113 protein-coding genes and 1 pseudogene (1 of these 114 only partly in view) are annotated in these 112,997 nt (G+C 60.7%); 64 read left to right on the forward strand and 50 right to left on the reverse strand.

Translation table 11 applies throughout. From position 1 onward, the window contains the following. The 12 genes from C934_RS0100285 to C934_RS0100340 all read left to right on the forward strand — a co-directional run. Positions 1–109: the end of a nucleoside hydrolase gene (locus C934_RS0100285; RefSeq protein WP_018854718.1), read on the forward strand. 842 nt of this gene lie to the left of the window's left edge; the window shows 109 of its 951 coding nt (coding positions 843–951); its start codon lies beyond the left edge, outside the window; it ends in the stop codon at positions 107–109. 149 nt (positions 110–258) lie between these two features. Further along, the gene (gene cobA, locus C934_RS0100290) at positions 259–1,101 is read left to right on the forward strand and encodes a uroporphyrinogen-III C-methyltransferase (RefSeq protein ID WP_025660704.1); all 843 of its coding nucleotides are present in this window, start codon (positions 259–261) and stop codon (positions 1,099–1,101) included. Beyond that, positions 1,098–2,405: a cobyrinate a,c-diamide synthase gene (locus C934_RS0100295; RefSeq protein WP_018854720.1), complete on the forward strand. Its 1,308-nt coding sequence runs from the start codon at positions 1,098–1,100 to the stop codon at positions 2,403–2,405. Before cobA ends, C934_RS0100295 begins: the two co-directional genes overlap by 4 nt. Continuing rightward, on the forward strand, positions 2,402–3,403 hold the full coding sequence (gene cobD / locus C934_RS0100300) for a threonine-phosphate decarboxylase CobD (protein WP_018854721.1): 1,002 nt from the start codon (positions 2,402–2,404) through the stop codon (positions 3,401–3,403). Before C934_RS0100295 ends, cobD begins: the two co-directional genes overlap by 4 nt. Beyond that, complete coding sequence (gene cbiB, locus C934_RS0100305) at positions 3,400–4,380, forward strand: adenosylcobinamide-phosphate synthase CbiB (RefSeq protein WP_018854722.1); 981 nt, start codon at positions 3,400–3,402, stop codon at positions 4,378–4,380. The genes cobD and cbiB overlap by 4 nt, the downstream gene beginning before the upstream one ends. A gap of 171 nt (positions 4,381–4,551) precedes the next feature. After that, complete coding sequence (locus tag C934_RS0100310) at positions 4,552–4,830, forward strand: acyl carrier protein (protein ID WP_007533215.1); 279 nt, start codon at positions 4,552–4,554, stop codon at positions 4,828–4,830. 113 nt (positions 4,831–4,943) lie between these two features. Next, on the forward strand, positions 4,944–5,426 hold the full coding sequence (locus C934_RS0100315) for a 3-hydroxyacyl-ACP dehydratase FabZ family protein (protein ID WP_018854723.1): 483 nt from the start codon (positions 4,944–4,946) through the stop codon (positions 5,424–5,426). Further along, the gene (locus tag C934_RS0100320; protein ID WP_018854724.1) at positions 5,423–6,619 is read left to right on the forward strand and encodes a beta-ketoacyl-ACP synthase; all 1,197 of its coding nucleotides are present in this window, start codon (positions 5,423–5,425) and stop codon (positions 6,617–6,619) included. Before C934_RS0100315 ends, C934_RS0100320 begins: the two co-directional genes overlap by 4 nt. Before the next feature lie 11 nt (positions 6,620–6,630). Then, positions 6,631–7,917, forward strand: a complete 1,287-nt coding sequence (locus tag C934_RS0100325) for a beta-ketoacyl-ACP synthase (RefSeq protein WP_018854725.1) — start codon at positions 6,631–6,633, stop codon at positions 7,915–7,917. 54 nt (positions 7,918–7,971) lie between these two features. Continuing rightward, complete coding sequence (locus C934_RS0100330) at positions 7,972–9,000, forward strand: zinc-binding dehydrogenase (RefSeq protein WP_018854726.1); 1,029 nt, start codon at positions 7,972–7,974, stop codon at positions 8,998–9,000. Between the two features lie 4 nt (positions 9,001–9,004). Continuing rightward, positions 9,005–9,940, forward strand: a complete 936-nt coding sequence (locus C934_RS0100335; protein WP_018854727.1) for a lipid A biosynthesis lauroyl acyltransferase — start codon at positions 9,005–9,007, stop codon at positions 9,938–9,940. Between the two features lie 183 nt (positions 9,941–10,123). Continuing rightward, entirely contained in the window at positions 10,124–10,843 is a 720-nt protein-coding gene (locus C934_RS0100340) for a PAS domain-containing protein (protein ID WP_037088996.1), read from the forward strand. Here C934_RS0100340 and C934_RS0100345 read toward each other — a convergent pair whose 3' ends face one another. The 3 genes from C934_RS0100345 to C934_RS0100355 form a co-directional block, all read right to left on the reverse strand. After that, entirely contained in the window at positions 10,844–11,197 is a 354-nt protein-coding gene (locus tag C934_RS0100345) for a VOC family protein (protein ID WP_018854729.1), read from the reverse strand. It abuts the gene before it with no gap. Between the two features lie 9 nt (positions 11,198–11,206). After that, entirely contained in the window at positions 11,207–11,605 is a 399-nt protein-coding gene (locus tag C934_RS0100350; RefSeq protein WP_018854730.1) for a polyketide cyclase, read from the reverse strand. A gap of 69 nt (positions 11,606–11,674) precedes the next feature. Then, entirely contained in the window at positions 11,675–12,460 is a 786-nt protein-coding gene (locus C934_RS0100355; protein ID WP_018854731.1) for a helix-turn-helix domain-containing protein, read from the reverse strand. A gap of 126 nt (positions 12,461–12,586) precedes the next feature. Between C934_RS0100355 and gndA the strand changes: the two genes are divergently transcribed. Continuing rightward, on the forward strand, positions 12,587–14,038 hold the full coding sequence (gene gndA, locus C934_RS0100360) for an NADP-dependent phosphogluconate dehydrogenase (RefSeq protein ID WP_192240567.1): 1,452 nt from the start codon (positions 12,587–12,589) through the stop codon (positions 14,036–14,038). A gap of 80 nt (positions 14,039–14,118) precedes the next feature. On the opposite strand, the gene C934_RS0100365 is transcribed toward gndA, so the two are convergent. Next, positions 14,119–15,162, reverse strand: a complete 1,044-nt coding sequence (locus C934_RS0100365; protein ID WP_018854733.1) for a LacI family transcriptional regulator — start codon at positions 15,160–15,162, stop codon at positions 14,119–14,121. 454 nt (positions 15,163–15,616) lie between these two features. Here C934_RS0100365 and C934_RS0100370 point away from each other — a divergent pair, with 454 nt between their 5' ends. The 10 genes from C934_RS0100370 (at position 15,617) to C934_RS0100415 (ending at position 27,787) form a co-directional block, all read left to right on the forward strand. Further along, the gene (locus C934_RS0100370) at positions 15,617–16,852 is read left to right on the forward strand and encodes an ABC transporter substrate-binding protein (protein WP_018854734.1); all 1,236 of its coding nucleotides are present in this window, start codon (positions 15,617–15,619) and stop codon (positions 16,850–16,852) included. Positions 16,853–17,065: 213 nt separating this feature from the next. After that, positions 17,066–17,968 (forward strand): carbohydrate ABC transporter permease, encoded by a 903-nt coding sequence (locus C934_RS0100375; RefSeq protein ID WP_018854735.1) that lies wholly within the window; start codon positions 17,066–17,068, stop codon positions 17,966–17,968. Further along, positions 17,961–18,881, forward strand: coding sequence for a carbohydrate ABC transporter permease (locus C934_RS0100380; RefSeq protein ID WP_018854736.1), 921 nt, complete (start codon positions 17,961–17,963; stop codon positions 18,879–18,881). Before C934_RS0100375 ends, C934_RS0100380 begins: the two co-directional genes overlap by 8 nt. 3 nt (positions 18,882–18,884) lie before the next feature. Further along, complete coding sequence (locus tag C934_RS0100385; RefSeq protein WP_018854737.1) at positions 18,885–19,970, forward strand: ABC transporter ATP-binding protein; 1,086 nt, start codon at positions 18,885–18,887, stop codon at positions 19,968–19,970. Positions 19,971–20,091: 121 nt separating this feature from the next. Then, positions 20,092–22,557 carry a beta-mannosidase gene (locus C934_RS0100390; protein ID WP_018854738.1) on the forward strand — a complete coding sequence of 822 codons (2,466 nt, stop codon included), beginning with the start codon at positions 20,092–20,094 and terminating at the stop codon, positions 22,555–22,557. Positions 22,558–22,599: 42 nt separating this feature from the next. Continuing rightward, a complete protein-coding gene (locus C934_RS0100395; RefSeq protein WP_026371458.1) occupies positions 22,600–23,361 on the forward strand; it encodes a sugar phosphate isomerase/epimerase family protein in 762 nt (253 codons plus the stop codon). An 8-nt stretch (positions 23,362–23,369) separates the two neighbouring features. Continuing rightward, positions 23,370–24,503: a Gfo/Idh/MocA family protein gene (locus tag C934_RS0100400; RefSeq protein WP_018854740.1), complete on the forward strand. Its 1,134-nt coding sequence runs from the start codon at positions 23,370–23,372 to the stop codon at positions 24,501–24,503. A 67-nt stretch (positions 24,504–24,570) separates the two neighbouring features. Continuing rightward, positions 24,571–25,602 carry an L-glyceraldehyde 3-phosphate reductase gene (gene mgrA, locus C934_RS0100405; protein ID WP_018854741.1) on the forward strand — a complete coding sequence of 344 codons (1,032 nt, stop codon included), beginning with the start codon at positions 24,571–24,573 and terminating at the stop codon, positions 25,600–25,602. A gap of 95 nt (positions 25,603–25,697) precedes the next feature. Continuing rightward, positions 25,698–27,311 carry a glycoside hydrolase family 43 protein gene (locus tag C934_RS0100410; protein WP_018854742.1) on the forward strand — a complete coding sequence of 538 codons (1,614 nt, stop codon included), beginning with the start codon at positions 25,698–25,700 and terminating at the stop codon, positions 27,309–27,311. A gap of 164 nt (positions 27,312–27,475) precedes the next feature. Continuing rightward, on the forward strand, positions 27,476–27,787 hold the full coding sequence (locus C934_RS0100415; RefSeq protein WP_018854743.1) for an RcnB family protein: 312 nt from the start codon (positions 27,476–27,478) through the stop codon (positions 27,785–27,787). 141 nt (positions 27,788–27,928) lie between these two features. Here C934_RS0100415 and C934_RS0100420 read toward each other — a convergent pair whose 3' ends face one another. Further along, entirely contained in the window at positions 27,929–28,915 is a 987-nt protein-coding gene (locus C934_RS0100420) for a zinc ABC transporter substrate-binding protein (RefSeq protein WP_018854744.1), read from the reverse strand. A gap of 101 nt (positions 28,916–29,016) precedes the next feature. Between C934_RS0100420 and C934_RS0100425 the strand changes: the two genes are divergently transcribed. The 5 genes from C934_RS0100425 (at position 29,017) to C934_RS0100450 (ending at position 31,850) form a co-directional block, all read left to right on the forward strand. Next, entirely contained in the window at positions 29,017–29,937 is a 921-nt protein-coding gene (locus tag C934_RS0100425; protein WP_018854745.1) for an ATP-binding cassette domain-containing protein, read from the forward strand. After that, positions 29,930–30,745, forward strand: coding sequence for a zinc ABC transporter permease subunit ZnuB (znuB, locus tag C934_RS0100430; RefSeq protein ID WP_018854746.1), 816 nt, complete (start codon positions 29,930–29,932; stop codon positions 30,743–30,745). Before C934_RS0100425 ends, znuB begins: the two co-directional genes overlap by 8 nt. Next, on the forward strand, positions 30,742–31,140 hold the full coding sequence (locus C934_RS0100435; protein WP_016554263.1) for a Fur family transcriptional regulator: 399 nt from the start codon (positions 30,742–30,744) through the stop codon (positions 31,138–31,140). The genes znuB and C934_RS0100435 overlap by 4 nt, the downstream gene beginning before the upstream one ends. Positions 31,141–31,401: 261 nt before the next feature. Further along, positions 31,402–31,599, forward strand: a complete 198-nt coding sequence (locus C934_RS0100445) for a hypothetical protein (RefSeq protein ID WP_018854748.1) — start codon at positions 31,402–31,404, stop codon at positions 31,597–31,599. Between the two features lie 47 nt (positions 31,600–31,646). Next, positions 31,647–31,850 carry a hypothetical protein gene (locus C934_RS0100450; protein WP_018854749.1) on the forward strand — a complete coding sequence of 68 codons (204 nt, stop codon included), beginning with the start codon at positions 31,647–31,649 and terminating at the stop codon, positions 31,848–31,850. 152 nt (positions 31,851–32,002) lie between these two features. Here the strand turns inward: C934_RS0100450 and C934_RS0100460 are convergent, their stop codons facing one another. Next, positions 32,003–32,530: a gamma carbonic anhydrase family protein gene (locus C934_RS0100460; protein ID WP_018854751.1), complete on the reverse strand. Its 528-nt coding sequence runs from the start codon at positions 32,528–32,530 to the stop codon at positions 32,003–32,005. A gap of 11 nt (positions 32,531–32,541) precedes the next feature. Next, complete coding sequence (locus C934_RS0100465) at positions 32,542–33,237, reverse strand: fumarylacetoacetate hydrolase family protein (RefSeq protein WP_018854752.1); 696 nt, start codon at positions 33,235–33,237, stop codon at positions 32,542–32,544. Positions 33,238–33,430: 193 nt separating this feature from the next. On the opposite strand from C934_RS0100465, the gene dusA reads away from it, so the two are divergent. Beyond that, positions 33,431–34,429 (forward strand): tRNA dihydrouridine(20/20a) synthase DusA, encoded by a 999-nt coding sequence (gene dusA / locus C934_RS0100470; RefSeq protein WP_026371459.1) that lies wholly within the window; start codon positions 33,431–33,433, stop codon positions 34,427–34,429. Positions 34,430–34,509: 80 nt separating this feature from the next. Here the strand turns inward: dusA and C934_RS0100475 are convergent, their stop codons facing one another. The 7 genes from C934_RS0100475 to C934_RS31500 all read right to left on the reverse strand — a co-directional run bounded on the left by C934_RS0100475 (position 34,510) and on the right by C934_RS31500 (position 42,590). Further along, entirely contained in the window at positions 34,510–34,722 is a 213-nt protein-coding gene (locus tag C934_RS0100475) for a cold-shock protein (RefSeq protein WP_007533154.1), read from the reverse strand. A 432-nt stretch (positions 34,723–35,154) separates the two neighbouring features. Beyond that, positions 35,155–35,358, reverse strand: coding sequence for a hypothetical protein (locus C934_RS0100480; protein WP_018116365.1), 204 nt, complete (start codon positions 35,356–35,358; stop codon positions 35,155–35,157). A gap of 145 nt (positions 35,359–35,503) precedes the next feature. Then, complete coding sequence (locus C934_RS0100485; RefSeq protein ID WP_026371460.1) at positions 35,504–35,974, reverse strand: hypothetical protein; 471 nt, start codon at positions 35,972–35,974, stop codon at positions 35,504–35,506. A 1,348-nt stretch (positions 35,975–37,322) separates the two neighbouring features. Next, complete coding sequence (locus C934_RS0100490) at positions 37,323–37,613, reverse strand: GIY-YIG nuclease family protein (protein WP_018854755.1); 291 nt, start codon at positions 37,611–37,613, stop codon at positions 37,323–37,325. 221 nt (positions 37,614–37,834) lie between these two features. Continuing rightward, on the reverse strand, positions 37,835–40,747 hold the full coding sequence (gene uvrB / locus C934_RS0100495) for an excinuclease ABC subunit UvrB (protein ID WP_018854756.1): 2,913 nt from the start codon (positions 40,745–40,747) through the stop codon (positions 37,835–37,837). 158 nt (positions 40,748–40,905) lie between these two features. Further along, on the reverse strand, positions 40,906–41,289 hold the full coding sequence (locus tag C934_RS0100500) for a VOC family protein (protein ID WP_018854757.1): 384 nt from the start codon (positions 41,287–41,289) through the stop codon (positions 40,906–40,908). A gap of 278 nt (positions 41,290–41,567) precedes the next feature. Then, the gene (locus tag C934_RS31500) at positions 41,568–42,590 is read right to left on the reverse strand and encodes a Dyp-type peroxidase (protein ID WP_018854758.1); all 1,023 of its coding nucleotides are present in this window, start codon (positions 42,588–42,590) and stop codon (positions 41,568–41,570) included. Positions 42,591–43,582: 992 nt separating this feature from the next. Between C934_RS31500 and C934_RS0100510 the strand changes: the two genes are divergently transcribed. From C934_RS0100510 to gltS, 3 genes are all read left to right on the forward strand, one after another. Next, entirely contained in the window at positions 43,583–44,020 is a 438-nt protein-coding gene (locus tag C934_RS0100510; RefSeq protein ID WP_018854759.1) for a VOC family protein, read from the forward strand. Positions 44,021–44,198: 178 nt separating this feature from the next. After that, the gene (locus C934_RS0100520; RefSeq protein ID WP_018854760.1) at positions 44,199–44,858 is read left to right on the forward strand and encodes a dihydrofolate reductase family protein; all 660 of its coding nucleotides are present in this window, start codon (positions 44,199–44,201) and stop codon (positions 44,856–44,858) included. Between the two features lie 276 nt (positions 44,859–45,134). Further along, on the forward strand, positions 45,135–46,340 hold the full coding sequence (gene gltS, locus C934_RS0100525) for a sodium/glutamate symporter (RefSeq protein WP_018854761.1): 1,206 nt from the start codon (positions 45,135–45,137) through the stop codon (positions 46,338–46,340). A 62-nt stretch (positions 46,341–46,402) separates the two neighbouring features. On the opposite strand, the gene C934_RS33185 is transcribed toward gltS, so the two are convergent. Further along, on the reverse strand, positions 46,403–47,455 hold the full coding sequence (locus C934_RS33185; protein ID WP_018854762.1) for a TIGR02594 family protein: 1,053 nt from the start codon (positions 47,453–47,455) through the stop codon (positions 46,403–46,405). Between the two features lie 479 nt (positions 47,456–47,934). On the opposite strand from C934_RS33185, the gene C934_RS0100540 reads away from it, so the two are divergent. Then, on the forward strand, positions 47,935–48,288 hold the full coding sequence (locus C934_RS0100540; protein WP_018116323.1) for a DMT family protein: 354 nt from the start codon (positions 47,935–47,937) through the stop codon (positions 48,286–48,288). 33 nt (positions 48,289–48,321) lie between these two features. Here C934_RS0100540 and C934_RS0100545 read toward each other — a convergent pair whose 3' ends face one another. The 4 genes from C934_RS0100545 to C934_RS0100560 form a co-directional block, all read right to left on the reverse strand. Further along, entirely contained in the window at positions 48,322–48,645 is a 324-nt protein-coding gene (locus C934_RS0100545; protein ID WP_169680301.1) for an ArsR/SmtB family transcription factor, read from the reverse strand. A 1-nt stretch (position 48,646) separates the two neighbouring features. Next, positions 48,647–49,093: an SRPBCC family protein gene (locus C934_RS0100550; protein WP_018116196.1), complete on the reverse strand. Its 447-nt coding sequence runs from the start codon at positions 49,091–49,093 to the stop codon at positions 48,647–48,649. Positions 49,094–49,161: 68 nt separating this feature from the next. Continuing rightward, positions 49,162–49,752, reverse strand: a complete 591-nt coding sequence (locus C934_RS0100555) for a hypothetical protein (RefSeq protein WP_018854765.1) — start codon at positions 49,750–49,752, stop codon at positions 49,162–49,164. Between the two features lie 2 nt (positions 49,753–49,754). After that, on the reverse strand, positions 49,755–50,138 hold the full coding sequence (locus C934_RS0100560) for an acyl-CoA thioesterase (RefSeq protein WP_018854766.1): 384 nt from the start codon (positions 50,136–50,138) through the stop codon (positions 49,755–49,757). A 320-nt stretch (positions 50,139–50,458) separates the two neighbouring features. On the opposite strand from C934_RS0100560, the gene C934_RS0100565 reads away from it, so the two are divergent. The 7 genes and pseudogenes from C934_RS0100565 to C934_RS0100595 all read left to right on the forward strand — a co-directional run bounded on the left by C934_RS0100565 (position 50,459) and on the right by C934_RS0100595 (position 58,353). Beyond that, positions 50,459–52,279, forward strand: coding sequence for a methyl-accepting chemotaxis protein (locus C934_RS0100565; protein WP_018854767.1), 1,821 nt, complete (start codon positions 50,459–50,461; stop codon positions 52,277–52,279). Between the two features lie 137 nt (positions 52,280–52,416). After that, a pseudogene (locus tag C934_RS35455) lies at positions 52,417–53,243 on the forward strand (hypothetical protein). Positions 53,244–53,330: 87 nt separating this feature from the next. Further along, the gene (locus C934_RS0100575) at positions 53,331–54,353 is read left to right on the forward strand and encodes a linear amide C-N hydrolase (protein ID WP_051085555.1); all 1,023 of its coding nucleotides are present in this window, start codon (positions 53,331–53,333) and stop codon (positions 54,351–54,353) included. Between the two features lie 55 nt (positions 54,354–54,408). Next, the gene (locus C934_RS0100580; protein WP_018854769.1) at positions 54,409–56,070 is read left to right on the forward strand and encodes an alpha/beta hydrolase; all 1,662 of its coding nucleotides are present in this window, start codon (positions 54,409–54,411) and stop codon (positions 56,068–56,070) included. 127 nt (positions 56,071–56,197) lie between these two features. After that, positions 56,198–56,356, forward strand: a complete 159-nt coding sequence (locus C934_RS35010; RefSeq protein ID WP_167354909.1) for a hypothetical protein — start codon at positions 56,198–56,200, stop codon at positions 56,354–56,356. A 258-nt stretch (positions 56,357–56,614) separates the two neighbouring features. Beyond that, positions 56,615–56,830 (forward strand): hypothetical protein, encoded by a 216-nt coding sequence (locus C934_RS0100590; protein ID WP_018854771.1) that lies wholly within the window; start codon positions 56,615–56,617, stop codon positions 56,828–56,830. Positions 56,831–56,943: 113 nt separating this feature from the next. Then, positions 56,944–58,353: a pyridoxal phosphate-dependent decarboxylase family protein gene (locus C934_RS0100595; RefSeq protein ID WP_018854772.1), complete on the forward strand. Its 1,410-nt coding sequence runs from the start codon at positions 56,944–56,946 to the stop codon at positions 58,351–58,353. Positions 58,354–58,434: 81 nt separating this feature from the next. Here C934_RS0100595 and C934_RS0100600 read toward each other — a convergent pair whose 3' ends face one another. After that, on the reverse strand, positions 58,435–58,854 hold the full coding sequence (locus C934_RS0100600; RefSeq protein ID WP_018854773.1) for a DoxX family protein: 420 nt from the start codon (positions 58,852–58,854) through the stop codon (positions 58,435–58,437). Between the two features lie 117 nt (positions 58,855–58,971). Further along, positions 58,972–60,018, reverse strand: coding sequence for a diguanylate cyclase domain-containing protein (locus C934_RS0100605; protein ID WP_018854774.1), 1,047 nt, complete (start codon positions 60,016–60,018; stop codon positions 58,972–58,974). A 286-nt stretch (positions 60,019–60,304) separates the two neighbouring features. Here C934_RS0100605 and C934_RS0100610 point away from each other — a divergent pair, with 286 nt between their 5' ends. The 3 genes from C934_RS0100610 (at position 60,305) to C934_RS0100625 (ending at position 63,702) form a co-directional block, all read left to right on the forward strand. Further along, entirely contained in the window at positions 60,305–61,621 is a 1,317-nt protein-coding gene (locus tag C934_RS0100610; RefSeq protein WP_018854775.1) for an extensin-like domain-containing protein, read from the forward strand. A 396-nt stretch (positions 61,622–62,017) separates the two neighbouring features. After that, a complete protein-coding gene (locus tag C934_RS0100620) occupies positions 62,018–62,944 on the forward strand; it encodes an ABC transporter ATP-binding protein (RefSeq protein WP_026371462.1) in 927 nt (308 codons plus the stop codon). Continuing rightward, positions 62,941–63,702 carry an ABC transporter permease gene (locus tag C934_RS0100625; RefSeq protein ID WP_018854778.1) on the forward strand — a complete coding sequence of 254 codons (762 nt, stop codon included), beginning with the start codon at positions 62,941–62,943 and terminating at the stop codon, positions 63,700–63,702. The genes C934_RS0100620 and C934_RS0100625 overlap by 4 nt, the downstream gene beginning before the upstream one ends. Before the next feature lie 10 nt (positions 63,703–63,712). On the opposite strand, the gene C934_RS0100630 is transcribed toward C934_RS0100625, so the two are convergent. From C934_RS0100630 to C934_RS0100640, 3 genes are read right to left on the reverse strand one after another with little or no spacing between them, the layout of a single operon-like run. Beyond that, complete coding sequence (locus C934_RS0100630; protein ID WP_018854779.1) at positions 63,713–64,414, reverse strand: TIGR02281 family clan AA aspartic protease; 702 nt, start codon at positions 64,412–64,414, stop codon at positions 63,713–63,715. Beyond that, on the reverse strand, positions 64,411–64,626 hold the full coding sequence (locus tag C934_RS0100635) for a DUF1289 domain-containing protein (protein ID WP_026371463.1): 216 nt from the start codon (positions 64,624–64,626) through the stop codon (positions 64,411–64,413). Before C934_RS0100635 ends, C934_RS0100630 begins: the two co-directional genes overlap by 4 nt. 18 nt (positions 64,627–64,644) lie before the next feature. Beyond that, on the reverse strand, positions 64,645–65,427 hold the full coding sequence (locus tag C934_RS0100640; protein WP_018854781.1) for an adenosylcobinamide-GDP ribazoletransferase: 783 nt from the start codon (positions 65,425–65,427) through the stop codon (positions 64,645–64,647). A 138-nt stretch (positions 65,428–65,565) separates the two neighbouring features. Here C934_RS0100640 and cobT point away from each other — a divergent pair, with 138 nt between their 5' ends. Beyond that, complete coding sequence (gene cobT, locus C934_RS0100645; protein ID WP_018854782.1) at positions 65,566–66,582, forward strand: nicotinate-nucleotide--dimethylbenzimidazole phosphoribosyltransferase; 1,017 nt, start codon at positions 65,566–65,568, stop codon at positions 66,580–66,582. Positions 66,583–66,699: 117 nt separating this feature from the next. Further along, entirely contained in the window at positions 66,700–67,080 is a 381-nt protein-coding gene (locus C934_RS0100650; RefSeq protein WP_018854783.1) for a diacylglycerol kinase, read from the forward strand. 24 nt (positions 67,081–67,104) lie between these two features. Here the strand turns inward: C934_RS0100650 and C934_RS0100655 are convergent, their stop codons facing one another. Continuing rightward, on the reverse strand, positions 67,105–68,640 hold the full coding sequence (locus C934_RS0100655; RefSeq protein ID WP_018854784.1) for a sensor histidine kinase: 1,536 nt from the start codon (positions 68,638–68,640) through the stop codon (positions 67,105–67,107). A 106-nt stretch (positions 68,641–68,746) separates the two neighbouring features. On the opposite strand from C934_RS0100655, the gene C934_RS0100660 reads away from it, so the two are divergent. The 3 genes from C934_RS0100660 to C934_RS0100670 all read left to right on the forward strand — a co-directional run bounded on the left by C934_RS0100660 (position 68,747) and on the right by C934_RS0100670 (position 70,484). Continuing rightward, positions 68,747–69,283, forward strand: coding sequence for a thermonuclease family protein (locus tag C934_RS0100660; protein WP_026371465.1), 537 nt, complete (start codon positions 68,747–68,749; stop codon positions 69,281–69,283). Further along, entirely contained in the window at positions 69,277–69,927 is a 651-nt protein-coding gene (locus tag C934_RS0100665; RefSeq protein ID WP_018854786.1) for a uracil-DNA glycosylase family protein, read from the forward strand. The genes C934_RS0100660 and C934_RS0100665 overlap by 7 nt, the downstream gene beginning before the upstream one ends. Before the next feature lie 68 nt (positions 69,928–69,995). Continuing rightward, the gene (locus C934_RS0100670; protein WP_007533095.1) at positions 69,996–70,484 is read left to right on the forward strand and encodes an Lrp/AsnC family transcriptional regulator; all 489 of its coding nucleotides are present in this window, start codon (positions 69,996–69,998) and stop codon (positions 70,482–70,484) included. Between the two features lie 20 nt (positions 70,485–70,504). Here the strand turns inward: C934_RS0100670 and C934_RS0100675 are convergent, their stop codons facing one another. Together C934_RS0100675 and C934_RS0100680 are read right to left on the reverse strand one after the other, a co-directional pair. Next, positions 70,505–71,500 (reverse strand): ABC transporter permease, encoded by a 996-nt coding sequence (locus C934_RS0100675; protein ID WP_018854787.1) that lies wholly within the window; start codon positions 71,498–71,500, stop codon positions 70,505–70,507. A 36-nt stretch (positions 71,501–71,536) separates the two neighbouring features. Further along, positions 71,537–72,280 (reverse strand): ATP-binding cassette domain-containing protein, encoded by a 744-nt coding sequence (locus C934_RS0100680; protein ID WP_026371466.1) that lies wholly within the window; start codon positions 72,278–72,280, stop codon positions 71,537–71,539. Positions 72,281–72,493: 213 nt separating this feature from the next. Between C934_RS0100680 and C934_RS0100685 the strand changes: the two genes are divergently transcribed. Then, positions 72,494–73,474 carry an NAD-dependent epimerase/dehydratase family protein gene (locus C934_RS0100685; protein WP_018854789.1) on the forward strand — a complete coding sequence of 327 codons (981 nt, stop codon included), beginning with the start codon at positions 72,494–72,496 and terminating at the stop codon, positions 73,472–73,474. A 48-nt stretch (positions 73,475–73,522) separates the two neighbouring features. After that, positions 73,523–74,512, forward strand: coding sequence for a sugar-binding protein (locus C934_RS0100690; protein WP_018854790.1), 990 nt, complete (start codon positions 73,523–73,525; stop codon positions 74,510–74,512). Between the two features lie 56 nt (positions 74,513–74,568). Here C934_RS0100690 and C934_RS0100695 read toward each other — a convergent pair whose 3' ends face one another. Further along, on the reverse strand, positions 74,569–75,270 hold the full coding sequence (locus C934_RS0100695; protein WP_018854791.1) for a DNA alkylation repair protein: 702 nt from the start codon (positions 75,268–75,270) through the stop codon (positions 74,569–74,571). Beyond that, positions 75,267–76,184 carry an NAD(P)-dependent oxidoreductase gene (locus C934_RS0100700; protein WP_272481241.1) on the reverse strand — a complete coding sequence of 306 codons (918 nt, stop codon included), beginning with the start codon at positions 76,182–76,184 and terminating at the stop codon, positions 75,267–75,269. Before C934_RS0100700 ends, C934_RS0100695 begins: the two co-directional genes overlap by 4 nt. Before the next feature lie 317 nt (positions 76,185–76,501). Between C934_RS0100700 and ssuD the strand changes: the two genes are divergently transcribed. Beyond that, positions 76,502–77,677 carry an FMNH2-dependent alkanesulfonate monooxygenase gene (ssuD, locus tag C934_RS0100705; protein ID WP_018854793.1) on the forward strand — a complete coding sequence of 392 codons (1,176 nt, stop codon included), beginning with the start codon at positions 76,502–76,504 and terminating at the stop codon, positions 77,675–77,677. Between the two features lie 370 nt (positions 77,678–78,047). Here ssuD and C934_RS0100710 read toward each other — a convergent pair whose 3' ends face one another. The 4 genes from C934_RS0100710 to C934_RS0100725 form a co-directional block, all read right to left on the reverse strand. Further along, entirely contained in the window at positions 78,048–78,524 is a 477-nt protein-coding gene (locus C934_RS0100710) for an SRPBCC family protein (protein ID WP_026371467.1), read from the reverse strand. An 8-nt stretch (positions 78,525–78,532) separates the two neighbouring features. Beyond that, a complete protein-coding gene (locus C934_RS0100715; RefSeq protein WP_018854795.1) occupies positions 78,533–78,865 on the reverse strand; it encodes an ArsR/SmtB family transcription factor in 333 nt (110 codons plus the stop codon). After that, a complete protein-coding gene (locus C934_RS0100720) occupies positions 78,862–79,545 on the reverse strand; it encodes a glutathione S-transferase family protein (RefSeq protein WP_018854796.1) in 684 nt (227 codons plus the stop codon). The genes C934_RS0100715 and C934_RS0100720 overlap by 4 nt, the downstream gene beginning before the upstream one ends. Positions 79,546–79,643: 98 nt before the next feature. Beyond that, positions 79,644–80,459, reverse strand: a complete 816-nt coding sequence (locus C934_RS0100725) for a class I SAM-dependent DNA methyltransferase (protein ID WP_018854797.1) — start codon at positions 80,457–80,459, stop codon at positions 79,644–79,646. A gap of 124 nt (positions 80,460–80,583) precedes the next feature. On the opposite strand from C934_RS0100725, the gene C934_RS0100730 reads away from it, so the two are divergent. Continuing rightward, the gene (locus C934_RS0100730) at positions 80,584–81,306 is read left to right on the forward strand and encodes a DUF2270 domain-containing protein (protein WP_018854798.1); all 723 of its coding nucleotides are present in this window, start codon (positions 80,584–80,586) and stop codon (positions 81,304–81,306) included. A gap of 18 nt (positions 81,307–81,324) precedes the next feature. On the opposite strand, the gene C934_RS0100735 is transcribed toward C934_RS0100730, so the two are convergent. From C934_RS0100735 to C934_RS0100750, 4 genes are all read right to left on the reverse strand, one after another. Continuing rightward, positions 81,325–81,591 (reverse strand): usg protein, encoded by a 267-nt coding sequence (locus C934_RS0100735; RefSeq protein WP_018854799.1) that lies wholly within the window; start codon positions 81,589–81,591, stop codon positions 81,325–81,327. A 159-nt stretch (positions 81,592–81,750) separates the two neighbouring features. Next, entirely contained in the window at positions 81,751–82,581 is an 831-nt protein-coding gene (locus C934_RS0100740) for an ABC transporter permease (RefSeq protein WP_018854800.1), read from the reverse strand. Continuing rightward, positions 82,578–83,381, reverse strand: coding sequence for an ABC transporter permease (locus C934_RS0100745; protein ID WP_018854801.1), 804 nt, complete (start codon positions 83,379–83,381; stop codon positions 82,578–82,580). Before C934_RS0100745 ends, C934_RS0100740 begins: the two co-directional genes overlap by 4 nt. A 113-nt stretch (positions 83,382–83,494) precedes the next feature. Then, on the reverse strand, positions 83,495–84,271 hold the full coding sequence (locus tag C934_RS0100750) for an ABC transporter substrate-binding protein (RefSeq protein WP_018854802.1): 777 nt from the start codon (positions 84,269–84,271) through the stop codon (positions 83,495–83,497). Positions 84,272–84,595: 324 nt separating this feature from the next. Between C934_RS0100750 and C934_RS0100755 the strand changes: the two genes are divergently transcribed. Next, positions 84,596–86,845 (forward strand): OmpA family protein, encoded by a 2,250-nt coding sequence (locus C934_RS0100755; RefSeq protein ID WP_018854803.1) that lies wholly within the window; start codon positions 84,596–84,598, stop codon positions 86,843–86,845. A 97-nt stretch (positions 86,846–86,942) separates the two neighbouring features. Here C934_RS0100755 and mobB read toward each other — a convergent pair whose 3' ends face one another. From mobB to C934_RS0100770, 3 genes are read right to left on the reverse strand one after another with little or no spacing between them, the layout of a single operon-like run. Then, positions 86,943–87,458 carry a molybdopterin-guanine dinucleotide biosynthesis protein B gene (gene mobB / locus C934_RS0100760; RefSeq protein ID WP_018854804.1) on the reverse strand — a complete coding sequence of 172 codons (516 nt, stop codon included), beginning with the start codon at positions 87,456–87,458 and terminating at the stop codon, positions 86,943–86,945. Further along, positions 87,458–88,090: a molybdenum cofactor guanylyltransferase MobA gene (mobA, locus tag C934_RS0100765; RefSeq protein ID WP_018854805.1), complete on the reverse strand. Its 633-nt coding sequence runs from the start codon at positions 88,088–88,090 to the stop codon at positions 87,458–87,460. Before mobA ends, mobB begins: the two co-directional genes overlap by 1 nt. A gap of 7 nt (positions 88,091–88,097) precedes the next feature. Next, a complete protein-coding gene (locus C934_RS0100770; protein ID WP_018854806.1) occupies positions 88,098–89,006 on the reverse strand; it encodes a DMT family transporter in 909 nt (302 codons plus the stop codon). A gap of 194 nt (positions 89,007–89,200) precedes the next feature. Here C934_RS0100770 and C934_RS0100775 point away from each other — a divergent pair, with 194 nt between their 5' ends. Further along, positions 89,201–89,971, forward strand: a complete 771-nt coding sequence (locus C934_RS0100775) for an SDR family oxidoreductase (protein WP_018854807.1) — start codon at positions 89,201–89,203, stop codon at positions 89,969–89,971. 21 nt (positions 89,972–89,992) lie between these two features. On the opposite strand, the gene moaA is transcribed toward C934_RS0100775, so the two are convergent. Beyond that, positions 89,993–91,039 carry a GTP 3',8-cyclase MoaA gene (gene moaA, locus C934_RS0100780; RefSeq protein WP_018854808.1) on the reverse strand — a complete coding sequence of 349 codons (1,047 nt, stop codon included), beginning with the start codon at positions 91,037–91,039 and terminating at the stop codon, positions 89,993–89,995. A gap of 134 nt (positions 91,040–91,173) precedes the next feature. Between moaA and C934_RS0100785 the strand changes: the two genes are divergently transcribed. Both C934_RS0100785 and C934_RS0100790 read left to right on the forward strand, forming a co-directional pair. Next, positions 91,174–91,548, forward strand: a complete 375-nt coding sequence (locus C934_RS0100785; RefSeq protein ID WP_018854809.1) for a gamma-butyrobetaine hydroxylase-like domain-containing protein — start codon at positions 91,174–91,176, stop codon at positions 91,546–91,548. A 27-nt stretch (positions 91,549–91,575) separates the two neighbouring features. After that, positions 91,576–92,763, forward strand: a complete 1,188-nt coding sequence (locus C934_RS0100790; protein ID WP_018854810.1) for a low temperature requirement protein A — start codon at positions 91,576–91,578, stop codon at positions 92,761–92,763. Positions 92,764–92,765: 2 nt separating this feature from the next. On the opposite strand, the gene C934_RS0100795 is transcribed toward C934_RS0100790, so the two are convergent. Next, the gene (locus C934_RS0100795) at positions 92,766–93,233 is read right to left on the reverse strand and encodes a MarR family winged helix-turn-helix transcriptional regulator (protein ID WP_018854811.1); all 468 of its coding nucleotides are present in this window, start codon (positions 93,231–93,233) and stop codon (positions 92,766–92,768) included. A 45-nt stretch (positions 93,234–93,278) separates the two neighbouring features. Between C934_RS0100795 and C934_RS0100800 the strand changes: the two genes are divergently transcribed. Both C934_RS0100800 and C934_RS0100805 read left to right on the forward strand, forming a co-directional pair. Continuing rightward, positions 93,279–94,232, forward strand: coding sequence for an alpha/beta hydrolase (locus tag C934_RS0100800; RefSeq protein ID WP_018854812.1), 954 nt, complete (start codon positions 93,279–93,281; stop codon positions 94,230–94,232). A gap of 51 nt (positions 94,233–94,283) precedes the next feature. Next, entirely contained in the window at positions 94,284–94,895 is a 612-nt protein-coding gene (locus tag C934_RS0100805; protein WP_018854813.1) for a pyridoxamine 5'-phosphate oxidase family protein, read from the forward strand. Positions 94,896–95,028: 133 nt separating this feature from the next. On the opposite strand, the gene C934_RS0100810 is transcribed toward C934_RS0100805, so the two are convergent. After that, complete coding sequence (locus C934_RS0100810; RefSeq protein ID WP_018854814.1) at positions 95,029–96,099, reverse strand: GGDEF domain-containing protein; 1,071 nt, start codon at positions 96,097–96,099, stop codon at positions 95,029–95,031. Positions 96,100–96,195: 96 nt separating this feature from the next. Between C934_RS0100810 and C934_RS35465 the strand changes: the two genes are divergently transcribed. After that, entirely contained in the window at positions 96,196–96,666 is a 471-nt protein-coding gene (locus C934_RS35465) for a hypothetical protein (protein ID WP_245267896.1), read from the forward strand. A gap of 6 nt (positions 96,667–96,672) precedes the next feature. Here the strand turns inward: C934_RS35465 and C934_RS0100820 are convergent, their stop codons facing one another. Then, positions 96,673–98,280, reverse strand: coding sequence for a fumarate hydratase (locus C934_RS0100820; protein ID WP_018854816.1), 1,608 nt, complete (start codon positions 98,278–98,280; stop codon positions 96,673–96,675). Positions 98,281–98,439: 159 nt separating this feature from the next. Continuing rightward, complete coding sequence (gene fumC, locus C934_RS0100825) at positions 98,440–99,831, reverse strand: class II fumarate hydratase (protein WP_018854817.1); 1,392 nt, start codon at positions 99,829–99,831, stop codon at positions 98,440–98,442. Between the two features lie 399 nt (positions 99,832–100,230). Between fumC and C934_RS0100830 the strand changes: the two genes are divergently transcribed. Then, positions 100,231–102,105 carry a L,D-transpeptidase family protein gene (locus tag C934_RS0100830; protein WP_018854818.1) on the forward strand — a complete coding sequence of 625 codons (1,875 nt, stop codon included), beginning with the start codon at positions 100,231–100,233 and terminating at the stop codon, positions 102,103–102,105. A gap of 178 nt (positions 102,106–102,283) precedes the next feature. Here C934_RS0100830 and C934_RS31520 read toward each other — a convergent pair whose 3' ends face one another. Both C934_RS31520 and C934_RS0100840 read right to left on the reverse strand, forming a co-directional pair. Further along, positions 102,284–103,447 (reverse strand): ABC transporter substrate-binding protein, encoded by a 1,164-nt coding sequence (locus C934_RS31520; RefSeq protein WP_018854819.1) that lies wholly within the window; start codon positions 103,445–103,447, stop codon positions 102,284–102,286. Positions 103,448–103,762: 315 nt separating this feature from the next. Beyond that, positions 103,763–104,470 (reverse strand): HAD family hydrolase, encoded by a 708-nt coding sequence (locus C934_RS0100840; RefSeq protein ID WP_018854820.1) that lies wholly within the window; start codon positions 104,468–104,470, stop codon positions 103,763–103,765. 191 nt (positions 104,471–104,661) lie between these two features. Here C934_RS0100840 and rpiA point away from each other — a divergent pair, with 191 nt between their 5' ends. From rpiA to C934_RS0100860, 4 genes are all read left to right on the forward strand, one after another. Continuing rightward, positions 104,662–105,360: a ribose-5-phosphate isomerase RpiA gene (gene rpiA, locus C934_RS0100845; RefSeq protein ID WP_018854821.1), complete on the forward strand. Its 699-nt coding sequence runs from the start codon at positions 104,662–104,664 to the stop codon at positions 105,358–105,360. Positions 105,361–105,377: 17 nt separating this feature from the next. Continuing rightward, on the forward strand, positions 105,378–105,968 hold the full coding sequence (locus C934_RS0100850; RefSeq protein ID WP_018854822.1) for a DUF2059 domain-containing protein: 591 nt from the start codon (positions 105,378–105,380) through the stop codon (positions 105,966–105,968). Positions 105,969–106,078: 110 nt separating this feature from the next. After that, positions 106,079–107,464, forward strand: coding sequence for a glutathione-disulfide reductase (gor, locus tag C934_RS0100855; RefSeq protein WP_018854823.1), 1,386 nt, complete (start codon positions 106,079–106,081; stop codon positions 107,462–107,464). A gap of 320 nt (positions 107,465–107,784) precedes the next feature. Continuing rightward, positions 107,785–109,158: a class II 3-deoxy-7-phosphoheptulonate synthase gene (locus C934_RS0100860; RefSeq protein WP_018854824.1), complete on the forward strand. Its 1,374-nt coding sequence runs from the start codon at positions 107,785–107,787 to the stop codon at positions 109,156–109,158. Positions 109,159–109,282: 124 nt separating this feature from the next. On the opposite strand, the gene C934_RS0100865 is transcribed toward C934_RS0100860, so the two are convergent. The 3 genes from C934_RS0100865 to C934_RS0100875 form a co-directional block, all read right to left on the reverse strand. Further along, the gene (locus tag C934_RS0100865; protein WP_018854825.1) at positions 109,283–110,158 is read right to left on the reverse strand and encodes a hypothetical protein; all 876 of its coding nucleotides are present in this window, start codon (positions 110,156–110,158) and stop codon (positions 109,283–109,285) included. A gap of 133 nt (positions 110,159–110,291) precedes the next feature. Further along, positions 110,292–110,816 (reverse strand): DUF1003 domain-containing protein, encoded by a 525-nt coding sequence (locus C934_RS0100870; protein ID WP_018854826.1) that lies wholly within the window; start codon positions 110,814–110,816, stop codon positions 110,292–110,294. 81 nt (positions 110,817–110,897) lie between these two features. After that, positions 110,898–112,826, reverse strand: coding sequence for an LTA synthase family protein (locus C934_RS0100875; RefSeq protein WP_026371468.1), 1,929 nt, complete (start codon positions 112,824–112,826; stop codon positions 110,898–110,900). Positions 112,827–112,997 lie beyond the last annotated feature (171 nt).

The raw sequence follows: 112,997 nt of genomic DNA on the forward strand, positions 1-112,997 counted from the left end.
CCGCTTCCCGCCGGGCGATTGGGACGGCCTGCCGAGCCAGGTCGTCTGCACCGGCATCGAGTCCGAAAAGGTGATCAGTCTCATACGCGACACGCTTCTGCGTGGGTGAGAACTTCGCCCGGTCGCGCGTCGGCTGGGCGTGAAACCTTGCTTGCCGCAAGAGGAGACGGAATGGTTGGAGGACGTGTGCCTTTCACATCTGTCTCGAGCGCGATCAGCGGCGTTGACCTTGCCTGCGACGGGGCATAGATCATGCCAATGATCGAAGCTGCGTTTTCACATCTGCCGGCTCTTGAGCCGGGCAGCGTTTGGCTTGTTGGTGCGGGCCCAGGCGAGCCCGGATTGCTGACGCTTCTTGCCGTCAAGGGATTGGCGGAGGCGGATGTCGTGGTTCACGATGCGCTCGTGAACGTCGATTGCCTGAAGCTTGCACGACCCGACGCCTTGTTGGAATATGCTGGAAAGCGTGGCGGCAAGCCGTCCGCCAAGCAGCGCGACATTTCGCTGCGGCTGGTCGAACTCGCCCACGCAGGCAAGCGCGTCCTGCGCCTCAAGGGCGGCGATCCCTTCGTCTTCGGGCGCGGTGGCGAGGAGGCGTTGACGCTAGTCGAGCACAATGTCCCGTTCCGTATCGTACCGGGCATTACCGCGGGTATCGGCGGGCTGGCCTATGCTGGCATTCCCGTCACGCACAGGGATGTCAACCATGCGGTGACGTTCCTGACGGGACACGATTCCTCGGGCATCGTGCCGGATGCGATCAATTGGGAAGCCATCGGCAAGGGCTCGCCTGTTATCGTCATGTATATGGCGATGAAGCATATCGATCAGATCAGCAAGAAGCTCGTCGCCGCTGGGCGATCGCCATCGGAACCGGTTGCCTTCGTCTGCAACGCATCGACCGGCCTCCAACAGGTGCTAGAAACCACGCTCGATGAGGCGCCGGCCGCTGTTGCAGCCTCCGGCCTCGAACCGCCGGCGATCGTGGTGGTCGGGGAGGTTGTCCGGCTGAGGCCGTCGCTCGATTGGCTGGGGGCGCTTGCAGGACGCAGGCTGCGCCCCGATCCATTCCAGGACTCGAACAGCAGGGAGACGGCATGAGCGGTTTGTTGATTGCGGCCCCGTCCTCCGGATCGGGGAAGACTACGGTGACTCTGGGCCTGCTGCGTGCGCTTCGTAAGCGCGGCATTGCGGTAGCGCCCGGCAAGGCGGGGCCCGACTATATCGATCCGGCCTTTCATGCGGCGGCCAGCGGCGTTGCCTGCCTCAACTTCGATCCATGGGCGATGCGCGCGGAATTGATCGCCGCCAATGCGACCTTGCATCGCTCTGGCGACCGCGTCCTCGTTATCGAAGCGATGATGGGGCTTTTCGACGGCGCGACCGACGGGAAGGGCACTGCGGCCGACCTTGCTGCCATGCTTGGTCTTTCCGTCGTGCTTGTCGTCGATGCGTCGCACATGTCGCAGTCGGTGGCTGCACTGGTAACGGGATTTGCGGGCTTTCGCGCGGATGTTCGCATCGCCGGCGTCATTCTCAATAAGGTTGGCGGCGAACGCCACGAGATGATGCTGCGCAAGGCGCTCGATGAGATCCGCATGCCGATTGTTGCCGTCGTCCGCCGTGACAATGACATCGCTCTTCCCGAGAGGCATCTCGGCCTCGTCCAGGCGGGAGAGCATGATATGCTTGAAAGCTTCATCGAGCATGCTGCCGATGCGGTGTCCGACGAATGCAATTTCGAGTTCCTGCTGCGCATTGCGCGCCAGGGGCTCAATCGCCCGTCCACTGCCAACATTGCTCGGTTGCCGCCGCTCGGCAGCAGGATAGCAGTGGCGCGCGACATCGCCTTTGCCTTCTCCTACGAGCACATGCTGCTTGGTTGGCGTCGGCGCGGTGCAGAAATCTCGTTCTTCTCGCCGCTTGCGGACGAGGCGCCGGATCCGGCGGCAGATGCGATCTATCTTCCGGGCGGCTATCCGGAGCTCCACCCCGGACGTATTGCGGCGGCCGCCAATTTCCGGGCCAAAGTGCTCGACGCCGCCAACAGGGGCGTGCGCATCTACGGGGAGTGCGGCGGATACATGGTTCTCGGCGAAGGGCTGGTCGACGGGGCCAGCGTCCGTCATGAGATGCTCGGCCTCTTGCCTGTGGTGACCAGCTACGAGGAGCGCAAACGCCACCTGGGTTATCGCCGCGTGAAGCCATTGAACGGCGCCTATTTTGAGCTGCCTATGACCGCGCATGAGTTTCATTATTCGGCCGTGGTTTCCGAGGGTGAAGCCGATCGTCTCTTCCAGGTGACGGACGCGTTGGGCAATGACCTTGGACAAGCCGGGCTCCAGCGCGGGCAGATCGCAGGGTCCTACATGCATCTGATCGACCTTGCCGAGGGGGCAAGATGAACGCCCCGATTGTTCATGGAGGTGGCATCACGGCTGCCGCCGCAATGTACGGCGGCGAGGTAGAGCAGTGGCTTGACCTTTCGACGGGTATCAACCCGTGCCCGGTATCACTGCCGGCTATCCCAATGCGCGCCTGGCATCGCCTGCCCGACAAGCATCTCATCGATCGCGCGCGTGCGGCGGCGCGAGACTATTATCGCAGCTGCGACATCCTCCCGCTGCCTGTTCCCGGTACGCAATCGGTTATCCAGCTATTGCCGCGGCTCTTTGATGTTGCCGGACGGGTTGCCATTCTGGCTCCGACCTACGGCGAATATGAGCGCGCCTTCCGGATAGCAGGCCATTCCGTGGATCTGGTCTCCGGTCTGGATGACGTCAAAGCCGGTCACGCAATTGTCGTCATCGTCAATCCGAACAACCCCGATGGTCGCGTCTACGCTCCGGAGAAGGTCGTAGTATTCAGTGAAGAGATGAGGACCAGAGGAGGTTTCGTCGTTGTGGATGAAGCCTTCGGCGATACATGCCCCGAGATGAGCCTGGCGCCGTTTGCCTCGCGGCTGCCGAATGTTCTCGTCTCTCGTTCCTTTGGCAAGTTCTTCGGGCTGGCAGGGTTGCGCCTGGGATTTGCCGTCGCCGCTCCGCAAATCCTGGCGCAACTCGAAGACCTGCTTGGGCCGTGGTCGGTGTCCGGTCCCGCGCTTTCGATCGCAACCGATCTCCTTGCATCGGATCTGGCCCCGATACAGCTGCGGATCTCCGAGAGGGCCGATGCGCTACGCACGATTCTCGAGCAAGGCAGTCTAAGCATTGTCGGAGGAACGCACCTCTTTGCACTCGTCGATCACGAGCAAGCCGCCGAGCTGCACCGGCATCTATGCCAGCATCGCATTCTGGTTCGCAAATTCGATTATCAGCCGCGTTGGCTGCGTTTCGGTCTCGCCGCCGATGCGGCCGGCGACCAACGGCTATCTGATGCATTGCAGAGTTATAGATCATGACATTTGACCATAATCTTCTCGTGCTGGTTCTCGCGCTTCTGCTCGACAGGATTGTCGGGGACCCAGATGCGCTGTGGATGCGCATGCCGCACCCCGTTGCGCTCTTCGGAAACGCGATCTCTCGAGTCGACCGGATGTTCAATCGCACGGAACTTCACAAGCGCGTGCGGCGCCGCAACGGCGTCTGGTCGATCGCCGGTCTTTTAATCCTCAGTGCCGCTGCGGGTTTCGTCTTGCATCGTTTCTTCTCGTTGTTCGGCCTGATCGGGATCCTCCTTGAAGTTGTTTGCGTTGCCGTCTTCATGGCGCAGAAGAGCCTTGCCGATCATGTGGAGGCCGTTGCCGCCGGATTGAAAACCGAAGGCATCAGTGGCGGCCGGCTGGCTGTTTCGCGGATTGTCGGGCGTGATCCGGAAACACTGGACGAGCCCGCCGTCTGCCGTGCGGCAATCGAGAGCCTGGCCGAGAATTTCTCGGATGGCGTGGTTGCTCCAGCGCTGTGGTACGCCGTTTTTGGCTTGCCCGGCCTATTCGCCTACAAGATGCTGAACACGGCGGACTCGATGATCGGACACAAGTCCGACAGGTATGCCGATTTCGGCTGGGCGGCTGCTCGGTTGGACGACTTTGCCAACTGGCCGGCTGCGCGCCTTTCGATTTTCCTGATTGCGGCCGGGGCCTGGCTGCGGCGAGGGAGCGCCGCCTGCCGGGAAGCGCTGCGTATTGCCGCCCGCGACGGCGGCCTGCATCGCTCTCCCAATTCCGGCCGGCCGGAGGCGGCGATGGCGGGGGCGCTGAATGTGCAACTTGCTGGCCCACGCGTTTATTCCGGGGTTGTCGTCATGGAGCCGATGATCAACGGCAGCGGACGTGAAACGGCAACGGTCGCCGACATCGAGGATGGCGTCTCGGTCTTTTATGCCAGCTGTTCGATCCTTGCGGGGACCGCCCTGGTTCTTTTCCTGGTACTGCTCTGATCGCGAAGGGGTGAGTTCACCCAGCACGCTGTGCGGCAAGCCGCCCGTGTGCTTTGCTGTTTAAGCAACACTGGTCGTGCAAATTGCGTGCCGGGAGGGAGGAAAGCATTGGCTTTTTGAAATGGATTTGCCTATGAGGAGGGTTAACTCGTCATTTCAAGAGGTAAGTGCGTGACCGCCACATTCGATAAAGTTGCCGACATCATTGCAGAAACCAGCGAGATCGATCGCGATACGATCAAGCCGGAAAGCCATACGATCGACGACCTCGGTATCGACAGCCTCGACTTCCTCGATATCGTCTTCGCGATCGACAAGGAATTCGGCATCAAGATCCCGCTCGAGAAGTGGACGCAGGAAGTCAACGAGGGCAAGGTTTCCACGGAAGAATATTTCGTGCTGAAGAACCTCTGTGCCAAGATCGACGAGCTGCGCGCCGCCAAGGCCTGATTGGCGCCGTCATCTTTTTCTCCGCCCTGCCGCTGTTAACCATGGCGGCCGGGCGGTTTCGTTCCTAAGTAGGCCTAGCCGCAGGGCAGGTATCCTTGTGGCCGGAGGATTCGATGCTACTGGAGTACTTCCAGATGATTGACCGCATCGAGGCGGTCAACCTTCAGAAAGGGACGCTCAAGGCGCGCTCTGTCGTGCCTGCGAAAAGCCCGGTCTTTGAAGGTCATTTTCCCGGTATGCCCCTGGTTCCCGGTGTGCTGCTGATCGAAACGATGGCGCAGGCATCCGGCATGCTCGTGCTGGCGGCCACCGATTTTGCCGCAATGCCGTTCCTGATGTCCGTCGACGGGGCCAAGATGCGTACCTTCGTGGAACCCGAGGCGGTGTTGGACATCGAGGCGTTTCTGGAACACGACGGCTCCGGATTTGCGGTAACCAAGGCAAAGATCACGAGCGGCGGTAAGAAGGTCTGCGACGCGCAGCTCAAGCTGCGGACCATGCCTTTCAGCGAGGTTCCGCTTGGAGATATCGTCAAGAAGCGTGCCGCTGAAGTTGGCCTCATGGATGCGATTGCTTCGCAGGGAGTAAATGAATGAGCAAGGCTCAGAATGATGTCGTGATCACGGGCGTCGGCATTGTAACGTGCCAGGGCGTCGGCAAGGAGCCGCATATCGCGCTGCTCACTGCTGAAGGCGCGCCGCAGACAATCGTCGAGCTTGAGAAATTCAAGCCCTATCCGGTCCACCCGCTTCCGGAGATCGACTGGTCGCAGCAGATCGCCAAGCGCGGCGACCAGCGGCAGATGGAAAACTGGCAGCGTATCGGTGTTTTCGCCGCCGGTCTCGCTCTCGATGACGCCGGCTTCAAGGAAGACGCGGAAGCCTGCGGCACCATGGACATGATCGTCGCTGCTGGCGGCGGCGAGCGCGACATCAATGTCGATACGCTGATCGTCGACGAAGGCCTGAAGCGCAACGACCGTGAGGTTCTCCTGAACGAAAAGCTGACGACGGAACTGCGCCCGACGCTATTCCTGGCGCAGCTGTCCAACCTGCTCGCCGGCAACATTTCCATCGTCCACAAGGTTACCGGTTCTTCGCGGACCTTCATGGGCGAGGAGTCCGCTGGCATCTCCGCTGTCGAGACGGCCTTCCATCGCATCAAGTCGGGCGAATCGACGCACGCACTGGTCGGCGGGGCTTATTCGGCGGAACGTCTGGACATGGTCCTCCTGTTCGAGGCGATCAATGTCTACTGCCGCAACGAATGGCAGCCGCTTTGGTCCCGAGATCACGGCGGCGTCATTTCCGGATCGCTCGGCGCGTTCCTCGTCCTCGAGTCGCGCGCGCATGCGGACGCACGTGGCGCGCACATCTATGCGTCGATCTCGTCCATTGAAGGCGATCGCGGCAATCGCAACTCGGGCAACCTCGAGAAGCGCCTTGAGCGATTGCTGGAAACCGCGTCCGACCTTCCGCCGGAGAGCACCGCAATCTTCTCCGGCTCTACGGGCATTCCTGACCTCGCCGGCCGTGAGAAGGCCGTGCTCGAGCGTCATCTGCCTGGCGCCGCTGTTCGCGGCTTCGGCGGTGTCACCGGCCATGGACTTGAGGCGCATTTTACGCTCGGCCTGGCGCTGGGGGCGTTGGCCGTCGACAGTAAGGCGAAGATTCCGGTCTTCGATCAGGCCCATGAAAAGCCGATGGCGGCCGCGACCAAGGCGGCCGTCGTTACTACAGTCGGTCATCAGCGCGGCGAAGGCGTCGCGGTTCTTTCCGCGGAAGCGTGAGGAGTGTGCAAATGAAAGATTCGGCTTACAAGGATCACCTCGGCCGCCCGATCGTCGCAGTGACGGGTGTCGGTATCATCACCTCGCTGGGGCAGGGCCTGAATGATAACTGGTCAGCACTGACCGCCGGTAACTCTGGCATTCATGCGATCAATCGTTTTCCGACCGAGGGACTTTCGACCCGCATCGCCGGAACCGTCGATTTCATCGACATTCCGGTCGCGAACGCAGTCGAACGCTCTTACGCGTTTGCCCGTGAAACCACGATCGAAGCGCTCGCCGATGCTGGTATCAGCGGCGATTTTGATGGTCCGTTGTTCCTTGCTGCGCCGCCGATCGAGCCGGAGTGGAGCGCGCGTTTCGATCTCGCCGACCGTTCGCCGCCGGCCGATCATGCCGGGGATGCCTATGACCGGTTCCTGGCTGCTATGCGCCAGCGCCCGGACGGCGCTTTCCATGAGGCGTCGCTGTTCGGCGCAATTTCCGAGCGCCTTGCCGATCGTTTCGGCACACGCGGTCTGCCGGTGACATTGTCGACCGCCTGTGCATCAGGCGCGACTGCAATCCAGCTCGGCATCGAGGCGATCCGCCAGGGTCGTAGCTCGCGAGCGCTTGCGGTAGCGACCGACGGCTCTGTCAGCGCGGAGGCACTCATCCGCTTCTCGCTGCTTTCGGCTCTCTCGACGCAAAACGATCCGCCGACCAAGGCCTCCAAGCCGTTCAGCAAGGATCGCGACGGTTTCGTCATTGCCGAAGGTGCCGCCACACTGGTGTTGGAGTCGCTCGAGGCAGCTGTCGCGCGCGGCGCGAAGATCCTCGGCATCATGAAGGGCGCTGGCGAAAAGGCCGACTCCTTCCATCGTACCCGTTCGTCTCCCGACGGCGGCCCGGCGATTGCGACGATCCGCGCAGCGCTGGCGGATGCTGGCATGGGCGAGGGCGATATCGGCTACATCAATGCCCACGGCACCTCGACGCCAGAGAACGACAAGATGGAATATGCTTCCATGCTGGCCGTATTCGGCGAGCGGATGGCGTCCATCCCGTTGTCGTCGAATAAGTCGATGATCGGTCACACGCTGACGGCTGCGGGCGCGGTGGAGGCGGTGTTCTCGCTGCAGACGATGTTGACGGGCACGCTGCCGCCGACGATCAACTACACCAACCCCGATCCATCGATCGTTATCGACGTGGTGCCAAACAAGAAGCGGGAAAGCCAGGTCAACGCCGTGCTTTCCAACTCCTTCGGCTTCGGCGGGCAGAATGCCAGCCTTGTCATGGCGCTCGAACCGGCTTAATCGGTTCCCGACAAAACATCGAGATAGAACGCCCTCGCGGCGAAGGACTTTGCCATGCGCGCCTTGCAACTGATTGACGATCGCAAGCTTGAGATCACCGACCTTCCAGAACCGGCCGCTCCCGGCCCGGGTGAGGTTACGCTGCGCGTCAAGGCAGTGGCTCTCAATCACATCGACGTCTGGGGCTGGCGCGGCATGGCGTTTGCGAAGCGCAAGATGCCGCTGGTGATCGGCGCGGAAGCTGCGGGCGTTGTCGAAGCGATCGGGCCGGGCGTTGCCAATGTCCTGCCGGGCCAACTGGTGTCGATCTATGGTGCACGTACCTGCGGCCTCTGCCGTCCGTGCAGTGAGGGCCGCGACAATCTCTGTGAGCATGTTTCCGGCGTTCATGGTTTCCATCTGGACGGTTTTGCGCAGGAAAAGGTGAACCTGCCTACGCGCCTCCTCGTTCCGGCCCCTCCCGGGGTTGATGCCATCGGCGCGGCGCTTGCTCCAGTGACCTTTGGAACGGTCGAGCACATGCTGTTCGACAACGCCAAGCTGGAACCGGGCGAAACCATCCTCGTGCACGCCGGCGGCTCCGGCATCGGCACGGCGGCGATCCAGCTGGCGAAAAAGATCGGCTGCACCGTCATCACGACTGTGGGCTCCGACGACAAGATCGAGAAGGCCAAGGCACTCGGCGCTGATCATGTCATCAACTACCGCACCGACCGCTTTGAAGGCGTCGTGCGCAAGCTCACCAAGAAGAAGGGCGTCGACGTCGTCTTCGAGCACGTCGGCAAGGATACGTGGGCGGGCTCCATGCTCTCGATGAAGCGCGGCGGGCGTCTTGTCACCTGCGGTTCTACCTCGGGTGTCTCCACCGACATGAACCTTATGATGCTCTTCCAGCAACAGCTGAAGCTGCTCGGCTCGTTCGGCTGCCGGATGGAGAACATGGCGAATGCCATGCAGAAGATGGGGCGCGGACTGGTCCATCCTGTCATCGACACCGAAGTCGGCTTCGACGACATCGACCGCGCACTGGAGCGCATGGAGTCGCGCCAGATCTTCGGCAAGATCATCCTCAAGATGGATTGAGCCCTTGAAGCTCTTCATCACTAAGGTCGTGCTGGCCCTCATCCACTTTCGCCAGTGGTTGATCGCCCAGGCGATGTTCGGTTTTCTGAACTTCCTGAAGCTGTTTCCGGCTGACGGTGCGATCAACTTTGCCGACTGGCTGACGCGAAAACTCGGCCCGCGCGTGAAGCGCCACCAGCTGATGCTGACCAATCTGCGCAACGCGTTTCCTGAGAAGAGCGAAGCGGAGATCCAGGAAATCGCGCTGGCGAGCTGGGGGAATATGGGGCGTCTTGCCGCCGAGTATGTGTTTCTCGACCGGCTGTTCGATTTCGACTATTTGAGCAAGGAGCCGGGCCGGGTCGAGGTGTCGGGGATACCGATCTTCATCGATCTGCTGGAAAATCCGCGCCCATTCATCGTTTTCACTGCGCACACGGGCAATTTCGAGCTGCTGCCGGTAGCCGGCGCGGCATTTGGCCTTCATGTGTCGGTGCTGTTTCGCCCCCCGAACAACCCCTATGTCGCGAAGAGAGTTTTCGATTTTCGCAGCGCACGAATGGGCAAGCTCGTGCCGTCTCATGCTGGCTCGTCTTTCGCGTTGGCGCGGCAGCTGGAGGCGGGGCAGGGCGTTGGTGTCCTTGTGGACCAGAAATTCCGCAAGGGACTGAAGACAAAGTTCTTCGGGCTCGACGCCCAGACCAATCCGCTGCTCGGAAAGCTCGTCCGTCAATTCAACTGCGAGGTCTATCCTGCACGCTGCATCCGGCTTCCGGGAAATCGCTATCGGCTGGAAATCGAGCCGAAGCTCGCGATGCCCCGGGATAGCAACGGCAATCTCGACATGGTCGCGACGGCGCAGCTCTTGAACGACAAGGTGGAGAGCTGGGTGCGGGAGTATCCCGAGCAGTGGCTCTGGTATCACGACCGGTGGAAGATAAAACACGACGTGTTCAAGTAAGCCTGCGTCGATCCCTATATCTCATCATTGAAAAACCTGCGCCCGCGTTCATTGAATATGAACCTACGTCATGTTAGCGATTGCCATCAAGGCGAGTGGCTAAGCGCTGTTGGCTTCAACTTGCGTGACGCATAGCTCGGTCGATCTCGGTCGCATTCGTTCACGGAATGCATTGGAGGCGTCTTGCTGGGTCTTTTTCGAGCGTTCTCATTGTGTTGTGCGCAGATTGATGCGGCGATCGCCGTCGGTGACGACGCGCGCGTGAACATGCTGGATCGCTCGGTCGAACCGCTCGTCGACGCAATTCTCGGGCATGCCGCTACGAGCATTCTTGAAGTTCATATGCAGCTGGAATTCATCAGTTGCCTTATCGACCAATATGCGGACGACAGTGAGACCGTTCGCGGTTATGTCGCGCTGCTTTCGGCGCTTATGGAAAGGTACTTCGGGGGATCTGCACCCCGTTGGCGGATGCCGCCGGTTGAGCGACAGCCTGTTACCGATCCTTTTGCGTTCGCGCCGAGCGTCGACAATGGCCACTTTCTGAATGCTGCAATCCTCGATGCGATGCCCGACCGTGTCGCGGTGCTGACGAGGGACTATCGCTATCTTTATTCGAACACCGTCAACTCGGCATATCTTGGCCGGAAGCCAATCGATATGATTGGTCGTCACGTGATGGAGTTTATTGGCGAGAAGCGCTTTCACGAAGGCGCGAAGGCAAAGCTCGACGCTTGTTTTGCGGGGCGTGGCAGCGACTACGCCTACGAGCGCCACGACAGCGACGCGGTGAAGATCGTCCACTGCCGCATGTCGCCATTGCGAGATTCGTCTGGAAGTGTGATCGGGGCCTTGATCATCTTGCAGCACGCGGGAGCGAAGGCGCCGACCGTCGTCGCGTAATCAGGCCTTCGTCCACACGGCAAGTTCATATCCGTCCGGATCACTGAAGTGAAACCTGCGTCCACCGGGGAAGCCGGTGATGGGTTTTACGATGGTTCCGCCGGCAGCTTCCACGCTTGAAAGGGCGGCCTCAAGATCATCCGCGTAGAGAATGACGAGAGGCCCGCCGGGCCGGGGATTGCCTAGCGTCGTAAACCCGCCTTTCAGCCGTCCGTCATCAAATTCGCAGTATTCGGGACCATAGTCGGTAAAGGTCCAGCCGAAAGCCTTGCCGTAGAACGCCTTGCAGGCCTCTATATTGCTGACGTTAAATTCGACGTAGTCGATGCGTCGGTTGTCCCCTGTTGCAGCCATGATCGCCTCCTATGCTTCCATCAACGCCTTGAGTGCCGTGAGATCTTTCGCGACGTGGGCGGCATCGGCCTCGAACTGCTCGTCCGTCATGCCCGGGATGCGCAACAACGTGAACATGACCTCGCAGCCATCGCCGTTCGGCACGATCCGCAGTGCGTTGTAGACCCGTAACCCGCTCTCGATCGTCACTGTGTGGTCGATGACGCCGAACTCGTTGTTCGGGACGAAACTGACCTTGACCGTGCCGAGCGGACCAGTGGCAATCCAGTCGTCGCCGTTGCGTTCCAGCCCGGAGGCCAGTCCAGAGGCCCAAAGCGGCATGTTCTCCGGGGCGGCGGCAAAGGCATAGACGTCGCGCCAGTTCCTGTCGATGGAGCTGTGGACGATCCTTGCGGGCATCGTAGACATGGCATTTTCCTGTGTTGCTCTCAATGGAGATAGCAGAACGGCCAGTTTCATATTGAAGAAAACGGACGTTCAACCGGTTATCTGCTGCTGAAGCTGCATGGGCGTCAGCGTAGAAATTTCGCGCGCATCTCGGGTCATATGCGCCTGGTCGGCATAACCGGCTGCCACCGCCAACTCCGCGAGCGGAAGGCTCTTGCTGCTCCGGCAGAGGCCGAGCATGCGCTGAAACCGGCGAATTCGCGCAAGGGTCTTCGGTCCGTAGCCGAAATGGGTGTGGCAACGCCGGCGAAGCTGGCGCGCCCCGATGGACAGGTCCTCGAGCATCGCGTCGGCCACGTCGCCGGACTGCGAAATACCGCTTGCGCGCGCAAACACCGAGGCCATGTCACCGGCCGGCGCGATGCGTCTGGCGGCCTCCTGCTCAAGTGCGGCTTTTAACTGCAGCAACCGTTCGTTCGATCCGACACCGACGCCCAGCAATTCATTCAATCTCAAGGCCGCCGCGCCCCAGAAGTCCTCCAGAGGAATGGACTGTCCGACGATGTCGCAGAGCTGCACCTTGAGCCACCCGGCTGCGGCGCCCGGAGCGAAGCGCGCACCCACTATCCTCTCGCCACCGGCAAGCGACGGAAAGGCACTGCTGCGGTCCGGTCCGGCCACCACCAGCGTGCCACCCATCCAGACGATGTCGCAATAACCGTCCGGCACGATCGCTATCCTATCGGCTCCGCTGCGGATCTCGTGTGACCAAAGACAATGAAAATGAGCGCCAAGCACAGGCGAGGGCGCATACTCCGTGTATCGGCCTGCGCGAGCGGCCAGAACGGCCTCCTCCTGTGTTGCTGCGCGGCTCATTGGTCCTCATCCTGTAAGATCAAGTGGGAATATGGTTTAGTTTGCAATGCCGGCAATACGAGGCCGATTCGAAGCCGAATCGAACTTGCCGTTTGAGCCAGAGAGTGCCACAACACCGGTCCAAAAATGACTCATCGGAGGTGTATCGTGGAAAAGGCAGAAATCGGGCTGATCGGTCTTGCCGTCATGGGTTCCAACCTGGCGCTCAACATTGCGGAAAAAGGCAACAAGATTGCTGTCTTTAACCGTACACCTGAGAAAACGGACGAGTTCTACGAAAGCGCCGGCGATCTGAAGAAGCAGATCATTCCCTGCAAGACGATCGAGGAGTTCGTCGAAGCGATCCGCCCGCCGCGTCCGATCATCATCATGATCAAGGCCGGTGAGGCCGTCGATCAGCAGATGGAAGCACTGCGCCCGCATCTTTCCAAGGGCGACATCATGATCGATGCCGGCAACGCCAACTTCCGCGACACGATCGCCCGTTTCGACCGCCTGAAGAACACCGACCTCACCTTCATCGGCATGGGTGTCTCGGGTGGTGAAGAGGGTGCACGCCATGGGCCTTCGATCATGGTCGGTGGCACCGAGGACTCCTGGAAGCGCGTCGAGAAGGTGCTGACCTCGATCGCCGCCAAATACAACGATGATCCTTGCGTTGCCTGGCTCGGCAATGACGGTGCCGGCCATTTCGTCAAGACGATCCACAACGGCATCGAATATGCCGACATGCAGATGATCGCCGAAATCTACGGCATCCTGCGCGATGGTCTCGGCAAGAGCGCCAAGGACATTTCCGGCATCTTCGGCGAATGGAACAAGGGTCGCTTGAACTCCTACCTGATCGAGATTTCCGAGAAGGTGCTGGCCGCGAGTGATCCGGTCTCCGGTGGCCCGATGGTCGACATGATCCTTGACAAGGCCGGCCAGAAGGGCACCGGCAAGTGGTCGGCGATCGAAGCGCAGAACATGGGCATTCCGGCAACCGCGATCGAAGCCGCCGTTGCCGCCCGCAGCCTGTCGTCGATGAAGACCGAGCGCGAAGCCGCCGAGAAGATCTTCGGCAAGCCGGAATACAAGTTCCCGATCGCCTACGGCCCCGAACTCAACAAGGATCTGGAGCTGGCGCTGTTCGCCGCCAAGATCGGCGCTTATGCGCAGGGCTTCGCCGTCATGGCGGAAGCATCGCGCGAGTTCAACTGGTCGCTGCCGATGCCTGTCATCGCCAAGATCTGGCGAGCCGGCTGTATCATCCGCTCGCAGTTCCTCGACGAGATCACCTCGGCCTTCACCAAGGCTCCGGATGCTGCCAACCTGGTCGTGACGCCTGCCTTCTCCGAGATGGTCAAGGAATCGATCCCGGCGCTGCGCCGCGTCGTTGCGGCGGCCCTGCAAGCCGGCCTGCCGGTTCCGGCGCTGACCTCGGCGCTGACCTATTTCGACGCCTATCGCCAAGGCCGCGGCACCGCGAACCTGATCCAGGCGCAGCGTGACTTCTTCGGCGCGCACGGCTTTGATCGCCTCGACAGCAAGGACTTCCACCACGGCCCGTGGGGTAGCGGTGCGGCGACCTTCTGAGCCGGCGCGCGTTCCCTAAATGAAAAAGCCCGGCCGGAGCTGGGCTTTTTTGATTCTCGCCGCTTTGGTTTCCTGTTGGGTCATTCGAAGACGCCGTCCGGCCAGGTGGGCTGGCTGACGCTCTGCAGCTTTTCGGGCGGAACGCCTTCGATGCGGCCGATCACCGCGCGGGCGAGTTCGCGGCCGGCCTCGCGAACGTCCTCGAAACAGGTGATCATATTCGGTCGTATCCAGTTGAGGATCTCCGTCGATTGCTTCGAGACGAGGTCGACGTCGCGACCGACGACGCAACCGGCAGCCTCTACACCGGCATTGACGGCGATCGCGCCGGCGGCCGAGGAGGAAACGATGCCATCTGGCGCATGCGAGGAACGCATCAGCGCTTCCACCTCGTCGCGTATCTGCTGCAACGGCGCGTCGATGTTGACGCGCAGTGGGATCTCTTCGGCGCCATAGACATGCAGCGCCGTCTGGAAGCCGATCCGCGTATGGGCGAAATAGGTGAGCCGGCCTGGCGGCGGCAGCAGCGCTATCTTCCGACGGCCTTTGGCGACGAGGGCGCGGACGGCCTGATAAGCGTAAGCCTCGCTGTCGAAATCATGATAGGGATGTACGAGATCGCTCTCGGTGCGCCCGTGCGTGGAGAAGGGCATGTTGCGTTCGATCATCAGGCTGACGCGAGGGTCGTCGGGCTCGATTCGCGAGATAATAACGCCGTCGGCGGAGCCGGTGTCGAGAATGTAGCGGACCGGTAATAGCGGATCCTTGGCGATGGAATAGGGCGTCACGACGAGGTGATAGGGCGTGCCCGACAAAACGTCCGAAATGCCGAAGACAATCTGGCTGGTGAAGCCCATGATCTCTTCGTCGATGCTGAGCACGAGCGCGATGACGTTGGTTTTGCCGGTTCTGAGGCGCACGCCCGCTCTGTTCGGCTGATAGCCGAGCTGGCGGGCGACCATGCGCACGCGCTCCTTGGTTTCGGCACCGATATCGGGCGCATCCTTCAGGGCACGCGAAACGGTGGTCACACCGAGGCCCGTCATGAAGGCAATCGTCTTGAGCGTCGGCCTCTCCCGCTGGAGCACGCCGGTGGCGTCTCCAAATTTTTCGTTATTTTTCATCCCTCTAGACCATCCTATGCGATTTGGTCCGCTTATAGAGTCTTTTTAGAAGCGTCGTAAGCGCAAGTGCGACCAAAGATGCTCCTCCCTCAGACAGCGAAATCTGTAACGATACAGTAGAATTGTCGAGACCTTTTTCGCGTTTGAACAGCATGGGTGCGCCCATAGGTTTAGTCATGGTGTTTTGCTCACATTTTTTGCACCTGCGAATGAAACGTGCCGCCGAAAATGCGATAACTACGATATTTTGTGCGTTAAAACAATTCGATAATCCAGATTGTGCACTTGCTCGCTCGTTGTGCTTTCCACGCTCTCCCGTGCAAAAATCAACGCCATTATGCAGTCTGAGATTGCAAAGAAAAAAGTTTAGAAATTTTTCATCGGCTGGCTGTTGCGCGAAAATATCGATTGCACTAAGTTTTTCCGGCAACGTTTCAGTGAGGGAGGAGAACTCATGAATTTTCGTTTGATCGCGGCTGCACTTGCCGCTTCCGTCGTGCTGCCGCTCGGTGCGGCGAACGCGACCGATCTTGAAGTCACCCATTGGTGGACTTCTGGTGGCGAAGCCGCTGCCGTGGCAGAACTCGCAAAGGCATTCGACGCGACCGGCAACAAGTGGGTCGACGGTGCGATCGCCGGCTCCGGCGGTACCGCGCGTCCGATCATGATCAGCCGCATCACCGGCGGTGATCCGATGGGTGCCACGCAGTTCAACCATGGTCGTCAGGCCGAAGAGCTGGTTCAGGCTGGCCTGATGCGGGACCTGACCGACGTCGCCACCGCCGAGCACTGGAAGGACATCATTCGTCCGTCGAGCCTGCTCGATTCCTGCACGATCGACGGCAAGATCTATTGTGCCCCGGTCAACATCCACTCCTGGCAGTGGCTGTGGCTCTCCAATGCAGCCTTCAAGAAGGCTGGCGTTGAAGTGCCGAAGAACTGGGACGAATTTGTCGCCGCCTCTCCGGCGCTCGAAAAGGCCGGCATCGTTCCGCTCGCCGTTGGCGGTCAGCCCTGGCAAGCTGCCGGCGCGTTCGACGTGCTGATGGTTGCCATTGCCGGCAAGGATACCTTCCTCAAGGTGTTCAAGGACAAGGACGCTGAAGCGGCTGCCGGTCCGGAGATCGCAAAGGTTTTCAAGGCCGCCGATGACGCTCGCCGTATGTCCAAGGGCAGCAATGTTCAGGACTGGAATCAAGCAACCAACCTCGTCATCACGGGCAAGGCCGGTGGCCAGATCATGGGTGACTGGGCGCAAGGCGAGTTCCAGCTGGCTGGTCAGAAGGCCGGTACCGACTACACCTGCCTTCCGGGCCTCGGCGTGAACGAAATCATCTCCACCGGCGGTGATGCCTTCTACTTCCCCCTGCTCAAGGACGAAGAGAAGTCTAAGGCACAGGCTGTGCTTGCCAAGACGCTTCTCGATCCCAAGACGCAGGTTGCCTTCAACCTGAAGAAGGGCTCGCTGCCAGTTCGCGGTGACGTTGACCTTGGTGCAGCCAACGACTGCATGAAGAAGGGTCTCGACATCCTCGCAAAGGGCAATGTGATCCAAGGTACCGACCAGCTTCTGTCGGCGGATAGCCAGAAGCAGAAGGAAGACCTCTTCTCGGAGTTCTTCGCAAATCCGTCGATGACGCCGGAAGCCGCTCAGAAGCGCTTCGCTGAAATCATCGCTTCTGCCGACTGATCGTCGCTTTTCCGACGCTGTTGCGATCCGGCTCCGTGTGACGGAGCCGGATTTGCCCGGAACTCCCATCGTGTCCGGGTGGCGGCAGGGCTCGAGGCTGGTAGCAGCTGATGCAGGGCATCCGGCCTTGGTATGGGAGTGAGAAGAGGAGGCGACCGGTAGACGGTTCGCTGCTCTGGATCACAGCAGAATTGCGATTCAGGAGGAATTACAATGACGGGTCAAGCGAAAGCCGGCCGGCCAAATCAGTTACTGCGCAATCTGAATTCGAAGATTGCATCCATTCCGATGATCCTGACCGCCTTGGTCATCTTCGTCGGTGGCTCGGCCTGGACGGTCGTTTATTCATTCACGAACTCGAAGCTCCTTCCGCGGTTGAGCTTCGTAGGTCTCGAACAATACAGGCGCCTGTGGGCTGCCCCGCGCTGGATCGTGTCCATCGAGAATCTTGCGATCTACGGCGTGCTATCGATTATCTTCAGCCTGGTGATCGGCTTTGTGCTCGCGGCGTTGATGGACCAAAAGATCCGGTTCGAAAATACGTTCCGTACGATCTTCCTCTACCCATTCGCCCTGTCTTTCATCGTTACCGGCCTCGTCTGGCAGTGGATCCTGAACCCTGAGTTTGGCATCCAATCAGTTGTCCGGTCGTTTGGCTGGACAAGCTTCAATTTCGACCCGCTCTACACACCTGAAATCGTCATCTACGGCATTTTGATCGCCGCGCTGTGGCAGGGCACGGGTCTCGTCATGTGCCTTATGCTCGCCGGCTTGCGCGGTATCGATGAAGACATCTGGAAGGCCGCGCGCGTCGACGGCATCCCGATGTGGAAGACCTATCTCTTCATCGTCATTCCGATGATGCGGCCTGTCTTCATCACGACGCTTGTCATCATCGCCAGTGGCATCGTCAAGGTCTACGACCTGGTGGTGGCGCAGACATCAGGTGGTCCAGGCATCGCCTCTGAAGTCCCTGCGAAATACGTTTACGACTACATGTTCCAGGCTCAGAATCTGGGGCAGGGTTTCGCCGCCTCGACCATGATGCTGGTCACCGTCGCGATCATCATCATCCCGTGGGCCTATCTGGAATTCGGAGGGCGTAAACGTGCCTGATTCTGTTACTCTCAAGACCTCCGGTGGCCGCGCGTCCGGCCCCAGCGGCCCGAAGCCGAAGCGGGTGATCTCTCCGCGCAACATCATTCTCTATGGCACGCTTTTTGTTGCCGCTGCATATTACCTTCTTCCGCTTTACGTGATGATGGTCACGTCGCTGAAGGGCATGCCCGAAATCCGCCTCGGCAATATCTTCTCACCGCCGGTCGAAATCACCTTCGAGCCCTGGGTGAAGGCTTGGGCGACGGCCTGCACAGGCCTGAACTGCGACGGCCTCTCGCGCGGCTTCTGGAATTCGGTGCGTATCACCGTTCCCTCGGTGGTCCTGTCGATTGCCATTGCCTCGGTGAACGGCTATGCGCTCGCCAACTGGCGCTTCAAGGGTTCGGAAGTCTTCTTTGCGATCCTCGTCGTCGGCGCGTTCATTCCCTATCAGGTGATGATCTATCCTATCGTTATCGTGCTGCGTGAAATCGGCGTCTATGGAACTCTGACGGGCCTGATCATCGTGCACAGCATCTTCGGGATGCCGATCCTGACGCTGCTGTTCCGCAACTACTTCGCATCGCTGCCGCAGGAGCTCTTCAAGGCTGCCCGCATCGATGGGGCCGGCTTCTGGCAGATTTTCCTGAAGATCATGCTGCCCATGTCGCTGCCGATCTTCGTCGTCGCCATGATCCTGCAGGTCACCGGCATCTGGAACGACTTCCTGTTCGGTGTCGTCTTCACCCGACCGGAGTACTACCCGATGACCGTGCAGCTCAACAACATCGTCAACTCTGTCCAGGGCGTGAAGGAATACAACGTCAATATGGCCGCAACGATCCTGACGGGTCTGGTGCCGCTCGTTGTCTATTTCGTATCGGGACGACTTTTCGTCCGTGGTATTGCCGCTGGCGCAGTGAAAGGCTGATCCATGAATTCAAGTGTTTCCATCCGAGATCTCTCGTTGAACTTCGGTTCGGTCAGCGTTCTCAAGGACCTCAACCTCGAAATCAACGACGGCGAGTTCCTGGTTCTCCTGGGCTCTTCCGGCTGCGGCAAGTCCACGCTGTTGAACTGCATCGCCGGACTGCTCGACGCATCCGACGGCCAGATCTTCATCAAGGGCAAGAACGTCACCTGGGAAGAGCCGAAGGATCGCGGCATCGGCATGGTGTTCCAGTCCTACGCGCTCTATCCGCAGATGAGCGTCGAGAAGAACCTGTCTTTCGGCCTCCAGGTCGCCAAGGTGCCACAGCAGGAGATCGACAAGCGCGTGGCGCGTGCGGCGGAAATCCTGCAGATCCAGCCGCTGCTGAAGCGCAAGCCGGCCGAGCTCTCGGGCGGCCAGCGTCAGCGCGTTGCGATCGGTCGCGCATTGGTGCGCGACGTGGATGTGTTCCTGTTCGACGAGCCGCTGTCGAACCTCGACGCCAAGCTGCGCTCGGAGCTGCGCGTCGAAATCAAGCGCCTGCACCAGTCGCTGAACAACACGATGATCTACGTCACGCACGACCAGATCGAAGCGCTGACCTTGGCCGATCGTATCGCGATCATGAAAAACGGCATCATCCAGCAGCTTGCCGACCCGACGACGATCTACAACAAGCCACGCAATCTCTTTGTTGCAGGCTTTATCGGCTCGCCGTCGATGAATTTCTTGCGTGGGGAGATCACCAAGCAGGGTGACGAGGCGTTCTTCACCGCAAACGGCGTGAACTTCTCTGTTGCAGCCTATGAGGCGCCCGAATCGCTGCAAGCGGGCCGCAAGGTCATTCTCGGCGTTCGTCCTGAACATGTGAAGGTCAACGAGAATCTCGGCGCCGAGGTCCACGAAGCGACCGTCGACATCGAGGAACCAATGGGCGCCGACAACCTGCTTTGGCTGAAGCATGCCGGCCACACGATGTCCGTGCGTATCAATGGTGCACGCCGCTTCAGCCCCGGTTCCGCCGTCAAGCTCGGCTTCGATATGTCGCTGGCGTCGCTCTTTGATGCGGAGACTGAGCTTCGTATCTAGAAATCGCAATAGGGCGGAGCGTATAGTTCCGCCCGTTCTCCAATCGGCCATCTGGCCACCAAGTTCGGCTGCGGCCCGCGATTGCGGGTGGTCCTAAGCGCGGCCCGATCGGGATAATGCTATGACTTCCTTGCCGACAAACGGGTTTAACCTCGACCTATCCGGATCGTGGAAGCTCACCTCAGCCGACGGCGAGGTCACGACATCGATCACGCTGCCGGGCGATGTGCACACGGCGCTGCATGCCGCTGAACTGATCCCCGATCCCTATTTCGGCCGTAACGAGGAGATCGTTCAGTGGGTGGCGCAGCGCGACTGGGTGCTGGAACGCAGTTTCACGCTGTCCGAGCCGGACGGCGAGTGGTATCTCGATATCGACTATCTCGATACCGTTGCCGCGGTGTTCGTCAACGGTTCTCCGGTGCTGCTCGCCGATAACAGCTTCCGTCGCTACCGGCCCGATGTAGGTGGCCAGCTGAAGACTGGCGAGAACCACATTCGGATCGTGCTGCACTCGAGCATTTCGGCCGGTGCCGACCGGCAGGCCAAGCAGCCGTTCTACATCCCATATCACCCCGGCAATTCGCCTATTGCGAATGGCAATATGCTGCGCAAGCCGCAGTGCCATTTCGGTTGGGACTGGAACATCGCGATTGCGCCGCTCGGCCTCTATGGCACGATCGCTTTGCGCAGGCTCGAGACTGCGCGCATCGACCACGTCACGACACGTCAGGTCCATAATCTCGACGGCTCCGTCGATCTGCAGGTGACGGCGACATTGTTCGCCAAGAATCCGGGGATTGTGCCTGTTCATTTTACGCTCGACGGGGAACGCATTCGGCTCGACGTCGGCGTCGGCGCCGGCGAAACCGTCGTCAACCACGTCTTCCAGATCGATAAGCCGCGCTTGTGGTGGCCGGCGGGCAGTGGTGAGCAGGCGCTCTACACATTGACTGTCGATCTTCCGTCGGATGCGGTCAGCAAGCAAATCGGTCTTCGCACCGTCGAGCTGATCACGACGCCCGATGCCGCCGGCAGCCGTTTCGCGCTGAAGGTCAACGGCCGCGAGATCTTCTGCCGCGGCGCCAACTGGATCCCGGCTGATGCGCTGTTTTCGCTGTCATCGCCCGAGAAGACTGAAGACCTGCTGCAGTCGGCTCATGCCGCAAACATGAACATGATCCGCGTCTGGGGCGGCGGCTTCTACGAACATGACTATTTCTACGATCTTTGCGATCGGATGGGCCTGATGGTCTGGCAGGATTTCATGTTCGCCTGCAACCTCTATCCTTCGACGGAGGATTTCCTCGACAACGTCGCGCTTGAGGTCGACTATCAGGTGCGCCGTCTGTCCTCGCATCCGTCGATCGCGCTGTGGTGCGGCGACAACGAACTGGTCGGTGCGCTCACCTGGTTCGACGAGTCGAAGAAGGATCGCGACCGCTATCTTGTCTCCTACGATCGCCTCAACCGTACGATCGAGCAGGCGATGAAGAAGGCGGCGCCCGACGCCATCTGGTGGCCGTCGAGCCCGGCATCCGGTTATCTCGATTTCGGCGATGCCTGGCATGCCGACGGTTCCGGCGACATGCACTACTGGTCGGTCTGGCACGAGAACAAGTCGTTCGACAATTATCGATCGGTGCGCCCGCGCTTCTGCTCGGAATTCGGCTTCCAGTCCTATACGTCGCTGCCTGTCATCAAGACCTACGCCGATCCGAAGGACATGAACGTAGCGTCGCCTGTCATGGAGCTGCACCAGAAGAATGCAGGTGGCAACGAGCGCATTGCCGGGACGATGTTCCGCTATTTCCGCTTCCCGAAGGACTTCCCGAATTTCGTCTATCTCAGCCAGATCCAGCAGGGTCTCGCAATCAAGACCGCAGTGGAATACTGGCGGTCGCTGAAGCCGCATTGCATGGGCACCATCTACTGGCAGCTCAATGACACATGGCCGGTCGCCTCGTGGTCGAGCCTCGACCACGGCGGTCGCTGGAAGGCGATGCATTATCTGGTCAAGCGCTTCTTCCAGCCGGTCGCCGTTGCGGCGATCCCTGATGAGGACGGCAAGCAGATCCGCTTCTCGCTGGTCAACGACACGCTTGCCGAGGTCAGCATCGACCTGTCGGTCTCGGTCCTCGACATGAAGGGCGAACGCAAGCACCTGAAGGACGTGCAGGCGGTCTGCACCCCTGACGCAGCCGTAACGGCGACGAGCATCGACGTTTCCGAAATTCCTGCCGGGACACTGCTTGCCTGGCGCTTCACGGCGTCGAATGGCATGGGTGGCGAGGGGCACTATGTGCACGGCACCTACAAGGCACTGGAGCTCGAGGCTGCGGGCCTCATGGTCACACACGAGTATGTCGAGGAAGACGGCTCCGTGTGCCTTAACGTCACTGCGAAGGGACTTGCGCTCTTCGTGATGATCGAGACCGAGACCGACGGCAAGTATTCAGACAATGCCTTCGATCTGGCGGCGGGCGAGACGCGCCGCATTACCTTCACCCCGGCAAAGCCGCTCGAGGGCGGCACCTTGCCGGAATTCCGTTTCTACGACCTGCAATCCTGTCAGTCCGTGGATTGATCCTGACTGAAATGCAATGGGCACGAGGCCCGAGGAGGAATGATGACGAAACTGAGTTTCCAGCTTTACAGCGCCCGTAACTTCCAGCCCTATTCGGCGATCTTTGAAAAGCTCGGCAAGGCCGGCTATCAGGAAGTCGAAGGTTTCGGCGGCATCTATGCCGACCTCGATGATGCCGGCCTGAACAGCCTGCGTGCCGAACTCGACAAGAACGGTCTTGTCATGGCCAGTGGCCATTTCAGCCCCGATTTCCTCGACGGCGAAGTCCAGAAGTCGCTGAACATTGCAAAGGTCCTCGGCATGGACTCGATCTATGCGCCGCATCTCGCCGCCGAGCAGCGCCCGACCGATGGTGCCGGCTGGCTGGCCTTCGGCAAGCGGCTGCATGAGATGGCAAAGCCCTACAAGGATGCCGGCTATGAGTTCGGCTGGCACAACCACGACTTCGAATTCGTGAAGCTCGCCGATGGCTCACTGCCGATCGAACGCATCTTTGAAGGCGCTCCTGACATTTCCTGGGAAGCGGATATCGCCTGGGTCGTTCGCGGTGGTGCTGACCCGTTCGCTTGGATCGAAAAGCTCGGATCGCGCATCACCTCGGCTCACGTCAAGGACATTGCGCCGGCTGGCGAGAACAAGAACGAGGATGGTTGGGCAGATGTTGGCCACGGCACTCTGCAGTGGGCCAAGCTCATCGCTGCACTCAAGAGCACCAAGACCAAGCACTACGTCGTCGAGCATGACAACCCGGCCGATGTCGACCGCCTGATCACGCGCTCGATCGCATCCTTCAAGACTTATTGAGGCATATCATGACCAAGGAACTTGGCGTCGGCATCATCGGATGCGGCAACATCTCCACCACCTACTTCTCACTCTCTCCGCTTTTCAAGGGTCTGAAGGTCCTGGCCTGCGCCGATATCAACGTGCAGGCTGCCCAGGCCCGCGCCGAGGAATACGGCGTAAAGGCGCAGACGATCGATGAGCTTCTCGCCAATGACGAGATCGACGTCGTCGTCAACCTGACGATCCCGGATGCTCACTTCCCGGTTTCCAAGGCGATCCTTGAATCCGGCAAGCACGTCTATTCGGAAAAGCCGCTGGTTCTCACCCTCGAGCAGGGTGAAGAGTTGCGCCGCATTGCCAAGGAGAAGAACCTCTCCGTCGGCTGCGCGCCGGATACCTTCCTCGGCGGCGCGCACCAGCTTGCCCGCAAGTTTATCGACGACGGTGGCATCGGCCGCGTCACCTCGGGCGCGTGCTACGTCATGAGCCCGGGCATGGAGATGTGGCATCCGAACCCGGACTTCTTCTTCCTGCCCGGCGGCGGCCCGATCCTCGATCTCGGTCCATACTACATCGCCAACCTGATCAACCTGATCGGTCCGGTGAAGCGCGTCGGCGCGATGACCTCCATGGCGTCCGAGACCCGCACCATCACCAGCCAGCCGCGTCATGGCGAGACCATCCCGGTCAAGACGCCGACGACGATCCAGGCGATCCTCGAATTTGTCAGCGGCGCGACTGTCACGCTGACGGCGAGCTGGGATGTCTGGTCTCATCGCCACGCCAACATGGAGCTCTATGGCACCGAGGGCTCGCTTTACGTGCCGGATCCGAACTTCTTCGGCGGCGTCGTCGAGGCCAGCGGCAAGGACAAGGACATCAAGCCGGTCGAAGGCTGGGAACATCCCTTCGGTATCTTCAACCAGGAGAGCCCGCAGGGACCGCGCGCCAACTACCGCACGGCGGGTCTCGCCGACATGGCGATGGCGATCATCGAGGGGCGCGATGCGCGTTGCTCGCTCGATCGCACGCTCCACGGCGTCGACGTCATGACTTCAATCCTGAAGTCGGGCGAGGAAGGCCGTTTCATCGAGCTGACGACGACCTGCACGCAGCCGGCCGCACTCGGCATCGAAGAAGCGCAGGCGCTCTTGAAGTAAGCGACCAAAGGACTATGGTCCGGCGCGGGCGACAAGCCCGCGCTTTTTCGCTTAAAGGATCAGAATTATGAGCTGGCAACCGGCTTCCGACCGCTATTCAAAGATGAAGTATAACCGCACAGGCCGTTCCGGCCTGAAGCTGCCTGCGGTATCGCTCGGCCTCTGGCACAATTTCGGCGGCGACACGCCGCATGACCGCAAGATCGACATGTGCCGCACGGCCTTCGATGTCGGTATCACCCATTTCGACCTCGCCAACAACTACGGCCCGCCTCCTGGCAGCGCCGAAACCGCCTTCGGTGAAATCCTGCGCACTGAATTTTCAGGCCTGCGCGACGAGTTGATCATCTCGTCCAAGGCCGGCTACGACATGTGGCCGGGTCCCTACGGCGAATGGGGCAGCCGCAAGTATCTGATCGCGTCGTGTGACCAGAGCTTGAAGCGCATGGGTCTCGACTACGTCGATATCTTCTATTCGCATCGTTTCGATCCGGATACCCCGCTCGAGGAAACCTGCGGCGCGCTCGATCATATCGTCCGCTCCGGCCGGGCGCTCTATGTCGGCATCTCGTCCTACAATTCGCAGCGCACCCGGGAGGCTGCCGCTATCCTGAAGGATCTCGGGACGCCGTGCCTGATCCATCAGCCGAGTTATTCGATGCTCAACCGCTGGGTCGAGGACGACAAGCTGCTGGATACGCTTGACGAGGCCGGCATGGGGTCGATCGTGTTCTCGCCGCTGGCGCAGGGTATGCTGACGACCAAGTATCTCGGCGGCATCCCGCAGGATAGCCGTGCTGCCCAGAACCACTTCCTCAAGAAGGACTTCATTCGTCCTCAGATCATCGACAACATCCGCAAGCTCAATGAGATCGCGGAGCGTCGTGGCCAGACGCTGGCGCAGATGGCGATTGCCTGGGTTCTGCGTGGCGACCGGGTGACGTCGGCGCTGATCGGCGCGAGCCGTTCGTCGCAGATCGTCGATTGCGTCAAGGCGCTCGACAATCTCGAATTTACCGCCGCTGAGCTCAAGGAGATCGATGTCTATGCCCGCGAGGCCGACATCAATCTCTGGGCAAAGTCCGCGGAACGCGAATAAACCGAAGCGCCCGGTCCAGTGCGCCGGGCGTTTCTCCTATCATTTTTTGATGTACGTGCGGCAAGCCGCGCGTATTTCAGGGAGGAGACTTCACCATGATCCGCAACCCGATCCTGCCGGGCTTCAACCCCGATCCATCCATTTGCCGCGTTGGAGACGACTACTATATCGCCACCTCGACGTTCGAATGGTATCCCGGCGTCCAGATCCATCATTCGCGCGATCTTGTGAACTGGACGATGGTTCGGCGTCCTCTCGAGCGCAAGTCGCAACTCGACATGCGCGGCAATCCCGACAGCTGCGGCGTCTGGGCCCCCTGCCTTTCTTATGCCGACGGGCTGTTCTGGCTGGTCTATACCGACGTCAAGCGCTTCGACGGCAACTTCAAGGATGCGCATAACTACATCGTGACTTCGCCAACCATTGAGGGCGAATGGTCGGAGCCGGTCTACGTGAACTCTTCGGGCTTCGACCCGTCCCTGTTCCATGATGAGGACGGCCGCAAGTGGTTCATGAACATGCAGTGGAATCATCGCACCGAGAGCTTCGGCGGTGCGCCGAAGTCGCCGGCCTTCGATGGCATTCTGCTGCAGGAATGGGATGCGGCGACCAGGTCGCTGAAGGGCCCGATCAAGAACATATTCGCCGGCAGTTCGCTGGGCCTCGTCGAGGGACCGCATCTCTTCAAGCGGAACGGCTACTATTACCTGACGACCGCCGAGGGCGGCACTGGCTACGACCATGCCGTCACCATGGCTCGTTCGCGCACGATCGACGGTCCCTATGAGATGCATCCGAACAAGCACCTCATCACGTCAAAGGATCATCCTGAAGCCATTCTCCAGCGAGCAGGGCACGGCCAGTATGTCGAAACGCCCGACGGACAGGCCTATCACACGCACCTCTGCGGTCGTCCGATGCCGCCAAAGCGCCGCTGCACGCTCGGTCGCGAGACCAGCCTGCAGAAGTGTGTCTGGAAGGAGGACGGGTGGCTTTACCTCGAGAACGGCACTGTTGTTCCCGATGTCACCGTGCCGGGACTGGCCGGCGCTGTGCCGGTCGAGAAGCCTGTGCGCAGCGAATACAGCTTCGACGGTGGAAAGCTGCCTGATGATTTCCAGTGGCTTCGCACGCCACAGCCGGAGCGCATTTTCAACCTTACCGATCGGGCAGGACATCTGAGGCTGATCGGGCGCGAAAGCATCGGTTCGTGGTTCGAACAGTCTCTTGTCGCCCGTCGTCAGGAGCACCACAGCTTCAGGGCGGAGACGGTCGTGGAGTTTGATCCCCACACCTACCAGCAGGTTGCCGGCCTGACGCATTACTATAACAGGCACAAGTTCCACGCGGTCGCCGTGACCCTCCACGAGAAGCTGGGACGGTGCGTCACCATTCTCTCCTGCAATGGCGACTATCCCCACAGCCGTCTCGACTTCCCGGTCGGCAGCGGCGTTGCGGTGCCTGCCGAAGGGCGCGTTCAGCTTTCCATGGAAATCCGCGACAATGACCTGCAGTTCTTCTGGCAGACGGAAGGCAAGGGGGCCTGGCAGCCGATCGGGCCTGTGCTGGATGCCGGTGTGGTCTCCGACGAGGGCGGACGTGGCGAGCACGGCTCGTTCACCGGTGCATTCGCCGGCGTTTTCGCCTTCGATACGTCGGGTCGCGCAAAGACCGCGGATTTCGATTGGTTCAATTACGAGGAACTATGATCGAACCAGCGACATCGCCTGAAATTGCGGGCGATGTCGCATTTGCTAATTTAATAGATGCTTTTAAACACGTGTTTTCATTACGTAAGTTTAATCAAACTTTCAGTTTCGGTTCATCATTTTGGACCTAGGTTCTGGGCGTGTTCAACACGAGGAACCTCCCAATGAAAAAGCTCACCACCGTCCTTCTCGCTACTGCTGTGCTCGCTTCTCCGCTGCTGGCAACGACCGAAGCGAGCGCCCAGGATCACCGCCGGCCGGTCGTCGTGGAGCGCGACGTTCACGTCACGAAGTACAAGTGGAGCCGCGGCCATCGCATGACGCCTACCGAGCGCCGCCATATGCGTGACGTGCGCGACTATCATCGCTACCGCCTGTCGGCTCCGCCACGCGGCTATCGCTGGGTGCAGGTCGACAACGACTTCCTGCTCATCGGCTCGGTCAACGGTGTGATCGCGAACATCGTCATTCGCTAAACGCTGACGTCACCATGTGAAAAGGGGGCTTTAATGCCGCCCTTCTGATTCAATCAGACGCCAATTACAGGCTTCCGTAGGACGCTGTGCGCGTGGCCAGAACTAGTGAAGGGCGGGGGTTCCGCACCCGCCCCTGCAATCTCAGCTTTCTCGCGCCAGGCAGGCCTTCATGCTGTTGGCAATGCCGAGCATGAGGTTGGGATAGAGGTCCGCGCCGGCATCGAGCGTGGCGGCCTCCGGATCGAGGACACCGGCCTTCGCCTTGGTCCCCTCGATGACCACATCGACCAATCGCGGCTGGAACTGCGGTTCGGCGAAGACGCAGGTGGCGCCAAGTTCGCCGACCTTCTTGTGGATCTCCGCAATGCGTTCCGCGCCGGGGATCGTTTCGGGGCTGACGGTGATCGAGCCCGCGACCCGTACATGATAGCGGTTCTCGAAATACTGGTAGGCATCGTGGAAGACGATGAACGGCTTGTCCTTCACCGGTGACACGATGCCGGCGATTTCCTTGTCCAGCGCGTCGAGGCTGTCGTCTAGCGTCTTGGCGTTGGCCTGGTAGGTGAGGGCATTGGCGGGGTCGGCTGCGACGAGGGTGGTGGTGATCTCGGAGGCCATCGCCCTGGCATTCTGCGGATCGAGCCAGAGATGGGTGTCGAAAGTCCCGTGATCGTGGCCCTGATCGGTGTCGGCACGGGCATGATCGTGTCCATCGCCGTCATGATGATCTTCACCGTCATGGTCGCTGTGGTCGTGCGGTTCGAAGGCGCCGCCCTCACGGAACTTGAGCTTGGTCAGGCCGGGCGCCTTGTCGAGCTCGGCGACGACGGCATCAGACCCGATCGCCTCCAGCGGCTTCTCCAGAAACGTTTCAAGCCCGGGACCGACCCAGAACACCACCTTGGCGTTTTGCAGCGCGCGCGCGTTTGACGGCTTCATATTGTAGGTGTGGGGCGAGGCGGCGCCATCGACGATCAGTTCGGGTGTGCCGACGCCCTGCATGATCGCCGATACGAGCGAGTGAACCGGCTTGATCGAGGTCACCACGACAGGCGCATCCGCCGTTCTGCCCGCCTCGGCAAAGAAGATGGCGGGAATTGCGAGGGTAAGGGCCGTCGCGAATTTCATCGGTGTACTCCGCTTGAATTGCAGTTGTAATGTTATTACATCGATTGCGTTATGCTATAACGTGTGCGATAGCAAGTCGCAACAGCACATTCGGAAAAATGATGTTCTCTCCCGCAAATTCCGAAGCGAAGCCATTGGTCTCGCTTTCCAACGTCGGCGTCCAAAGAAGCGGCCGCTGGCTCGTCCGGGGCGTGGATTTCTCGGTCTCGCGCGGCGAGATCGTGACGCTGATCGGCCCCAATGGCTCGGGCAAATCGACCACCGTCAAGACGGCGATCGGCGTGCTGAAGCCCGATGAGGGTACGGTTGAACGCGCCGACGGCCTCAAGGTCGGTTATGTGCCACAGAAGCTTGCGATCGATTGGACGCTGCCGCTCACCGTACGCCGGCTGATGACGCTGACCGGACCGCTCTCCGAACACGACATGACCGCCGCGCTCGAAGCCGTCGGGCTTTCACATATGCTCGGCGCCGAAGTGCAGCATCTCTCGGGTGGCGAGTTTCAGCGGGCCTTGATGGCGCGGGCGATTGCGCGCAAGCCTGATCTCCTCGTCCTCGACGAACCCGTTCAGGGCGTCGATTTCTCAGGCGAGATCGCGATCTACGACCTGATCCAGTCGATCCGCAACTCGACCGGCTGCGGCATCCTGCTGATTTCGCACGACCTGCATGTCGTCATGGCGGCGACGGATACCGTCATCTGCCTCAACGGCCATGTCTGCTGCCGCGGCACACCGCAGGCGGTGACGCAGAGCGCCGAATATGTCCGCCTCTTTGGTAGCCGCGCTGCGCAGGCGCTTGCCGTCTACAGCCATCACCACGACCACACGCATCTACCGGATGGCCGTGTGCTGCATTCCGATGGCTCCGTCACCGATAACTGCCATCCTGATGACGGCCACCATCATGGCCACGAAGGGCACGACCACGCCCACCACAACCACGCGGGTCGCAGCCACGATCATCATGCTGACGATCATAGCCATGATCACAAACAGCCCGCAGGAGAGCGCCATGTTTGACGATTTCTTCGTCCGCGCGATCCTTGCAGGCGTCGGGCTTGCGCTGACGACCGGCCCGCTCGGCTGTTTCATCATCTGGCGGCGTATGGCTTATTTCGGCGATACGATCGCCCACTCGGCACTGCTCGGCGTCGCGCTCTCGCTGCTCCTGCAGTTCAACCTGACGCTTGCCGTGTTCCTCGTCGCGGCTACCGTGTCGATCCTCCTGCTGTTCCTGCAAAAACGCCAGGCGCTGTCTGCGGATGCGCTGCTCGGTATTCTGTCGCACGCGACGCTGGCGATCGGTCTCGTCATGGTCGCCTTCATGAGCTGGGTGCGCATCGACCTCATCGCTTTCCTGTTCGGCGACATCCTTGCGGTCTCGAAGACGGATATTGTCATGATCTGGGGCGGCGGCATTCTCGTTTTGGCGGCGATCGCCTGGCTCTGGCGACCGCTTCTGGCCTCCACGGTCAACCCCGAGCTTGCCGAGGCCGAGGGACTGCAGCCGGAGCGGGCGCGGCTGTTCTTCATGCTGCTGATGGCTGTTGTCATCGCAATCGCCATGAAGATCGTCGGCATCATGCTGATCACCTCGCTGCTGATCATCCCGGCGGCCGCAGCGCGCCGTTTCGCCTCGACGCCTGAGGTGATGGCGGTCTTCGCCTCGCTGATCGGCGCCGTCGCCGTGGTCGGCGGGCTGTTCGGTTCGCTGACCTACGACACGCCCTCCGGCCCCTCGATCGTCGTCGCGGCCCTGATCCTTTTCATTCTGAGCCTGCTGCCGAGGCGCGGGCGCGGGCAGGCCTTGGAAGGACAACGTTCATGAACGCACCTGCTTTGACCAAGAACCAGGCTCTCGTTTTCGAGGTACTCGAAAAGGCGGACGGACCGCTCAGCGCCTATACGATCCTCGACAAGCTGCGCGATCATGGTTTTCGCGCGCCACTGCAGGTCTACCGCGCCCTCGAGAAGCTGCTCGAGTATGGCGTGGTGCACCGGCTGGAAAGCATCAACGCCTTCGTCGCCTGCGCCCATCCGGACCAGAACTGCCACAGTCACGGCATCGTCGCCTTCGCGATCTGCGAGAGCTGTGGGCATGTCATGGAGTTCCACGACCACGAGGTCGATCACCGCCTCATGGACTGGACGCGCGGCAAGAAGTTCAAGGCAGAGAAGACCACGATCGAGATCCGTGGTCTGTGTGAGGCGTGTGCCGCTTAGGCCTGACCGCTCAACCAAATTCTCTCTATGATTGCTGATTATTGTTTATGTAAGTATTGATTGTATTTGTAGCTGGTTTATGATGTTCGGCGGGGCTGGGGACTCACACATGCCGAAATGTCATCTATCTTTGCTGATATTGGCAATTCCGCTCAGCGGATGTTCCATCTTTGCGCCTGTTTACAACGAGGCCGTCTATACGAAGCTTGACGGCGCACATTCGAGCCTGACGAAAATCGATATTACATCGAAGCTCTCGCCATGGTGAAGGACGCGGGCGATATCGCAGGGCGGCGCACGGCTTATCTCCAGGGCAAACCATCTGCGCGCGCCGCACAGCTCGTGGCCGACAACATCGAACGCTGCCGGCAGGCGATCGAAGCATCCCGGGCGAAGTTCGAGGCCAAGGGTCAGCGGGCCAACGAAACGGACAATATTACGATCGTTCAGAACACCTGAGGCATAGCCAGAACGATGGAGGGGTCATTGAAATAGGGGGGACAGCCATGTCTGTTGACGCGAATTTCGCACCGGAATCTGCCGAAGAACTGCTTGAAGGCCTGCTGTCCGTCGCTGCCGCGACGGCAAAGGGCCAATGGACCGCCATTCGCGACGAGATGACCTACCAGCTGGGTTTCATCGCGCAGAAGACCGCCAAGGTCATGGCGCAGCTTGCGGCGAGACGATCACCGCCAAGTCTGCTGACCTGACGCTGCATCTTCTCGAACTCAATCTCAACAGCGCGTGGCCGAGTTCGAATTCCTCCTTTATGTCGCCGCGCAGAAGATCCTGAACGCCGTTTTCGATCTCGTGAAGATGGCCGTCAAGAACGTGACCGGCGTCGGTCTGCTGTTCTAACAGTTCAGAGTGGGCGCAAGTCCCGCGCGAAACGTTGCCAGTTGCCGACATATTTTTCGGCTGAGCGGCGTAACCCGGCGATCGCCGCCTCGTCCAGGGTGCGGACCACGCGCGCCGGCGAGCCGACGATCAAGGAGTTATCCGGAAACTCCTTGCCCTCGGTGATCAGCGCATTTGCGCCGACGAGGCAGTTGTTGCCGATCTTGGCGCCATTCAGCACCGTGGCACCCATGCCGATTAGGGAATTGTCGCCGATCGTGCAGCCGTGGACGATGGCGTGATGACCGATGGTGCAGCCTTCGCCGATCGTTACGGGAAATCCCGGATCGGTGTGCAGCATCGCGCCTTCCTGGATGTTCGTCGCCGCGCCGACGGTGATCGGCTCGTTATCGCCGCGCAGCACTGCACCGAACCAGACGCCGACGTCGACGCCAAGTAACACCTGACCAATGACATGGGCATCCGGGGCGATCCAATAGTTGCCTGATGGCGGCAGGTCCGGCATCAATTCGCCAAGCGCGTAGACAGGCATGACGTCTCCCCTCAGGCCACGTTGATCGACAGCGTGGAAATGCCGTCGATGCCGCAATCGACACGGTCGCCCTTCTTTACGGCGCCGACGCCTGCCGGCGTACCGGTCATGATGACATCGCCCGGCGCCAGGATGAAGAGTCTCGAGAGTTCGGCAATGATCTCAGGCACCTTCCAGATCATCTGGTTGAGGTCGCCATCCTGGACGCGCTTGCCGTTCAATTCCAACCAGATACGGCCCGCCGAGGGATGCCCAAATTGGCTTGCCGGGACGATAGGCGACACCGGTGCTGAATATTCGAAGGCCTTGGCGACTTCCCAGGGGCGGCCGAGCTTCTTCGCCTCGGCCTGTAGATCGCGACGTGTGAAATCGATGCCGACGGCGTAGCCATAAATGCAGTCGAGCGCCTTGTCGGCGGCGATATCCTGGCCGCCGGCTTTTAGCGCCAGCACACACTCGACCTCGAAATGCACATCGCTGGACAGCGGCGGGTAGGGGAAGTCCTTGCCTGCGGGCAGCAGATTGTCGGCGTTCTTCTGGAAAAAGAACGGCGGCTCGCGGCTCGGGTCATGGCCCATCTCGATCGCATGGTCGGCGTAGTTACGCCCGACGCAGTAAACGCGGCGTACCGGGAACGCCTCGGCTGTGCCTTCGACGGGAAGCAGGACGGGATGCGGAAGCGGGATGACGGTGGCGGGAAGGGACATTGCACGCTCTTGCTGTTCGTGAGTCCTGACATCTTAGACGGAAAGCAACGGCGGGGGAACGCGTGGTTCGACAACGCAGCATCATCATCGCCTTGCATCCTGACATGGCTGCCTTGCGTGAGGAAAACTGGCGTTTTGCCTGCCTTTACGCTATGAGCGCGGCATGACGACATCCAATTTCTACGCCGAGGCCCTGACGTCGGGCCAGCCGATCTTCGCGATTGCGCCGATGATCGACTGGACCGATCGCCATTGCCGCTATTTTCACCGGCAGATCAGCCGCAATGCGCTGCTCTACACGGAAATGGTGGTGGCCGATGCGATCATCCATGGGCCGCGCGAACGGCTGCTGTCCTTCGACGGAGCGGAGCATCCGGTGGCGCTGCAGCTCGGTGGGTCGGATCCGGCGAAACTTGCCGAGGCGGTTCGGATCGCTGGCCCTTACGGCTACGACGAGATCAATCTCAATGTCGGCTGCCCCTCGGACCGGGTGCAGTCAGGCACCTTCGGCGCTTGCCTGATGCTGACACCGGAGACGGTGGCTGCCTGCGTGGCGGCGATGAAGGCGGTGGCCGACGTGCCTGTCACGGTGAAGTGCCGGATTGGTGTCGACGAGCAGGATCCGGAAGCGGCTCTGCCCGATCTTCTCGATCGTGTGCTCGATGCCGGTGCCGACGCCGTCTGGATCCACGCCCGAAAGGCCTGGCTGAAGGGCCTGTCGCCGAAGGAGAATCGGGAAATCCCGCCGCTCGACTACGAGATTGTCTACCGCACGAAAGAGGCGCGGCCCGATGTCTTTATCGGCATCAACGGCGGCATCCAGACGCTGGACGAGGCGGCTGATCATTTGAACCACGTCGACGGCATCATGCTCGGGCGTGCGGCCTACCAGAACGCCGCGATTCTTGCCGATGTCGACCATCGCTTCTATGGCGCGGTTGCCGACGAAGCTGACTGGGGCGATATCCGCGGCCGGATGATGGCTTATGCCGAGCGCCATATCGCCAACGGCGGGCGGCTGCAGCAGGTGGCGCGGCACATGGTCGGGCTGTTTACGGGGCTGCCTGGCGCGCGGCGCTACCGACAGATTCTCTCGACCGACGCGGTCAAGGTGGGAGCAGGCCCCGAGGTGATCGCAGCCGCCTTTGCGGCGGTGGATTTCGAGGGCGCGCGGGAAACGGTCAGCGCCTAGGGTGACGCTACGACCGGCCAAACGAAAAACGGCGCCCCTTGCGGAGCGCCGTTCTCTTTCCTGCCGAAGCAGAGAATGAATTAGTTAGCCGAGATGTTGACGGCCTTCGGGCCCTTGCCCATGCGGTCCGGCTCGGTGTCGAAGGTGACCTGCTGGCCTTCGCGCAGCGACTGGATGCCAGAAGCCTGGAGCGCGGAGATGTGGACGAAAACGTCCTTCGCGCCGCCTTCCGGCGTGATGAAACCAAAACCCTTGTCCTGGTTGAAGAATTTTACGGTGCCCTTGGTGGCCATTGGGATAGTCCTTTTCCCTTAGTCTGTTTGGTATCCATCCCCCGCGAGAGGAAACGGACGGCTTTAGCTTTCGCGCTCCCTCATCAAAATTCAGCGCGCGAAGGGTCAGTCGAGTAGTTCACGAACGGGGAAAGAACGTCTACGTACGCGGGTGTCCCCCACGCTGCCTTCCTGCCGGAAAGCTTTACCACATCAGTCCAGTCACCGGCATGCAAATGCCCGAGAGCCGCATTTGGTGACAGCATTCGAAGCAAAAGGCAAGCGGCAATATTGTGGCACCAGAATCGCCGGAGCGGGAATCGCCAAAGATTCAGACGCTTGACGAATTGTAAGCATTCACAGCCACTGCTGTGCCGTTTCCGGAAACTGTGCCGGAACGGCACCGCCGCGCGCCTTTGCCCCCTCGGCCGTGACCGCCTCGAGCGCGCAATCCTAGCGGGCAGCCGCGCTGGCGAGCTTGTGCTGCACGATGTCGGCGCTGCCGCGCACATGCGACACGACGGGCTTGCCGCTGGCATCGGTGACGGCATAGGCGACAATGGTGACGTCTTCCTCGAAGGAGGAAACGTAGATGACCTGCTCGGGGTTGATATAGATCGTGTTGTTGTGGGTGTTCCTGAAGCCGACGAAGGCCATGCAATGTCTCCTTATGCGCTGCCGGGGCAGGTATGCCACCCAGGGGTTGAAGCAAGTTTAACGGGCGGCGCTGCCGAAGAGGATGCCTTGCAGTCCGGTGCGAGATCGTCCGACACGAGCACGCGCCGCCGTACCGCTCCGGCGGTCATCGCCGGAAACGTGTTTTCCAGCTCCACGCGGCGGGCGCTTGGCCGGCCCTGATCCTGTCGTTCGCGTCGAGGCCGCCATGGGCGCGATGGCCGGGCGGCAGGGCGTGGCGGACGATCTTGGTCACCGCATAGTGATACTCGGGCGGCTTGTCGATCAGCAGCCGGTAGAGATTGCCGAAATGGCCGGACTGCGCCGCCTCGTAGACGCTGGCGGCGAAATCGAAGAACTCGTCATGCGCCTTCCGCTCGTCCTCGGTCAGCATGGTGTAGCAGAGCGGCAGCCTGTTGTGGGTGAAGACGAGCACGCAGGATCGCGTGCGGCGGCAGTTGCGCACGCCGCAGACCCTCGCTGGCAGGCCGAGCATCTCGGCGGTGCGCAGGCGCAGCCTCAGCGTGCCGTAGTCGCCGATCCGGCGTTCCCATTCGCTCATCGTCGCTTCGTCCGTTTTCCCTGCGGATCCCATCATGTCTGCGCCTCCGTCTCTCCTTCGCCGGTGCGCCGGCGGCGGCGCGCGGCATTGCCTTCACGCGGCTGGTTTCGCCCGTGGTTTGATCCTGGCATCGGTTTGCCGGCCCGTGCGGGCGACAGGGTTCGGACGGGGTGCTCGAAAGAGCCTCATCTGAAAAGTGTAAAATGGCGCTGTCGAGCGCCCCGTTCGGCGGTTTATGCCGTCAACTCCGGTCCCTCTGCCGCCTTGCCCGAGGAAGCTTCACTGCTCCTGGGGGCCATGTGTGCCACACAGGCACGTCCGGGGCTCAACTCGACGCCGCATTCGCGCGATCGCCGCCGTCCCCGGAGGGAGACCATTTTCTGCGGACCCGGTGCATGAGGTTTTGCGTCCGACCCTCACACCCGCGCCGGTCCCGCCTCGCCGCAACGCCTTGCGGTGTATCCGTGACGGGACGAGAGGGATGATGGCATGTGTTGGGAGGGGTGGGGATGAATTTCGAGTAGAATTTCACCTAACGTGTAAAAGGAAAGAAAGTAGGCCCATCAAATCATGCGCATAAATTTGCTCACATGCGCTGATCTCCGCACTTCTCAATGCGGGCCTCTATTGCGGAGGCCCGCTCGTGTGCCGATAGGACCGGCTAACGGACCTTGCTGAACTCGGCTATAATATCATCCACGTTGATCTCGCTCAGTTTACTAAATAGTAATTCTGGAGATATTACATCAATATGATCCGCTCCCAAACGTTGGACCAGTGGAGGCTGGAGTTTTCCGGCTTGTGTCAGGGGGGCGGGCTGGTTGCGCCTCCCGGATTCATCAGTGCGATCGGGACCTTGTTGCCGATCGCACCATGTGGCCGAACCATCACTTCCAGGTCGCCGTGTTCCCGTCATGCATGATCCTTGTGGTTGAAAAAGTCAAACACACCACCAGAGATAAAACCAGGTTTTGCACAGCCTGCATTAGAACTGCTTTGGAGAAATATTACCACGTGAGGACCCCGGATCAGGTCCGGGGTGACGGTGAGGTCGACGAGTTTGTTCGCTTAAATGGCTTTGCGGGTTCTCACTTTCGTCATGCCGGGCTTGACCCGGCATCTAGTGGCGCCGCGTCGGCGGTGCAAAGAGTCTCCACGCTCAAGGATTTGAGCGCGGTGTCCGACCTCAGAGTTTGCCTTGGTATGCTCGTTCTGCACTCCGTCATGCCGGACTTGATCTGGCATCCAGTGGCGCCGCTTCTGCGGTGCAAGAGAGTCTTTCGCGCTGAAGGACTTGAGCGCGCTGGACCCCGGATCAGGTCCGGGGTGACGGGTAAGTTGGCGACGAGTGCCGCGCGGATGAGGTGGTGTTGTGGGCACGAGTTCAGGGGCCGTGCAGGAAATGGGCGATGTCCTGCCAGTCGGGGTTCATTGTCTCGATGAGGTCGAGTTTCCATTTGCGCGGCCAGTTCTTGATGGTCTTTTTGCGAGCGATCGCATCGGTGACGAGGTCGTATTCCTCGAACCAGACGAGCGTCTTGACGCCGCAGCGGCTGGTGAAGCCCGGGGTGAGGTTGGTCTGATGCTCGAAGAGGCGGCGCGGCAGGTTGGATGTCACGCCCGTGTAGAGCGTGCCGTTGCGCTGCGAAGTCAGGATGTAGACGTAGCCCTTCATGAGCGGATGATGCGTGTTCCTGAGATAGAATGCAATCAGCGATGGCCGTCATGCCGGACTTGATCCGGCACCCAGCGGCGCGATGTCCATCGCGCGGAGATTGTTGTTGTTTGCTGATTCATTCACCGCGCGGACGCGCGGTTGCTGGATCCCCGATCAAGTCCGGGATGACGGGGAGTGTGGGTGGTGGCGCGACAGAGGGAATGGTCTGGCCGAGGCGATCACTGCCCAGGCCGCCCCGTCTTGCCCTTCGTGCGCCCCTTGCGCTTCTGGTCCACCGGATCCTCATAACTCCCCACGCCCGCCTTGCCGCGCACAAGCGGCCTGACGTCGTCGCGCTCCGGCTGGCCTTCCAGCAGCGGTGAGAAGCGCTTCGTGCCCTTGGCGACGTCGGGCTTGTCCGGCAGGTGGCCGGCGACCGGCTTTTCGGTGCGGCCGACGGTCATTTCGTCGAGGCTGTTGCGGCGGAAGAGGCTCTTGCCAGCGGGGTCGGCGACGTCGCGGCCCATATCGTCGAGATCGGGTTTGCGGAAGAGCGGGGTTTCGGTGTCGGTGCCGGGGCCCATGTCGTCGAGGCCGGGCTTGGTGAAGAGCGAGCCGCCGCCTGCGGCCGGCTTGCCGCTCTTCTTGCCGCTGCCTTCCTGCGAGCGGGCTTCCTCGCGTGCCATCGGGTCGTCCATGACCGCGAGTTCGGCGGCCTTGAGGCGCTTGATCTCGTCGCGCAGGCGGGCGGCCTTCTCGAAGTCGAGGTCGGCGGCGGCGTCGCGCATCTGCTTTTCCAGCGCGTTGAGATGGGTCTGCAGGTTGCCGCCGACGAGGTTGCCGCCATCGGCAAAGCCCTTGCCCGAGGCGCCCGATATGTCGGCGCGGACGTGGTCGCGTTCGTAAACCGAGTCGAGGATGTCCGAGATCTTCGCCTTGACGCTCTCCGGCGTGATGCCGTGTTCCTCGTTGTAGGCCACCTGCTTTTCGCGGCGCCGCGCGGTCTCGTCCATGGCGCGCTGCATCGAGCCGGTGATGTTGTCGGCATAGAGGATGACCTTGCCGTCGACGTTACGCGCGGCGCGGCCGATCGTCTGGATCAGCGAGGTCTCGGAGCGCAGGAAGCCTTCCTTGTCGGCATCGAGGATGGCGACGAAGCCGCATTCGGGAATGTCGAGGCCTTCGCGCAGGAGGTTGATGCCGACGAGCACGTCGAAGGCGCCGAGGCGGAGGTCGCGGATGATCTCGATGCGCTCCAGCGTGTCGATGTCACTGTGCATGTAGCGGACGCGGACGCCCTGTTCGTGCAGGTATTCGGTTAGGTCCTCGGCCATGCGCTTGGTCAGCACGGTGCAGAGGGTGCGGTAGCCCTTGGCCGCGGTCTCGCGGATTTCGCCGAGCACGTCGTCGACCTGGCTGCGGGCGGAGCGGACCTCGACGGGAGGGTCGATCAGGCCGGTCGGGCGGATGACCTGCTCGGCGAAGACGCCGCCTGACTGGTCCATCTCCCAGCCGCCGGGGGTGGCCGAGACGGCGATCGTGTCGGGGCGCATGGCGTCCCATTCCTCGAAGCGCAAGGGACGGTTGTCCATGCAGGAGGGCAGGCGGAAGCCGTATTCGGCGAGCGTCGCCTTGCGGCGGAAGTCGCCCCGGTACATTCCGCCGATCTGCGGGATGGTGACGTGGCTTTCGTCGATGAAGACGATGGCGTTGTCGGGGACGTATTCGAACAGCGTCGGCGGCGGGTCGCCGGGGTCACGGCCAGTGAGGTAGCGCGAATAATTCTCGATACCCTGGCAGGAGCCTGTCGCTTCCAGCATTTCGATATCGTAGCGGGTGCGCTGTTCCAGGCGCTGGGCTTCCAAGAGACGGCCGGCCTTCTCGAGTTCGACGAGACGGAGCTTCAGCTCCTCCTTGATCGACTTGATGGCGGCGTTCAGCGTAGGGCGCGGGGTGACGTAGTGCGAGTTGGCGTAGATCTTCACCGATTTCAGGTCGCCGGTCTTGGCGCCGGTCAGCGGGTCGAACTCGGTGATGGCGTCGATCTCGTCGCCGAACATGGAGATGCGCCAGGCCGCATCTTCCAGGTGGGCCGGGAAGATTTCGATGGTGTCGCCGCGGACGCGGAAGGAGCCGCGCTGGAAATCCATGTCGCGGCGCTTGTATTGCTGGGCGACGAGGTCGGCGAGCAGCTGGCGCTGGTCGAGGCGGTCGCCGACGTTCATCTGGAAGGTCATGGCGGTATAGGTTTCGACCGAGCCGATGCCGTAGATGCAGGAGACCGAGGCGACGATGATGCAGTCGTCGCGCTCGAGCAGCGAGCGCGTCGCCGAGTGGCGCATGCGGTCGATCTGCTCGTTGATCGAGGATTCCTTCTCGATATAGGTGTCGGAGCGCGGGACGTAGGCTTCCGGCTGGTAGTAGTCGTAGTAGGAGACGAAGTACTCGACCGCGTTGTCGGGGAAGAAGTTCTTGAACTCGGAATAGAGCTGCGCGGCGAGCGTCTTGTTCGGCGCCAGGATCAGGGCCGGGCGCTGGGTTTCCTCGATCACCTTGGCCATGGTGAAGGTCTTGCCGGAGCCGGTGACGCCGAGCAGGACCTGGCTGCGGTCGCCATTGCCGAGGCCCTCGACGAGGTCCTTGATGGCAGTCGGCTGGTCGCCGGCGGGCTGATATTCGCTGTTCATGCGGATCGAGATGCCGCCTTCGGACTTGTCCGGCCGGGCGGGGCGGTGCGGCGTCCAGATCTTGCCGTTCTTGTGCAGCGGGTTGCCGCTCTCGATCAGCGCCGACAAAGCCTCGACAGTGGCGGTGACGGCGGTGCCGGCCTGCAATGAGGCGGCTTCCTCCAGCGTCGTGTCCATGCCCGCCACCGGATTGAGGCCGGCGGCCGCACGGGTCTTCGGATCGGTCGAGCCGCCCATCGACGTGCCGCGCGCCGACTTCGAGGCGGCGATTTCGACCTTCTTGCGGTGCTTGCCGGCCTTCGAGGCGATCTGGCGTTGCGTCTCGACACTTGACGCCTCGGCATCGGCCTCCAGCTGCTTCACCCAGTCGGCAACGGAACCGGACAGGGGAGCGCCCTCGAAGGACGACTGCGGGGCTTCCTCGAAGCCAACAGGGGCGGCGGATTTCTTCGGAGTTTTGGCCATGGGCGGAATATGGCGAGAGTCACCGCGAAAGTGAAGGGGCAAAGAGTACTGATGGGGGAGCGACGCGTGACGTGGCGGGGGTGCCGCGTCCAGGCGGCGTTGAAGCCACCCGGTCCTGATCATCGGCGTTACGGCTGCTTGCGGATATCAGGTCGGCGTCATCCGCGTGCCGGCTGAAAGAGCTCAACGGAATTTCCGGAGGGATCAATCAGCAGGATCTGCGACCCGCCCGGTCCGGTGACGATCTCGTTGCGGAACTGGACGCCGGCGCCGCGCAGGCGCGCCACTTCCGCCGACAGATCGTCGACGATCAGATGGATGCGGTTCCAACCGCCGGGGCGGGGCAGTTCGCCGTCCGGCATCGGCCGTCCCGCGGAACTGGTCGGTCCGCTGAGCAGCAGCCGCAGCGCTCCACGCCGCACATCCGCGAAGGCGGGAGCGTAATTCGTCAGAACGGAAAAGCCGAGATGCGTCGTGTACCAGGCGATGGCTGCCTCGACATCATCGACCATGTAGCGGACATTGACTGTGGTTTCCGCCATGTCCTCCTCCCGATGTTGGGCGGCCAACGGTGGCGCCGGTCGCCGTCACGCGTAACCGCCAATTGTTTCACCAGGAAAAGTGTCGCGGCCCGGAGAAAAGGGAAGCCCGTCGCGGCAGATGATGTGCGCCTCATTTGCATGCGGGCTGTATAGTGGCTGAAAAGCTTGGGCGTCTGGGACGTCGGGTGCGAACACGCACTCGGTCTCGCTCTTGCGGCTCACCCCTGCCACGGGCACAGGGGTGAGGAGTGTTCGATGCGTAAACGGGAACCGACCGGCTAGGGGAGGCTGCGAAAGAAGGCCAGCGACGGCATGAAGAAGTATTCGCCGCCCTTCATGGTCACTGCCTGCGGCGGTGCGGTCGTGGTGGTCATCGTCGAGCCGCCCCATTGCGCCGGACAATCGATATCGGGGCGCGGGTTGGGGCTCTGGCCGATCACCAGGTCGAGACCGGGGCTGCCGGCGCCTGCGGGCACCCGGGGAAAGCCCGGATTGTTTGCCCATGTCCCTTGCGCAAATTCGAACTGCTGCGCGATGTTTGCATTGAAGGCCATGAACAGCAGGCCGACATCCTTGCTCGGCTTGTTGTCGATCCGGCCGTCATTGGGCTGGTCGGTGCGCACGCCGTAAGTCTGGCCGCGCCGCGCCATGATGTGCAGGCGCTCGCCCTCGACCGGCTCGAAGCCGCCGGAACCGCGCGGGTTGACCTTGCGGATATGGCCGAAGAACGGACACTTGGCGCCGTTCGGATCGCTGTAGTTGAAGTCGTTGGGAACGGGATGGTGGTTGCCGTCGGCGATCTGGGTCGTCAACGGCGTGCCGTCCTCGAAGCGGCCGACCAGCATGGCGCCGGCTCGCTCGGCGTCGTCGCCCCTCAGATGCAGCCGCTTTGCCAGCGCCTTCTCCTGCTTCTTGAACAGCTTGACGTTCTGCTCGAGCTTGCGGAATACGAAGTAGCTGCCGAAATGCCTCGTCGGATCGGGCGCCGCGGTATCCGGGACGATGACGCGGTTCAGCCCGAAGGCCGGATCCCAGTTACTGGTGCCGTCGGCGGTTAGCCGCTCGTCGTTTATTTCCTCGGTGAGAAACAGCGGCTGGCTGCGGCCGTCGACGTAGCCGAAGTGCTCGATGCCGTCGCCGTTCTTGTTGTGCAGACCGTAGCCCTTTTCCTCGCCGAGGATCTGAACACCGTGGGCGGCCTGGATCAGTTGATGGACTGCGGCAAGAACCCGGTTGCGCGGCCCGCGGAAATGCGGATCCCAGTTCGCCGGAGCCGGGTCGTTCAGCGCGGCGTTCTTCATGCCCGCCAGGAACGAGCCGTCCTGCGGGATCGTCGGGTCGGGGACTTGCAGGGCCGTGTAGCCGTGGCGCGTGATGCCGACTCCGACATAGGGGGTTCCCTTGGCCGTTGGCCTTGAACGCCTTGACCTCCATCAAGTGAGTCCGCGCGGCTTTCAGGAGCGGCGCGCCGGCCGGTGGCTGCGACAGCGATTTCAGCAGGGCCCGGCCGCCGGCCGGGTCGTTGAATTTCAGGAACAGGACGGCCAGGAATTTCGCGGGTGTGCGCCTTGACGATGTTCGGTTGGAGCTCGTCGAGCATCACCGCTGCGTCTCCTGCCGCGCTCTCCCACGAGAGCGGCTGGGTAAGCTCAAAAGGCATGGCTTCTCTCCACAGGGCTTGTCGGCCTAGGATGTCAATGCGCATGGCGGTAACTGTTCAGACCGACGATTGATCTACTGTTGTCTTCAATATGTCTGAGGTCTCAGGCTATCGTTCTTTCGCAAGCGGTATCATCGCCGCCAGACAGCTGACGGGCGCTTTGCCGGTATCGATCTATTTATGCTTACTTATCTTGGTTGCGCGATTGCAACCTATATATGTATTTCACGAATTACCTTTTGTCGCGATAACTATTTATAACTAGAGGCTTGGCGGAAATTTCCGTACCGAAATTGGGGCGTTCGCTTTGTGGTAAACGCTCCGGTTGTGTCCGCGTGCATCAACTGGCGGCGTTTGCTGTTGAGGTGCGGATGGAACGAGAGTGATTGCAGGAGGCCTCGTCATCGGCTTCAGGTCACTTCGCCCAGTCGACGACGCCCGACAGGATAGCGCCTTACAGGTTCGATTTTATCTCAGACGGTTGTCGGCACGTCGCATGGGCGATCGTCCTTGGAGTGTAAGAGACGTTTGAAAGCCGGGTGGCGTTTTGAGGCCGTCCGGATTCAAGCGTCTGACGCGGACAGTACTAGGCGACACCTTGTAGATTGGAACGACACCTTGGAGATTGGAAGCATGGCGCTCAAGCGTATGGATAATGTAGGAATCGTCGTCGAAGACCTCGGAGAGACGATTGAATTCTTTCGCGAGCTCGGCCTCGAGCTCGAAGGGCGGGCCACGATCGAGGGAGAATGGGCCGGACGTGTCACTGGACTGGCCCATCAGCGTGTCGAGATTGCCATGATGCGCACACCCGATGGACACAGCCGGCTTGAGCTCTCCCGCTTCCTTGCGCCTGATGTCGTCGCAGATCACCGGAACGCCCCGGTCAACGCCCTAGGCTACCTCCGCGTCATGTTCGCCGTGGACGACATCGACGAGACGCTTGAAAGGCTCCGCAGGCGCGGCGCGCAACTCGTGGGCGAAGTCGTCCGGTACAAAGATATATATCGACTCTGCTATATCAGGGGGCCTGAAGGGGTTCTCATCGGGCTCGCCCAAGAACTCAGCTGAGCGCAATACGAAGACAAGACTAATGTCAGCGAGCGAGTCCGAGGCAGGCCCAGTGTTCGAGATCCATCCCGCCATGGCCGGCCGCGTTCTCGCCAAGAGCAATTAAGTCGTCAACACCGGCCGGCTCGCTCGAGAAAGCCGCCGTCAGCAGCCTAAACGGCCACAAAGGAGAACAGGCATGAGGAAGATCATCACTGGTGCATTCGTCAGTCTTGACGGCATCATGCAGGCGCCGGGCGGTCCGGACGAGGACCCGATCGGCGACTTCAGGTATGGCGGCTGGGCCGCTCCCTATTTCGACGAGGCGATGGGCGAGACCGTGGGTGAGATGTTCGCCAATCCTTTCGATCTTTTGCTCGGCCGCAAGACCTACGACATCTTCGCCGCGCACTGGCCCTATGTCGCGGCCGACGACCCGATCGGTCCACTTTTCGATCGGATCACCAAATATGTCGCGACCCGCAACCCGGACTTTGTGCCCAGCTGGCAGAACAGCCAGGTGCTCGGTGCCGATGTGGTCGGCGCGCTCAAGGCGTTGAAAGGCGGCGATGGACCGCACCTGTTGACACAAGGGTCAACCGACTTCCTGCAGACGCTTTTCAAGAACGACCTGGTCGACGAGCTGAATATTTCATTCTTTCCCGTCGTGCTCGGCAAGGGCAAGAAGCTGTTCGGTGACGGCGCCTTTCCGGGCAAACTGAAGCTCGTCAGCTCGCGGGTTTCGGGCTCCGGCGTTACTGCGAACAAGTATGTTCGTGACGGCGACATCGTCACCGGCTCGTTCGAATTCGAGCAGCCGACTACGGCCGAGCTCGAGCGACGCAAGAACCTGACCTGAGGCAATAGCGGGGTGGTGCGGCATAGGCTGGGCGAGGAGCGGCGGCAATGCATCGCTCTTCGTCTTCCATGCACGCCCTTTTCAAAGGTGAGCATGAAGGTTCAAGGATTCCAAAATGCGGCGTCGCGGCAGAAGTCCCTGAGGTTGGGATGCCGCGGCCGTTTTCCCTGCCGGTATCGCGCGTATTTTTCTGGCTCAATCCCGCGTCGTGTGCCAGATTTCCGGCAGCAAACCGTCGCCGCGGCAGACGTGGCGAATCTTGGGGAAGGGTGGCGCGTGGCGGCAATTCAGGTTCCGGGGCTACTGTCTTTCACGATTGCAATTCTGGTGTTCTTTGTTGGGGCAACTCTGAACCATCTTTTCCCCATTCTGACACGGTGGAGCATTCCGGAGGCGGTGACAGGCGGGATGCTTGCGGCGGCGGTGACGCTCCTCGCATACACGCTGTTCGACATCGAGATCAGCTTCGCGCTTCAGGCACGCGATCTGCTGCTTCTCTATTTCTTCACAGGTATCGGTCTCAACGCCCGGCTCACCGATCTTGCCGCCGGCGGCAGGCCTTTTCTGATCCTTCTGGTCATAACGGTCGCCTTCCTGATCATCCAGAATCTGACGGCCATTGGAACAAGCGCGGCGCTCGGCCTGCCCAGGGGCATCGACATTCTGCTCGGCTCGATTTCGCTCATTGGCGGACACGGCACAACGATCGCTTGGGCTCCAATCGTTTCGAGCCGCTTCGGGGTCACCAACGCCATGGAAGTCGGCATTGCCAGCGCAACGCTTGGCCTTGTCATCGCCAGCCTTATCGGCGGGCCGATCGCACAGCGACTGATCGCCCGATACCACCTGAGCGGAGCGGCGAACGAAGAGTTGACGATCGGGGTGTCGCATAAGTCGGCGCGTGAACATGACGATGAGGTCAGCGCGGTCAGCCTGTTGAGGACATTGTTCGTCACCAACATCGCGATCCTGACGGGATATGCCTTGGAGGAGGTGATCGAGGAGACCGGCTTCAAGCTCCCGCTTTTCGTCGTTTGCCTTCTGGTGGCCATCGTGATGACCAATGTCGTCCCGTTGGCGGCTCCACGCCTGCCATGGCCGACGCGGAGCCGTGCGCTGTCGCTGATATCCGATCTTTCGTTGAACGTGTTTCTCTCGATGTCGCTGATGAGCATGCAGCTCTGGGCCTTGAGCGGCCTAGGGCTCTCGCTCATCCTGGTGCTCGGGGCGCAGACGTGCGTGACCGTCATCTACATCCTTTTCGTCGTGTTCCCGGCGATGGGGCGGAACTACGACGCTGCAGTGATTTCCGCCGGCTTTGGCGGTATCGCGCTAGGCGCCACACCGACGGCTATCGCCAATATGACAGCGGTCACCAAGGTTCACGGTGCCTCCAGCATGGCGTTCATCATTCTGCCGCTCGTTTCCGCCTTCTTCATCGACCTGATAAACGCGGCAGTCCTTGGCTATCTTGTCCAATAGGGACTGACGACGCAGCGCTGGTCCTCGGCGTCGTCAGGCATTCCGCGGATCGGGGCCCGCTGCTACACGATGACCGGCATCAGGAAGGCGACGAATTCGGATTGCTTTGCGCCTGCTGCGTTCTTCTCCAGACGGGGGAATGTCCTCTCGCAGATCGTGTTGCCCTGGTTGCCGCCGAGGAGCGTTACCGTCGTGCTGGTCCAGGAGACCACGAAGCCGACATGGCCGTTTCCCGTTGCCCAGCTCGTGTCGGAGAAGGGGGCGTAGCGGCGAACCGCGATCGCGCCTGGTTGCGGGGCTTGAAGGACATGAAACTGCTTCTTCTTGTTCCAGAAGAAGGAGCGGGCGCTTGGATGGTCGGTGCCCATGTGCCCACTCGTGACAAGGCAGTAGTTGACGAAGGCGGCGCACCAATCGACTTCGTCGCAACCATCAACCTCGAACCATGGGGCGCAGACCTTGAAATAGTTCAGGATGCGCGGGTTCTCTCCGGGATCAGGCCATTGGCTGCGTTCATGTGCGGGAAGGGCAGCTTCCCGGCGAGCAATGGCCATCCAGTCCTGCGTGGCCGACGCCGCCGACGCCGCCACGCCGATGGCCGCGCCTGCGCCGATCAGCGGCGCAGGCGGTCCGTTCGGCCTGATTGTGCCAGGTTTCCAGCCCTCGACGACCTGGATGAATTTCGCGATCTTGCGGAAGTCGTCCATCTTGAGGTCGGCGAGAACCGCCGTCAGCGCAATGCCGGTCTTGTCACGAATGAACTTGGCGTAGTCTTCGGATTGGTTCTCGTTCGGCGGCGCATCGCGGAAGATTGCCTGCTTGAGGGTGAGCTTGATGTAGGCGGTCGTTCTCAGCAGGGCGATGATCGCCGCCTTCCCGCTCTCCTCGTCGGGAAAGATCGCGAAGCTGCCGTCATCGCCGATGGCGCCGCAATTGATCGAGAAGTCGCCCTTGCGGATATTGCCGGCGTTGCAATTACGCCAGGAGCGCGAGCCGCCTTCGCGGATTTCGTCACGCCCGTCCGCGTCGGTATAAAGGATCGTTTTCGGCGCGATCGCGCGGGCGTGGACGAAGGGTCCATGCGCGCCTGCTGGCGCCGGGGCAGGGCTATCCATGTTGGCAATGTGCTCGGCATAGTCTCGCTGAGCTGGGCTCCGTCCGATGCGGAAGGCAAGGGCTCGTAGGTAACGGTATAGCTGCCATCGGCATTGGCGATCGAACCGACCTTCATTTTCGCCGTCGCGAGCGCCGCAAGCAGGCCAGCCAAACTGGATTTGTTGATATCTGTGATCGTGTCCATGGCGCGTCCCCTCCGGCAGACGTCTGGTGAGGCCATCCGGACCGGCGATGCGCGGCAGTGCCTTGCGTTGCAGCGTATCGGACTGTCAATCTGCGGATGCCTTCCCTATTAGGCGCACAGCTTTGGAGGAATTGACACCAATCAACATCAATCATGGATTGTGCTTTTGAGGCTGGCTGACGGGCATCGATTTCAGTTACCGGGCGTGCATGAGGCGACAAGATGGGGTAACCCCTTGCGGAGCAGAAAATTGGCGATACATGCTGCCGCCACCTTTAACTCCAGGAATCGACCATGCCTTTTGCCCTTAGCCCAACCGCCATCTGGCCGGTTGTCATGCTTTTCGCCTCAAATATCTTCATGACCTTCGCCTGGTACGGGCATCTCAAGCACAAAGGCGCGGCGCTCTATATCGCCATTGTCGTCAGCTGGGCGATCGCCTTCTTCGAATACTGCCTTGCCGTGCCTGCCAACCGTATCGGTTCGGCCGTCTATACGACGGCACAGCTGAAGACGATGCAGGAGGTGATCACGCTTATCGTCTTTTCCGGCTTCTCCGTCTTCTGGCTCGGCGAGAACCTGACGTGGAACCACGCCATTGGCTTCGCCCTGATCGCGATCGGCGCATCGTTCATCTTCCGCGCCTGAGGTCTGACTGGTGGCTTGCTGCACGCCAGGGGCCTAACGCTCCACGAACGCGCGCAGGCGCTCGAGCGCGTCGTCCCATTGCCGGGAGACGCTGTCGAGATACGCGCGCATCTCGCCGATCCGATCGGGTTGGAAGGCGTAATGGCTTTCCCGCCCGACCTTGGTGGAGCGGACGAGGCCGACCTGTTCCAGCACATGCAGGTGTTTCGTTATCGCCTGGCGGGTAAGCTCGGTGCCGGCGGAGAGGCCGGCGATCGAGCGCTCGCACCCGTCGCTGAGGGTTGTCAGCAGCGACAGGCGCGTCGGGTCTCCCAAGGCGGCAAACAGGGGGGCCGCATTGTCGCGGCGGAATTCAATGTTAGCGATCGAGGTATTCCTTGATGTTTTTCATTTGCTCGGCCCAGCCGCCGTCGTTCATCCGGAAGGCTTCCTCGCGGCGATGCGGCGGGACCTTGTCGAAACCTGACTCCGTCACCGTCAGGCGCGACCCTGACGGCGTCGGCTCCAGGCGGAATTCGACGAGGGTCGGCGGTTCGCCGGAATAGTCGACATCAGGATCGATGGCGTAGGGATGCCAGGTGAAGGAGAAGAGCTCGGGCTTCTCCATGCGTTTGACGGTCGCCTGCCAGCGGATGTGCTCGTAGCCGGGATAGGTTATGTGGCCGGTCGAATTCTCTCCCGGCACGAAGGGTCCGTCCAGCTGGACGCGGAACCATTCGCCGAACTCGCGGTGATCGGTGATGGCCTTCCAGACGCGTTCGACGGGCGCGTTCAGTTCGATGATCTTCTCGATGCGATCAGACATATCAGCAACCTCCTGGTTGCCTTTTTAATCGCATATCCGCGACCAATTGGCAACCAAAAAGTTGCGCATCATAATCCGAGGACATCGTAGATGCGGAAAATGAAGCTGATCTGATAGACGAGATTGAGCCAGACAAAAGCAGTGTGGAAGCGGCGGCTTCCGGTCCAGGCGGCAATACAGCAGAGTACGATGTAGACGACGTTGCGCGCCGGAAACTCCCAGCCGAGCGACTGGATGTGATCGGCTCCCTTGATCGCCGTATCGACGATGTCGACAGCATAGGTGATGGCGAGCGTGCCGAAAAACCACTTGCGGCGGGAGTAGAAATATTCCTCGTAGCCGCCGTACTCATCCAGCGAAGCGGGGAAGAGCAGGGCGCACAACATGAAGAACAGCCCGCAGAAACAGATGAGAAACAAATAGACGCCGAAATGGAGCACCGGTACGGCCTGCAGCCGGTACTCCCACCACCAGATGTGGATGATGAAGAGGAACATGGAGGCCGCCCAGCCGAGATGCACGGCATAGGGCTTCGCCTTTCCGGGGTGTTGGATAATGCCGGCGATCCCGGTCAGCAGCCGCGCAAGGCTAAGCGAGATCACCATCCCCATCACGACCTTGATGTGGAGAAAGACCTCCGGCGAGGCGACCGTTTCCATGCCTACTCCGCGGGAACCGGCGTCGGCTGGCCGCTTTCGTCGAGGGCGACCATGATGAAGGTCGCGGCCGTCACCTTTTCCATGTTGTTATATCGTGCGCGGGTCGCCCAGGCCTCGACCGACAGTGTGATCGACGTGCGGCCGACGCGTTCGATAGTCGTGAAGACTGACAGCGTATCGCCGATCTTCACCGGTAGGGCGAAGGCCATTTCCTTGACGGCAGCGGTGACGACGCGGCCCTTGGCGCGTTCGGATGCGGTGATGCCCGAGGCAAGGTCCATCTGTGCCATGACCCAGCCACCAAAAATGTCGCCGGCTGGATTGGCGTCGGCCGGCATGGCCACTGTGCGAAGGGTCAGCGCGCCATTCGGCTTGGCGTCGGTCATGAAAGGCTCCTGTTCAGTGATACGGGGACAACGATTCCGAGGGACCCTAGCGCAGATGCCTTTAAAGCGAAACGCGGCCTGGTCCGGTGGCGATGCGTACAACGCCGCAGACTGCTACCATAGTTCTATAAGATCTTACCTAGCGTGTTTGTATGGGCGGAAGCTTGTTGAAATAAATCAATGCTTTGTCGCGAGAAGTGAGTCCCTGGCGAAATCTCTCGCCTTACGGCAGTTCAATAAAATCCAATTCAAATTCACCATCCGGTAAGACCCGCATAGCAGTATTCGACCATTATTAAATTCTGAACTGCCGGGGCTCAATGCGTAACGTCAAGATTTCTACCCGCCTTTATTCTCTCGTGGCACTGGCACTGGCTATTCTGGTGCTCGCGATCACCTTCTTCCTCAACTATTCGCACGCGAAGCTGGAGAGCGAGCGCAAGCACGGTCTTGCGCAAATGGATGCCACGGCCATCGCCATCTTCCAGAAATACTACAAGCTGGAACAATCCGGCGCGATGACGCGGGAGCAGGCGCAGGGTGCAGCGAAGGAAGTGATTTCGGCCATGCGCTACGGCGACAACGGCTACTTCTGGATCAACGACATGCATCCGACGATGATCATGCATCCGATCAAGCCGGAGCTGAACGGAACGGACCTGTCGCAGAACAAGGATCCGACTGGCAAGTTCATCTTCGTCGAGTTCGCCAACACCGTGAAGAGGAGCGGTGAGGGCTTCGTCGACTACTACTGGCCGAAGCCGGGTGCAGCGGATCCTGTGCTGAAATATTCTCACGTGGTCGGTTTCGAGCCCTGGGGCTGGGTGGTCGGTACCGGCGTCTATGCTGACGATCTTGCGGCGCTCTATCGCCAGAATGCGATCTGGGCCGCCGGCGCCTGCCTCGTCGGCGCGATCGTGATTATCGCCGTGGCCTTCGGGATTGTGCGCAGCGTCACGGCGCCGATCGCCCGGCTGAAGGGTGCGATGAACGCCATTGCCGATGAAGCCGGCGCCGTCGATATTGTCGACCACGACAGGCGCGACGAGATCGGCGCCATGGCGAAGTCTCTCCTTGTGCTGCGGGATTCCGTCCGCGAGCGGGCCCTGATGCGGGATCGCGAGAGCCAGCACCAGTTGCAGATCGAGGAGGAGCGTCGCGGCAACGAGGCCAACTGGCGCTCGGCAGCGGATCGCCAGACCTTCGCGATCCAGTCGCTCGGCGCGGGACTTGAGAAACTGGCTGCGGGCGACCTGACCGTGTCGATCGGCGATCTCGGCCAGGATTATGCCAAGCTGCGCTCCGACTTCAATTCCGCTGTGGACGCACTGAACGGCGTGATCCGGGCGATCGCGGAGTCGACCAGCGTCGTCAACGACAGCGCCGGCGACATCAGCGAGGCGACCAACAATCTGTCGAAGCGTACCGAGCAGCAGGCGGCTGCGCTGGAAGAAACGGCGGCAGCTCTCGACGAGATCACTGCGACGGTGCGGACCGCTTCCGAACGTGCAGCAGAAGCCCGCGAGATGGTGGCGGAAACCAAGACCAGCGCCGGCAAGTCTGGCGATATCGTCCGCAACGCAGTCACCGCGATGAACCGGATCGAGGATTCGTCGAACCGCATCGGCCAGATTATCGGCGTCATCGATGAGATTGCCTTCCAGACAAACCTCCTCGCACTCAATGCCGGAGTGGAGGCAGCGCGCGCGGGCGAGGCGGGACGCGGGTTCGCCGTGGTCGCACAGGAAGTGCGCGAATTGGCACAGCGCTCCGCCAATGCAGCGAAGGAGATCAAAGTGCTGATCAGCACCTCGGCAAGCGAGGTAAACAACGGCGTGACGCTCGTGCGTTCGACTGGGGATGCGTTGCTCGAAATCGAGGAACTGGTCAACCGCGTGAACAATCACGTCATTTCAATCGCGACTGCGGCTCGCGAGCAGGCCACGGGGCTCAACGAGATCAACACTTCGGTCAATCACATGGACCAGATGACGCAGCAGAATGCCGCGATGGTCGAGGAAACCACGGCTGCAAGCCAGACGCTGGCCGACGAAAGCCGGCAGTTGAGCACGTTGCTTGCCAATTTCAGACTACGGGCTGCCGGCGGAACCAGCGCCGGACGCATGTCGTACGCGGCCTGAACGGTAAATCCCTAAGGAGGAAGAGGGCTCCCGGACGGTGTTCGGGAGCCCTCTTGTCTGCGTCTACTCCCTCGTGCGTCCCTTGAATTTGCGCTTTCAGATAGTAAAGTGCATGGCGTCCCCAACGGAGGCTAAGAATGCTTCGATTCTCGCCTTGCCTGCCGAGGAGCCTTTTTAGTCTCGTTTTCTGCCTATCGTCGATTGTGTTTTCGGCAGCCAGGGCTGCCGATTTTGATGCCGAACGCATGGAGCCGGAACCCGAATGGGCAGTGATTGTCAGCCCCTATGTGTGGGCAGCCTCCCTGAAAGGCAACGCGTCGCTTGCCGGCTTCGATACCGACGTGGACGTGCCGTTCTCTGAAATCTTCGACCATCTCGATCTCGCGCTGATGGGCAACGTCGAAGTCACGAACGGCAAATGGGGTGTCTTCTTCGACGGGCAGCATGTTCAGACAAGCCAGGATGAGCGGGTCTTCGCGCATGAGATCGGGATCGACATAAAAACCACGACACTTGCTGCGGGGGCGTTTTTCAAAGCGTATGAAGTAGAACTTGGCGGGCAGACCGTCTTTGGAAAGCCGCGCACAATATCCTTCGAGCCGACAGTCGGCATTCGCTGGACAGAACTGAAGGCAGACGTTTCTGCCTTTGGCGTCAGTTCGACGAGAGTTCTGACTGGGCCGATCCATTCATCGGCCTTCGAATGAACGCCGACCTCACCGACCGTTGGAACCTGTTTGCCGAGGCTGACGTCGGCGGTTTCGATGTCGGCTCAAAGGTCAGCGTCAATGCGCAGGCGTATCTCGGGTACCGGATGGAGATGTTCGGCAAGCCGACGATCCTGCGTGCAGGCTATCGTCTGTTGTATCAGGACTATGAGAACGACGATTTCACCGGCGCGAACAAGTTTCGCTGGGATGTCAGCCAACATGGGCCGGTTGTCGGCTTCTCGATGCGCTTCTAGTTCAGTTCAAAACAACGAATGGAGTAGCGGATGATCTTCGGCAATAACCCTCTGGCTCGTTCGCTTGTTGCGTTCGCCGTCGGATCGATGATGGTCTTCGGGCAATCGGCGGCTCAGGCATGCACGCGATTGGTCTATCTCGGCCCTGACGGCAACATCATCACCGCGCGGTCAATGGATTGGAAGAGCGACGTTGCCACGAACCTGTGGGTGCTGCCGCGCGGCATTGAACGCAATGGTGAGGCGGGGCCAAACTCGATCAAGTGGACCGCGAAATACGGCAGCGTCGTTGCGACGGGATACGACGTATCGACGACCGATGGGCTCAACGAGGCGGGCCTTAATGTCAATCTGCTCTGGCTCGTCGAATCCGAGTATCCGAAGTTTGACAAGGACAGCAAGCCCGGCCTGACGATCGCCGCGTGGGGGCAGTATGTGCTCGATAACTTTGCGACCGTCGACGAGGCTGTAGCGGCGTTGGAAAAGGAACCCTTCACGATTGTCAGCGACAACGTGCCAGGTGAGAACCGGCTCACGACGCTTCATCTATCCATGTCCGACAAGACCGGCGACAGCGCGATCGTCGAATATCTCAAGGGCAAGCAGGTCATTCACCACGACCGCAAATACCAGGTGATGACGAATTCGCCGACCTTCGATGAGCAACTGGCGCTGAACACCTATTGGAAGCAGATCGGCGGGACAGTCATGCTGCCGGGCACAAATCGGGCGTCCGACCGTTTCGCGCGCGCCTCGTTCTATGTGAATGCCATTCCCAAGGATGAGGACCCCAACAGGGCATTGGCGAGTGTCTTCAGCGTCATTCGAAACACCTCGGTCCCTTATGGCCTGAACACGCCCGAAGAGCCGAACATTTCGTCGACGCGCTGGCGGACCGTCGTCGACCACAAGCGCATGCTGTATTTCTTCGAGTCGGCCCTGACACCCAATACGTTCTGGGTCGATCTCAAGGCAATCGACTTCTCCAAGGGGAGCGGTAAAGTGAAGAAACTCGACCTGGGCGAGAACCAGGACCACACCTATTCCGGGGACGCGACAAAGGAGTTCAAGGACTCTCAGCCGTTCAAGTTCCTCGGACTTCAGATGTAGGCAGGCTGGGCGGTCGTGCTGCCTTTACCGGCGCAAGACGCATGAGAGGGAACGCATGAAACGTTTGCTGTTGCGCCTGTTCGTATCGCTTTCGACGCCTGGGTTGGCGCTTGGCTTCATCTTCTTCGCCGCGTCGCTGACGCCGAGCCTGATGCCACGCTCCTATTTGATTCAAGGCGTGTTGTCCGGCATTGCCGCGGCCGTGGGATATTTCTTCGGGGTGGCCTTCAGCTGGCTCTGGAAGTACCTGGAACTGCGGGTCCCCGGTGTTGGCAGGCTGCGCGGCAACCTGATCGTTTGCGTACTCGGCGTCGTGCTGGCCGTAATCTTCCTTCGGCGAGTTGTCGACTGGCAGAATTCCATTCGCGACTTGTGGCACATGGAGCGCGTCGATACCGCTGAACCCTTCAGCGTCGCGTTCGTCGCAATCGTCACCTTCTTCGTTGCTGTTCTGATCGGCCGGCTGTTTCGGTTCACCTGTCTGTTCCTGTCGGGATGGCTATCACGATACGTTCCGCGCCGCGTCTCGCAGGTCATCGCAGGTGTTCTTGCGATCGCACTCTTCTGGTCGGTCGTGGATGGCGTATTGCTGCGGGCGGGATTGCATCTCGCTGATAGTTCGTTCCGCAGCGTCGACGCGCTTGTGGAAACGGGCGTGCCGATGCCAGATGACCCGGCAAAGACCGGGAGCACTGCCTCGCTTGTCACATGGGAGGGACTTGGGCGTCGCGGACGCCAGTTTATCGCTTCGGGACCGACAGCGGCCGAGATCAGCGATTTCTGGAAGGCGCCTGCGCGCGAGCCGATACGAACCTATGTGGGCCTGAACAACGCTGAAACGATCGAGGGGCGCGCAAAGCTCGCACTCGAGGAGATGAAGCGGCAGGGCGCGTTTGAACGCTCGCTTCTCGTCATCATCGTTCCGACCGGCACCGGCTGGATCGACCCGCAGGCGATGGACCCGCTCGAATATCTGCATCACGGTGACGTGGCGAGCGTCGCTCTTCAATATTCCTATCTGGCGAGTTGGCTATCGCTGCTGGTTGAGCCGGAATATGGCTCGGCCTCAGGCAAGGCGTTGTTTCGGGAAGTCTATGGCTACTGGACGACCTTGCCACGAGACAAGAGACCGAAGCTCTACCTGCATGGCCTCAGCCTTGGCGCGCTGAATTCGCAGGTATCTGCCGATATATTCGACATTGTCGCGGATCCGTTTCAGGGGGCTTTGTGGAGCGGGCCCCCTTTTGAAAGCAGGATGTGGCGAGACGTGACGGCGGCGCGCAATCCCCAGTCGCCCGCGTGGCTGCCGCAGTTCCGCGACGGATCCCTCATCCGATTTACCAACCAGACGAACCACTTGGATATTCCCGGGGCGACCTGGGGACCCATTCGCATCGTCTACCTGCAGTATGCCAGCGACCCAATAACCTTCTTCGATGCCTATTCCTTCTATCGGGAGCCGGCATGGATGAGGCGTCCGCGCGGCCCGGATGTTTCGCCGAGCCTGCGTTGGTTTCCCGCGCTGACGATGCTGCAATTGCTGGTCGACGTGGCAATCGCCACGAGCTCTCCCATGGGGTACGGTCACGTCTATGCGCCCCAGCACTATATCGATGGCTGGGTCGCTGTGACCGACCCGAAGATTGATGCTGAGAAGCTCGATGCGTTGAAGCGGTTGTTCCAAGAGCGGTCCGCGCAGGCCAGTGCTGCCGATTAGTTATCCACAACACGCCGGTCAAGAACGGAAAGGCTGTGCGTTAACCACGTTCATTATGCTTTCATTTAGGCTCTCGTATCAGTTTGCGCCGCAGTGGCTGGGAAACCACAGCATTGAGGCTCGAAACATGACCTATAGCGGCTTGATTGTGACTGCCATCGTGGCCGGTCTGATCACAATTCTGGCAGTCGGTAGCCGTCCGGCGACCGAAGCCGCGTCCAACTGGCCGCAGATGGACGTGATGAAAACGGATCGTATCGTTACGGGGAGCGTCCCTGCGCAATAAAACGGGGACCTTGGATTTGCTCTGTGCCGACGGCCGCGAGCGCCTCTGAAGGGCGTCGCAACTTGTATTCAGGGCCTACCTGCCGCGAGGCGACATCGCTGCGAGAGCTCCGGCAGGATCAGGAACCGTTTTTGTCCTGGTCGTTTCTGGGCTTCCGGCCACCAGCACAAAAAATCGTTCACCCTAATTGCTAGTCCAAAGCAAGAGGACGTTAAGAGTCAGTGGGTTAAGTGGGTGGGGTTATCGAGGCAATCTACCATGTACAGTTCCGACCTACGCTACGACGTCATTTGCGACCCGCTCGATCTCTGGATGGTGTGGGACAACGACACCGAGGAGCCCGCATCCTTCGGCGGGCAGATATTGCACGGCTTGACGGAAGGCTATGCCGTCGAAGTCGCCAAGATCATGAACGAGCTCTACGGCAGCGAGAAACACGAGGCGCCCGTGGCACTTCGCAGTGCAGGCGCCTGATTATCTGAAAGCGTTCCGTCGGTGGGTTGAGCCGTTTGGCTGGCTCCGGGACTGAGTTCAGGCTATTCTCCGCCATCGCAGGCTCAACTGCCTGATGTTGGGGGAGCGGACGCATGGGCACGAAGGAATTGTTCTCAATCGCTGCCGACCATGCCGCGCGCTTTCGCGACACGATCGATAGTCGGCCTCATCATCCGTTGCGGGATTACGCCGGCTCGCTGGAGGCTTTCGCCGCTCCGCTGCCGGAACAGCCATCGCCACTTGTCGACGTGCTTGACGAGCTAGTAACAACGGCCGAGCCCGGACTGCATTTGATGACCGGCCCTCGCTTCTTCGGCTGGGTCATCGGTGGCTCTCACCCAATGGGGGTAGCGGCTGACTTCCTTACCAGTGCGTGGGGACAGAATGCCGGCAACCATACGGTATCGCCTTCGGCCGCGGCCGTTGAAACAGTGGGCGGGCACTGGCTGCTTCAGCTGCTCGGACTCCCCTTAGAGGCCTCAGTTGGTTTCGTTACCGGCGCAACCGTCGCGAATTTCACTTGCCTGGCGGCGGCCCGAGGCGAGGTGCTGTTGCGCGCCGGCTGGGATGCCGACGCCAACGGGCTGTTCGGAGCGCCGCCCATTTCAGTGCTGATCGGCGATGATGCGCATACGACGGTATTTTCTGCCTTGCAGTTTCTCGGTCTCGGCCACGACCGCGTGATACGGGTCCCGACCGATGATCAGGGGCGTATCGTGCCGGCAGGGTTCGAACAGGCCGTTGCTGATGTCTCTGGCCCGCGCATAGCGATCCTCCAGGCCGGGCAGATCAATACGGGTGCCTGCGATGATTTCGGCAGGTTGATCCCGATCGCCAAATCGAAAGGCGCATGGGTGCATGTCGACGGCGCGTTCGGCCTCTGGGCGCAGGTATCGGCACGGCGCCGTCATCTCACTTCAGGCGTGGAGCAGGCGGACAGCTGGGCGACGGACGGGCACAAGTGGCTGCAGACGCCATACGATTGCGGCTATGCAATCGTTCGCGACGAAGTCGCGCATCGGCGGGCCATGACCATATCGGCGAGCTATCTGCCGCTTGCCAGCGAAGGCGAGCGCGATCCCTCGCACTATGTGCCGGAGCTGTCGCGGCGCGCGCGTGGCTTTGCCACGTGGGCGATGATCAGGCATCTCGGACGCCAGGGCATCGAGGCCTTGGTTGATGGCGCCAGTGACGTCGCGGCATCCATAGCGCAGGCGCTTGCCAAAGAGCCGGGAATTGCGATCGCCAACGATGTGCTGCTCAACCAAGTGATAGTGCGCTTCGGAGCGGACTGGCCGGCCGAGCAGGCCGACGAGCTGACCAAGCGAACGATCGGTGCCTTGCAGCGGGAAGGCGCCCTGTTTGCCGGTGGCGCGATATGGCGCGGCAGGCAGGTCTTGCGGCTGTCAGTCACGAACTACCAGACGAACACTGCCCAGGCGGTGGAGGCGGTCGAGGCGATCGTGAGAGCCTATCGGGGAGAGCGGTGCGATGCTGCGTGACCGCATGGTGACTTCGCGCAATAATCTTCGCGACGGATCGGCGACGAGGGTAGGTGTTCAGATTTTTTAGTTCGACCGGCGCTACTGCCCGCGGCTCCTCAGCCAGTGATCGATCGAGAGAGCGCCGGCTCCCGCCGCGGCGAGCACGAACATCCCACCAGCAATGGCCAGGTCCTTCTCGAAATGAAGGAGTTCGTTCTGGTCGCTGAAGTTCGTGTGGTAGAGCGTGGCGGTTGCGACGCAAAACAGGCCCAGGGCGGCTGCGCCGAAGCGGGTCAAGAGCCCGCCCGCAATAGATAGGCCGGCGCCGATCTGGAGTGCGATCGTTGCCACAAGCAGGGGAACGCTCAAGCCGAATTGCGCGGCCATCTCGACGGCGCCTGAAAAATTCAACGCCAGCGAGACGCCTTCATGCAGGAAGATCCAGGCGAGAAGCAGCCGGCCGATCAATATTGCAATGTCGCGTGCGCCTGGGGTGACCGGGGATCTGCTGTCTGCCATATGTCACTCCTGACGCACGTTGCCGATGACCGCAGTCAGCCTGTAGTATAGTCCAGACGCGTGCATCCGTCGCCAGCGTTTCAGAAGGCACGTTGCTCGGTCAATGCGTGGGAGAGGTTAGGCGGCGTCCATCTTTGGATTGTCGATGCAGGCGGGAGCCTGGTGGACCTGGAAGCGGTTCTTGCCGTCGCTCTTCGCCTTGTAGAGCCCGGCGTCGGCGCAAACGAAGATGTCAGAACGCAGCGATGCGTCGTGGAAGGCAACCCCGACGGATGCGCCGACATCCATTTTGGCGCCGTTCCGTTCGATAGAGCGGTTGAGGCGCCGAACGACTGTCCCGGCGAGCGCGGCGACGCTTTCGACACTGTCGTAGCCGCTGACGAGAACCGCGAACTCATCGCCGCCAATCCGTGCCACGAGGTCTGCCCCCGCGCACGCTGCGAGCAACCGTTCTGCCGTTTCCTTGAGGCAATCGTCGCCCGCCTGGTGGCCGAAGGTGTCGTTAATGCCCTTGAAGCCGTCGAGGTCGATCAGAAGCAGGGCAGCGGCATTGCCGCCAACGGAGCGCAGAGGCAGGCGCTGCAGCGCGGTCTGAAACTGCGCGCGGTTCGGCAGGCCGGTCAGGATGTCGAATTCCGCCAGATAGCGGATCTGATCGTACATCATCTTTTCAGCCGTGATGTCGAGTTTCATGCCGAAGATCCGGACGGGGACATCGTCTTCACACTCAACGGTCGCGGTGATGCGAATCCAACGCGTATGGCCCTTGGGCGTGAGGATCTCGGCATCGAGCGTAAATCCGGTCCGCTCCTCGATCGCTCGGCCGCGGAGACGAATAAGCTCGGAAAGCGATTCTCTAGAGTAGCATTTCAGGATCTCGGCGCGGTCGAGATTCGCCTCATGTGGCAGGTCGAAGAGATCGTAGACCATCTTGGTCCAGACAAGATGATTGTCGGGTAGGCTGCATTCCCATACGCCAATCCGTGCGGCCTCGGACGAGCGATCGAATATCTTCCGGCTGTGCGCGAGGGCGACCGCCTGCTGTTCGAGCTGCCGCTCCTTGTCCGCGAGTTGGCGTTCCAGCGCCGCCACGGCAGCCTCGCTGCTACCTCGGGATGACGCCATCGGGTCTGCGATTTTGACGAAAGCAGCGAAGTAACTCATACCCGGTCCGACGTTGGATGGCTCAATCTTACAATCGTTGGAATGACTTAAGATTTCGTTTTTGTACAGCATGCGGCAACTTGTGTTGTCGAGGGCGGCTATGTCCAAATTGTGACAGCTGCGTGTCGGGCCAGCGTCTTGTCCTTGGCCTGGATAGGTGCTGTCCGGGTTCGGTTTCGGGAGTTGGGGGCGGCAGTCGCGATCCGGGTAAGCTTTCGTTCACCGTTCATCGTTAAATTTCGGCTCAAGTTTTAGATCCCTGCCGTTCCTCGGAAGCGATGAGAGTATGGCGTTTGTTCCCATTCTTCGGCAATACGTATTGCCCGTGCTGCTATCGACAGCCCTGGTGACGTGTTCCACCGATGGCCTTATTCCGCCCGGCGAGGTGGACAATGGAACACGGGTGGGATCGATCTCTCCGGCAAGCCGCCGCGCACCTGTGCCGCAAATGCAGACAGCGCCGAGCGAGCAGGCCTATCCGGCCGCAAACGCGCCTGTCAGCGATGCCGCAGGATCGGTGGATTATCTCAACACCCCCAATCTTGCTGGAACAGGTGAGAGCCGCAGTGGCAGCCAGACGCTACGGGCATCCGCGCAGCCCGGGCGACTGCCAATGATCGACAGCGACGAGGCGATAGCGGGCGCGCAGGGCGCTGCCGGCTCACTTCGAAACCAGCCTTCGACCTGGGGCGGAACGCAGCCACTTTCCGTGCCTACCGGTGGCGTCAATATGGATGCTGAACTGGGGGCGGACCCTGTCGTCGGTCTGGCAGAGGAGCAACAGCAGCAGATCGCCGAGGGCCAGTCCGACCAGCCCGTTGTCGATGGCATCGGCACCGAAAATCCGACCCAGCTTAACAGCGCGCGGATCCCTGCGCCCGCGGCGCAGGCGCAGATGGGTAACGCACCTGTCTGGAATGACGGAAGGCGGGTGGTTGCGCCGGCGCGCGTGCCCGAAGAGAACGAGGTCGCCATGCTGCGACCGAACAACCCGACCGCGGCGATGATGAGCGAACCGGTCGCGCCCGCTGATCCGAGCGTAATGCCAGCCTCGGAGCTTGCCTGTCGCCGTGAGTTGAAGCGGATGGGTGTCGTCTATACCGAGAAGCCGCCGATCTCAAACGGGCCGGCCTGCCAGGTGCCGTACCCGATCTCATTGCAGGGCCTGTCAGGCAATATCGGCGTCCGGCCGGCGGTGACGCTGAATTGCCAGGTGACGCTCGCCTTCGCCAAATGGGTCAAGAACGAGCTCGCGCCTTCCGCCCGCTTTCGCTACTGGTCCGGTATCAAGACCATCCAGCCCCTCGGCGGATATAGCTGCCGCCGCATGAACAACAGCCGGCAGCGCTACAATCCGATGTCCGAGCACGCTCACGGCAACGCAATCGATGTCGGCAAGTTTGTCCTGAAGAGCGGTCACGCGATCGACGTGCGCAAGAAAGGGTTGTTCTCTTTCCGGGAGGGCAGGCTGCTGCAGGCCGTGCGCAGCGACAGCTGCAAGTACTTCAACACGGTGCTCGGACCGGGCAGCAATCCAGAGCATTGGAACCATTTTCACTTCGATCTGCGCGCACGCCAGAGCGGTAGGGTCTACTGCGATTGAAAAGGAAAGGCCGGCCCGAGAGCCGGCCCCAATGCGAACGCGGCGCGGGCGACGGCCGCCCAGCCGGATCCTGTCATCTCATGTCATCATAGGTAATACACTCTACTGTATGTCGAGGAAGCAAAGGAGCGTAACGAGATCGCTCGGACGGCGGCTCCGCAAGGGGTGCGGCGGGACGGAGAGCGCTTGCTTGCCTCGCCGTCTTTATGGATCAGAAATATCACCGTCTGATGACATCTGCTGCTTTGGGGTTCGCTGAAGGCGCGAAGGATCTTTTCTTCCCGCGCGCCTTTTCACGCAAGTGAATACTCTGTTCACCTGTGTTGGGATGTCAAAACTACTCAAAGCGGATATATAGCGCCCCAGCAACTCCCGCCGCAGATGTCAGAAGAGTTCATGGCCCCCATCATTTCCATCCGAAATCTCACCAAGACCTACGCCAACGGATTTCAAGCGCTCAAGGGCATCGACCTCGATGTCGAGAGGGGCGAGATCTTGGCCCTGCTCGGGCCGAACGGGGCGGGCAAGACAACTATGATCTCGATCGTCTGCGGTATCACGAATCCGACCGGTGGCACGGTCACGGTCGATGGCCATGACGTGGTGAAGGAGTTCCGGGCGACGCGCTCGATGATTGGCCTTGTTCCCCAGGAACTTACCACGGACCAATTCGAGACCGTGTGGAATACCGTCAGCTTCTCCCGCGGGCTGCACGGCAAGCGGCCCAATCCCGGGCATATCGAGAAGGTGCTCCGCGATCTGTCGCTGTGGGACAAGAAAGACAATATGCTGCGGCAGCTGTCCGGTGGCATGAAGCGGCGCGTGCTCATTGCCAAGGCACTGTCGCATGAACCGCAAATCCTTTTCCTCGACGAGCCGACCGCGGGCGTGGATGTGACGCTGCGCAAGGACATGTGGCATGTCGTGGAGAAGCTGCGACGCTCGGGGGTCACAATCATCCTGACGACGCATTATATTGAAGAGGCGGAAGAGATTGCCGATCGTGTCGGCGTCATCAACGGCGGGGAGCTGCTTTTGGTGGAAGACAAGACGGCGCTGATGGCGAAGCTTGGCCGCAAGCAGCTCATTCTCGAATTGACCGAGCCGTTGCAGGCGTTGCCGGACCGGTTTGCCGGCAACGGCCTCTCGCTCGTCGCAGACGGCACCCGCCTCATCTACGATTTCGACGCGGAGAACGAACAGGAAAGCGTTGCCACGCTGCTGACCCGGCTCAGCGAGCATAACATTCACTTCAAGGATCTTTCGACGCAGCAGAGCTCGCTGGAAGACATCTTCGTGGCGCTCGTGGGAGGAGCGAAATGAACGTCGAAGCCATCAAGTCCATCTATTTCTTCGAGATGGCGCGCACGCGCCGGACGCTTCTGCAAAGCGTCGTATCGCCGGTGATCTCGACGTCGCTCTATTTCATCGTTTTCGGCGCGGCGATCGGCTCGCGGATCCAGGAAGTGGAGGGGGTATCCTACGGCGCGTTCATCACGCCCGGCCTGATCATGCTGACGCTGCTTGGCCAATGCATCAGCAACGGGTCGTTCGGCATCTACTTTCCGAAGTTTACCGGCACGATCTACGAGGTCTTGTCGGCCCCGGTGGCCATGAGCGAGATCCTGCTTGGCTATGTCGGTGCGGCGGCGACGAAGGGACTGATGATCGGGGTGATCATCCTGCTGACGGCGAATCTATTCGTGGATATCAGGATCCAGCATCCTGTCATGATGGTTCTGTTCTTCCTGCTGACGGCGATCACCTTTAGCCTCTTCGGATTCATGATCGGCATCTGGGCCGCCAACTTCGAACAGTTGAACCTGATCCCCATGCTGGTCGTGCCGCCCCTGACGTTTCTTGGCGGCAGTTTCTATTCGATCAACATGCTGCCGCCGTTCTGGCAGGCGGTCAGCCACTTCAATCCGGTGCTCTACCTCGTCAGTGGTTTCCGCTGGAGCTTCTTCGGCATTGCCGACGTCAATCCGCTGGTCAGCCTCGGGATGATCTCGCTCTTCCTGCTGATTTGCCTCGGTAGCCTGGGCTGGATCTTCAAGACGGGATACAGGCTGCGGAGCTAGACCGAGGCCATTAGTCTCGCATCCGCAGTTCGTCCGTCTGGATCTGGAGGGAGCCGAGGGTGGAGAGGAAGCTCATGCCGAGCAGGCTCTGGTCGAGCTTGCCGTCCTCAGCGACGCTGGCCGGGACGTTGTGACGAACGATCGGGCCGATCGCGACCTCGGCGAGCGTCACGCGGGCTGCGCGGGCGCGGCCGTTGGCAGTCATAACGCTCATCGAATAATCGAGATTCTCCGGGATGATGCCAACGCGCTCCGCATCCTCGCGGGACAGCGCGATCATGCTGGCACCGGTATCGACCAGCATGGAAATGCTTTGGCCGTTGACCGTGACATAGGCTTCGTAGTGGCCGTTCAGGACTTTGTGAAGGATCACCTCCTGACCGCCCTCGCTGGTCGTCACGACAACGGCACGCCCCGGCACGAGGCCGGCCAGCAGGCGGTTACCGACGCCAAGCGCTTCCTGGCGATACAGATACACGGTCGCAAGAGCGAGGATCAGCACGAGCCAGATCATGAGATTGCGCAGTGTCTCGCTCGCGCTCGTGCGCCTCGCCCAGATGCCGGCGGCCAGCATTAGTGCAATCGGAAGCAGATAGACAAAGCGGCCGAAATCATCGGTTCGCATGCCGAAGACGCGGGTCGTGTCGCCGCTGAACAAGAGGACTGCGAGACCGAGGCCAAGGACCGCAAGGACGATCGTCAGACGGTTCATGCACACTGCTCCGCTGTGGCCTGCTGGGTGGGCTTCAATGGGGTCGCCAATCCGATTGCGGCAAGCCGCGCTGGCAACAAGGTCATCAGCAGCCGGCGCTCTTCGTCGGAAAAGGACATCCAACCGCCGATCTCCGGAAGCGTGCGACCGCAACCCGTGCACAGGGCGGTTTCCGGATCAATTGAGCAGACGTGGATGCAGGGTGTTTGCATGCAATCTATATCGAGATTTCAGAAAGCCATGGCAAGGGCGCAGAAGGCGGCGATCTCCGAAATCTGCTGGGTAGCCCCAAGCGTGTCACCGGTGTGTCCCGTGAGTTTGCGACGGACGATGCGCGTGAAGACCATGGCGGATAAACCGCAGGCGAGAAGGGCGCAGACGAGGGGCAGGAGGCCAAGGCTCGGCCAGAGCAGCAGGGCCGCGAAAAGGCAGGCTGTGGCTAGCGCCATGTGCATCGCACCTTCGCCCGGCTGTCCCGCGGCGGCCGCCACACCATCGGGTTTTGCTGCCGGCAGCCGATGCCAGTGCCAAACGAGCGCGGCGCGGCTGATACAGGCGATCGCCGGAATGGCAAGGGCTGCAGCCATGGGCGGGGCTTCTCGTGCGACAGCGGCGAGTCCCGCCGCGCGAAGCGCAAACGACAGAATCAAGGAGATCGCGCCGTAGGTCCCGATGCGGCTGTCCTTCATGATCGAAAGCGCGTGATCGCGGTCGCGCCCGCCGCCGAGGCCATCGGCGCAGTCGGCGAGGCCATCCTCGTGCAGCGCGCCGGTTAATGCCGCCTGGACGGCAAGCGCGGCGAAGGCCGACATCAGCCGGTCGGCGCGTAGGCCAAGCATGACCAGCAAGACGAGCGCAGGCAGCAGTGCGATGACAATGCCCGCCGCGGGGAAGGCGCGGGAGGCGCGGTCAAGCTTGCCGTTAAAGTCGGCGAAGGCAAAAGACGGCATCGGAATACGGCTGAGGAAGGCAACCGCACGAGCAAGGTCGGCCGCATAGTTTCCGATATTCATTCTGACCCCGACCCCGCGACCATATGCAGCGCTTTAGGTGTTGTTCGCCTCGGCGCCTGCCTTTAAGAGAGTTGCGACGAAAGAAGCTGATTTGCAGCGAAAAGACAAGTTACCGACCAAGACAAGGAAGCCGCATTCATGAGCGTTTCAGGCCTGCCGTTCGACGATTTTCGGGCACTTTTGCGCGATCTGCCGGGACCGGATGCCAGGGCACTTGCTGCCGCGCGCGAGCGCGATGCGCAGTTGACGAAGCCGCCCGGTGCGCTCGGACGGCTTGAGGAAATTGCATTCTGGCTCGCCGCCTGGACGGGCAGGGCGCCTGCAGTGAATCGGCCGCTGGTGGCGATCTTCGCCGGCAACCATGGCGTGACTAGGCAGGGCATCACGCCGTTTCCGCCTGCCGTCACGCAGCAGATGGTCGAGAATTTTGCGGCCGGTGGCGCTGCGATCAATCAGATTTGCGTCGCCTATGACCTCGGGCTGAAAGTCTTCGATCTGGCGCTCGACTATCCGACCGGCGACATTACCGAAGAGCCTGCTTTGTCCGAGCGTGACTGTGCGGCGACCATGGCCTTCGGCATGGAAGCGATCGCTGGCGGTACCGATCTTCTCTGCATCGGTGAGATGGGAATCGGCAACACCACGATCGCAGCGGCGATTAACTACGCCCTTTACGGCGGCACTGCGCGTGATTGGGTTGGTCCGGGCACGGGTTCCGAAGGCGAGATGCTGGAGCGCAAGATCGCAGCCGTTGAGCGGGCCGTTGCGCTCCACAGCGATCATCTGGACGATCCGCTCGAGATCATGCGCCGCCTCGGCGGTCGTGAGATCGCGGCGATGGCGGGAGCGATCCTTGCCGCGCGTGTCGAGAAGATTCCTGTGCTGATCGACGGCTATGTCGCAACCGCAGCCGGGGCCATCCTCAAGGCGGCCAATCCTTCGGCGCTCGATCACTGCCTGATCGGCCACGTCTCCGGCGAGCCGGGCCATTTGCGGGCGATCGAAATGCTTGGCAAGACGCCGCTTCTGGCGCTCGGCATGCGGCTCGGCGAGGGGACGGGGGCGGCCCTTGCGGCCGGGATCGTCAAGGCGGCGGCGGCCTGCCATTCCGGCATGGCGACGTTTTCGCAGGCAGGCGTCACCAACAAGCACTGACCTTCAGGTTTGTGACAGGTTGATGACGGAGTCCTTGCCGCGGCGACCGCGAACCGGTATTCGCAATTTCTGACTGGCGGCGACAAGGCCGCCATTGACGGACAACGAGGGCACTTGATGAAACCTGCCGTGACAAAACTCACCGGCATCAGCCACTTCTTTGCAGCCGCCGGCTACTCGCTGGGCGGCTTCAGGCGGTTGATCCGGGAGGCAGCATTCCGGCAGGAACTGCTGTTCTTCGCGTTTTCACTGATCCTCCTGATCGTCGTCGGGGCAACGCTTGCCGAGCTGATGATTGCTGTCGTGCTATTTCTTGCCCTCTTTGCCGTCGAGGCCCTGAACACGGCGATCGAGGAAGTCATCGATAGGATTTCGCCGGAGATTTCCATGGTCGGAAAGCACGCCAAGGATCTCGGCTCCTTCGCCGTCGTCTGCATGATCGTTGCGTGCGGCGTGTTCCTGCTGTTCACGATCGGCAAGCATCTGCTGTTTGGATAGAGGCGCCTGTGGTCGACCAGACGGTCAAGCAAAACTCCGGCGCTTGCGGGAGACCGCCGGCGCATCTTCGACCGCCGGGACAGTCTGGAGCACGCGTTTGGCGGGCAGGATGGCGATGACTTCGGTGCCTTCGCGCAGCTTCGATTTGAGGATGAACTGGCCGTCGTGCTTGGCGAGGATCGCCTGAACGATCGGCAGGCCGAGGCCGGTGCCTTGTTCGGCGCTCTTGATCGCGATCGACCCCTGGCCGAAGGCCGAGAGAACCACGGGGATCTCTTCTTCAGGAATCCCGGGACCATTGTCCTTGATGGAGATGTATTGGCCCCCGCCGGCGGTCCAGCCGACCTTGACGCGGATTTCGCCGCCTTGCGGGGTGAACTTCACGGCATTGGACAGCAGATTGAGGACGACCTGACGCAGTGATTTCTCATCCGCCCAAACGGCCGGCAATTCGGCCTCGAACTGCGGCGAGATGGTGATGTTCTTGCCGCGTGCGCGTAGCTGCACCATGCCGATGCAATCTTCCGAGATGTTCAGCAGCGAGACGGCTTCCTCGCTCAGCTCGTATTTTCCGGCCTCGATGCGCGAGAGGTCTAGGATCTCGTTGATGAGGTTCAGCAGATGCTCACCCGAGCGGTGAATGTCGCTGGTATATTCCTTGTAGGTGGCGTTGTTGAGCGGCCCCATCACTTCGGCGGACATGACTTCCGAGAAGCCGAGGATCGCATTGAGAGGCGTGCGCAATTCGTGCGACATGGATGCAAGGAAGCGCGACTTTGCGAGGTTTGCTTCTTCCGCACGGCGGCGGGCCTCATCGGACATCGACTTTGCGACTTCCAACTCGGCGATCAGGTCGTCCTTCTCGGCCTGATAGGCGAGGATCCTGAGGTTGGACTGGAACAGCCGGTCGCTGATGTAGTTGAAGAGGATAACCGTCGTGGTGAAGACGGCCGTCAGGCTGATCTCGAGGATTCCACGGGAAAGGCCAGCCTGGGCGATCAGTCCGAGGACGACCGGTGCGAACGTGATGAGCACCGACGGCGTCAGCATGAAGTTCGACATCGCAGTGATCGAGAGCGCGATCAGCAGCGCGGCCCCCTTGTAGAGCAGGAAGCTCGAGGGTTCGCATGCCATGCAGTCCTGCAGGGCGAACACCGCCCAGCAGCAGCCGACCATGAATTGTCCAAACAGGAGAAGGCGGCGCCATTTGCGGGCCGTCGTCGCGTTGATCTCCTGGCCTCGGGCGCGGCGCGCCAGAAATACGTTGGTCGCATGGGCCGTGAGGGTCAGAAGCGCCCACAGAAAGATTTGGGTGTTTTCGGTGAAGTAGACGCCGAGGGCGGCGATGATCATGACGAAGAGCGGGACGATCGACGCGCCCTGCAGGACCGTATTGATATACATTGCCAGCACGTCGCGATCGAACGTACCGCTTGCGGCGTGGCTCGACTGGAGGCGCTCTCGCGTCAGCCGCACAGCCTTCGACACTGGCTTGTTGCGGTGGCTGCGTGACTTGTCGACGATGTTCTTGTCGGCCGATGTGCTAACGCCAGTACCCATTGTGCACGTTGAAACTTGATCCGCGGTTGTCTAAACCCTAAAGCGCAATCCTTAAGATGGTGTTAGCCATCTTTGCCAAGGATTTGTTTTTTAAGGAGGCGAAAGCGTGACGCGCGGTTTGCGGGTGATGCGCGACGGCGTGACGGCGCTGGCTCTGCTGGCATTCCTGTGGCTGATTGCAGCCAAGCTGAATGATGACGCGGCAACGGTCTATGCCGGCCAGTTTCATGCGGCTGACGGCGACAGCCTGAACATAGGCGGCGATCGGATGCGGCTATACGGTATCGACGCGCCCGAGCTCAGCCAGACATGCGAGCGTGCGGGCAGCGAATGGGCGTGCGGGCGGGAGGCGAAGCAGGCGGTGCAAGCCCTTGTCAGGGCCGCCGATACGAAGTGCAGGGGAACCGAACGGGACCGTTTCGATCGCCTGCTGGTGGTCTGCCATGCTGGCGGGGCGGATCTCAACGCCACGATGGTGCGCAAGGGCATGGCGGTATCCTACGGAGCGTATGGTGACGAGGAGGCGCGGGCGAGGGCGCAGAAGGTCGGGCTCTGGGCGGGCACCTTCGAGATGCCGCGAAGCGTACGCGACCATGCGCCGCGACCAGTTGCACGAGGTGTCCTGGGGTTGCTCGGATGGTGATTGCAAGAGGTGCGCCGGACGACGCGGCGCTCGATAGTCTTCGGCAGGAGATTGGGGCGTGCCGCATCTGTCGTGACACGCCGCTTGGCGATGCGAACGCTCGTCTGCCGCACGAGCCGCGGCCGGTTGCAGTGATGTCGTCGAAGGCGAGGATCCTGATCGCGGGGCAGGCGCCCGGCCTCAAGGTTCATGAGAGCGGCATTCCCTTCAATGATGCATCCGGCGACCGGTTGCGCGACTGGCTGAGGGTGGATCGGGAGACGTTCTACGACCCCGACTGTTTCGCCATCGTGCCGATGGGCTTCTGTTTTCCCGGCTATGACTCGAAGGGAAGCGACCTGCCGCCGCGGCGTGAATGTGCGCCGCATTGGCGGAGCAGGGTCATATCGGCTATGCCGCAGATCGAGCTTGTCCTTGCAGTCGGCCAATATGCGCAGGCGTGGCACATGGGCGCGGAGCGCAGCGAGAATATGACGGAGACGGTGCGAGCCTGGCGAACGACGCTGTCGAAGGTCCGCATGCCTGGCATCTTGCCGCTGCCTCATCCGAGCTGGCGCAATACCGGATGGATCAAGCGCAACCCGTGGTTCGAGACGGAGTTGTTGCCTGTGCTGCGAGAGCGGGTTGCCTCATTGCTGCGCTGAAACAAAATTCTTTTAAACTGCCGGAATCACGCTATACAAAGAAAATAAATTCGAAAGGGCTTTTCCGTATGGACCGTCTCGACCGCAAAATCCTGCGCCTGTTGCAGGAGGATTCGACTTTGGCTGTTGCCGATCTCGCCAAGAAGGTCGGGCTGTCCACGACACCCTGCTGGCGGCGCATCCAGAAGATGGAAGAGGATGGCGTGATCAAGCGCCGCGTCGCCATCCTTGACCCGGAAAAGGTCAACACAAAGGTCACGGTTTTTGTCTCGATCCGCACCGCAACACACTCGATCGAGTGGCTGCGGCGTTTTTCGGAAGTCGTTGCCGATTTTCCCGAGGTGGTCGAGTTCTATCGCATGAGCGGCGACGTGGACTATCTTCTGCGGGTGGTCGTGCCTGACATTGCCGCCTATGACGCCTTCTACAAGCGGATGATCGCAAAGATCGAGATTCGCGACGTGTCTTCCGCCTTCGCGATGGAGCAGATCAAGTATTCGACGCAGTTGCCGCTCGATTACATGATCCTCGACAACGCGAAGTCGAACGAGGACTGATACGAGAGCCGCGGCAGTTGCTAGTCGCTCTGCCGCAGGTTCCTGAGCCGGTCAAACAGAACCGCGAGAACGATCGCGCCGCCGATGAAGGTGCCCTGCCAGAAGGCGTTGATGCCGAGCAGGCCGAGGCTGTTGCGGATGACCTCGATCAACGCGGCGCCGACAATGGCGCCGAAGGCGGTGCCGACGCCACCTGCAAGATTGGCGCCGCCGATGACGGCTGCGGCGATGACCTGCAGTTCCATCCCTGCACCGATGTTCGTGGTTACGGCACCCAGCCATCCGGTCTGGATGATGCCGGCGACACCGGCTGAGAGAGCCGAGATCATATAGACCGCGACTTTGATCTTCCTGACAGGCACGCCCGTCAGCGTGGCTGCATGCTCGTTTCCACCAATCGCGAAGACATAACGGCCGAAGCGCGTCCAGCGCAGCACGAAGCCGGTCAGCAGCGCCAGCACGGCCATGTAAAGGACCGGATTGGCGATGCCGAGCCATGCGCCGCCGCCAAGCGCTAGCAGCTTGTCGTGATCCGGGCCGAACTGGAAGACGACGGTGTTGTTGGAGGCCACCATTGCGAGGCTGCGGGCAATTGACAGCATGCCAAGGGTGACGACGAACGGCGGGAATCCGAGATAGGCAATCAACAGGCCGTTGAAGGCGCCGACCACCAGCGCCGTGCCGATCGAGGCCGCAATGCCGGTCCCGATCCCATAGCCGGCATGCATCGTAACCGCCAACACCATACTGCAGAGGCAAAGAACCGACCCAACGGACAGATCGATGCCTCCGGTGATGATGACCAGCGTCATGCCGAGAGCAATGATGGCGACAAAGGTGACGTTGCGGGTGATGTTGTAGAGATTGGTGGGGGTGGCGAAGGAGCTCGTGGCGAAGGACAGGAAGATGCAGGCGATGATGACGGCGACGAGGACCCAGAAGGTCTGGCTCGCGAACACGGACGAGAACCAGTTGCGCTGCCTTTGCGCTATCGTCTGATCGAGGGTTATTGCCATGGTCGACCTTCACTTACGTTGGGGAGCGGCTGCCAGTCACACCTGTTCGATTGCGCCTGTTATGAGCCCGGTGACTTCCTCCGGCGAACTCGCCGTTATCGGCTTGTCGGCAACCTTGCGCCCGCGCCGCATGACGATCACCCGATCGGCGACCGAGAAAACGTCAGGCATGCGGTGGCTGATGAGAATGACCGCGATGCCGCGATCGCGCAGTTGACGGATGTGAGCAAGAACCTCGGCAACCTGGCGAACCGAGATGGCGGCGGTAGGCTCGTCCATGAGCACGAGCTTCGCTTCCGCCAGCATGGTGCGAGCGATTGCGACGGCCTGGCGCTGACCACCCGACATCTGCTTCACCAGATCTCGCGGCCGCGTCTCCGATTTCAGTTCCTTGAAGATTTCGCCGGCGCGCTTGTACATCGTCTTGTAATCGAGAATGCGCATGGGGCCGTAACCACGGCGCATCTCGCGGCCGAGGAACACGTTCGCTGCGGCCGTCAGATTGTTGCAGAGCGCCAGGTCCTGGTGGACGATCTCGATGCCCCGCTGCCGGGCCTCGACTGGTCGATGCAGAATGAGGTCGTTGCCGTCGAGCCGCATCGTTCCATGGCTCGGACGGAAATTGCCCGCGATCATTTTCACGAGCGTGGATTTGCCGGCGCCGTTATCGCCCATCAATCCGACGACTTCTCCCGCTTCGAGCGAAAACGAAACGTCGTTGACCGCCTGTATGGCGCCGAAATGTTTGGAGATGTTGGCGAGCTCAAGAACTGCCACCAGCCGTCTAGCCTCCCAAAGCGCGACCCTTTCTTGGGGCCGCTGATTCGCTCGCCAGTTTCCTCCCTGCGAGCGCTTACAACATTTACCCAGAACCGTGCGAAACCGTCAATCGGATGCTGCTAATTTACCGTCTTTGTTACAATTACTCGTTTCATACTACAATTCGATTGACGCGCGGAGGTCTCTGTATATTAGCTGTTGACGGAGGAGAGCATGCTGATCCTTGTCACCGGTGCAACGGGCAAGGTCGGGCAGCGCTTCATCGGGGGGCTGCTCGACGATCCGCGATTTTCCAAGGCGCGCATTCGCGCGCTTTGTCATAATCGCTTGTGCCCGGAAAACGAGCGCGTCGAAGCTGTGCGAGGCTCAATCAGCGATCGAGGGGCCGTGTCGACTGCGCTTGCCGGCGTCACGCATGTCGTGCATCTCGCGACATGCAAGGAAACGCCTGAAGATGTCATGGACGTCACCGTCAAGGGACTTTTCTGGCTGCTCGAGGGCTTCAGGACGAGCGCTACTGCGCGCCAATTCATTCTTATCGGCGGCGATGCAGGGATAGGGCACTTTTTCTATCGCCATGAAGCGCCAATCACAGAGGCTACGCCTCACCAGGCCTATCCCGGCTGCTATGCGCTGTCGAAGGTGCTGGAAGAGGTGATGCTGGAGCAGTTCCAGATACAGTATGGCATAAACGGCTGCTGCTTGCGCGCGCCCTGGATCATGGAGAAGGACGACTTCAAGTTCACCTTGTCGTTCGGCGACGATGTTTTCGGCGGGCCGGACTGGAAGACACTCGTGCCGCGGGCTGATGCGGAGCGCTATCAGCGGGAGCGGACGGTGCCGTTGTTGCGCGATGCCGACGGCAGGCCGCTGAAGCGCAATTTCGTTCATGTTGACGATCTGGTTTCGGCGATCCTCGCGTCGCTCGACAATCCGCGCGCGCGAGGTCAGCTGTTCAACATCTGCATGGACCGACCTGTCGACTACGGCGAGGTTGCCGCCCACCTTTCGCGGACGCGCGGCCTCGGTGCGGTCGATATACCGAGCCAGTTCCATTCCAACTGGATGGACAACAGCAAGGCGAAATACCTGCTCGAATGGCGGCCCGTCTACGATCTTGAAATGCTAATCGACTCGGCCTGGGGGTATGTGCGTTTGGAGGAGGATCCTCGCATCGTCTGGTATCCGGGTTGATCATGTGGCGGACGATGGCGTCCGCCATTTTTTCAATGGGAGGAAGCTATGAGGAAGGCATTATTGCTTACAGCCGCGGTGCTGGCGCTGACGGCGGGACAGGCGCTGGCGGCCAAGAAACAGTTGGTCATCGTTGTGAAAGGCCTCGACAACCCGTTCTTCGAGGCAATCAACCAAGGCTGCCAGAAGTGGAACAAGGAAAACGCCAGCTCCGAATACGAGTGCTTCTACACTGGCCCTGCATCGACTTCGGATGAAGCCGGCGAAGCGCAAATCGTTCAGGACGTGTTGGGCAAGGCGGAAACGGTGGCCATCGCCATTTCTCCGTCGAACGCCAAACTGATCGCTCAGACGCTGAAGACGGCAAATCCCAAGGTTCCCGTGATGACGCTCGACGCCGACCTTGCGGCGGAAGATTCAGCACTGCGCAAGACCTATCTCGGCACCGATAACTATCTGATGGGCGCGCGCATCGGCGAGTACATCAAGAAGGCCAAGCCGCAGGGCGGCAAGATCTGCACGATCGAAGGCAACCCGGGTGCCGACAACATTCTGCGTCGCGCGCAGGGGATGCGTGACACCCTGACCGGCCAGAAAGGCCTGACCGCGCTGAAAGGCGAGGGCGGGTGGACCGAAGTTGCCGGTTGCCCGGTCTTCACGAACGACGATGGCGCCAAAGGCGTTCAGGCCATGACCGACATTCTCCAGGCAAACCCCGATCTCGATGCTTTCGGGATTATGGGCGGCTGGCCGCTGTTCGGCGCGCCGCAGCCCTATCGCGACCTGTTCAAGCCGATGGCCGAAAAGATCGGCAAGAACGAGTTCGTGATCGGTGCGGCCGACACGATCGGTGATGAAGTCGCGATCGCCAAGGAAGGTCTCGTCACCGCTCTTGTCGGCCAGCGGCCGTTCGAAATGGGCTACAAGGCACCGTCAGTGATGATGGACCTGATCGCCGGCAAGACGGTCCCGGATCCAGTCTTCACCGGCCTCGATGAGTGCACCAAGGATACGGTCGATACCTGCATCCAGAAATAGTGGGGGGGAAGGACGGCGGGCGGATATCATCATCCGCTCGCTGTCGTTTACAGCGATTATCGCGTTGCCGACTTTCTCTCGACCCTCGCGATGACCTTCTCGCTTTTGAGTTCCCGGACGGTGTCCTTGCCGATCCAGCGCGCGGTCCGGTCGTCGGATGCGGCAAGTCGTTCTGCGACTGTGCATGCGCGAGCATGGCAATGCAGGTTGCGTTTACCGATGTTTCGCAGCGCCCAGTTCACCGCCTTGCGTACGAAATTGCGCGGGTCGCGAGCGTGCGCGTCTATAAGTGGAAGCCAGGCAAGGATCGTGTCGTCCGGCTCATTCTTCAGATGCACGGCTGCGCTGGCAATCATCGCAAAGGCAGTTCGCCGAACGAACTCGCGATCGTCGGCTGCGAATTCAGGTATGAGCGCCTTGAGACCAGCCTCGACGTAGAGGTCTGCCGCCGTATCGACGATTTCCCACGAGTGAAAGTTATCGGACCATGTTCTGGCGAGGTTTGCCGTGAGCTTCTGCGGTTCGGCCGTATAGAGCGCTAGCAGGCGAGCTTCGCGGATGTTGCCTTGCCACAGCTCCAGCGCACGGCCGTTACTTTGCTTCACCGTTCGGGCGATCTTTCGGAGATCCGAATTGGAGATGCCGAGCGCCGTTTCGGTGACGATGCCGAAACGGGCCATGCCTGATATGTTTTCCTCCGAGCGCAGCGTTTGCAGATGCGCAATCAGCTCCGCGCTGCTGGAGGAGGGACCGATCATTTTTCGAGACGGGCCAGGAGCGAGGACGTATCCCAGCGATTGCCGCCCATGGCCTGGACGTCACCATAGAATTGGTCGACCAAGGCCGTCACCGGCAGCTTTGCGCCGTTGCGGCGTGCCTCGTTGAGCACGATCCCGAGATCCTTGCGCATCCAGTCGATGGCAAAGCCGAAGTCGTACTTGCCTGCATTCATCGTTTTGTGCCGGTTCTCCATCTGCCAGGAGCCGGCAGCACCCTTGGAGATAACCTCGACGACCTTCTCGATGTCGAGGCCGGCGCGCTTGCCGAAGTGAATGCCCTCCGCCAGCCCTTGGACGAGGCCGGCGATGCAAATCTGGTTGATCATCTTGGTCAGCTGACCGGCACCCGCCGGTCCCATGAGGCCGACCATCCGGGCGTAGGCATCGATCACCGGCTTTGCCTTGTCAAAGATGGCCTCGTCACCACCGCACATGACGGTCAAGACGCCGTTCTCGGCGCCGGCCTGTCCACCCGATACCGGGGCATCGATAAAGGCGCAGCCCTTGCCTTTTGCGGCGGCATCGAGCTCGCGGGCAACTTCCGCGCTCGCGGTCGTGTTGTCGATCAGGATCGCGCCGGGCTTCATCGTCTGGAGAACGCCGTTTTCACCTGTTGCCACCGAACGGAGATCATCGTCGTTGCCGACGCAGGTAAAGACGAAATCCGCATCCTTGGCCGCTTCGGCGGGTGTTGGGGCCGATTTGCCGCCGAACTTCTCCGCCCAGGCCGCCGCCTTCGATGCAGTCCGGTTATAGACGGTAACGTCATGGCCGCCCTTCACCTTGAGATGGCCAGCCATGGGAAACCCCATTACGCCAAGACCGATGAATGCGACTTTTGCCATGTGCCAATCCTCTCCTGAATGCCGGGCACGAGGATTAGCGGAAAGCACGGCGCTCGGAAAGCCGTCGAAGTGCGGGTTGCATCGTGGCGGAAAAATTTTCTCCGAAAGCGGCAATTGCCGGTTCGGATAATCCGGCGAGCCTCGAAAGATAATAATTACAAATGTCGATCGATTTGATGGTTTTTGTAAAGATTGCGACGAGACACTGGAGCGCCGAGAGCGGCTGACTTCCAGAGAGGGAAGACGATGATTTTACGACGTCAAACACGGGGGCTTCTCGTCATGGCATCGTCCTGAACACCGACGACGGGCGCCTCGCACGCAAAGCAAAGCTAATTCAATTCCGACTAGAAGGCATCATTTCCATGACCGGCAAACACGATCCCATCAATTTCCTCTGGTTCATCCCGACCTCGGGAGATGGTGCCTATCTCGGCTCGAACGAGCAGACGCGCGCGCCGGAAATCGGTTATCTCACCCAGATTGCCCAGGCGGCTGATCGCCTTGGGTACTCCGGCGTGCTGCTGCCGACGGGCGTTGCCTGTGAAGAATCGTTCGTGACAGCGGCAGCGCTTGCCGCCAAGACCGAGAAGCTGCAGTTTCTGGTGGCAATCCGTCCGGGTACGGCATCACCGGCATACTACGCGCGTCTAACGACGACGCTGGACCGTATTTCGAATGGGCGCCTGCTGCTCAACATCGTCGTCGGCGGCAGTCCGGCGGAGCTTGCCGGCGACGGCATTCATTTGGCCCACGACGAGCGCTATGCCCATGCCGATGAGTTCTTCACGGTCTTCGAAGAGCTGCTCGAAAAGGGTGTCGCGAGTTACGACGGCAAATACATCAAGGCGACGAATGCGAAGCTTGGCTTTCCATCGGTGCAGAACCCGCGGCCGCCCCTGTACTTCGGCGGTTCGTCGGATGCTGGTATCGACTTCTCGGTCGGCCGCGTCGACAAGTACCTGACCTGGGGCGAGCCGCCGGCTCAGGTTGCCGAAAAGGTTCAAAAGGTACGGGCTGCCGCGGCGAACAAGGGGCGCGAGGTCAGCTTCGGCATTCGCCTGCATTTCGTCGTCCGCGAAACCGATGAGGAAGCATGGGCAGCGGCCGATCGTCTGATCTCGAAACTCGACGATGAGACGATCCGCGAGGCGCAGGAGCGCTTTGTCAAGGAATCCGACTCCGTCGGCCAGCAGCGTATGGCGGCCCTGCACGGTGGCCGGCGCGACAAGCTGGAAGTGTCGCCGAACCTTTGGGCCGGTGTCGGCTTGGTGCGCGCCGGGGCAGGGACAGCACTTGTCGGGTCGCCGAAGACCGTGGCCGCTCGCCTGCGGGAATATCAGGACGTCGGTATCGATACGGTCATCGGATCCGGTTATCCGCATCTCGAGGAGGCCTATCGCGTTGCCGAGTTACTGTTCCCGGAACTCGGGATCACGCGCGAAGAGCAGCGTCACGGCTTCCAGAGCGATTTCGGCAAGCATCAGGTTTTCGGTGGCGGCAGCCATGGTGGAAACCTCAAAGTAGTGTCCGGCTCCTGATGTGCCAACCGGCGCCGTCTGTTGTCGGGCGGCGCGCTTTCATCGACGACGCACCTTCCGACCATGCTCGCCGGATACTGCGTCGACCGGTGGTGCTGGCTTAGCTACAGCCCGGCCTCTTCCGGCTAGTGCACCAACGCGTTGACTGTGACAATCAGGAGAAAGACAGCGATAACCAGGGACGCTCCCCAGGCAACCGTGCGATTGGCCCGGGCCAGGACGCTTGGCCTGGGGCCGCGCTTGGGATTGAATCTCGGCCGCCGCTTGAGCGTGGATCCGGCTTGTGTGTGTCGTTTATCTGCAGTCATACTGCCTCGCCTGCCGCCGTGAGATGCCGAGGCGCCAACCTAGCATGAAACCGGTTCAAGATTTAGTGCGCTGTGCTGCCGTCGCGCTCGACAAACGCCTGTATGCGATCGACCAGAATTTCCGTTCCCTGCCGTCGCGAGCCACCGTCGGTATAGTCATCGAGGAAGACGACCTGTTCCGTAAAGAGCATGGTTGTTCCTGATGGCGTAGCTTCGAAGGTGATCGTCGCAAGCGATGCCGAAATGCGGGTTTCGCCGAGCTTCATGTCATAGGCATAGATGATGCGGGCCTGCGGCACGATATCGAGATAGCGCGCCTCGTAGGCATGCAGCACGCCGTCGCTGTCTGCGACGCGATTGCGCTCCTGGCCGCCGACGCGGAACTCGAGGCTGTATTCGATGGGCACCCACTCGTCGTGGCATGCAAACCACTGCCGCTTGGCCTCCGCATCGGCCCAGGCGGCAAACACCCGTGAGATCGGCGCCCGCATCTTTCGCTCGATTGCGAATGTCTCGTGCATGGCGGAATGTCTTGTCATGTCGTTCGTCACTCCGGTTGGTCGTCCGAGAGAAATCGTTCAAGTCGGTCAAAGCTGGCGTTCCAGCTTGCCTTGTGTTCGGCAAGCCAGCGTTCCACCTGGCCCAATGCGCCTGCTTCCAGGCGATAAGTCCGCACGCGGCCGCTCTTTTCGGAATGGACAAGGCCGCTCCTTTCCAGCACGGCGAGATGTTTCATAACGGTCGGCAGAGCCATCGACAGAGGCTCGGCAAGCTCTGACACCGAGGCTGGCCCGCGGCCGAGACGATCAACCATCCCGCGCCGGCTGCGGTCCGAAAGCGCGTGGAACGTCTCATCGAGTGTGGCCGGTTCGTCCATCATATAGAGGCTTCGTCCGGCCGGAAGCGTGCGGGTAGCCGTTCCCGGTAGGGATAGAATCTGAAATACGGCCGCGCTTCTTCAACGACCCGTGCAAAGGACGGGCGCGCCAGTAGCCTGTCGTAGCAAGCCCGCAGGCTTGGCTGGCCGGCGAAAGGGACAAGGGTCTCGGCATAGAAGAGGGCGGGTGCCGCGGCGCAGTCGGCCATGGTGAAGCTATCCCCTGCGATCCAAGGGTGTTCGCCGAGTTTCTGCTCAATCATGCCGTAGGCCTTGCGCAGCGCCGCCTCAGCACCGGCCACGCGGCTCGGATCGCCGCCGCCGCGCAGACGTTCGGCGACGATCTGTTGCATCGGTTCCTGCACGTGCAGGTCAAAGAAGCGATCCCACAGGCGGACCTCAAGCGCTTTGTCGAAATCGCCTGGGATGAGGGCCGTCGCACCCGGATAGTAGCGATCGAGATACTCGATGATGATCGTCGTTTCAGGGACAGTGCGGTTGCGTGCCTCATCGCGCAGCACCGGCATCTTTCCGAGTGGCCAGACGCTGAGGAACGCGGCTCTCGATGCCTCGTTTCCGAGATCGACATGGACGGGCTCGAAGGGCGTGTCGTTCTCGTAAAGGGCGATCAGGACCTTGTGGCAGAAAGATGCAAGCGGATGACTGTGGAGGAAGAGCGACATGCGGCCGGCCTTTCACGTTGTTTTAAAACTTGCGTGAATGGCTAAGTATCAGGGCGCCGCTTCGCTGGCAACAGGAAAGTTGCGTGGATGGCTAAGTATTAAGACAGCCGCGCAATCACCAGGTGGCCCGGGCTCGGATTGCCTTCCTGCATGCGAACGTTGATCTCTCGCATCTCGACGAGCTCGAATCCCGTCGCTGCGAGGCGTTCGCGAATATAAGCTGCCGAATGCAAAAAGCGCTGATGCGGGCCGACCATGTAGGGTTGGCCATTTGCGGAGGCATCGGGCAGTTCCTCGGATGAAAAGATGAAGAAACCGCCGGGGTTCAGGTTTTCCGCGACGCCGAAGAACAGTGGTTCGAGCGCGCCGAGATAGGGTAGGACGTCAGTCGCGGTAACGAGATCGAACGGATCCTCGTCATTGTCTTCGAGAAAGTCCTCGACCTCAGCGACGAAGAGCGTCTCGTAGAGCTCCTTCTCGTGGGCGATCTCGACCATGTTTTCGGAAATGTCGATGCCGGTCATGTCCTCGCAGAGGTCGCTGAGCGCGCTGCCGGTGAGGCCAGTGCCACAGCCGAGGTCGAGCATGCGCTTGAAGGGGCCAAGGTTCAGCTCCTGCAGGCGCTGGCGCACCATCATCGGCACGTGGTAGCCGAGCTGTTCGACGAGAACGTCCTCGAAGACTTCGGCGTGCTGATCGAACAGGGTCTCGACATAGGCGTCCGGCGCCTTGGGTGGCGTCTCGCCGCGTCCCATGGAGGCGATCCGGACGGCGGCGCCGCCATGATCCTCGGGGTCGATGGCCAGGACCTCTTCATAGGCCTTTACGGCGGCATCGACATCTCCCGCCTTCTCGAGGGCAAGAGCCCGGTTATAGGCTTCCGCGAGTGCGTCTTCGTCGATCTTCTTGGCCATAGCAATTCACCATCGTTTTAATTCCAGAGCTGCGTCTACGGCGACTGATTGTCTTTTGCAATGGCGACGTTCGAGGCGCAGAATAAGGATCCTCTAATGGATAAGAACAAAATGGAGAAAAACCATGGTGGCCGAAATCAGTAAGGCGAACTTCGAGATAGAGCTGGATAGTCCGCGACCAGCGCTGCCGGCAACGCCAGGCGAGATCACGAATACGCTCAGCCACTATTATCGGGGAGAGCTCGGCCGGATGATAAGCTGGCGCGATCGCATCGACCGAACATCGAATTGGGCGATCACGGTCTCGGCGGCGCTGCTTTCGGTTTCACTGTCGACGCCGACCTCGCACCATGGCGTGCTGCTTTTCGGGATGATGCTGATCACCCTGCTGTTGCTCATCGAAGCGCGCCGATACCGCTTCTTCGATATCTACCGCGCCCGAGTACGGAAGCTGGAGCGGGGCTATTTCGCGCAGATTCTTGCGCCGAACGGCGAATCCAGACCCGATTGGGCCGGCGCGATCGCGAGGAGCTTGCGCAAGCCGCAATTTCTCTTGAGCTACCCCGGCGCGGTCAAGCGGCGACTGCGCCGCAACTATTGCTGGATGTATTTTATCCTGTTGCTCGCATGGTGTCTGAAGATCACCACGCCGAAGCTCCAGGCAGAGGGCAATCCGCTGACGCAGACGCATTCATGGACTTACGTAGTCGAGAACGCGGCACTTGGGCCGATCCCGGGCTGGGCCGTGCTCTGCCTGGTTGGCTTGGGCTATGCCGGTATCCTCTACGGCACACTGCATCGGGAGATGGACGAAGACGAGTTCGTCAAAGGGGAGGCTCATGTCTGACCGGCTTTTGCAGCGTGATCAGTTGATGGTGAACTCGCCTCTCAGCGCCCGCCATTCGGTGGCCGAGATGAGTTTGCGGTGAATGTAGCGGACCGAATGCAGCGGTCCGTCGAGCTTCTCCTGCCAGAACTTCAGGAAGCTGCGCATTTCCGGAAAATCCGGTGCAAGGTCGTAGTCCTGCCAGATGTATGTCTGTAGGATCGTTTGATGATCCGGCATCCGGTAGATGATTTGGGCCGTCGTGAGGCCGTAGCCCTGAAGCTGCCTTTCCATGTCCTTGTGCATCGTCGTCTCGCTTCTGGTTCCATTGATCGCTCATTAGCGATCAATGAAATGGAACCACTACATGCTTAACCGAAGCTTGACGAATTGCTAGTGCCTCAGGAATTTCTTTTGCAATTTCAAATCGTTGGCAGCTCTCATCGGCGAGTGCTGCCACGTTGTTCAGCGCTTCAGGTGGCGGGTGAGGCGGCGCTCGATCCATGCCCAGAGATGGCGCAGGGCTTCGACCATGGTGAGGTAGAAAATCGCTGCCCAAAGGTAGGTCTGGTAATCGAAGGTGCGCGAGAAGGCGTAGCGCGTTTCACCCATCAGGTCGAGAACGGTGATGATGGCGACGACCGCAGAGCCCTTGATCAGCAGGATGATCTCGTTGCCGTAGGGCCGCAAGGCGACAATCAGCGCCTGCGGCAAGAGGATCTTGCGGAAGGCGATGACCTTGTGGATGCCAAGCGAGGCGGCGGCTTCGTGCTGGCCGCGCGGAACGCTCTGGATGGCGCCACGCAGGATTTCAGCCTGGTAGGCGGCCGTGTTGATGGTCATCGCAAACAGACCGCAATACCAGGCATCGCGGAAGAACCACCAGAGGCCGACGGTTTCCAGCTGCGGACGGAAACTGCCCAGGCCGTAGTAAATGAGGAAGAGCTGTGCCAGCAGCGGCGTGCCGCGGAACACATAGACGTAGCAGTAGGCGATGCCGTTGATGAACCTGTTCTTGGACATGCGGGCAAAGGCCAACGGCAGCGACAAGATGGCGCCGAAGAATACCGAGATCACCACCAAGGCAATCGTCGTATACAGACCATGCAGGTAGCGGGGACCGTAGCGGGTGAACTTCTCCGGATCCCAACCGGTCACGACCATCGTGAGCAGTGCGGCAGCCAGGACGATCCAGAGAGCGACGACAACGTATCCGGTAATGCGCGCAGCGGTGACTGGCCTGTGCGCTTGCTTCGGAGCCGGCTGCGCCGGAATGAGCGTCTGGGCGTGGCTCATCGGCTGATCTCCGAACGCTTGGCCCACCGTTCTATGTAGCGAAGGCCGAAGGAGGAAATGATGGCGAGGCCGAGATAGAGAGCGCAGGCGACGGTATAGAACAGGAATGCCTGTTTAGTGACCTTAACGGCGACGCCGGTCTGCCGCAGGATATCGGCAAGGCCAATGATCGAGACGTAGGACGTATCCTTGAGCAGGATCATCCAGAGGTTCACCAGGCCGGGAAGGGCGATGCGCACTAGTTGCGGCAACACGATCAGGCGCAACGTGCGCCCACGATGAAAGCCCAGTGCGTCCCCGGCTTCGTACTGGCCTTTCGGGATGGCGCGGAAAGCCGAGAGCAGCACCTCCGAGCAATAGGCGGAAAATACAATCGACAGCGCGATCACGCCCGCCAAGAAAGCGTTGATTTCGATCCGGCCGTCATAGCCCATGGAGGCGAGGACGGACTGGATCAGGATCTGCATGCCGTAATAGATGATGAACAGTGTCAGCAGTTCCGGCAGGCCACGGAAGATCGTGGTGTAGATGCCGGCCGCAAGGCGGACCGATTTCTCTTCCGATTGCTGGCCGAGTGCGACGAGGAAGCCGATGACAAGTCCGATTGGAAGGGTAACCAGAGCGACCGCAACTGTGACCTTGAGGCCGGCGGCGATCTCATCGCCCCAACCGGTGTCGCCACAGGCCAGGATCGTCGAGGAACCGAACCACGTGAAGAGTCCTGCGGGTCCGCAAAGCGGATCGAAGATATGCCCAATCCAGGCCCAAAATGGACCTAGCGCGGAAAATAATCCGCCCATGCCAGTTTTCCCCTCGCGGTTTCTACCGCTTTGATCTTTCTATCGTTGTCAAACAAAAATGGCGGAAGAGCAAGCCTTCCGCCATCAGCTTTATCAGCGACCTACAGCTTTTCTTATTCGCCGTAAACGTTGAAGTCGAAGTACTTGTCCTGGATCTTCTTGTATTCACCGCTGGTGCGGATCGCGGCGATCGCGGTGTTCAGCTTTTCGCGCAGCGCGTCGTCGCCCTTGCGGACGGCAATGCCTGCACCAACGCCGTTGATTTCCTTGTCGACCGGCAGTGGCGTCAGGATCTTGCAGCATGCGCCGGCATCCGACTTGACCCACTGCGACAGCACGACGATGTCGTCGATGACGGCGTCGACGCGCCCATTCGTGATGTCGAGCTTGTACTCGTCTGCCGTCGGGTAGAGCTTCAGCTCGGTATCCGGCAGGTGCTTTTCAGCGTAGTTCGAGTGAGTGGTGGAGGTCTGCGCGCCGATCGTCTTGCCCTTCAGGCCGGCCACGTCGGTGACGGTCGAATCCTTCGGTACGGCGATTGCCGGCGGGGTGTTGTAGTACTTGTTGGTGAAGTCTACGAGTTTCGAACGCTCCGGCGTGATCGACATGGACGAGATGATCATGTCGAACTTCTTGGCCTGCAGGGCGGGAATGATGCCGTCCCAGTCGCTGCTGACGATGGTGCAGTCGGCCTTCATCTCGGCGCAGAGCGCGCGGGCGATGTCCATGTCGAAGCCGAGGAACTGGCCGCTGGCGTCAACGTATTCGAAGGGCGGGTAGGTCGAGTCTGTTCCGATGACATACTTCTCGCCATCAGCCATGGCGGCGCCTGCGAAAAGAGACATCGCGGCGACGGAAGCGGCGGCAAGAATACGGGTGGAGATACGCATGTTAGTCCTCTCTGTTGGTGCTGCCGCTCGTGTTCTTCTTTTGGACGGCGGCTGAGCAGGGCGGTGCAAGGCACGGCCTTGGCGCGATACTCAAACCTTTTTCGGCGGAATTGCAACTGGAATCGCAGGGGTGTGGCGAACGATCAACTATGTCGAAGATGAACAATGCCGCACTGCCACATTCATACCGGGTTAATGCTGCAGTTCCTAAGACTCGTGGAACAAATGCAGTCCCCCCGCGGTTTTCGCCGCGGATGGGTGCCCCAAAATCGGACGTGGCCACGACCGCGTCCCAAGAAAATGAAGTCAACGAGGAGCCCCTTTATGGGAATGAAATCCAGATTGTTTGCAAGTGCCGCCTTTCCACTGTTGTCGCTGTCGCTTGTGATGCCTCCAGTGCAATCCTTTGCCGCAGTTGCCAGCGTTGAACAGGTTCAGACAGCACCGCAAGCGGTCGCGGGCAGCTTCGAGGTTGCGCAGGATGCGCCCTCCGATGAAGAGATTCTGAAGAAGCACCACAAGCAGCACGGCGGCGGCGGTGAAGAACAGGCGCCGGCCGCCCAGCAGGAGCAGCCACAGCAATCGCAGGATGCGCCTGCCGAAAAGCCACGCAAGCAGCGTGAGCCGGCAGCAGAGGCACAGCCCGCGCCACAGCAGGAGCCTGTCGTCGAACAGCAGCTGCAGCAGTTGCAGGAGGCAGCCCCCGCCGAAAAGCCGCGCAAGAAGCGGCAGCCGGCCGCCGAGCAGGCAGAGCCTGCGGCTCCGCAGGAGCAGATAGCGCCGGCCCAGGAACAGCAGTTGCAGGAAGCAGCCCCTGTCGAAAAGCCGCGCAAGAAGCGGCAGCCGGCCGCTGAGCAGGTTGAGCCCGCGGCTCCGCAGGAGCAGATAGCCCCGGCGGCCCAGGAACAGCAGCCTGTCGAAAGCCAGGAAAAGCCGCGTCGCAACAAGCGCGACAAGCAGCAACCTCAGCAGGAGGCCGCGCCGCAGCCGCAGACCGAGCAGGTCGCCCCGCAGCAGGAGCAGGCTCAGCCGCAGGGCGAAGCGCCGCAGCCCACGAGGAAGGCAGGCAAGCAGCAGGCGACCGAAAGCTCTGAGCAGCCGGTGAAGCCGCGCAAGAAGCCTGCCGCTGAAGCGCAGGCGCCAGCCGCGGAACAGGCGCCTGCTCCAGTAGAGGCGCCGACGGCCGAGAAGCCGCCCGTTCCCGCGCAGGAGCCGGCGACGGAGGCCCAGCCTGGCGGCACGCAGCCGATCCTGAAGCAGGGCGAACAGGTTCCAGCACCTCAGCAGGGCGAGCAAGCACCGGCTCAGCAGCAGGGTGAACAGGTTCCGGCGCAGCCGACCGATCAGCCGGCAGTGGGCCAAGCCGAGCAGGTTATCCCGGCTCCGGAGAAAATCACGCCCAAGGAACTCGAGCGCCGCAAGGAGATTGCCGCGGACCCGAGCAAGAGCACGGAAACCGTCGTTCTGCCGGTTGAAAACGGTGCCGCCGTTCTCGACAGCGACAAGGACGCCGACCGCTCGGGGGGCATCCAGTCCCGTCGTGACCGCGACAGGCAACGCGGCCAGGAGCAGAATTTCCGGGTTCCAAAAACCGACGCCGAGGCCCAGATCATAACCGAGGGCGCAAAGGCTGCTCCGATCAAGATCGAAGCCGTGACCAGCGAACAGGGTCGGCGTCTCGACAGGCGTCCGCAGTTCGAGCGGCCGGAAGGCGCGCGCTTCGGCGAGCGTGGTGACGACAATCGTGTGATCATCCAGATCAACAACCAGACGATCGTTCGCGGCGATGACGACCGGCGCTTCCTGCGTGACGGCGAGCGGCCGACCTACGAGCAGCTGCCGCGGGACCGTTACCGTGAGACGATCGACCGTGACGGCTATCAGATCGTGACGATCCGCAACCGCTATGGTGACATCATCCAGCGGTCGCGCATTGACAATGGCGGGCGCGAGTCCGTGCTCTACTATTCGCCTGGTCTCTACGAAGATCCGGACCGCGGCTACTTCGAAGATCCGGGCCGCGACCTGCCGCCGATGCGCCTGCGTATTCCGCTCGGTGACTACATCATGGACACGAGCAGCGACGACGATCGCGACTACTACGACTTCCTGCGCGAGCCGCCGGTGGAGCCCGTGGAGCGTGTCTATTCGCTGGATGAGGTGAAGTATTCGGCGCGTATCCGCGACAAGGTTCGCCGTATCGATCTCGATACGATCACCTTTGCGACGGGGAGTGCCGAGATCCCGATGAGCCAGGCGCGCAGCCTGCGCAAGGTCGCCGATGCGATCAACGAGGTGTTGCGGAAGGATCCGTCGGAAACTTTTCTGATCGAAGGCCATACGGACGCGGTCGGCTCCGACCAGAGCAACCTCGTCCTCTCGGACCAACGCGCGGAATCGGTGGCGAATGTGATGACCGACGTTTACGGCATCCCGCCCGAAAACCTGGCGACGCAGGGCTACGGCGAACGTTACCTCAAGGTCAACACGCAGGGGCCGAACCAGGAAAACCGCCGCGTCACCATCCGTCGCGTGACGGCGCTGGTACGCCCGGTCGCCTCCGCGAGCCGATAATCGAAACTGATCGGAAGCCGTCGGGAGACCGGCGGCTTTCGTTTGCGCGCTCTGCGGTTCTGGCGCGAGCGCACCAGCTTCGAGGTCGTAACGTTTCCTACTTTGCAGGCAGCTCCACTATTCCGGAAATGAAGTCTGCGATTGCCTGGGTGTCATCGAGGTTGAATACCGGCAGAAAGCCTTCGGCGATCGGGTGATCGGCCGCGATGGCAACGATGTGGGGATCCGTCGGGGCGAGGGGTTCCTGGTTGGCGGATTCGAGCCGCCGCGCCTCGATCTTCGGGATCGGTTCGCGCTTGTAGCCCTCGATCAAGACAAGGTCGCAGGGCGCGATGCGGGCAAGAATTTCGTCGAATGTCGGCTCTGGGGCGCCGCGCAATTCGTGCATGATGGCATAACGCGTTCCGGAGACGATGGTCACTTCGTGAGCGCCGGCCTGTCGGTGGCGGTAGCTATCGGCACCGACCTTGTCGATGTCAAAGTCATGATGGGCATGCTTGATGGTGGAAATGCGGTAGCCGCGGCGGGTGAATTCCTCGACGAGGCGGACCGCCAAACCGGTCTTGCCCGAGTTCTTCCAGCCGGCGATGCCAAAGACCTTCGGTTTCTCCATCATACCATGACCTTGAGCCAGCGCTCCGCCTCGGCGAGATCGTCCGGCGTGTTGACGTTGAAAAACGGATCGAGGAGGCTCGCCCGCGTCGGGCGCAGCGGGAAGGCAACTTCCGTAACGTCATGCCGTAGAAGGAAGTCGCGCGCACGGCGTTTTTCGTCGGTTGCGATCCAGGATTCCAGGTCATCGGCAAGGCTGACGGGCCACAGGCCGAACACCGGATGGCTGCGGCCCTCGGAGGCGGCGATGGCAATCTTGCCAGGTGAATCGATGACGCCAGCGAACCAATCGACGAGGTCGCTCGGAAAGAATGGACTGTCGACAGAAACCGTGACCACGTGTGTGACACCCCCAAGCGATGCACCGTAGGTCATCGCTGCATGGATGCCGGCCATTGGTCCCGCTTTGCCGGGAACTATATCAGGAATGAACAGATGCCGGCAATTTTCCGGGGTTGCGTCGGCGTTGACGGCAAGGGTGCTCACCTGCGGCTCGAGCTGTTCGATGACGCGCTCCAGCAGCGTGCGGCCATCGAGCCGCACGGAGGCTTTGTCGCGGCCCATGCGCGAAGAGCGTCCTCCCGCCAGGACCACACCCGGAATATTGGATCTATGCAGCACAAAATCGTTCATGGTTGCCTCAGACGGGGGTTCTCGGCTCGGACTCCTGGGCGACCGGCGGTACATGGCGCTTGGCCTCACGATAGAACGTGTAGAGGCCGGACGCTATGACGATAGCCGCACCGCCGAGCGTCCAGACATCGGGAAACTCCGCAAAGAAGACGAAGCCCAGCAATGTCGAGAAGATAAGGCTGGTGTAGCGGAACGGTGCGACGAAAGAGATTTCACCGGTGCGCATCGCCATGATGACCGACTGATAGCCGACCAGGACGAGAATGGCGGCGAGCAGCAGGTGCGAAAGCGAAGTCACGCTAACCGGCTCCCATCCTCCCAGCAGCGGCGTCAGCAATGCACCGACGACCGTTACCGAGACGGCCGTCACCACTGTGATCATCAGTGACGGGATCTCGGGGGCGATGCCGCGCGTGGCGAGGTCGCGGCCGGCCGTCGTGAGGACGCTGCCAACGCAGAGGAGAGCTGCGGCCGTGAAACCGTCCGGTCCCGGCCGAATGATGATCAGCACGCCAATCAGGCCGACGAGAATGGCCGACCAGCGACGCCAGCCGACGGGTTCGCGGAAGAATAGCGCCGCACCGAAGGTCACGACCAGCGGCAGCGACTGCAGGATGGCCGATGCGTTCGCGATCGGCATCATTCCGAGCGCCGTAATGTAAGTCACCGCTGCCAATATCTCGCAAATGACGCGGATGATGATCATGGGCTTGAGGATGATGCGCCACGATCGCAAGGCACCCATGTGGCGCGCGATGAAGTAGACGAAGATGCTGGTGAAGAGGCCGCGCAGACACATGATCTGGCCGGCATTCATGTAAGCGATAACTGATTTGGAAAGTGCGTCGCTGCAGGAAAATCCGGCCATGGCCGAACTCATGTAGATGGCGCCCTGGGTGTTGCGGGACCGCGGCATGTCGATATTCCGATTCTCGTACACGTGTTCTTAGAGCGTGCCAGGCGCCATGGGTATCGAACGAAAGACACACCCGAAATAATTCGATTGCGCAGTGCACAATAGGGCGCGCGCCGACACGGGCAGGAAACGGGTGGCTGAGCGCCAGGATGTCTGGGATTGGGATACCGCGAACAACAAGCGGAGGTTCCGACATGAGATATCTGGATGGCAAGGTTGCGATCATAACCGGCGCGAGCTCCGGCATCGGCCGGGCGGCCGCCAAGCTCTTTGCAGCCGAAGGCGCGCGGCTGGTCGTCGCGGCGCGACGCGAGGCTCAGCTTGGCATGCTGGTCGAAGAGATCGGAGATGCGGGCGGCGAGGCGGTTGCGGTTGCCGGCGACGTGCGCGACGAGGCTTTGAACTGGCGGCTGGTCGAAGTGGCGGTCGAACGCTTCGGCGGTCTGGATGTTGCCTTCAACAACGCCGGCAGCGCCGGCGAATCGGCGCCGGTGGCTGACCTGTCGCTGGATGGCTGGAACGAAATGCTGGCGGTCAATCTCACCAGCGCATTTCTGGCAGCGAAATATCAGGTGCCAGCAATGATCGCCCGCGGCCGCGGGTCGATCGTCTTCACCTCGACCTTCGTCGGTCACACGGCAGGAATGCCTGGGATGGGTGCCTATGCGGCAAGCAAGGCGGGACTGACCGGCCTGGTGCAGGTTCTTGCCGCCGAGCTCGGTCCGAAAAACATCCGCGTCAACGCGCTGTTGCCCGGGGGCACAGACACCGCGCTGAACCCGGCGAATTTCGAGAATCCCGACATGCAGCTCGTCGCCTTCATCCATGGCCTGCACGCGCTGAAACGGCTGGCTCGGCCGGAGGAGATCGCCAAGGCCGCACTGTTCCTGGGATCGGATATGGCGAGCTTTGTGACCGGGACGTCAATGCTGGCGGATGGCGGGGTTTCGATCAACCGGACGTAAGCTGCCCTAGCTCCGCGGGTGTCACCCGCCCGTGACACTCATGTGGCGGGCAACGGCAGGGCGATTGTGGGTGCGGTCGATAATGAAGTCGTGGCCCTTGGGCTTGCGCGAAATGGCCTCGTCGATCGCCGCATAGAGCAATCCGTCGTCCTCGGTGGCGCGCAAGGCGGCGCGTAGATCCGCGGCGTCGTTCTGGCCAAGGCACATGTAAAGCGTGCCGGTGCAGGTCAGTCGGACGCGGTTGCAGCTCTCGCAGAAATTATGCGTCATCGGAGTGATGAAGCCGAGCCGGCCGCCGGTTTCCTTCACCTGGACATAGCGTGCCGGACCGCCGGTGCGGTAGCCGATGTCGGAGAAGGTGAATCGTTCTTCGAGATCGGCCCTGAGCTTCGACAGCGGCAGGTAGCGGTCCGTCCGGTCTTCCTCGATCTCGCCCATCGGCATGGTTTCGATGACGGTGAGATCCATGCCGCGGCCGTGCGCGAAGCGGATCATCTCCGGCATTTCGGTGTCGTTGAAGTCCTTCAGTGCTACCGCATTCAGTTTGACCTTGAGGCCGGCCTTCTGGGCCGCCTCGATGCCTTCCATCACCTTGTGGAAATCGCCCCAGCGGGTGATCTGGCGGAACTTGTCGGGATCAAGCGTGTCGAGCGAGACGTTGATGCGACGCACGCCGCTATCATAGAGCTCGCCGGCAAAGCGGGAAAGCTGCGAGCCGTTGGTGGTCAGGGTCAGCTCGTCGAGGCCGGAGCCGATCTGTTTGCCGAGTTCCCGCACGAGATACATGATGTTCTTGCGCACCAACGGCTCGCCGCCGGTGAGTCTCAGCTTGCGCACGCCCTTGGCGATAAAGGCGGAACAGAGCCGGTGCAATTCCTCGAGCGTCAACAGCTCCTGTTTCGGCAGGAAGGTCATGTGCTCGGCCATGCAGTAGGTGCAGCGGAAGTCGCAGCGGTCGGTGACGGAGACACGCAGATAGGTCACGGCCCGTTTGAACGGGTCGATCATCGGTTTCGTCTCTGCAACCAGTGGCGATGCGTTGCCTGTCGTTCCGACGTTGCTGTTCACGAATACCTCCGCAATGCTACTAATGTGCGTATATGCCATTGCCGCGTCAAGGGAAACGCCCCTTACGCACGGTAAATTGAGCTTGCCTCGGCAAGCCTCATTGCCTACTCGTGATTTTGAAGGGGAATGGGATCATGACCGATATCTGGCCGACTGAACTCAGAGTTTCAAAAGACCGGCAGCACCTCGTCGTGACGTTCAACGACGAGCAGAGTTTCGATCTTTCCGCCGAGATGCTGCGGGTGCTTTCGCCATCGGCGGAGGTGCAGGGGCACGGGCCCGGGCAGAAAGTCACCGTTCCCGGCAAGCGCAATGTCGCGATCATTTCCATGACGCCGACCGGCAATTATGCGGTGCGCATCGGCTTTGACGACATGCATGATACCGGCATCTATACCTGGACCTATCTGCGCGAGCTCGGCGAGCGCGGCGAGGAGCTGTTCTCGGCCTATGAAGAAGAGCTGCGCGAAAAGGGCATGAGCCGCGACACCTCAGAGAAGCCGCGTTAAGCGACAATTGCCGCAAGGGGGAAATGCATGGCGGGAACGAGCAAGCGAAACTGGCTGCGCGCCAAAGGCAGTCCGAGTGAAAGCAGGGTCAGCTTCCTCGAACTGTTTTTCGATCTCGTCTTCGTCTTCTCGATCTCGCAGCTCTCGCATGCCCTCGCGGCGCATTATACGCCGCTCGGCGCTCTTGAAGCCGGCCTGATGACCTTTGCCGTCTGGTGGGTGTGGATATTCACGACCTGGGTTACAAACTGGCTCGACCCCGACAAGATGGCGGTTCGCGGCATGCTCGTCGTCTTGATGCTGCTTGGCCTGGTTCTTTCCGCGTCTATCCCCGAGGCTTTTGGCGACAAGGGGCTGCTCTTTGCCGGGTCCTACGTGCTCATGCAGGTCGGTCGATCGCTGTTTGCGTGCTATGCGGTCAAGTCGGACGCCTTGAAGTATCGAAATTTCGTGCGCATCAGTAGCTGGCTAATATTTTCCGGCGTCTTCTGGATCGCCGGCGGCCTTCTGGAACACGAGGCGCGACTGATCGCATGGCTCATCGCCCTTGCTATCGAATATGCCGCTCCGGCGAGCGGCTTTACCGTCCCGGGACTTGGCAAATCGACCGCCGCGGACTGGGACGTGTCGGGCGCGCATATGGCCGAGCGTTGCGCGCTTTTCGTCATCATCTGCCTTGGCGAGGCGGTGCTGGTGTCGGGGCGGACTTTCTCGGAAATGCCGTTTTCGCCATTGACGGCGGTCGTCTTCGGGACTGGATTCGCGGGGACGGTGGCGATGTGGTGGCTCTATTTCCGCTTCGGCCACGAGCGGGCGGCGCATCGGATCGAACACGACGAAACGCCGGGAAGCCTGGCACGGCTGGCGTTCACCTATGCCCATATCCCGATCCTGGCGGGCATCATCGTTCACGCCGTCGCCGTCGAGTTCATGTTCTCGCATCCGCATGAGACTGGCAATCTAGGCGTGATGGCCTCCGTACTCGGTGGCTCCGGACTGTTTCTTGCCGGCAATCTCTGGTTCAAAGGGGCGACCAGCGGACGTATGCCGCTGTCGCATCTGGCCGGCCTTGTGCTCTTGATTCTGCTCGCCTTCATTGCGCCGTTCATCGAGGTCTACCTTGCCGGTATCCTCGCGATGCTGGTGCTGATCATCGTGGCCGCGTGGGAATACAAATCCCTTGCGGGGCAAACGGTCGGCCACACCGTTCACTGAGATCAGTCTTCGTCGACAAGGTCTTGCTGCAGGACCCGGATGATCCGTTCCATTGATCCGGCCATCGCCATGCATTGCTCGATCGGCTCGGGCGAAAGCACCCGCTCGATGAGGTCGGTCTGGATGACCATGGCCTTCTCCGTGACATTCCGGCCTTCCGGCGTCAGGAAGAGGCGCAGTACGCGCTTGTCCTTCTCATCGCCGCGCCGTTCGATCAGCCCGCGCTTCTCCATCTGCGGCAAGAGCATGCTCATGTTCGAGCGACCGACCAGCAGCTTGCGGGCGAGTTCCTGCTGCGAGATGCCCTCGAAGCGATAGAGATTGATCAGAATATCGAGGTGCGGGGTCTTGATATCGAGTTCGGATAGCGAGCGACCGAGCGACTGCTGCATGAGTTGGCAGGCGCGGGCAACAGCGATCCAGCTGCGAAAACGCGGATGATCCCAGGGCAGGGATTGATTTTTGTTCATTGTTGTACTTTATTGTTCAGTGTTGAACATTATTGGATTCCCACTATGACAAACTTTGCGCTGAAGGTCACCCGCCTCGGTTTTTCCCTGCTGCAGTCGGTTTCGCCGCGCCTCGCCGGGACGGCGGCGTTCCGCCTGTTCTGCGTAACACCCTCGACAAGGCCGAAGGGCGAGAAGGCGAAAGCAGCACATGCGGCCGGCGCGGCAAAGCTTGCCGGAGCGGAGCGGTTCACGCTTCGTCTGGCCGGCGGCGGACGGGCGCATGCCTATCGGCTGAACGGTGGCGCCTTGGGACGGCGCCCGCGCTATCTTGTGACCCATGGCTGGGGATCGAGCGGTGCCTACATGGCCGACATCGCGACGACCTTGGCGGCAACCGGCGCGGAAGTGATCGCGGTCGACTTTCCCGGTCATGGCCGCGCGGCGGGGAGGATGCTCCACATGGGCATGGCGGTGAAGGCGATCGCCGCGGCCGAGCGTCGATTCGGTGCGTTCGATGCCGCGATCGGCCACTCCTTTGGCGGCGCCGCGCTGATGGTGGCCGCGGCAGGCATGTTGCCTGGCGAGTCTGCCGTGCTTCCGGAAAAGCTGGTGCTGATCGGCTCGCCAAGCGAAATGCACTGGCTCTTCAAGGATTTCGGCAGGCTGATCGGGCTTAGGCGCCCGGCACAGCAGGCGCTGGAGAACGAGGTGCACCGTGTCACCGGTCGGCGACTGGAGGCGTTCGATGCGAGCGGGGCGGCCGGCGCGATCCAGCGGCCAGTGATGATCGTGCACGCGGAGGACGACAAGGAAGTGAGTGCCAATCACGCTCGGCGTTACGCGGCCGCAGGCAATGCCGTGCGGCTCCACTGGGCAAATGGCTTCGGGCACCGTCGCATCGTGGCGGCGCGGTCGGTTCTCGATGCGATTACGGGTTTTCTCGCGGAGGACGATTCCGGAAAGGATGCTGAGATCATTCCGCTTTTCGCTCTTCCTGCGCGGCGCGTATCATTGTAACGTCACGTTAGGCAGCTAAAGGCCGCCACGATAAAAAGCGGCAGGACAGTCATGAAAATCATTGAAACGGTAGAGGAACTCGCAGCGATCTACGCTGGCGGGCTGACGCAGGCATCCGTAGCCAAGGTGACGGACTATCTGACGCCGCTCTATCGCGAGATGATCGAGGCGTCGCCCTTCGTGGCACTCGCGACGGTGGGACCCGAAGGCCTCGACTGTTCGCCGCGCGGTGATATCGGCGGCGTCGTGCGCATCGTCGACGACCGGACGCTGCATCTGCCTGACTGGCGCGGCAATAACCGGGTGGATTCGCTCTCCAACATCGTGCGGGATCCACGCCTGGCGCTGATGTTCCTCATTCCCGGTTCGAACACCACCATGCGTATTAACGGGCGTGGTGTCGTGACGAACGACGAGGCAGTCCTGTCCAGCTTCGTGATGGACGGAAAGCATCCGCGTACGGTGATCGTCATTACGATCGACGAGGTCTATTTCCAATGCGCTCGTGCGCTGATCCGTTCGGAGCTGTGGAATCCGGCAACCTTCATCGATCCGAAGAGCCTGCCAACGCCCGGTTTGATGCTGAAGGCGGCGACAGGGGATTTCGACTACGAAACCTATGACCGAGAATGGCCGGAGCGTGCCGCCAGGACGATGTGGTAGGCTTCCGCGTAGGATTGGCAGGCCCACCTCTTAGGAAGGAGGGCCGCGCAAATCGCGGTCCATTGCGATGGCGACGGGCGATTGCGGCAATCAAGCTCATCGACAGGCAGGCGAAGACGCTGCTTGCCAGGGTCTATCCCTTGTAGATCAGCCAGCTCTTCGTGAAGTCCTTCTGCATACCGTCTTCGAAGAGGACGCTGCAGTTGCGGCCGGAATTCTTTGCGCCGTAAAGGGCAACGTCGGCCCTGTGGTAAAGGTCGCCGGCGTCTTCCGCGTAGGACGCCATACAGACGCCGACCGATACCGTGACCGGCCCGTAGTTTATTCTGGTGCGCGAGTTGGTGAAGGGCGTCGTTTCCAGCGTGCGACGAATGCGCTCGGCCATCCCCATGACTTCGTCGGCCGTGTTGCCTTCTATGATGAGGGCGAACTCCTCGCCGCCGGTGCGGGCGACGAAAACGTCGCGGCGGACGTTGGCGCGGATGACCGAGGCGACCGTGGCGAGAATCTTGTCGCCGACCGGATGACCGTAGGTGTCGTTGATCTTCTTGAAATTGTCGATGTCGGCGAGCACCAGCGCAGTGACGGGCCGCATGGCCGGATTGTTGTAGACGGCGGCGAGGCGATCGTCGAATGCACGGCGGTTCGACAGGCGTGTCAATGAGTCCGTGTTGGCGATACGCTTGTATTCGTCAAGCTCCTTGCGGACCTGATCCATTTCCTGCGATCGCTGGACGACGTTCTCGACCGTGCGTTCGCCGTGCGCCATGGTGTCGCCGGTTGCCTGCGTGAGCAGGCTGAGGGCGTTTTCGATAAGCTCCACGCTGGTATGGTTCTTCGAGCTGATCCGCTTGTAGGTTTCGCCAAGCAGCTTGTTGTAGCTCTCCAGCGAGATTTGCTCCTGGCGCAGCACGCGCAGCAGCGTCTCGAGCTCGGCGGCAATGCGACCGTGCGCGTCGTCGAACACGCGGGCAGGGCTGTGCGTAAAATACTGCGCCCCGAGCGCGTCCAGTTCCTCCTGCGTCGCCTGACTGCCGAGCGCAGCAAGATCTCGTGTCAGCGCCGGGTTGGAGCCGATATAGGCTTCGTAAAAGAGTTCGTAGTTCCGAGGGATCGGTGCGACGCCCATGGAGCGCATGGCGAACGTGATCTGACCTGCCACGTCGGGAACCTGCGCCCTCGTTGGCGCTGCGGCCGTCGTCATGCGACTACTCCTCAATTGAATGTCAAATGCAGTCTTTAATTTGATAGCTAAGAAATATTGGGAAATGATTAAGAGAGGATATACCAATGATTACATGTGAAATTTATCCATTATTCTGCGTTATTTGCTTATCGTATTGATTTTTATCTGAGAAGCTGCAGAAGGGTTGCGGTAATTTCGCCTTATGGGCGAGTGGCGCAAAATAAAAAATCCAACCAGTCGTTTCAGTTGCTTTTGCATTGTTTCATATTTGTTGACAGTCGGTGTCGATCGGTCGCGCTGTTGCGGATCGGCGAGAAGGCGCACATTCCCCCCGAAAGAGCCGTGTGGCTCCAACGGAAGGCAGAGATCTTGGAAAGCTCTCGTCACACTTCGCCGATCGTCCTTGTTGCTGCAGTCATTGCAGGCTCCGTCGCGCTGATCCAGCAGGATGGTTTCTTCGACGGTGTATTTCGCAGCGACATTCTCGCCAGCGTGAAGGCGGAGGAGGTCCTCAATGTTGCTGATCTCGCAAATCGCGTCGATACCGCCACGGTCGACCATCGGGCGACCGCGGCAATCCATTGACGTCGATCAGCCGAGGTTGAATTCCTGGAAGAAGTCGTTGCCCTTGTCGTCGGTGACGATGAAGGCCGGGAAGTCTGCCACCTCTATCTTCCACACGGCTTCCATGCCCAGTTCCTGATACTCCAGCACCTCGACCTTCTTGATGCAGTCCTGCGCGAGGCGGGCAGCCGGTCCGCCGATCGAGCCGAGGTAGAAGCCGCCATGTGTCTTACAGGCTTCGCGCACGGCGCGGGAGCGGTTGCCCTTGGCAAGCATCACCATGGAGCCGCCGAAGGATTGGAATTGGTCGACATATGAATCCATGCGACCGGCGGTCGTCGGGCCGAAAGAGCCTGAGGCGTAGCCTGCCGGGGTCTTGGCCGGGCCGGCGTAGTAAACCGGATGGTTCTTCATGTAATCCGGCATGCCTTCGCCTTTTTCCAGTCGCTCGCGGATCTTGGCGTGGGCAAGGTCGCGTGCGACGATGATCGTGCCCGTCAGCGACAGGCGGGTCTTGACCGGGTGCTTGCTGAGTTCGGCCAGGATTGCGCTCATCGGCTGGTTGAGATCGATCCGGACCATCGAGTCCGACAGCTTCGACTCGTCGATCTCAGGCATGTATTTGGAGGGATCGGTCTCCAGCTGCTCGACGAAGATGCCGTCGCGGGTGATCTTGCCCTTCGCCTGGCGGTCGGCGGAGCAGGAAACGCCGAGGCCGATCGGAAGGGATGCGCCGTGGCGGGGCAGGCGGATGACGCGGACGTCGTGGCAGAAATACTTGCCGCCGAACTGCGCGCCGACGCCCATCTGCTGCGTCAGCTTGTGGATTTCCTTCTCCATCTTGAGGTCGCGGAACGCGTGGCCGCTCTCGGAACCTTCGGTCGGCAAATCGTCGAGGTAGCGCGTCGAGGCGAGCTTGACGGTCTTCAGGTTCATTTCGGCGGAGGTGCCGCCGATGACGATCGCCAGATGGTAGGGGGGACAGGCTGCCGTACCCAGCGTAAGGATCTTCTCCTTAAGGAAGTCGATCATCCGGTCATGCGTCAGGAGCGACGGGGTGCCCTGGTAGAGGAAGGTCTTGTTGGCCGAACCGCCGCCCTTGGCGACAAACAGGAAGTCGTAGGAGTCGGTGCCTTCCTCGTAGATGTCGATCTGCGCCGGCAGGTTGTTCTTGGTGTTCTTTTCCTCGAACATCTTGATGGGCGCGAGCTGCGAATAGCGCAGGTTCTTCTTCTCGTACGCGTCCATGACGCCCTTGGCGAGAGCCGAGTAGTCCTCACCTTCGGTCCAGACGCGGCGTCCTTTCTTGCCCATTATGATCGCCGTGCCGGTGTCCTGGCACATCGGCAAGATGCCACCTGCGGCGATGTTGGCGTTCTTCAGCAGGTCATAAGCAACGAAGCGGTCGTTGTCGGTCGCCTCCGGGTCTTCGAGGATCGAGGCGAGCTGCTTCAGGTGGCCGGGTCGCAGGAGATGGTTGATGTCGGCAAAGGCCGTTTCGGCAAGGAGGCGGATGCCTTCCGGCTCGACGGTCAGGATATCCTGCCCCTTGAAGCTGTCGACAGAGACGTAGTCGCTGCTGATCTTGCGGTATTGGGTGGAGTCTTTGCTGAGGGGGAAAAGATCGTCAGCCATCGAGGGACCTTTCATGCGGACCGAAATCGCAGATGATCTATTCGGGCGTCTTCGCAATTGCAATAATTCTAAAACTTGTCTGTTTTAGTCATGAAAATCTGGAAAACACCGCCGCGGGTACGGCGGTGTCAACTGTTTCAAGCAAGCGAGGAGGCAGGCTTACTTCGGGCCGATCATCGTTTCAGGGCGAACGATTGCGTCGTATTCCTCGACGGTGACGAGGCCACTCGCCAACGCTTCTTCCTTCAGGGTCGTGCCGTTCTTGTGCGCGGTCTTGGCGATCTTGGCGGCGTTGTCATAGCCGATCTTCGGAGCAAGCGCCGTGACCAGCATCAGGGACCGTTCGAGACCGGCCTTGATGTTGTCCTCGCGCGCCTCGATGCCGACGACGCAATTGTCGGTGAAAGAAACGGCGGCGTCGCCGAGCAGTTGCACCGACTGGAGGAAGTTGTAGGCCATCATCGGATTGTAGACGTTGAGCTCGAAGTGGCCCTGGCTATCGGCGAAGGTGAGGGCCGCGTTGTTGCCGAAGATGTGGATGCAGACCTGCGTCAGCGCCTCGCACTGGGTCGGGTTGACCTTGCCGGGCATGATCGAGGAGCCGGGCTCGTTCTCGGGAAGGGCGAGTTCGCCGAGGCCAGCGCGGGGACCGGAGCCCAGCAGGCGGATGTCGTTGGCAATCTTGAAGAGCGCGGCGGCGGCCGCATTGATGGCGCCATGGCTGAACACCATGGAGTCATGGGCGGCGAGTGCTTCGAACTTGTTCGGGGCCGTCACGAAGGGCAGGCCGGTGATTTCGGCGATCTCGTCAGCGACCTTCTCGGCAAATCCAACAGGCGCGTTGAGACCGGTGCCGACCGCGGTGCCGCCCTGTGCCAGCTCGCAAAGGCCAGGAAGCGTCAATTCGATGCGCTTGATGGCGGAGCCGACCTGCGCTGCATAGCCGGAGAATTCCTGGCCAAGCGTCAGCGGCGTCGCATCCTGCGTGTGCGTGCGGCCGATCTTAATGATGTGGCTGAATTCGGTGACCTTCATGTCGAGCGCGGCGTGCAGGTGCTTCAAGCTCGGAAGCAGGTGGCGCACGATCTGCTCCGCACAGGCGATATGCATGGCCGTCGGATAGGTGTCGTTTGACGACTGGCTCATATTGACGTGATCGTTGGGATGCACCGGCTTCTTCGATCCCATGACGCCGCCCAACAATTCGATGGCACGGTTGGAGATCACTTCGTTGGCATTCATGTTTGACTGCGTGCCGGAGCCCGTCTGCCAGACAACGAGGGGGAAGTGGTCGTTGAGCGTGCCGTCGATCACTTCCTGCGCCGCGTCGACAATGGCGTTGCCGACCTCCGGATTGAGCTGACCGAGCGCCATGTTGGCACGCGCCGCCGCCTGCTTGACGATGCCGAGGGCGCGAACGATCGAAAGCGGCTGCTTCTCCCAGCCAATCTTGAAATTGCCGAGCGAGCGCTGCGCCTGAGCACCCCAATATCTGTCGTTCTGTACTTCGATCGGGCCGAACGTATCTGTTTCGGTGCGGGTGGAGGTCATGGTCATGCCTTTCTGTCGCGGTGCCTTCGGAGATGGGTCTTATAGGTCCGAAACGGGACGAAGAAAACTGCTGGAAATGCAAAATATGAATGTATAAATCATGTTATCGGCGGGTGATCAGTGGCCATTTAGACACGGCTAAATTTTTATATTTCAGTGCCTCGTTGGCCACTGTGTCCGAAGGCGAAAATAAAGTAAAAAATTAACTAATAATTTCATTATTTTGTGTGAACTGGGGCTCGGCATAAGCGTTTTCCGCGTTACTTTGGGTTGAGAGGCCCAAGGCTGGCGGCTGCGGCCAGTTTCTGCCATGTGACGCTCGCGCCGGATGAAACGAGTTTTAAGGCGGGTTTTTGCCCGCGATTTGAAGACAGCATGACACTGGGACTGGATAAAAGCATGACATTCCTTCTGAAAGGTGCGGCTTCCGCACTAGCGCTTTCCTGCGGCATGGCTGCGATGGGTTCCACGCCCGCGCAGGCTTACACGTTGATGGATATGATCCGCGGGGATCGCGCTCGCACCCAGAGCACGATTGTCAATCCGAGGCGGTCGGTTCCGTCCTTCCTTCAGTCGGCTCCGGATGCGCCGCTGCCGAAGGTTTCGAGCCCGCGCTACTATACCTATCAGCCAGATGCGATGCGCTTCGTCGATACCGGTAAATTTACCGATCCTGTCGTCACCGGGGCAGTTGCCGATGCGTCGGCTGCGACCGAGGCAACGCCGTCGGTACAGCGCCGCTTCCTTATCGAGGCGAAGGTGCGCGCCCCCGTCGAAGTCGCCAGGGCGCTTGAGGCCTATTACGGCGATGTGAAGAATCCGCTGGTCTGGCTCGCCGGAACGGATGTCAACGATCGTGCCAAGGCGGCGATGGACGTTCTGGCGGATGCCGCTTCGGTCGGTCTCGACCCGGCCGACTATGCGGTCCAGGTGCCGGCGGAGGATCCGACCAATCCGGATCCGGCAGTCCGTGACCGCGCCCTGACGCAGTTTGAACTGGAACTGTCCGCAAAGGTGCTCGCCTATGTCCAGGATACAGTTCGTGGTCGCGTCGATCCGAACAAGCTCTCCGGCTATCACGATTTCAAGCGTAAGGACGTGAACCTTGCGCCGGTGCTGAAGCTCGCCCGCATGAGCCCGGATACCCCGGCCTATCTCAGAAGCCGTACGCCGGATGCGCCGCAGTTCGTTGCACTCGAAGGCGAACTGGCGAAGTTGCGCGCAGAGGGAGCCAGCGAAGAGCGCATCGATATCGCGCTGAGCGGCCTGCTTCGGCCGGGCGACAACTCGTCCGAAATCCCGAACATCGTGAAGGCGATCGGCAAGCATGGCTCGGCCGCGCTCAAGGCGGAACATGCGAGTACGCTCTCCGCCTATACGGGCAGCACCGAATATTCGCCTGAGATCGTTTCGCTCGTTGAAGGTTTCCAGAAGGAACATGGACTGAAGCCGGACGGCGTTATCGGCCAGGCGACGGTCCGCATCATGGCTGGCGGCGACAGCAACGCATCGAAGGTCGAGAAGCTGATTGTTGCGTTGGAGCAGGCCCGCTGGCTGCCGGCCGACCTCGGCTCGCGCTACGTCTTCATCAACCAGCCGGCCTATATGGTCTACTACCACAACGACAACAAGGAACAGTTGTCGATGCGCGTGGTGATCGGTCAGCCGTCGCACCAGACCTTCTTCTTCCAGGATCAGATCGAGACGGTCGAGTTTAATCCTTTCTGGGGTGTGCCGCAGTCGATCATCATCAACGAGATGCTGCCGCGCCTGCGCTCCGACCCGAGCTATCTGGACCGGATGGGCTATGAGGTAACAGTCGGCGGTCGCGCCGTGGCGTCGTCCAGCGTCGACTGGTACGGCTCGACGACCAACGTTTCCGTGCGCCAGCCGCCGAGCGACGACAATGCGCTTGGCGAACTCAAGATCCTTTTCCCGAATGCTCACGCCATCTACATGCATGACACGCCTTCGAAGAGCTTCTTCAAACGCGATATGCGCGCCCTCAGCCATGGTTGCGTCCGCCTTGCCGAGCCACGCGCGATGGCAGCGGCCGTGCTGAACACGTCGGTGGACCAGATCGGCAAGGAGATTGCCACGGGCAAGAACCACGCCCTGCAGGTTCCGCAGAAGATCCCGGTCTACGTGGCTTACTTCACGGCCTGGCCGAACAAGGATGGTGTCATCCAGTATTTCGATGACGTATACGGCCGCGACGCCTATGTGCAGAAGGCTTTCGATGCGACGACGAAGGCGCGTGACGCGCAGATTTGATCGCGCCGATGATATGACGGCGGCCGGGGAGCCGCCTTTTCTTTTTGCGATCGGCTTGCCGCCGCTGCGCGCGTTGCGGAAGCAAGCTCCGCGATCAATTCGTCGATCTGTGCAGGCTCCGTGGATCTCGACGGGATGTCGGAATAGTCGAATGGCATGGCGATCAAAACCATATCGGCTACCGCGACATCGTGCGCTGTCCGATGGTGCCTTCACTGAAAACCATTGGGATACCGGAAGGGCTTCCGCACGGGAGACACTGGATTTGCACTCCGACGACGTCTCCCCACCCGTTGGTGATGATCTCCCTTGCCCTATCGAGTTCTTCCTGTGTTGGGAAGAGCGGGTAGACTTCGGTACCAGAATGCTGAACCCGTGCCAGCTTTCCTTCCAAGTCGGCAGGCGCATACCCGCTATTCAGGAAGGCCCGCGTCTCAGTGTATAGGTATTCCATCCACAATCGGGCTGCGTTCGGATGCGGAGTGAACGCGCTGATGGCCTGGGCATAGACGCCACCGACGATGCCCGTCTTCGGCCTCACGATCTCAATCCTGGTTCGTCCTCCTGATCGTTCCCGATCAGTAGCTGCAAGGTAGTCCCAGCGAACGAGGATAGGCGTGCGCCCGTCCTCAAGCGAAGCAAGGCCGCCGACGATAGGAACGAAGTTGCCGCGGCGGCTGAGGTCTGCAAAGAAGCTCAGCCCCTGATCGGCTGCCTCGTCCGCGTTCCCGTGAGCAGCTGACAGGCCCGCAGCGAAAATGCCTTGGATAGCTTGATTTGATGTCAGATTGCCGGCGAGACCCACGGCATTTTTGTATTTCGGCGAGGCGAGGTCCGCCCAATCGGTCGGCATCGTCGTCACGATATCCGCGTTGACCTCGAAGGCAAGCGTGCCGTAGTAGCCGCCGTACCAGTATCCATCAGGATCCTTGGCTGCGTCCGGAATGGCTTCCCACGCCGCCACCTTGTAAGGCCGCAGCAGGCCGTCCCTCTTCGCCGATAAGGCGAAAGGCAGACCGACGTCGATGACATCCGGCGCTTGCGGGTCGGCTGTGTCCCTCGCATTTCTGATGGTATTGATCACCTTGGCCGATCCCGCATCGGGCATAAGTTCGGTGATACCAAGGCCGTATTTCGCCTTGAAACCGTCGATGATGTCCCCGTATCCCCACCAGTCGCGAGGCAGGCCGACAACGGTGAGGTGGCCCTCTGCCTTGGCAGCGGCCACGAGCTCGTCCGTCGGAGCCGCGGACGCAGGAGATGAAGAATTGAGACCGGCCATCCCGGCGAGCGCCGCCGTGCTACCTTGAACGAGAAATTTTCTGCGCTGGAAATCAGGCATATTTCCCTCCGTGACGGTTCTGGAACGCAGTCGCACCGTCCATTCGTCGGTCACCTGAACAGGGACATGCGGGCTATGCGCAACCCACTTGGAACTATCGCGAGCCAATCATGTATCAGTTGCGCATATCACGCATGCGGCATCGGACGATTTGCAACTTGCGCCTTGTATCCTGAATCTGCGCCTCTGCAAAAGAAGAGTCCATAGTCGAGGCTGGGCATGTCGCAAAACCTCCTTGCGTAGGTCAGGGTTTCGCGAGGGTTTTTTCGCGCGATCGGGTTAGGGGCTGGGCCGCGGGCCGCCTTTTCTTTTGCGTCAGCCTGCCGCCGCCGCCGGCGTTGCCGAGGTGAAGTCCTCGATCAATTCGTCGATCAGGGCAGGAGTTAACTCCTTGAAATGCGTAATCACGCTCGTTGGCCCGAGGGTCTCGACGGGGACGTCGGAATAGCCGAACGGCACGGCGATCGAAGGGACGCCGGCATTGCGGGCAACAAGAATGTCGTTGACGCTGTCGCCGATCATGACGGTCCTGCGGACATCGCCGCCGGCGCGCTCGATGGTTCCGAGAAGATGTTGGGCGTCGGGCTTCCTGACGGTGAAGGTGTCGCCGCCGGCAATGGCATCGAAATAATGGGTGAGTTCAAGCTTCTCGATCAGGTTGCGCGCCAGGCCCTCGAGCTTGTTGGTGCAAACGGCAAGCTTGCAGCCGGCACTCTTCAGTTGATCCATTGCCTCGACCAGGCTGGGGTAAGGCGCGGTATGTCCCGGCATGTTGTCGGTGTAGTGCGCAATGAAGCGGTTGAGCAGGGCAGGAAGCTGTTCCTGTGCCAACGGATGTCCTCGAAGACCGCAGGCCCGCTCGATCATGACCTTGGCGCCATGTCCGACGAGATGCGTGAGGTCGTCGTAGCTGACCGGCGCCACACCGATTGCCGCGATCGTATAATTCAGGCTCTCAACAAGATCGGTGTGAGTATCGAGCAGTGTTCCGTCAAGATCGAATACAACAAGGGCAGGGGTCAAGGATTGCGCCTTTCAGAAAAGATGTCATCGGCAGTAGGTGATGAGGACCGGAAAAGCAATATTTGCCGGCAAAGGCGACGAGTTGCAAATGCCCACGGCTTTTCAAAAATCATTACGCTCTTTTGGCTTTCGTTTGGCAAGCGAGCCGTGTAAACAGCACATCCAACGCAATAATTCGGAGTCAGCGGCGCATGGATGCCCGCGAAATGAAGATCAAGGCCGCCGAGGCCGCACTCGCTCATGTCGAATATGGCATGCGGCTTGGAATCGGAACCGGGAGTACTGCCGAAGAGTTTGTTCGGCTGCTCGCAGAGAAGGTTTCAACCGGCTTCAAGGTCGAAGGCGTGCCAACCTCCGAACGCACGGCAAGGCTTTGCGTCGAGCTCGGCGTACCGCTGAAGTCACTGGATGAACTGCCGGAACTCGATCTGACGATCGATGGCGCGGATGAGGTCGATTCCGACCTCACGCTCGTCAAGGGTGGCGGCGGTGCACTGCTGCGCGAGAAGATCGTCGCTGCGGCATCTCAGCGCATGATCGTGATTGCCGACGAGAGCAAACTGGTCGAGACACTTGGCGCATTTCCGCTACCGATTGAGGTCAATCCGTTCGGACTCGTATCGACACGCATGGCGATCGAAAAGAAGGCCTCGAAGCTTGGGTTGAGCGGCAGCCTGACGCTGCGCCAATCCGGTGGCGAAGACTTCATGACGGACGGCGGCCACTACATCCTGGATGCATCTTTTGGCCGCATTCCTGATGCAGAGGCGCTTTCAAACGAGCTGAATTCAATACCCGGAGTCGTTGAACACGGGCTCTTTCTAAAAATGGCGGCGCTTGCGATCATTGCAGGTCCAGCAGGCGCACGCACGCTGCGGGCGAACAGGTAACAGGAGCATTGAAACTCATGATTAAATTTGCAGGTCTTGGCCGTTTTGCTGCTGCGACCGTTATTTTCTCAGGCGTAGCATTCGGCTTTGCCGCACATGCGCAGGAAGCCTCTCCGGAGCAGCTGAAGGCGGCCCGCGCTGCGATCGACGCGATCGGCGCCACCGCGCAGTTCGACAACATCCTGCCCGGACTGGCTGAGCGCCTGAAGGCCGATCTCATCCAGGACTCGCCGAACTACCAGGATGCGATCACCGCTGAGGTCGACAAGCAGGCACTGGCCCTTGCACCGCGTCGCGCCGATCTCGAGAAGGAAGCCGCGCTGACCTATGCCAAGGCATTCTCCGTCGAGGAACTCAACGCGATCGCCGAGTTCTACAACTCGCCGGTTGGCAAGAAGCTGCTCAAGGATGGCCCGATCGCTTCGCGCGAAACCGTCAAGGCCGCCGACATTTGGGCGCAGGGCATCTCGCGCGATCTGCAGAAACAGACGAGCGCTGAACTCGTGAAGGTCATCAAGGCCCCGCCACCGGCTGCCGATCCGGCGAACCCGGCTGCGACGGCCGCGCCGAAGCCAGCTGCACCGGCTGCTGCAAAGCCGAAGCCGTAAGAAGGCGCGAATAACAGATCAAAAGCCCGGCACCGTCCGGGCTTTTGTTTTTGCGGCCGCCAATACTATATCACTTTCACCTCACCAGCCGATTCCATCCGGAGTTTCTCATGACGTCCTACGATTACGATCTCTTTGTCATTGGCGGTGGCTCAGGCGGTGTGCGAAGCGCCCGCGTTGCAGCCTCGCTCGGTAAGAAGGTCGCGATCGCAGAGGAGTACCGCTACGGCGGAACATGCGTGATCCGCGGCTGCGTGCCTAAGAAGCTCTTTGTCTATGCGGCTCAGTTCCATGAACATTTCGAGGATGCCGCTGGCTTCGGCTGGACGGTCGGCGAGAGCTCGTTTGACTGGAAGAAGCTGATTGCCGCGAAGGACAACGAGATCGCGCGACTGGAAGGGCTCTACAAGAAGGGACTGGCCGGCGCCAACGCCGAAATCCTGGAAACACGTGCCGAATTGGTCGACGCGCATACGGTCCGGTTGGTCAATACCGGCAAGACGGTGACCGCGAAGACCATCGTGATCGCGACCGGTGGCCGCCCGAACCCGCACGCGGCTTTGCCTGGGAACGAACTCTGCATTTCCTCCAACGAGGCCTTCCATCTGGAGGAGCTGCCGAAGGCGATTGTGATTGCGGGTGGCGGTTATATCGCGGTGGAGTTTGCCAATATCTTTCACGGCCTCGGCGTCGAGACGACGCTGATCTATCGCGGCGCCGAGATTCTGTCGCGCTTCGATCAGGACCTCCGCCAGGGACTGCACGAGGCGATGACCGCCAAGGGCATCCGCATCCTCTGCCATGATATGCTGCAGAAGGTATCGAAAGAGGACGGTCGTCTTTCCGTCGAGACGCTGAAGAACGGCACGCTGGTTGCCGATGTCGTGATGCTGGCGCTCGGGCGCATTCCGAATACGGAAGGCCTAGGCCTGGAAGCCGCCGGTGTGAAGACCGACGAGCGCGGAGCGGTGGTGGTCGACGACTATTCTCGCACCAACGTCCCGAACATCTATGCGCTCGGCGATGTCACCGACAGGATACAGTTGACGCCGGTGGCGATCCACGAGGCAATGTGCTTCATCGAGACGGAGTACAAGGACAATCCGACCAAGCCCGATCACGAGACGATCGCAACGGCGGTCTTCTCGCAGCCCGAGATCGGTACCGTAGGGCTGACCGAGGAGGAAGCGGGCAAGCGCTACAAGGAGCTCGAGGTCTACCGTGCGCAGTTTCGTCCACTGAAGGCGACGCTGTCGGGGCGTGGCGAGAAGATGATCATGAAGCTGATTGTGGTCGCTGCCAGCCAAAAGGTTGTGGGCGCGCATATCCTCGGCCACGACGCCGGTGAGATGGCCCAGATCCTTGGAATTACGCTGAAGGCGGGCTGCACGAAGGACGATTTCGACCGGACGATGGCCGTGCATCCGACGGCCGCGGAAGAGCTCGTCACAATGTATGCCCCGAGCTATCGCATTCGGGACGGTGTTCATGTCTGACGCCAGCAGCTGGTGATGTGGGGCGTGCGGATCACGTTGAGGAAGAGCGCCTGTATGACGCCTCATTAGAATTGCCGGCGTTTTTCCGAGACAAGCTTAAATTGGACACAAACCGTCTTGGTATAGTGATCGTTGATCGTACGTTTTCTGTTTGAAAATACGTCACCGAATTCCTTTATATCGCGCGTGGTCGCCGATTTAATCCTCAGTGTCGAAGAGCGGAACGCCGCTATGCAAGATGGCACTAAAGGGTTATAAGCCGCCCAACATTTTTAGGACGGAACATCCGGACTGACCGGATGGTGGAGCAGGTGAGTAAGATGGCAGAGAATTGGACACCGAGTAGTTGGCGGCAAAAACCGATCCAGCAGGTTCCGGACTATCCGGACCAGGCCGCATTGGCAGCAACGGAAGCCCAGCTCGCATCCTATCCGCCTCTTGTCTTTGCGGGTGAAGCACGCCGGCTGAAGAAGCATCTCGCCAACGTTGCAGAAGGCAACGGTTTCCTGCTGCAGGGTGGCGATTGCGCCGAGAGTTTTGCCGAGCATGGCGCCGACAACATCCGCGACTTCTTCCGTGCGTTCCTGCAGATGGCCGTCGTCCTGACCTTCGGGGCACAGCTGCCGGTGGTCAAGGTCGGCCGCATCGCCGGGCAGTTCGCCAAGCCGCGCTCTTCCGGCATCGAGACGCAGGATGGCGTGTCGCTTCCGAGCTACCGTGGCGACATCATCAACGGCATCGAGTTCACGGAAGAATCACGTATTCCGAACCCGGAGCGCCAGGCTATGGCCTATCGCCAGTCGGCCGCTACGCTGAACCTGCTGCGCGCCTTCGCAATGGGTGGCTACGCGAACCTCGAGAACGTCCATCAGTGGATGCTTGGCTTCGTCAAGGATAGCCCGCAGGGTGAGCGCTACCGCAAGCTTGCCGGCCGCATCAGCGAAACCATGGACTTCATGAAGGCGATCGGCATCAGCGCGGAAAACAATCCGAGCCTGCGCGAGACGGACTTCTTCACCAGCCACGAAGCTTTGCTGCTTGGCTATGAAGAGGCGCTGACGCGCGTCGACTCGACGTCTGGCGACTGGTACGCGACTTCGGGCCACATGATCTGGATCGGCGACCGCACGCGCCAGGCAGACCATGCCCATGTCGAATACTGCCGCGGCATCAAGAATCCGATCGGCTTGAAGTGCGGTCCGTCTCTGCAGGCGGACGATCTTCTGAACCTGATCGACATTCTCAATCCGGAAAACGAAGCGGGCCGGCTGACGCTGATCTGCCGCTTCGGCCACGACAAGGTTGCCGAGCATCTGCCGCGTCTCATCCGCGCGGTCGAGCGCGAGGGGCGCAAGGTCGTCTGGTCGTGCGATCCGATGCATGGCAACACGATCACGCTGAACAACTACAAGACGCGTCCGTTCGAGCGGATCCTGTCGGAAGTCGAAAGCTTCTTCCAGATCCATCGTGCAGAAGGTTCGCATCCGGGCGGCATCCACATCGAGATGACCGGCAAGGACGTGACGGAATGCACCGGCGGCGCCCGCGCCGTCACGGCCGAGGATCTGCACGATCGCTACCACACGCATTGCGACCCGCGTCTCAATGCTGACCAGGCGCTCGAACTGGCCTTCCTGCTGGCCGAGCGCATGAAGGGCGGGCGCGACGAAAAGCGCATGGCCGTCAACGGTTGATCGAAAATAGAAGAAAAAGCCCGCCTGATGCCGGGCTTTTTTGTTTTATACGATGGTGGCGGGTGGCGCGCTCTGACTACCGTATCGGACGTCGCTCCGTATGAGTTCGCATCGGCGGAATGCTCTAGCGGATTTGGCCGGCCGCCCAGTGGATAGCGCTGTCCAATTCGGCAAACTTTGCGGATTGCCAGTGGAAATAGTCCTCGATGAATGTCTTGGAAAGCCATAGCGTGCCACGGTTGCGCGGGTTTTCCCAGCCGAGCATGCCGTCCGTTTCTGCTTTCTTGAACATCCGTTTCAAGTTGGTGAGGGAGATGCCGAAGTCGCTCGCGATTTCGCTGATCGTCACGCCTTTCAGCAGAGTGCGATCATGCTCCCGCGCGTCGTCCGGCAGGCGGCTGATCAGATCGTGCAGCACGAGGCCGCCGACATCCGACCAGAGGAAATGCCCGATGCTGCTCCGGGGTTCCTTCCAGACCGGATCCTGGATAAGGGCACGCGCAGCTCGCGGCTGTGCGAGAAGGAAGAGCCGCGGGGTGTCAGCGGTCAGGTTTGCGCGATTGCCGCCGTCGAGTTGATCGAGGCAGGCCATATGGCCCTGGAACCAGGAGGCCATGGCCTCCTCGCTCGCCTCGGTCGTCTCGAGGCGACGCAGGCGCCGGTCGGGCGTTTCATCGGCAGCATCCCGCAGGAACTTATAGGCAATCAGTTCTGCAAGGAACGACGCAGCCGTATTCTTACTGGCGAGATCGAACTCTTTGGCCACCTGCATCATGCGGCCGGCCGTGAGCCCCGAACGTGGGTTGCCTCGGTCTCGTCCGGCATGCATGGCAAACAGCGTTTGCGTCATTAGCCACTTTTGGTGCGAGGCGGCGAGGCGGGCAAGGCGAGGAGCGCGCTTGTGAATGTCGATAAGGTGGAGTGCGATCTGGCGTTCGATCGACAGAAACAGAGGGTGATGAAGGATTTCGTCGCGTGTATGCAGTCGGCCAGTGAGCATCGTATCGTATTGTCGGATCGGATTGGTTCCCGTTGCTCCTCCAACATTTGCGTCGATGTTTCAATGCGGGACTTGGTTAGCGGATCGTTAATCGATTGGTATAGTTAAATTCAAGCGATCCCGGATCCTTCGATCAACTGGGCAGACGCTGGTTCAAACGCTCGATGTCTTCGCGCAATGCTGCAATTTCGGTGAGCACGCGCATGTCAATCTTCTGATGCAGGGATAGAACTTCCAGTTCTGCTTTGAGATTGACCTCATAGTCTTTTGCCGCCTCGAAACGATCGCGCTCCGCCTGGCGGTTTTGCGACATCATGATGATCGGAGCCTGGATCGCCGCCAGCATCGAAAGCACGAGATTGAGGAAAATGAACGGATAGGGATCGAAGGCGCGCGTCAGCAATACAATGGTGTTTACAACGCACCAGAAGACCAGGAAGAGCAGGAAAGCAATAATAAAGCTCCACGAGCCGCCAACACGCGCAATCGTATCTGCCAAGCGCTGGCCGGAGGAAGATTCGGCTTGAAGAGCGGCATTGATATCGGTCGAGATTATCTTCCGCTCGTGCGCCTTCGCGAGAACGCGCCTTTCGATCTCGCCGAGTTCGTCGGCCGGCTTGTCGAAGTGATGGTGGATGAGGTCCGATAGGTTATGCATGGCCGACTCCGAATGCTAGATCGCTCGCGCGCCAGTATTCCGTAATGTTTTCAAATTGCAATGCGGGCTTGTGCCGCTTTTCTATGTGCCTTGCGCATAGAGCCAGGCATGCTGCGGGAAGAACCGCTCGAGCGTCTGAGCCTTGCCGAACATGATGTCATGCTGGAGGTATCGATAGTCCCGGACGAGGGGATCGAGGTTCTTCGGCTTCAGGACCCAATCGGGAGATGCCGTGTTGTCGCGGGCAATGAGCTGATATCGGTCGATGACGCTGTACTTCTTCTGCACGCGGCCGAGGAAGCCCGTGTAGTAGGGATGCTCGAAGCCGGCGAACTTCAGGAGGTGGTACGAAAGCAGTGAGGGGCTGATGGTGCCGACATCCTTCTTGCTGCCCTTCTTGTTCGACCAGATGACGAGCGGGGTCTCGTGTTCCTGCTTCATGACGCTCACTGATGCCTTGCGGGTGGCAACCTGGTCCGGCATGTAACCGGTCGCCATGTAGACATTGCCGAGCGGGGGCAGGTGGTCGCCCCACTGCACGATGATCGTTTCGCGGTCGCGCTTTTCTGCCCAATCCATCAGCATCTTGAGGCTGTCGTCGGCTTCCTTGACACCCTGCGTATAGGTGCCAAGGGTGGCGCGGTCGGCATCGTTCAGGTTGCCCTTGATGTCGATAGTGTTGTGGGCGTAACGGTTCGGTTCGTAGGGGCCATGTCCCTGCAAGGTGACACCAAAGAAGAAGAACGGGCGATCCATGCCGTCAGCCTCGTTCATGATCTCCTTCATAAGCGACTCGTCCGAAGCGAAGATGCCTCGCTTTTCCATGGGAGGCAGGGTTTCTTCGGAGCGGAACTGCTCGAAGCCGAAGTCCTTGTAAACTTCGTTGCGATTCCAGAACCAGCCGCTGAACGGATGAAGCGACCGCGCCGCGTAACCTTCGCCACGGAAGAACGTGGCGAGCGAGGGAACATCACGACGAATGTATTGCTGGTAGGGAATGCTGCCGTATGGCAGGAAGGCGTTGGAGAAACCTGTCAGCGCCTCGAATTCGACATTGGCGGTCATGCCGCCAAACTCCGGCGAGAAGACATAGCCGGACTGCTCTGCACGGATCGTCGGCATAGGATCTGGCGACAGGCTCAGCGTCTTCAGGCGGGTCGGATCCCAGAATGACTCGCTCATCAGCATGATCACGTCGGGCTTTTCGCGTGGCCCGCTGAGGTAGCCGTAGTTGCGGCCGGGGATGGCGTCGAGCGCCTCTGTACCGAAGCCGACAGGCGCTGCCACGTCTGCCATCGGAATGTTGAAGATGAAGGCGAGGATGAAGCCGTTGCTGCGGTAGTTTTCCTTCTGGTCCCACATCATCGGAACCACCTGCAGGCGGTCACGGATGAAGGAATATTGGGAATAGTCCATCAAGGACCCGAAAGCCGCGATAACGGGCAGGCCGACGCAAAGCCGGCGGACGCGAGAGGCCCTTGGGAGCTTTGGGAAGTTGCGCCAGGCGAAGCGCCAGAGGAAGACAATCGCGGTAACGGACAAGACGATGCCGACAAGCATCGCAACGGCCGTCCAGGGGCGGTCGCGCACCATCACAGGGAGCAGTTCCATGATCTGCCGCCCGAAAAGGACGTCCGATGGATAAAGCGGGTCCGAAAGGTAGTGCTGCTTCTGGTTGGATACGATGGCGGGGACGATCACAAGCGGAAGAACGATCAGCGCCGAAATGAACCGCCGGCCCAGGACTGCATCGAGCGACAGCATCAGGACAGTCAACATCACAACCGTCGTCATCCCCGGACGCACAGGCGATGTCAGGAATTCGCGGACGTCGGCCAACCCATCGCGGGCAATGATCTCCACAGTGGCGGTGGCAAGGAGCGCAAGCAGGGCACAAAAAGCAACGCTGAGTGCGGTGCGTAGGGCGGGCGACCGAGCGCTTCCCCCGAAATCGGTGGAAAGCGACGCAAAACGCGCTGCCGCTGCAGACCTCATTACCAACGCGATCAACTGGAAAACTCCGACGTCATAGAAGCTTCGTCGAACTGTCACATCTTCGTCATGAATGCTAGATGAACCGTTAGGTTTCCTGCATTTGTGATCGGTGGATAAAACGCCCATCACGCAGGAACTACCTCCAGAGCAGATTCTCGGTCAGGCGCATTTGCTTGTGCTGAGTGG

The sequence above is a fragment of the Rhizobium sp. 42MFCr.1 genome, from assembly GCF_000377185.1.
In the GTDB taxonomy this organism is placed as follows: Bacteria; Pseudomonadota; Alphaproteobacteria; order Rhizobiales; family Rhizobiaceae; genus Rhizobium; species Rhizobium altiplani.

Coding starts and splice junctions, on each gene's coding strand:
- cobA (WP_025660704.1), top strand. CDS start 259: ATGATCGAAGCTGCGTTTTCACATCTGCCGGCTCTTGAGCCGGGCAGC.
- C934_RS0100295 (WP_018854720.1), top strand. CDS start 1,098: ATGAGCGGTTTGTTGATTGCGGCCCCGTCCTCCGGATCGGGGAAGACT.
- cobD (WP_018854721.1), top strand. CDS start 2,402: ATGAACGCCCCGATTGTTCATGGAGGTGGCATCACGGCTGCCGCCGCA.
- cbiB (WP_018854722.1), top strand. CDS start 3,400: ATGACATTTGACCATAATCTTCTCGTGCTGGTTCTCGCGCTTCTGCTC.
- C934_RS0100315 (WP_018854723.1), top strand. CDS start 4,944: ATGCTACTGGAGTACTTCCAGATGATTGACCGCATCGAGGCGGTCAAC.
- C934_RS0100320 (WP_018854724.1), top strand. CDS start 5,423: ATGAGCAAGGCTCAGAATGATGTCGTGATCACGGGCGTCGGCATTGTA.
- C934_RS0100325 (WP_018854725.1), top strand. CDS start 6,631: ATGAAAGATTCGGCTTACAAGGATCACCTCGGCCGCCCGATCGTCGCA.
- C934_RS0100330 (WP_018854726.1), top strand. CDS start 7,972: ATGCGCGCCTTGCAACTGATTGACGATCGCAAGCTTGAGATCACCGAC.
- C934_RS0100345 (WP_018854729.1), bottom strand. CDS start 11,197: ATGGCTGCAACAGGGGACAACCGACGCATCGACTACGTCGAATTTAAC.
- C934_RS0100350 (WP_018854730.1), bottom strand. CDS start 11,605: ATGTCTACGATGCCCGCAAGGATCGTCCACAGCTCCATCGACAGGAAC.
- C934_RS0100355 (WP_018854731.1), bottom strand. CDS start 12,460: ATGAGCCGCGCAGCAACACAGGAGGAGGCCGTTCTGGCCGCTCGCGCA.
- gndA (WP_192240567.1), top strand. CDS start 12,587: ATGACTCATCGGAGGTGTATCGTGGAAAAGGCAGAAATCGGGCTGATC.
- C934_RS0100365 (WP_018854733.1), bottom strand. CDS start 15,162: ATGAAAAATAACGAAAAATTTGGAGACGCCACCGGCGTGCTCCAGCGG.
- C934_RS0100370 (WP_018854734.1), top strand. CDS start 15,617: ATGAATTTTCGTTTGATCGCGGCTGCACTTGCCGCTTCCGTCGTGCTG.
- C934_RS0100375 (WP_018854735.1), top strand. CDS start 17,066: ATGACGGGTCAAGCGAAAGCCGGCCGGCCAAATCAGTTACTGCGCAAT.
- C934_RS0100385 (WP_018854737.1), top strand. CDS start 18,885: ATGAATTCAAGTGTTTCCATCCGAGATCTCTCGTTGAACTTCGGTTCG.
- C934_RS0100390 (WP_018854738.1), top strand. CDS start 20,092: ATGACTTCCTTGCCGACAAACGGGTTTAACCTCGACCTATCCGGATCG.
- C934_RS0100395 (WP_026371458.1), top strand. CDS start 22,600: ATGACGAAACTGAGTTTCCAGCTTTACAGCGCCCGTAACTTCCAGCCC.
- C934_RS0100400 (WP_018854740.1), top strand. CDS start 23,370: ATGACCAAGGAACTTGGCGTCGGCATCATCGGATGCGGCAACATCTCC.
- mgrA (WP_018854741.1), top strand. CDS start 24,571: ATGAGCTGGCAACCGGCTTCCGACCGCTATTCAAAGATGAAGTATAAC.
- C934_RS0100410 (WP_018854742.1), top strand. CDS start 25,698: ATGATCCGCAACCCGATCCTGCCGGGCTTCAACCCCGATCCATCCATT.
- C934_RS0100415 (WP_018854743.1), top strand. CDS start 27,476: ATGAAAAAGCTCACCACCGTCCTTCTCGCTACTGCTGTGCTCGCTTCT.
- C934_RS0100420 (WP_018854744.1), bottom strand. CDS start 28,915: ATGAAATTCGCGACGGCCCTTACCCTCGCAATTCCCGCCATCTTCTTT.
- C934_RS0100425 (WP_018854745.1), top strand. CDS start 29,017: ATGTTCTCTCCCGCAAATTCCGAAGCGAAGCCATTGGTCTCGCTTTCC.
- znuB (WP_018854746.1), top strand. CDS start 29,930: ATGTTTGACGATTTCTTCGTCCGCGCGATCCTTGCAGGCGTCGGGCTT.
- C934_RS0100435 (WP_016554263.1), top strand. CDS start 30,742: ATGAACGCACCTGCTTTGACCAAGAACCAGGCTCTCGTTTTCGAGGTA.
- C934_RS0100445 (WP_018854748.1), top strand. CDS start 31,402: ATGGTGAAGGACGCGGGCGATATCGCAGGGCGGCGCACGGCTTATCTC.
- C934_RS0100450 (WP_018854749.1), top strand. CDS start 31,647: ATGTCTGTTGACGCGAATTTCGCACCGGAATCTGCCGAAGAACTGCTT.
- C934_RS0100460 (WP_018854751.1), bottom strand. CDS start 32,530: ATGCCTGTCTACGCGCTTGGCGAATTGATGCCGGACCTGCCGCCATCA.
- C934_RS0100465 (WP_018854752.1), bottom strand. CDS start 33,237: ATGTCCCTTCCCGCCACCGTCATCCCGCTTCCGCATCCCGTCCTGCTT.
- C934_RS0100475 (WP_007533154.1), bottom strand. CDS start 34,722: ATGGCCACCAAGGGCACCGTAAAATTCTTCAACCAGGACAAGGGTTTT.
- C934_RS0100480 (WP_018116365.1), bottom strand. CDS start 35,358: ATGGCCTTCGTCGGCTTCAGGAACACCCACAACAACACGATCTATATC.
- C934_RS0100485 (WP_026371460.1), bottom strand. CDS start 35,974: ATGATGGGATCCGCAGGGAAAACGGACGAAGCGACGATGAGCGAATGG.
- C934_RS0100490 (WP_018854755.1), bottom strand. CDS start 37,613: ATGAAGGGCTACGTCTACATCCTGACTTCGCAGCGCAACGGCACGCTC.
- uvrB (WP_018854756.1), bottom strand. CDS start 40,747: ATGGCCAAAACTCCGAAGAAATCCGCCGCCCCTGTTGGCTTCGAGGAA.
- C934_RS0100500 (WP_018854757.1), bottom strand. CDS start 41,289: ATGGCGGAAACCACAGTCAATGTCCGCTACATGGTCGATGATGTCGAG.
- C934_RS31500 (WP_018854758.1), bottom strand. CDS start 42,590: ATGAAGAACGCCGCGCTGAACGACCCGGCTCCGGCGAACTGGGATCCG.
- C934_RS0100510 (WP_018854759.1), top strand. CDS start 43,583: ATGGCGCTCAAGCGTATGGATAATGTAGGAATCGTCGTCGAAGACCTC.
- C934_RS0100520 (WP_018854760.1), top strand. CDS start 44,199: ATGAGGAAGATCATCACTGGTGCATTCGTCAGTCTTGACGGCATCATG.
- C934_RS33185 (WP_018854762.1), bottom strand. CDS start 47,455: ATGGATAGCCCTGCCCCGGCGCCAGCAGGCGCGCATGGACCCTTCGTC.
- C934_RS0100540 (WP_018116323.1), top strand. CDS start 47,935: ATGCCTTTTGCCCTTAGCCCAACCGCCATCTGGCCGGTTGTCATGCTT.
- C934_RS0100550 (WP_018116196.1), bottom strand. CDS start 49,093: ATGTCTGATCGCATCGAGAAGATCATCGAACTGAACGCGCCCGTCGAA.
- C934_RS0100555 (WP_018854765.1), bottom strand. CDS start 49,752: ATGGAAACGGTCGCCTCGCCGGAGGTCTTTCTCCACATCAAGGTCGTG.
- C934_RS0100560 (WP_018854766.1), bottom strand. CDS start 50,138: ATGACCGACGCCAAGCCGAATGGCGCGCTGACCCTTCGCACAGTGGCC.
- C934_RS0100565 (WP_018854767.1), top strand. CDS start 50,459: ATGCGTAACGTCAAGATTTCTACCCGCCTTTATTCTCTCGTGGCACTG.
- C934_RS0100575 (WP_051085555.1), top strand. CDS start 53,331: ATGATGGTCTTCGGGCAATCGGCGGCTCAGGCATGCACGCGATTGGTC.
- C934_RS0100580 (WP_018854769.1), top strand. CDS start 54,409: ATGAAACGTTTGCTGTTGCGCCTGTTCGTATCGCTTTCGACGCCTGGG.
- C934_RS35010 (WP_167354909.1), top strand. CDS start 56,198: ATGACCTATAGCGGCTTGATTGTGACTGCCATCGTGGCCGGTCTGATC.
- C934_RS0100590 (WP_018854771.1), top strand. CDS start 56,615: ATGTACAGTTCCGACCTACGCTACGACGTCATTTGCGACCCGCTCGAT.
- C934_RS0100595 (WP_018854772.1), top strand. CDS start 56,944: ATGGGCACGAAGGAATTGTTCTCAATCGCTGCCGACCATGCCGCGCGC.
- C934_RS0100600 (WP_018854773.1), bottom strand. CDS start 58,854: ATGGCAGACAGCAGATCCCCGGTCACCCCAGGCGCACGCGACATTGCA.
- C934_RS0100605 (WP_018854774.1), bottom strand. CDS start 60,018: ATGAGTTACTTCGCTGCTTTCGTCAAAATCGCAGACCCGATGGCGTCA.
- C934_RS0100610 (WP_018854775.1), top strand. CDS start 60,305: ATGGCGTTTGTTCCCATTCTTCGGCAATACGTATTGCCCGTGCTGCTA.
- C934_RS0100620 (WP_026371462.1), top strand. CDS start 62,018: ATGGCCCCCATCATTTCCATCCGAAATCTCACCAAGACCTACGCCAAC.
- C934_RS0100625 (WP_018854778.1), top strand. CDS start 62,941: ATGAACGTCGAAGCCATCAAGTCCATCTATTTCTTCGAGATGGCGCGC.
- C934_RS0100630 (WP_018854779.1), bottom strand. CDS start 64,414: ATGAACCGTCTGACGATCGTCCTTGCGGTCCTTGGCCTCGGTCTCGCA.
- C934_RS0100635 (WP_026371463.1), bottom strand. CDS start 64,626: ATGCAAACACCCTGCATCCACGTCTGCTCAATTGATCCGGAAACCGCC.
- C934_RS0100640 (WP_018854781.1), bottom strand. CDS start 65,427: ATGAATATCGGAAACTATGCGGCCGACCTTGCTCGTGCGGTTGCCTTC.
- cobT (WP_018854782.1), top strand. CDS start 65,566: ATGAGCGTTTCAGGCCTGCCGTTCGACGATTTTCGGGCACTTTTGCGC.
- C934_RS0100650 (WP_018854783.1), top strand. CDS start 66,700: ATGAAACCTGCCGTGACAAAACTCACCGGCATCAGCCACTTCTTTGCA.
- C934_RS0100655 (WP_018854784.1), bottom strand. CDS start 68,640: ATGGGTACTGGCGTTAGCACATCGGCCGACAAGAACATCGTCGACAAG.
- C934_RS0100665 (WP_018854786.1), top strand. CDS start 69,277: ATGGTGATTGCAAGAGGTGCGCCGGACGACGCGGCGCTCGATAGTCTT.
- C934_RS0100670 (WP_007533095.1), top strand. CDS start 69,996: ATGGACCGTCTCGACCGCAAAATCCTGCGCCTGTTGCAGGAGGATTCG.
- C934_RS0100675 (WP_018854787.1), bottom strand. CDS start 71,500: ATGGCAATAACCCTCGATCAGACGATAGCGCAAAGGCAGCGCAACTGG.
- C934_RS0100685 (WP_018854789.1), top strand. CDS start 72,494: ATGCTGATCCTTGTCACCGGTGCAACGGGCAAGGTCGGGCAGCGCTTC.
- C934_RS0100690 (WP_018854790.1), top strand. CDS start 73,523: ATGAGGAAGGCATTATTGCTTACAGCCGCGGTGCTGGCGCTGACGGCG.
- C934_RS0100695 (WP_018854791.1), bottom strand. CDS start 75,270: ATGATCGGTCCCTCCTCCAGCAGCGCGGAGCTGATTGCGCATCTGCAA.
- ssuD (WP_018854793.1), top strand. CDS start 76,502: ATGACCGGCAAACACGATCCCATCAATTTCCTCTGGTTCATCCCGACC.
- C934_RS0100710 (WP_026371467.1), bottom strand. CDS start 78,524: ATGACAAGACATTCCGCCATGCACGAGACATTCGCAATCGAGCGAAAG.
- C934_RS0100715 (WP_018854795.1), bottom strand. CDS start 78,865: ATGATGGACGAACCGGCCACACTCGATGAGACGTTCCACGCGCTTTCG.
- C934_RS0100720 (WP_018854796.1), bottom strand. CDS start 79,545: ATGTCGCTCTTCCTCCACAGTCATCCGCTTGCATCTTTCTGCCACAAG.
- C934_RS0100725 (WP_018854797.1), bottom strand. CDS start 80,459: ATGGCCAAGAAGATCGACGAAGACGCACTCGCGGAAGCCTATAACCGG.
- C934_RS0100730 (WP_018854798.1), top strand. CDS start 80,584: ATGGTGGCCGAAATCAGTAAGGCGAACTTCGAGATAGAGCTGGATAGT.
- C934_RS0100735 (WP_018854799.1), bottom strand. CDS start 81,591: ATGCACAAGGACATGGAAAGGCAGCTTCAGGGCTACGGCCTCACGACG.
- C934_RS0100740 (WP_018854800.1), bottom strand. CDS start 82,581: ATGAGCCACGCCCAGACGCTCATTCCGGCGCAGCCGGCTCCGAAGCAA.
- C934_RS0100745 (WP_018854801.1), bottom strand. CDS start 83,381: ATGGGCGGATTATTTTCCGCGCTAGGTCCATTTTGGGCCTGGATTGGG.
- C934_RS0100750 (WP_018854802.1), bottom strand. CDS start 84,271: ATGCGTATCTCCACCCGTATTCTTGCCGCCGCTTCCGTCGCCGCGATG.
- C934_RS0100755 (WP_018854803.1), top strand. CDS start 84,596: ATGGGAATGAAATCCAGATTGTTTGCAAGTGCCGCCTTTCCACTGTTG.
- mobB (WP_018854804.1), bottom strand. CDS start 87,458: ATGGAGAAACCGAAGGTCTTTGGCATCGCCGGCTGGAAGAACTCGGGC.
- mobA (WP_018854805.1), bottom strand. CDS start 88,090: ATGAACGATTTTGTGCTGCATAGATCCAATATTCCGGGTGTGGTCCTG.
- C934_RS0100770 (WP_018854806.1), bottom strand. CDS start 89,006: ATGCCGCGGTCCCGCAACACCCAGGGCGCCATCTACATGAGTTCGGCC.
- C934_RS0100775 (WP_018854807.1), top strand. CDS start 89,201: ATGAGATATCTGGATGGCAAGGTTGCGATCATAACCGGCGCGAGCTCC.
- C934_RS0100785 (WP_018854809.1), top strand. CDS start 91,174: ATGACCGATATCTGGCCGACTGAACTCAGAGTTTCAAAAGACCGGCAG.
- C934_RS0100790 (WP_018854810.1), top strand. CDS start 91,576: ATGGCGGGAACGAGCAAGCGAAACTGGCTGCGCGCCAAAGGCAGTCCG.
- C934_RS0100795 (WP_018854811.1), bottom strand. CDS start 93,233: ATGAACAAAAATCAATCCCTGCCCTGGGATCATCCGCGTTTTCGCAGC.
- C934_RS0100800 (WP_018854812.1), top strand. CDS start 93,279: ATGACAAACTTTGCGCTGAAGGTCACCCGCCTCGGTTTTTCCCTGCTG.
- C934_RS0100805 (WP_018854813.1), top strand. CDS start 94,284: ATGAAAATCATTGAAACGGTAGAGGAACTCGCAGCGATCTACGCTGGC.
- C934_RS0100810 (WP_018854814.1), bottom strand. CDS start 96,099: ATGACGACGGCCGCAGCGCCAACGAGGGCGCAGGTTCCCGACGTGGCA.
- C934_RS0100820 (WP_018854816.1), bottom strand. CDS start 98,280: ATGGCTGACGATCTTTTCCCCCTCAGCAAAGACTCCACCCAATACCGC.
- fumC (WP_018854817.1), bottom strand. CDS start 99,831: ATGACCTCCACCCGCACCGAAACAGATACGTTCGGCCCGATCGAAGTA.
- C934_RS0100830 (WP_018854818.1), top strand. CDS start 100,231: ATGACATTCCTTCTGAAAGGTGCGGCTTCCGCACTAGCGCTTTCCTGC.
- C934_RS31520 (WP_018854819.1), bottom strand. CDS start 103,447: ATGCCTGATTTCCAGCGCAGAAAATTTCTCGTTCAAGGTAGCACGGCG.
- rpiA (WP_018854821.1), top strand. CDS start 104,662: ATGGATGCCCGCGAAATGAAGATCAAGGCCGCCGAGGCCGCACTCGCT.
- C934_RS0100850 (WP_018854822.1), top strand. CDS start 105,378: ATGATTAAATTTGCAGGTCTTGGCCGTTTTGCTGCTGCGACCGTTATT.
- gor (WP_018854823.1), top strand. CDS start 106,079: ATGACGTCCTACGATTACGATCTCTTTGTCATTGGCGGTGGCTCAGGC.
- C934_RS0100860 (WP_018854824.1), top strand. CDS start 107,785: ATGGCAGAGAATTGGACACCGAGTAGTTGGCGGCAAAAACCGATCCAG.
- C934_RS0100865 (WP_018854825.1), bottom strand. CDS start 110,158: ATGCTCACTGGCCGACTGCATACACGCGACGAAATCCTTCATCACCCT.
- C934_RS0100870 (WP_018854826.1), bottom strand. CDS start 110,816: ATGCATAACCTATCGGACCTCATCCACCATCACTTCGACAAGCCGGCC.